The organism is Dermabacter hominis NBRC 106157 (assembly GCF_001570785.1).
In the GTDB taxonomy this organism is placed as follows: domain Bacteria; phylum Actinomycetota; class Actinomycetes; order Actinomycetales; family Dermabacteraceae; genus Dermabacter; species Dermabacter hominis.
Map to the genome: position 1 here is coordinate 57,672 of NZ_BCSI01000001.1, position 115,343 is coordinate 173,014.

The 115,343-nt window shown below is 63.5% G+C and carries 99 protein-coding genes, 1 tRNA gene and 1 pseudogene (2 of these 101 cut by a window edge); 69 read left to right on the forward strand and 32 right to left on the reverse strand.

All coding sequences use genetic code 11. From position 1 onward, the window contains the following. The 5 genes from DEHOM01_RS00250 to DEHOM01_RS00270 all read right to left on the reverse strand — a co-directional run. Positions 1 to 1,219: the 5' portion of an ABC transporter family substrate-binding protein gene (locus tag DEHOM01_RS00250; RefSeq protein ID WP_061210995.1), read on the reverse strand. Its footprint begins 488 nt before the window's first position; 1,219 of the gene's 1,707 nt are visible here — the first part of the coding sequence; it begins with the start codon at positions 1,217 to 1,219; its stop codon lies off the left edge, out of view. A gap of 192 nt (positions 1,220 to 1,411) precedes the next feature. Then, on the reverse strand, positions 1,412 to 3,145 hold the full coding sequence (locus DEHOM01_RS00255; RefSeq protein ID WP_061210996.1) for an ABC transporter family substrate-binding protein: 1,734 nt from the start codon (positions 3,143 to 3,145) through the stop codon (positions 1,412 to 1,414). 73 nt (positions 3,146 to 3,218) lie between these two features. Continuing rightward, a complete protein-coding gene (locus DEHOM01_RS00260; protein WP_082738605.1) occupies positions 3,219 to 5,294 on the reverse strand; it encodes a dipeptide ABC transporter ATP-binding protein in 2,076 nt (691 codons plus the stop codon). Next, positions 5,287 to 6,285: an ABC transporter permease gene (locus DEHOM01_RS00265; RefSeq protein ID WP_061210997.1), complete on the reverse strand. Its 999-nt coding sequence runs from the start codon at positions 6,283 to 6,285 to the stop codon at positions 5,287 to 5,289. The genes DEHOM01_RS00260 and DEHOM01_RS00265 overlap by 8 nt, the downstream gene beginning before the upstream one ends. A gap of 4 nt (positions 6,286 to 6,289) precedes the next feature. Next, a complete protein-coding gene (locus DEHOM01_RS00270) occupies positions 6,290 to 7,285 on the reverse strand; it encodes an ABC transporter permease (protein WP_061210998.1) in 996 nt (331 codons plus the stop codon). 373 nt (positions 7,286 to 7,658) lie between these two features. Here DEHOM01_RS00270 and DEHOM01_RS00275 point away from each other — a divergent pair, with 373 nt between their 5' ends. The 3 genes from DEHOM01_RS00275 (at position 7,659) to DEHOM01_RS00285 (ending at position 10,098) form a co-directional block, all read left to right on the forward strand. Further along, a complete protein-coding gene (locus DEHOM01_RS00275; protein WP_061210999.1) occupies positions 7,659 to 8,825 on the forward strand; it encodes a ThiF family adenylyltransferase in 1,167 nt (388 codons plus the stop codon). 258 nt (positions 8,826 to 9,083) lie between these two features. Continuing rightward, on the forward strand, positions 9,084 to 9,650 hold the full coding sequence (locus tag DEHOM01_RS00280; protein ID WP_156468264.1) for a hypothetical protein: 567 nt from the start codon (positions 9,084 to 9,086) through the stop codon (positions 9,648 to 9,650). A 199-nt stretch (positions 9,651 to 9,849) separates the two neighbouring features. Continuing rightward, complete coding sequence (locus tag DEHOM01_RS00285; RefSeq protein ID WP_156468265.1) at positions 9,850 to 10,098, forward strand: putative endonuclease domain-containing protein; 249 nt, start codon at positions 9,850 to 9,852, stop codon at positions 10,096 to 10,098. Positions 10,099 to 10,348: 250 nt separating this feature from the next. On the opposite strand, the gene DEHOM01_RS00290 is transcribed toward DEHOM01_RS00285, so the two are convergent. Continuing rightward, complete coding sequence (locus DEHOM01_RS00290) at positions 10,349 to 10,633, reverse strand: MoaD/ThiS family protein (protein ID WP_061211002.1); 285 nt, start codon at positions 10,631 to 10,633, stop codon at positions 10,349 to 10,351. 4 nt (positions 10,634 to 10,637) lie between these two features. Further along, positions 10,638 to 11,867: a GTP 3',8-cyclase MoaA gene (locus DEHOM01_RS00295; RefSeq protein WP_082738606.1), complete on the reverse strand. Its 1,230-nt coding sequence runs from the start codon at positions 11,865 to 11,867 to the stop codon at positions 10,638 to 10,640. A 100-nt stretch (positions 11,868 to 11,967) separates the two neighbouring features. On the opposite strand from DEHOM01_RS00295, the gene DEHOM01_RS00300 reads away from it, so the two are divergent. The 4 genes from DEHOM01_RS00300 to DEHOM01_RS00315 are packed head-to-tail and all read left to right on the forward strand — an operon-like array spanning position 11,968 to position 14,790. Next, entirely contained in the window at positions 11,968 to 13,290 is a 1,323-nt protein-coding gene (locus DEHOM01_RS00300; protein ID WP_061211003.1) for a molybdopterin molybdotransferase MoeA, read from the forward strand. Next, the gene (moaC, locus tag DEHOM01_RS00305) at positions 13,287 to 13,814 is read left to right on the forward strand and encodes a cyclic pyranopterin monophosphate synthase MoaC (RefSeq protein ID WP_061211004.1); all 528 of its coding nucleotides are present in this window, start codon (positions 13,287 to 13,289) and stop codon (positions 13,812 to 13,814) included. Before DEHOM01_RS00300 ends, moaC begins: the two co-directional genes overlap by 4 nt. After that, on the forward strand, positions 13,811 to 14,305 hold the full coding sequence (locus tag DEHOM01_RS00310; protein ID WP_061211005.1) for a MogA/MoaB family molybdenum cofactor biosynthesis protein: 495 nt from the start codon (positions 13,811 to 13,813) through the stop codon (positions 14,303 to 14,305). Before moaC ends, DEHOM01_RS00310 begins: the two co-directional genes overlap by 4 nt. Continuing rightward, complete coding sequence (locus tag DEHOM01_RS00315; RefSeq protein ID WP_082738608.1) at positions 14,302 to 14,790, forward strand: molybdenum cofactor biosynthesis protein MoaE; 489 nt, start codon at positions 14,302 to 14,304, stop codon at positions 14,788 to 14,790. The genes DEHOM01_RS00310 and DEHOM01_RS00315 overlap by 4 nt, the downstream gene beginning before the upstream one ends. A 101-nt stretch (positions 14,791 to 14,891) precedes the next feature. On the opposite strand, the gene DEHOM01_RS09890 is transcribed toward DEHOM01_RS00315, so the two are convergent. Then, positions 14,892 to 15,065, reverse strand: coding sequence for a hypothetical protein (locus tag DEHOM01_RS09890; protein WP_016663893.1), 174 nt, complete (start codon positions 15,063 to 15,065; stop codon positions 14,892 to 14,894). 448 nt (positions 15,066 to 15,513) lie between these two features. On the opposite strand from DEHOM01_RS09890, the gene groES reads away from it, so the two are divergent. The 6 genes from groES to guaB all read left to right on the forward strand — a co-directional run bounded on the left by groES (position 15,514) and on the right by guaB (position 21,451). After that, complete coding sequence (gene groES / locus DEHOM01_RS00320; protein ID WP_016663894.1) at positions 15,514 to 15,810, forward strand: co-chaperone GroES; 297 nt, start codon at positions 15,514 to 15,516, stop codon at positions 15,808 to 15,810. 10 nt (positions 15,811 to 15,820) lie between these two features. Further along, on the forward strand, positions 15,821 to 17,407 hold the full coding sequence (gene groL, locus DEHOM01_RS00325; protein ID WP_061211006.1) for a chaperonin GroEL: 1,587 nt from the start codon (positions 15,821 to 15,823) through the stop codon (positions 17,405 to 17,407). Positions 17,408 to 17,560: 153 nt separating this feature from the next. After that, positions 17,561 to 18,304: a hypothetical protein gene (locus DEHOM01_RS00335; protein WP_156468267.1), complete on the forward strand. Its 744-nt coding sequence runs from the start codon at positions 17,561 to 17,563 to the stop codon at positions 18,302 to 18,304. A gap of 29 nt (positions 18,305 to 18,333) precedes the next feature. Further along, positions 18,334 to 19,311 carry a pseudouridine synthase gene (locus tag DEHOM01_RS00340; protein ID WP_061211009.1) on the forward strand — a complete coding sequence of 326 codons (978 nt, stop codon included), beginning with the start codon at positions 18,334 to 18,336 and terminating at the stop codon, positions 19,309 to 19,311. Then, complete coding sequence (locus DEHOM01_RS00345) at positions 19,304 to 19,945, forward strand: hypothetical protein (RefSeq protein ID WP_061211010.1); 642 nt, start codon at positions 19,304 to 19,306, stop codon at positions 19,943 to 19,945. Before DEHOM01_RS00340 ends, DEHOM01_RS00345 begins: the two co-directional genes overlap by 8 nt. A gap of 9 nt (positions 19,946 to 19,954) precedes the next feature. Next, positions 19,955 to 21,451, forward strand: coding sequence for an IMP dehydrogenase (gene guaB / locus DEHOM01_RS00350; RefSeq protein ID WP_061211011.1), 1,497 nt, complete (start codon positions 19,955 to 19,957; stop codon positions 21,449 to 21,451). Positions 21,452 to 21,460: 9 nt separating this feature from the next. Here the strand turns inward: guaB and DEHOM01_RS00355 are convergent, their stop codons facing one another. Further along, complete coding sequence (locus tag DEHOM01_RS00355; protein ID WP_061211012.1) at positions 21,461 to 24,838, reverse strand: ABC transporter ATP-binding protein/permease; 3,378 nt, start codon at positions 24,836 to 24,838, stop codon at positions 21,461 to 21,463. Between the two features lie 90 nt (positions 24,839 to 24,928). Between DEHOM01_RS00355 and DEHOM01_RS00360 the strand changes: the two genes are divergently transcribed. Both DEHOM01_RS00360 and DEHOM01_RS00365 read left to right on the forward strand, forming a co-directional pair. Further along, positions 24,929 to 25,633, forward strand: coding sequence for an exonuclease domain-containing protein (locus DEHOM01_RS00360; protein WP_061211013.1), 705 nt, complete (start codon positions 24,929 to 24,931; stop codon positions 25,631 to 25,633). Between the two features lie 10 nt (positions 25,634 to 25,643). Then, the gene (locus tag DEHOM01_RS00365) at positions 25,644 to 26,756 is read left to right on the forward strand and encodes a GuaB3 family IMP dehydrogenase-related protein (RefSeq protein WP_061211014.1); all 1,113 of its coding nucleotides are present in this window, start codon (positions 25,644 to 25,646) and stop codon (positions 26,754 to 26,756) included. Positions 26,757 to 26,833: 77 nt separating this feature from the next. On the opposite strand, the gene DEHOM01_RS00370 is transcribed toward DEHOM01_RS00365, so the two are convergent. Both DEHOM01_RS00370 and pta read right to left on the reverse strand, forming a co-directional pair. Further along, positions 26,834 to 28,030: an acetate/propionate family kinase gene (locus tag DEHOM01_RS00370; protein ID WP_061211015.1), complete on the reverse strand. Its 1,197-nt coding sequence runs from the start codon at positions 28,028 to 28,030 to the stop codon at positions 26,834 to 26,836. Positions 28,031 to 28,068: 38 nt separating this feature from the next. Beyond that, entirely contained in the window at positions 28,069 to 30,129 is a 2,061-nt protein-coding gene (gene pta, locus DEHOM01_RS00375; protein ID WP_061211016.1) for a phosphate acetyltransferase, read from the reverse strand. Positions 30,130 to 30,211: 82 nt separating this feature from the next. Here pta and DEHOM01_RS00380 point away from each other — a divergent pair, with 82 nt between their 5' ends. Genes DEHOM01_RS00380 through guaA form a run of 3 tightly spaced genes read left to right on the forward strand, consistent with a single transcriptional unit; the run spans position 30,212 to position 33,109 of the window. Continuing rightward, positions 30,212 to 31,063 carry an SURF1 family protein gene (locus tag DEHOM01_RS00380; RefSeq protein ID WP_061211017.1) on the forward strand — a complete coding sequence of 284 codons (852 nt, stop codon included), beginning with the start codon at positions 30,212 to 30,214 and terminating at the stop codon, positions 31,061 to 31,063. A gap of 35 nt (positions 31,064 to 31,098) precedes the next feature. After that, positions 31,099 to 31,479 (forward strand): DUF3817 domain-containing protein, encoded by a 381-nt coding sequence (locus tag DEHOM01_RS00385; protein WP_016663906.1) that lies wholly within the window; start codon positions 31,099 to 31,101, stop codon positions 31,477 to 31,479. A 25-nt stretch (positions 31,480 to 31,504) separates the two neighbouring features. After that, positions 31,505 to 33,109: a glutamine-hydrolyzing GMP synthase gene (gene guaA, locus DEHOM01_RS00390; protein WP_156468268.1), complete on the forward strand. Its 1,605-nt coding sequence runs from the start codon at positions 31,505 to 31,507 to the stop codon at positions 33,107 to 33,109. Positions 33,110 to 33,416: 307 nt separating this feature from the next. Here the strand turns inward: guaA and DEHOM01_RS00395 are convergent, their stop codons facing one another. Further along, entirely contained in the window at positions 33,417 to 34,406 is a 990-nt protein-coding gene (locus tag DEHOM01_RS00395) for a GNAT family N-acetyltransferase (RefSeq protein WP_061211019.1), read from the reverse strand. 50 nt (positions 34,407 to 34,456) lie between these two features. Further along, entirely contained in the window at positions 34,457 to 36,010 is a 1,554-nt protein-coding gene (locus tag DEHOM01_RS00400) for an MFS transporter (protein ID WP_061211020.1), read from the reverse strand. 299 nt (positions 36,011 to 36,309) lie between these two features. Here DEHOM01_RS00400 and lysS point away from each other — a divergent pair, with 299 nt between their 5' ends. Then, positions 36,310 to 37,797: a lysine--tRNA ligase gene (gene lysS, locus DEHOM01_RS00405; protein ID WP_061211363.1), complete on the forward strand. Its 1,488-nt coding sequence runs from the start codon at positions 36,310 to 36,312 to the stop codon at positions 37,795 to 37,797. A gap of 475 nt (positions 37,798 to 38,272) precedes the next feature. Here the strand turns inward: lysS and potE are convergent, their stop codons facing one another. Together potE and speC are read right to left on the reverse strand one after the other, a co-directional pair. Then, positions 38,273 to 39,673 carry a putrescine-ornithine antiporter gene (gene potE, locus DEHOM01_RS00410; RefSeq protein WP_082738610.1) on the reverse strand — a complete coding sequence of 467 codons (1,401 nt, stop codon included), beginning with the start codon at positions 39,671 to 39,673 and terminating at the stop codon, positions 38,273 to 38,275. Between the two features lie 76 nt (positions 39,674 to 39,749). Further along, positions 39,750 to 41,930, reverse strand: coding sequence for an ornithine decarboxylase (gene speC / locus DEHOM01_RS00415; protein ID WP_061211021.1), 2,181 nt, complete (start codon positions 41,928 to 41,930; stop codon positions 39,750 to 39,752). 917 nt (positions 41,931 to 42,847) lie between these two features. Here speC and DEHOM01_RS00420 point away from each other — a divergent pair. The 6 genes from DEHOM01_RS00420 (at position 42,848) to DEHOM01_RS00445 (ending at position 52,414) form a co-directional block, all read left to right on the forward strand. Then, complete coding sequence (locus tag DEHOM01_RS00420) at positions 42,848 to 44,707, forward strand: ribonucleoside triphosphate reductase (RefSeq protein ID WP_061211022.1); 1,860 nt, start codon at positions 42,848 to 42,850, stop codon at positions 44,705 to 44,707. Then, positions 44,704 to 45,498 carry an anaerobic ribonucleoside-triphosphate reductase activating protein gene (locus DEHOM01_RS00425; RefSeq protein ID WP_061211023.1) on the forward strand — a complete coding sequence of 265 codons (795 nt, stop codon included), beginning with the start codon at positions 44,704 to 44,706 and terminating at the stop codon, positions 45,496 to 45,498. The genes DEHOM01_RS00420 and DEHOM01_RS00425 overlap by 4 nt, the downstream gene beginning before the upstream one ends. A 390-nt stretch (positions 45,499 to 45,888) precedes the next feature. Continuing rightward, a complete protein-coding gene (locus tag DEHOM01_RS10290; RefSeq protein ID WP_061211024.1) occupies positions 45,889 to 48,039 on the forward strand; it encodes a bifunctional metallophosphatase/5'-nucleotidase in 2,151 nt (716 codons plus the stop codon). Positions 48,040 to 48,499: 460 nt separating this feature from the next. Then, positions 48,500 to 50,065 (forward strand): MDR family MFS transporter, encoded by a 1,566-nt coding sequence (locus DEHOM01_RS00435; protein ID WP_061211025.1) that lies wholly within the window; start codon positions 48,500 to 48,502, stop codon positions 50,063 to 50,065. A gap of 86 nt (positions 50,066 to 50,151) precedes the next feature. Continuing rightward, complete coding sequence (locus tag DEHOM01_RS00440) at positions 50,152 to 50,799, forward strand: TetR/AcrR family transcriptional regulator (protein ID WP_167346625.1); 648 nt, start codon at positions 50,152 to 50,154, stop codon at positions 50,797 to 50,799. 28 nt (positions 50,800 to 50,827) lie between these two features. Beyond that, positions 50,828 to 52,414: a helicase HerA-like domain-containing protein gene (locus DEHOM01_RS00445; RefSeq protein ID WP_061211027.1), complete on the forward strand. Its 1,587-nt coding sequence runs from the start codon at positions 50,828 to 50,830 to the stop codon at positions 52,412 to 52,414. Positions 52,415 to 52,707: 293 nt separating this feature from the next. Here the strand turns inward: DEHOM01_RS00445 and DEHOM01_RS00450 are convergent, their stop codons facing one another. Genes DEHOM01_RS00450 through DEHOM01_RS00460 form a run of 3 tightly spaced genes read right to left on the reverse strand, consistent with a single transcriptional unit; the run spans position 52,708 to position 55,706 of the window. Continuing rightward, entirely contained in the window at positions 52,708 to 53,448 is a 741-nt protein-coding gene (locus DEHOM01_RS00450) for a phosphoglyceromutase (protein WP_016663919.1), read from the reverse strand. Positions 53,449 to 53,457: 9 nt separating this feature from the next. After that, the gene (gene dtd / locus DEHOM01_RS00455; protein WP_061211028.1) at positions 53,458 to 53,904 is read right to left on the reverse strand and encodes a D-aminoacyl-tRNA deacylase; all 447 of its coding nucleotides are present in this window, start codon (positions 53,902 to 53,904) and stop codon (positions 53,458 to 53,460) included. Further along, the gene (locus DEHOM01_RS00460) at positions 53,904 to 55,706 is read right to left on the reverse strand and encodes a phosphotransferase (RefSeq protein WP_061211029.1); all 1,803 of its coding nucleotides are present in this window, start codon (positions 55,704 to 55,706) and stop codon (positions 53,904 to 53,906) included. The genes dtd and DEHOM01_RS00460 overlap by 1 nt, the downstream gene beginning before the upstream one ends. A gap of 87 nt (positions 55,707 to 55,793) precedes the next feature. Here DEHOM01_RS00460 and DEHOM01_RS00465 point away from each other — a divergent pair, with 87 nt between their 5' ends. From DEHOM01_RS00465 to purM, 6 genes are all read left to right on the forward strand, one after another. Then, on the forward strand, positions 55,794 to 56,243 hold the full coding sequence (locus DEHOM01_RS00465) for a DUF3151 domain-containing protein (RefSeq protein WP_061211030.1): 450 nt from the start codon (positions 55,794 to 55,796) through the stop codon (positions 56,241 to 56,243). Positions 56,244 to 56,324: 81 nt separating this feature from the next. Next, complete coding sequence (locus DEHOM01_RS00470; protein WP_034372025.1) at positions 56,325 to 57,656, forward strand: adenylosuccinate synthase; 1,332 nt, start codon at positions 56,325 to 56,327, stop codon at positions 57,654 to 57,656. Then, the gene (locus DEHOM01_RS00475; protein ID WP_439645376.1) at positions 57,628 to 58,068 is read left to right on the forward strand and encodes a sterol carrier family protein; all 441 of its coding nucleotides are present in this window, start codon (positions 57,628 to 57,630) and stop codon (positions 58,066 to 58,068) included. Before DEHOM01_RS00470 ends, DEHOM01_RS00475 begins: the two co-directional genes overlap by 29 nt. Positions 58,069 to 58,071: 3 nt before the next feature. Next, positions 58,072 to 58,491, forward strand: coding sequence for a hypothetical protein (locus DEHOM01_RS00480; RefSeq protein WP_052126814.1), 420 nt, complete (start codon positions 58,072 to 58,074; stop codon positions 58,489 to 58,491). Between the two features lie 145 nt (positions 58,492 to 58,636). Further along, positions 58,637 to 60,112, forward strand: a complete 1,476-nt coding sequence (purF, locus tag DEHOM01_RS00485) for an amidophosphoribosyltransferase (RefSeq protein ID WP_061211031.1) — start codon at positions 58,637 to 58,639, stop codon at positions 60,110 to 60,112. Further along, on the forward strand, positions 60,109 to 61,233 hold the full coding sequence (purM, locus tag DEHOM01_RS00490) for a phosphoribosylformylglycinamidine cyclo-ligase (RefSeq protein ID WP_061211032.1): 1,125 nt from the start codon (positions 60,109 to 60,111) through the stop codon (positions 61,231 to 61,233). The genes purF and purM overlap by 4 nt, the downstream gene beginning before the upstream one ends. 194 nt (positions 61,234 to 61,427) lie before the next feature. Here the strand turns inward: purM and DEHOM01_RS00495 are convergent, their stop codons facing one another. Next, positions 61,428 to 61,631, reverse strand: coding sequence for a DUF3073 domain-containing protein (locus DEHOM01_RS00495; RefSeq protein WP_016663928.1), 204 nt, complete (start codon positions 61,629 to 61,631; stop codon positions 61,428 to 61,430). Positions 61,632 to 61,832: 201 nt separating this feature from the next. Here DEHOM01_RS00495 and DEHOM01_RS00500 point away from each other — a divergent pair, with 201 nt between their 5' ends. Next, positions 61,833 to 62,828, forward strand: coding sequence for an alpha/beta hydrolase (locus DEHOM01_RS00500; RefSeq protein WP_061211033.1), 996 nt, complete (start codon positions 61,833 to 61,835; stop codon positions 62,826 to 62,828). Here the strand turns inward: DEHOM01_RS00500 and DEHOM01_RS00505 are convergent. Next, on the reverse strand, positions 62,825 to 63,886 hold the full coding sequence (locus tag DEHOM01_RS00505) for a lysylphosphatidylglycerol synthase domain-containing protein (RefSeq protein ID WP_167346626.1): 1,062 nt from the start codon (positions 63,884 to 63,886) through the stop codon (positions 62,825 to 62,827). The genes DEHOM01_RS00500 and DEHOM01_RS00505 overlap by 4 nt on opposite strands. Before the next feature lie 103 nt (positions 63,887 to 63,989). Between DEHOM01_RS00505 and DEHOM01_RS00510 the strand changes: the two genes are divergently transcribed. From DEHOM01_RS00510 to pntB, 4 genes are all read left to right on the forward strand, one after another. After that, entirely contained in the window at positions 63,990 to 64,328 is a 339-nt protein-coding gene (locus DEHOM01_RS00510; RefSeq protein WP_061211035.1) for a hypothetical protein, read from the forward strand. Positions 64,329 to 64,456: 128 nt separating this feature from the next. Then, complete coding sequence (gene pcrA / locus DEHOM01_RS00515; RefSeq protein ID WP_061211036.1) at positions 64,457 to 67,138, forward strand: DNA helicase PcrA; 2,682 nt, start codon at positions 64,457 to 64,459, stop codon at positions 67,136 to 67,138. Positions 67,139 to 67,298: 160 nt separating this feature from the next. Continuing rightward, positions 67,299 to 68,840, forward strand: a complete 1,542-nt coding sequence (locus DEHOM01_RS00520) for a Re/Si-specific NAD(P)(+) transhydrogenase subunit alpha (RefSeq protein WP_061211037.1) — start codon at positions 67,299 to 67,301, stop codon at positions 68,838 to 68,840. A 3-nt stretch (positions 68,841 to 68,843) separates the two neighbouring features. Continuing rightward, positions 68,844 to 70,289 (forward strand): Re/Si-specific NAD(P)(+) transhydrogenase subunit beta, encoded by a 1,446-nt coding sequence (gene pntB / locus DEHOM01_RS00525; protein WP_061211038.1) that lies wholly within the window; start codon positions 68,844 to 68,846, stop codon positions 70,287 to 70,289. Between the two features lie 98 nt (positions 70,290 to 70,387). Here pntB and DEHOM01_RS00530 read toward each other — a convergent pair whose 3' ends face one another. The 4 genes from DEHOM01_RS00530 to DEHOM01_RS00545 form a co-directional block, all read right to left on the reverse strand. Continuing rightward, the gene (locus tag DEHOM01_RS00530) at positions 70,388 to 70,951 is read right to left on the reverse strand and encodes a flavodoxin domain-containing protein (protein ID WP_061211039.1); all 564 of its coding nucleotides are present in this window, start codon (positions 70,949 to 70,951) and stop codon (positions 70,388 to 70,390) included. Between the two features lie 83 nt (positions 70,952 to 71,034). Then, positions 71,035 to 74,013, reverse strand: a complete 2,979-nt coding sequence (locus DEHOM01_RS00535; protein ID WP_245630625.1) for a multicopper oxidase domain-containing protein — start codon at positions 74,011 to 74,013, stop codon at positions 71,035 to 71,037. A 77-nt stretch (positions 74,014 to 74,090) separates the two neighbouring features. Further along, positions 74,091 to 74,594, reverse strand: coding sequence for a hypothetical protein (locus tag DEHOM01_RS00540; protein ID WP_061211041.1), 504 nt, complete (start codon positions 74,592 to 74,594; stop codon positions 74,091 to 74,093). Beyond that, complete coding sequence (locus DEHOM01_RS00545) at positions 74,594 to 74,881, reverse strand: hypothetical protein (RefSeq protein WP_016663938.1); 288 nt, start codon at positions 74,879 to 74,881, stop codon at positions 74,594 to 74,596. Before DEHOM01_RS00545 ends, DEHOM01_RS00540 begins: the two co-directional genes overlap by 1 nt. A gap of 120 nt (positions 74,882 to 75,001) precedes the next feature. On the opposite strand from DEHOM01_RS00545, the gene sucC reads away from it, so the two are divergent. The 15 genes from sucC (at position 75,002) to DEHOM01_RS00620 (ending at position 89,757) form a co-directional block, all read left to right on the forward strand. Then, a complete protein-coding gene (sucC, locus tag DEHOM01_RS00550; RefSeq protein ID WP_061211042.1) occupies positions 75,002 to 76,171 on the forward strand; it encodes an ADP-forming succinate--CoA ligase subunit beta in 1,170 nt (389 codons plus the stop codon). Positions 76,172 to 76,178: 7 nt separating this feature from the next. Then, positions 76,179 to 77,054, forward strand: a complete 876-nt coding sequence (sucD, locus tag DEHOM01_RS00555) for a succinate--CoA ligase subunit alpha (RefSeq protein WP_061211043.1) — start codon at positions 76,179 to 76,181, stop codon at positions 77,052 to 77,054. 133 nt (positions 77,055 to 77,187) lie between these two features. Continuing rightward, positions 77,188 to 77,607: a hypothetical protein gene (locus tag DEHOM01_RS00560; RefSeq protein WP_156468270.1), complete on the forward strand. Its 420-nt coding sequence runs from the start codon at positions 77,188 to 77,190 to the stop codon at positions 77,605 to 77,607. A 67-nt stretch (positions 77,608 to 77,674) separates the two neighbouring features. Further along, complete coding sequence (locus tag DEHOM01_RS00565) at positions 77,675 to 79,252, forward strand: hypothetical protein (protein WP_061211045.1); 1,578 nt, start codon at positions 77,675 to 77,677, stop codon at positions 79,250 to 79,252. 148 nt (positions 79,253 to 79,400) lie between these two features. Continuing rightward, positions 79,401 to 79,760, forward strand: a complete 360-nt coding sequence (locus tag DEHOM01_RS00570; RefSeq protein WP_061211046.1) for a hypothetical protein — start codon at positions 79,401 to 79,403, stop codon at positions 79,758 to 79,760. A gap of 47 nt (positions 79,761 to 79,807) precedes the next feature. Further along, complete coding sequence (locus tag DEHOM01_RS00575) at positions 79,808 to 80,113, forward strand: hypothetical protein (protein WP_061211047.1); 306 nt, start codon at positions 79,808 to 79,810, stop codon at positions 80,111 to 80,113. 165 nt (positions 80,114 to 80,278) lie between these two features. After that, positions 80,279 to 81,007 (forward strand): metal-dependent transcriptional regulator, encoded by a 729-nt coding sequence (locus DEHOM01_RS00580; protein ID WP_061211048.1) that lies wholly within the window; start codon positions 80,279 to 80,281, stop codon positions 81,005 to 81,007. 184 nt (positions 81,008 to 81,191) lie between these two features. Beyond that, positions 81,192 to 82,097 (forward strand): C40 family peptidase, encoded by a 906-nt coding sequence (locus DEHOM01_RS00585; protein WP_061211049.1) that lies wholly within the window; start codon positions 81,192 to 81,194, stop codon positions 82,095 to 82,097. Positions 82,098 to 82,181: 84 nt separating this feature from the next. Continuing rightward, positions 82,182 to 83,063, forward strand: coding sequence for a hypothetical protein (locus tag DEHOM01_RS00590; RefSeq protein WP_016663947.1), 882 nt, complete (start codon positions 82,182 to 82,184; stop codon positions 83,061 to 83,063). 218 nt (positions 83,064 to 83,281) lie between these two features. Next, positions 83,282 to 84,493: an ROK family transcriptional regulator gene (locus DEHOM01_RS00595; RefSeq protein WP_016663948.1), complete on the forward strand. Its 1,212-nt coding sequence runs from the start codon at positions 83,282 to 83,284 to the stop codon at positions 84,491 to 84,493. Positions 84,494 to 84,529: 36 nt separating this feature from the next. Beyond that, positions 84,530 to 85,855, forward strand: coding sequence for an ABC transporter substrate-binding protein (locus DEHOM01_RS00600; RefSeq protein WP_016663949.1), 1,326 nt, complete (start codon positions 84,530 to 84,532; stop codon positions 85,853 to 85,855). Beyond that, on the forward strand, positions 85,852 to 86,823 hold the full coding sequence (locus tag DEHOM01_RS00605; protein ID WP_016663950.1) for a carbohydrate ABC transporter permease: 972 nt from the start codon (positions 85,852 to 85,854) through the stop codon (positions 86,821 to 86,823). Before DEHOM01_RS00600 ends, DEHOM01_RS00605 begins: the two co-directional genes overlap by 4 nt. Then, positions 86,816 to 87,715 carry a carbohydrate ABC transporter permease gene (locus DEHOM01_RS00610; protein ID WP_061211050.1) on the forward strand — a complete coding sequence of 300 codons (900 nt, stop codon included), beginning with the start codon at positions 86,816 to 86,818 and terminating at the stop codon, positions 87,713 to 87,715. The genes DEHOM01_RS00605 and DEHOM01_RS00610 overlap by 8 nt, the downstream gene beginning before the upstream one ends. A 36-nt stretch (positions 87,716 to 87,751) precedes the next feature. Further along, the gene (locus DEHOM01_RS00615) at positions 87,752 to 88,756 is read left to right on the forward strand and encodes a Gfo/Idh/MocA family protein (RefSeq protein ID WP_061211051.1); all 1,005 of its coding nucleotides are present in this window, start codon (positions 87,752 to 87,754) and stop codon (positions 88,754 to 88,756) included. Next, positions 88,753 to 89,757, forward strand: coding sequence for a Gfo/Idh/MocA family protein (locus DEHOM01_RS00620; protein ID WP_061211052.1), 1,005 nt, complete (start codon positions 88,753 to 88,755; stop codon positions 89,755 to 89,757). Before DEHOM01_RS00615 ends, DEHOM01_RS00620 begins: the two co-directional genes overlap by 4 nt. A 97-nt stretch (positions 89,758 to 89,854) precedes the next feature. Here DEHOM01_RS00620 and DEHOM01_RS00625 read toward each other — a convergent pair. Further along, positions 89,855 to 89,927: transfer RNA gene (locus DEHOM01_RS00625), tRNA-Arg, on the reverse strand. Between the two features lie 128 nt (positions 89,928 to 90,055). On the opposite strand from DEHOM01_RS00625, the gene mobA reads away from it, so the two are divergent. Next, a complete protein-coding gene (gene mobA / locus DEHOM01_RS00630) occupies positions 90,056 to 90,742 on the forward strand; it encodes a molybdenum cofactor guanylyltransferase (protein ID WP_061211053.1) in 687 nt (228 codons plus the stop codon). 26 nt (positions 90,743 to 90,768) lie between these two features. Beyond that, positions 90,769 to 91,455 carry a copper resistance CopC family protein gene (locus tag DEHOM01_RS00635; protein WP_061211054.1) on the forward strand — a complete coding sequence of 229 codons (687 nt, stop codon included), beginning with the start codon at positions 90,769 to 90,771 and terminating at the stop codon, positions 91,453 to 91,455. A gap of 126 nt (positions 91,456 to 91,581) precedes the next feature. On the opposite strand, the pseudogene DEHOM01_RS09895 reads toward DEHOM01_RS00635, so the two are convergent. After that, positions 91,582 to 91,710 (reverse strand): annotated as a pseudogene (locus tag DEHOM01_RS09895) (transposase); the annotation flags it as partial. 690 nt (positions 91,711 to 92,400) lie between these two features. Here DEHOM01_RS09895 and galE point away from each other — a divergent pair. Next, positions 92,401 to 93,414 (forward strand): UDP-glucose 4-epimerase GalE, encoded by a 1,014-nt coding sequence (galE, locus tag DEHOM01_RS00640; protein WP_061211055.1) that lies wholly within the window; start codon positions 92,401 to 92,403, stop codon positions 93,412 to 93,414. Between the two features lie 15 nt (positions 93,415 to 93,429). Continuing rightward, the gene (locus tag DEHOM01_RS10325; RefSeq protein WP_082738614.1) at positions 93,430 to 94,641 is read left to right on the forward strand and encodes an MFS transporter; all 1,212 of its coding nucleotides are present in this window, start codon (positions 93,430 to 93,432) and stop codon (positions 94,639 to 94,641) included. Positions 94,642 to 94,908: 267 nt separating this feature from the next. On the opposite strand, the gene DEHOM01_RS00650 is transcribed toward DEHOM01_RS10325, so the two are convergent. Beyond that, positions 94,909 to 95,139, reverse strand: a complete 231-nt coding sequence (locus DEHOM01_RS00650) for a hypothetical protein (protein WP_061211057.1) — start codon at positions 95,137 to 95,139, stop codon at positions 94,909 to 94,911. A 211-nt stretch (positions 95,140 to 95,350) separates the two neighbouring features. Further along, on the reverse strand, positions 95,351 to 95,566 hold the full coding sequence (locus tag DEHOM01_RS00655; protein WP_061211058.1) for an antitoxin: 216 nt from the start codon (positions 95,564 to 95,566) through the stop codon (positions 95,351 to 95,353). 194 nt (positions 95,567 to 95,760) lie between these two features. Between DEHOM01_RS00655 and DEHOM01_RS00660 the strand changes: the two genes are divergently transcribed. From DEHOM01_RS00660 to proC, 3 genes are read left to right on the forward strand one after another with little or no spacing between them, the layout of a single operon-like run. After that, entirely contained in the window at positions 95,761 to 100,251 is a 4,491-nt protein-coding gene (locus DEHOM01_RS00660) for a PDDEXK-like endonuclease domain-containing protein (protein ID WP_061211059.1), read from the forward strand. Further along, positions 100,248 to 100,427, forward strand: a complete 180-nt coding sequence (locus DEHOM01_RS00665; protein ID WP_016663959.1) for a hypothetical protein — start codon at positions 100,248 to 100,250, stop codon at positions 100,425 to 100,427. The genes DEHOM01_RS00660 and DEHOM01_RS00665 overlap by 4 nt, the downstream gene beginning before the upstream one ends. 15 nt (positions 100,428 to 100,442) lie before the next feature. After that, entirely contained in the window at positions 100,443 to 101,282 is an 840-nt protein-coding gene (proC, locus tag DEHOM01_RS00670; protein ID WP_061211060.1) for a pyrroline-5-carboxylate reductase, read from the forward strand. A gap of 41 nt (positions 101,283 to 101,323) precedes the next feature. Here the strand turns inward: proC and DEHOM01_RS00675 are convergent, their stop codons facing one another. Both DEHOM01_RS00675 and DEHOM01_RS00680 read right to left on the reverse strand, forming a co-directional pair. Further along, a complete protein-coding gene (locus DEHOM01_RS00675; RefSeq protein WP_016663961.1) occupies positions 101,324 to 101,992 on the reverse strand; it encodes a potassium channel family protein in 669 nt (222 codons plus the stop codon). 19 nt (positions 101,993 to 102,011) lie between these two features. Further along, positions 102,012 to 103,418 (reverse strand): TrkH family potassium uptake protein, encoded by a 1,407-nt coding sequence (locus tag DEHOM01_RS00680; protein WP_174519422.1) that lies wholly within the window; start codon positions 103,416 to 103,418, stop codon positions 102,012 to 102,014. Between the two features lie 145 nt (positions 103,419 to 103,563). Here DEHOM01_RS00680 and DEHOM01_RS00685 point away from each other — a divergent pair, with 145 nt between their 5' ends. The 3 genes from DEHOM01_RS00685 (at position 103,564) to DEHOM01_RS09635 (ending at position 107,332) form a co-directional block, all read left to right on the forward strand. Beyond that, a complete protein-coding gene (locus tag DEHOM01_RS00685) occupies positions 103,564 to 105,342 on the forward strand; it encodes a dynamin family protein (RefSeq protein WP_061211061.1) in 1,779 nt (592 codons plus the stop codon). Continuing rightward, positions 105,342 to 107,036, forward strand: a complete 1,695-nt coding sequence (locus DEHOM01_RS00690) for a GTPase family protein (RefSeq protein WP_061211062.1) — start codon at positions 105,342 to 105,344, stop codon at positions 107,034 to 107,036. The genes DEHOM01_RS00685 and DEHOM01_RS00690 overlap by 1 nt, the downstream gene beginning before the upstream one ends. 197 nt (positions 107,037 to 107,233) lie before the next feature. Further along, entirely contained in the window at positions 107,234 to 107,332 is a 99-nt protein-coding gene (locus DEHOM01_RS09635; protein ID WP_005504750.1) for a 30S ribosomal protein bS22, read from the forward strand. 319 nt (positions 107,333 to 107,651) lie between these two features. Here the strand turns inward: DEHOM01_RS09635 and DEHOM01_RS00695 are convergent, their stop codons facing one another. Together DEHOM01_RS00695 and DEHOM01_RS00700 are read right to left on the reverse strand one after the other, a co-directional pair. Next, on the reverse strand, positions 107,652 to 107,993 hold the full coding sequence (locus tag DEHOM01_RS00695) for a glutaredoxin family protein (protein WP_061211063.1): 342 nt from the start codon (positions 107,991 to 107,993) through the stop codon (positions 107,652 to 107,654). After that, positions 107,990 to 108,532 (reverse strand): YceI family protein, encoded by a 543-nt coding sequence (locus DEHOM01_RS00700; protein ID WP_061211064.1) that lies wholly within the window; start codon positions 108,530 to 108,532, stop codon positions 107,990 to 107,992. The genes DEHOM01_RS00695 and DEHOM01_RS00700 overlap by 4 nt, the downstream gene beginning before the upstream one ends. 228 nt (positions 108,533 to 108,760) lie before the next feature. On the opposite strand from DEHOM01_RS00700, the gene DEHOM01_RS00705 reads away from it, so the two are divergent. From DEHOM01_RS00705 to DEHOM01_RS00740, 8 genes are all read left to right on the forward strand, one after another. Further along, on the forward strand, positions 108,761 to 109,273 hold the full coding sequence (locus DEHOM01_RS00705; RefSeq protein WP_061211065.1) for a MarR family winged helix-turn-helix transcriptional regulator: 513 nt from the start codon (positions 108,761 to 108,763) through the stop codon (positions 109,271 to 109,273). Positions 109,274 to 109,341: 68 nt separating this feature from the next. After that, positions 109,342 to 109,989, forward strand: coding sequence for a histidine phosphatase family protein (locus DEHOM01_RS00710; protein ID WP_061211066.1), 648 nt, complete (start codon positions 109,342 to 109,344; stop codon positions 109,987 to 109,989). Further along, positions 109,986 to 110,564, forward strand: coding sequence for a TlpA family protein disulfide reductase (locus DEHOM01_RS00715; RefSeq protein WP_061211067.1), 579 nt, complete (start codon positions 109,986 to 109,988; stop codon positions 110,562 to 110,564). Before DEHOM01_RS00710 ends, DEHOM01_RS00715 begins: the two co-directional genes overlap by 4 nt. Positions 110,565 to 110,569: 5 nt before the next feature. After that, a complete protein-coding gene (locus tag DEHOM01_RS00720) occupies positions 110,570 to 111,319 on the forward strand; it encodes a cytochrome c biogenesis CcdA family protein (protein ID WP_156468287.1) in 750 nt (249 codons plus the stop codon). Next, positions 111,316 to 112,977, forward strand: a complete 1,662-nt coding sequence (resB, locus tag DEHOM01_RS00725; RefSeq protein ID WP_245630626.1) for a cytochrome c biogenesis protein ResB — start codon at positions 111,316 to 111,318, stop codon at positions 112,975 to 112,977. Before DEHOM01_RS00720 ends, resB begins: the two co-directional genes overlap by 4 nt. Beyond that, positions 112,974 to 114,020, forward strand: coding sequence for a c-type cytochrome biogenesis protein CcsB (gene ccsB / locus DEHOM01_RS00730; RefSeq protein WP_245630627.1), 1,047 nt, complete (start codon positions 112,974 to 112,976; stop codon positions 114,018 to 114,020). The genes resB and ccsB overlap by 4 nt, the downstream gene beginning before the upstream one ends. Further along, entirely contained in the window at positions 114,021 to 114,842 is an 822-nt protein-coding gene (locus DEHOM01_RS00735; RefSeq protein WP_061211069.1) for a fructosamine kinase family protein, read from the forward strand. Positions 114,843 to 114,886: 44 nt separating this feature from the next. Beyond that, positions 114,887 to 115,343, forward strand: the 5' portion of a protein-coding gene (locus DEHOM01_RS00740; RefSeq protein ID WP_061211070.1) for a nucleotidyltransferase family protein. The gene runs 338 nt beyond the window's last position; only the first 457 of its 795 coding nucleotides appear in the window; the start codon lies at positions 114,887 to 114,889; the stop codon falls past the right edge of the window.

A 115,343-nucleotide genomic window follows, 5' to 3' on the forward strand; every position in this document is an offset into this window, starting at 1 on the left:
CCTTCTCGTACACATCGCCGTTCTTCTTGTAGCCGGCTTCCTCGAGGAGCTTCGCGGACGCCTCCGGATCAAACTTCAGATCGCCGAAGGAATCTTCGTAACCCTCCTGGCCAGGCATGTAAATGTAGTTGTTCACGAGGATCACGGGCGACTCAAGCGGCTCCATGACCGCACGAGCCACGGCGTTGCGGTCGATGCCGCGGAAAATCGCCTCACGAACCTTCGCGTCACCGAATGCGCCTTCAGCGCCACCCACGTTGAGCGTGAGGTGCGACCACGAAAGGCCGTTCGACTTCTGAATCACGGCATCCTTACGGCCCTTCGCCTGACCGTAGGTATCGCCATCGGAAATATCGATGTAGTCGAGCTCGCCGTTCACGAACGCCTGCGCCTGGTTCTGCTGGGTCGTCACCTTGAAGATGATCGACTCGAGCTTCGGGGCGCGGCCCCACCACTTGTCATTGCGCTTGACGGTGATCACGCCGCCGGTCGCGTCGATGTTGTCGATCGCGAACGGACCGCGCGTGAGAGTCGGTTCGGTCGAAAGGCCGTTAAACGCCTCGGGCGTTGCCGTGATTGCCTTCGGCAGGCTCGGGTAGAGGTAGATGTTCCAGAACGGGAACGTCTCCGCGTACTCGATCTCCGCCTCGAAGTCGTTGATCTTGCGGATCTCTTTGATCGAGCTCCAGCCGGTCGTCGAAGCGGTCTGGTACTTGTCGTTTTCCCCGTTCTGGGCCTTCTGCTGAGAAATCAGGTCATCGACCGTCACGGGCGTACCGTCGCTCCACACGGCCTTCTCATTGAACTTCACGGTGACGATCTGCGGATCCTCGCTCGTCAGCTCAGCCGACTTGATGTAGTCGGGATCAGGCTTGGCTTCGCCATTTTCCGAAGCCTTGAGCGGGGTCTCCGGGCAGACGGTCTCCATGATCGCGGAGAGAGAAACCTCGTTGCCGTCGATGTGGCTTTGGTTCCAGTTTGCGGGAACCTGGGCAATGGCGATCGTGAAGGTGCCGCCGTCGGCGACCTGATCGTAGTCAACGCGCTCCCACGCGGTCGACGGCAGCTTCATCTGCTCCTCGACAGCCTTGTCGTTAGCGGCGTTTGCCTGCTGTGCCTGCTCCTCCGCGCTCTTTTGCGAGCACGCCGTGAGGGCTGCGGCAGCGCCGGTGAGCGCGGCGCCCTGGAGGAAGAGACGACGGGTGCTAGTGAAAGCCATGATGGCCTTTCTCGAGAGGGGATAATTCCACGTTAATGTTATCCACGTTTCATCGGTATCTCGGACATAAGGCCTGCTGAGAGGGCTAGTTGTGGGGCAACGAACACTGGAAATGAACAAAAATGACCCCGCTTTTGCGCGTAGGCACAAAAGCGGGGTCAGCTCGTGGTGGCGCGCTAGCGCAATGAAGGCTTAGCCCTCCATGCCCTTCTTGTAGCCCACCGCCGTGTAGTCCACGGTCTCAAACTGCTGAGAGCCAATATTCACGAGGCCTTCCTTCAGGCCGGTGATGTTCGGCGTCGCATAGAACGGGAGAACCGTGTAGCTCGAAGCGACCTGCTTCGAGTACTCGTTCGCGATTTCGCGGCGCTTGTCCTTATCCAGCTCGGTCTGGAGGCGCTTGTTGATCTCGTTGAGCTTCTCATCCTTGAAGCCGGTGTAGTTCTGGTTCGAATCCGGCAGGTACATGTTCGAGCCCGACAGCTCCGCGAGGAGGGTGCCTACCCAGCTGAACGTCACGAAGTCGAAGCCCTGCTTGAGAACGTAGTCAGTGAAGTACTTGTCGCTCGGAACCGTCTTGAGATCGACCTTGAAACCGGCCTGGTTGAGGTTCGTCATCACCTGACGTGCGCGATCCTCGTTCGACTTCGTCTCTGCGGGAATGATGATCGAGAACTTGAGCGGCTTGCCGTCCTTCTCGTACACGTCGCCCTTGAGTTCGTAGCCGGCATCCTCGAGAATCTTCTTGGCCTTGTCGATCTCAGCATCGCCCGAAAGATCGCCGTCGAACGAATCCTCGTAGCCCTCCTGGCCAGGCATGTAGACGTAGTTGTCGTTGAGAACGACGGGCGCCTCAAGCGGCTCAACGACCGAACGGCCCACGGCGTTGCGGTCCACGGCGGCGAAGATCGCCTTGCGCACCTCGACGTCTTGGAGCACTCCGCCACCGCCGTTGACGTTCATCGTGAGGTGGGTCCAGGTGAGACCGTTCGAGCGCTGGATCTGTGCGCCCTGACGGCCCTTCGCCTGGCCAAGCGTGTCGCCGTCGCCGATGTCAATGATGTCGATCTCACCGTTCGCGAACGACTGCGGCATGTTCTGCTGAGTCGTGACCTTGAAAATCACCTTCTCAAGCTTCGGGGCGCGGCCCCACCACTTGTCATTGCGTTCCAACGTGACGACGCCGCCGTTGCGGTCGATGTTCGTGATCGTGAACGGGCCGCAGCCCGGAACCGGGTCATTTACGTAGCCGGTGTTGAAGGCTTGCGGCGTCTCGAATAGCGCCTTCGGACCCGAGGGATAGGTGAAGCTCAACCAGTCGGGGAACGCAGTCTTGTACTCGATCTCTGCCGTGAAGTCGTCCTTCGCGCGGATCTCCTTGATCGAATCCCAGCCCTGCGTGGTGACGGCTGAAAATTCCTCGTTTTCGCCGTTGCAGGCCTTCCACTCGGCGATGAGATCGTTCACCGTCACGGGAGAGCCGTCGTTGTCCCACACGGCCTTCTTGTTGAACTTCACGGTGACGATCTGGGGATCCTCGCTCGTGATTTCAGCCGACTCGACGTAGTCGGGATTCGGGCTCATCTCGCCCTTCTCGTTCGCCTTGATATTGGCGCCAAAGCCCTTCCAGTTCGAGACTTCCCTCGTCGACACTTCGTTGCCGTCGATGTGGCTGGGGTTCCAGTTCGCGGGAATCTGAGCAATCGCGATCATGAGCGTGCCACCGTCGGCAACCTGCTCATAATCGAGTCGCTCCCACGCGGTCGAGGGAAGCTTCTCTGCTTCCTTCGCAGCGGCGTCATTCTTTTTCTTGTTGGCTTCCTTCTGCTCCTCGGCGCTCTTCTGCGAGCAGCCTGCGACGGCCGCGGCCACACCGGTGATAGCCGTGCCTTGGAGGAAAAGTCGGCGAGTACTCGTGATCTTCATGGTTATCTCACTTCCTGTGGGAAGCCGCGGCCCGTTTAAGGGAAAAGGGGGTTGTGGCCCGCGGCAAAGGTTTTTACTGGTCGTCCACTAGACGCCAGGTCTCCTCGGCATGATGGCATTCCACGCGGGAGGCTCCGACCTGCGTGCCCTCGGGGTCCGCAGTTCGGCACAGGTTCTGCTGCTCTTCGCTCAGCATCCCGATCAGGGGGCAGCGCGAAGCAAAATTGCAGCCGATGATCTCTTCAGTGGGGCTTGGTTGATCCCCTTCAAGAAGAACTCGCGTACGGGCGCGCTCAAGCTTCGGATCCGGGACGGGAACCGCGGACATGAGAGCACGCGTGTAGGGATGCTTCGGGTTCTCAAAGACATCCTGGACGGGGCCGTATTCAACGATGCGACCCAGATACATGACCGCGATGTGATCGGCGATCTCGCGCACAATGGCGAGGTCGTGAGCCACAAATAGATAGCTCAAACCGAGTTCGTCACGGAGATCCTCGAGCAGGTTGATCACGCCAGCCTGGACGGATACGTCCAGGGCAGAGACGGGTTCATCGAGCACGAGAAGCTTGGGTTCGGTGATGAGCGCACGCGCAATGCCGATGCGCTGGCGCTGACCGCCCGAAAACTCGTGGGGATAGCGGTCTGCCATCTCCGGGTCGAGCCCAACGCGCTCAAGGAGCTCGTAGACGCGCTTGTAGCGTTCGTCCTTCGGCACCTTGTGCACGGTAAGGGGCTCGGCAATGATGTCGCCCACGGGCATGCGCGGGTCGACCGCAGCCATCGGATCCTGGAAGACGATCTGGACGTCCTTGCGCAGGGCGAGGCGTTCCTTCTTGTTCTTGAGGGTCGAGACGTCAACGCCGCTCACCTCGAGGGTTCCGTGCTGCGGCGCGACGAGTTCGAGAATTTCGAGGCTCGTCGTCGACTTACCTGAACCGGACTCACCCACGAGGCCGAGCGTCTGGCCCGGCTTGATCTCGAAGGACACGTTGTCCACAGCCTTGACGACGCCAACCTGGCGGCGGAACACAGCGCCCTTGTAGAGCGGGAAATGGCGCTGGATCTCGGTCGCCTTGACGATGGGCTTGTCGTTCTCGTGGCTCTTGACCGCGCGCTCCACGTGCGGGGGTCGGGGGAAGATGTCCGACGGCTTCAGCGTCCCCGCCGCAATTTCCTTCGCACGGTGACACGCGACCTGTCGATCGCCGTCGCCGACGTGGGTCATGAGTTCGGGTTCTTCGGTGCGGCACAGATCGATCGCGGCCGGGCAACGGTCAGCGAACGGGCATCCGGGCTTGAGGTTGGCAAGGCTCGGTGGGCGACCTTCGAGCGGAACCAGGCGGTCCTTGCCAGCCGTCAGCATGTTCGGGACGGAGCGAAGAAGGCCCATGGTGTACGGCATGTGCGGCTCGGCGAAAATTTCGTCAACGCCGCCTTTTTCCACGAGCTTGCCCGCGTACATCACGGCAACGCGATCCACGTTACCGGCGACGACGCCGAGGTCGTGGGTAATGAGCACGACGGCGGCCCCCGTCACCTCCTTGGCCTTTTGAAGGACCTCGAGGATCTGCGCCTGAATCGTCACGTCGAGAGCGGTCGTCGGCTCGTCAGCGATGATGAGCTTCGGGTCGTTCGCCATCGCGATGGCGATCATGGCGCGCTGCCGCATGCCGCCCGAGAACTCATGCGGGAACGCCTTCACACGGCGCTCGGCGGCTGGGATGCCGACGATCTTCAGAAGCTCGATCGAGCGTGCGCGCAGCGCCTGCGAACTCATATTCGAGTTGTGCAGCGTGAGGGCCTCTTCGATCTGCTGGCCGATCGTATAGACCGGCGTGAGGGCACTCAGGGGATCCTGGAAGATCATCGAGATCTCGCGACCGCGGAGGTCGGAAAGCTGGCGGTCACTCTTGCGCAGGAGCGACTCTCCGCGGTAGGTGATTTCGCCCGTGATCTTCGCGGAAGAGGGAAGAAGGCCCATGACGGCCATCGAGCTGACAGACTTACCCGAGCCCGATTCACCGACGATACCGAGGAACTCGCCCTCGTTGACGTGGTAGTTCACGCCGCGTACGGCGCGAACATCGCCATTGGCGTTCGGGAAGGTGACCGTGAGGTCTTGGACGTTAAGAAGTGGTTCAGGCACGGTTGACCTCGCTCGTGGGATCGATTGCGTCGCGGAGTGCGTCACCGAGCAGGTTCACCGAGGTGAGCAGGGCGACGAGGAAGGCTGCGGGAATCACGAATAGCCACCAGCGGGTAAGAACCGCGTTCTGGCCGTTCGCAATGAGCGTTCCTAGTGAGACGTCCGGGGGCTGAATGCCGAGGCCGAAGAAGCTCAGCGACGTTTCGGACAGGATTGCGCCGCTCACGCCGAGCGCCGCGTCGATGATGAGCAGGGAGGCGACGTTCGGGATGATGTGGCGCGCGAGGATCGTGGTCGTGCCAACGCCCATGTAGCGCGCAGCCTTCACGTATTCGCGATCTTTGAGGGACTTGGTCTGGTTCTTCACGATCTGCGCCATCACCATCCAGCCGAAGCCCGCGATGGCGACGACGATGACGATCCAGCTCACGTTCGACAGGAGCGGCGAAATGATCATGAGCACGTAGAACACGGGGAGCACGAGCAGGAGGTTAATGATCCAGTTGACGACGGTCTCAAGCTTGCCGCCGATGTAACCGGCGAGCGAGCCCACGAACGCCGCAATGAGCGTCGCGGCGGGCGCCGCAAGGAGACCGATCAAGAGCGACTTGCGAAGCGCTTCAACCATCGAGGCGTAGAGATCCACGCCAATCGAGTCTGTACCGAACCAGTGCTGCCCGCTAGGCGGGGAGTTGTAGCTGTAGGCGTCTGTCTCGCCGAGCTGATACACGTTCGGGATATTGCCGAAGAGTGCGAACAGGACGATCGCGCCAAGGACGATCGCGCCAATCCAGAAGTTTGGCTTGCGCTTGAGGCGACGCCACACGAGCGCCCAGCGCGACAGAGGCTTCTTTTGCGCTTTTTCGGCCTTGCGGCGACGCTTGCCCTTGGGATCAGTCGCCGTGCTGTCCGCGAGTTCCTCAGTAGCGGGAACGGCTTCGGGAAGCTCGGCAGCTTCGTTGACGGGGGGAATCGGGTTGCTGGAGCTCATGGCGTCACACCCTCACTCGCGGATCAAGCGCCGCGTAAAGAACTTCGGAAAGCATCGAGGAGAACAGAATCACGATCGACGTGAAGCACACGTTGCCCGCGAGGGCGTTGACGTCGGATTGCTGAACCGCGTTGATGCCGTACTGGCCCATGCCAGCCCACGAGAAGATCATCTCGAGGAACGCGGCGCCCGCGACGAGCGTGCCGAAGGAGTAGGCGAAGTACGTCGACATGGGGATGAGCGCTACGCGCACACCGTGCTTGACAAGAGCGTGATTACGGGTTGCTCCCTTCGAGCGGGCCGTGCGAATGAAGTCGCTTCCGAGGACGTCAAGCATGATCGAGCGCTGGTAGCGCGAGTACCCGGCTGCACCGAAGGCAGCGAGGACGATGGTGGGAAGGATCAGGTGGTTGACGCTGTCGAGGAAAGCGGTCATTCCACCCTGCGCGTGATACGTGGGGGTATACGAGCCGCTGAAGCGGATGAGCTGCGTGCCGAGTGATTGGTTAAGCTTCGTGGCCACAACCATGAGCAGGAGGCCGCCCACGAAGGTCGGGGTCGAGATCAACACGTACGAGGCATACGAGACAACCTGGTCTGAAAGCTTGTACTGGCGAACAGCGCCCCACACGCCGAGGATGACGCCAATAATGGCCCCGAGGATTGCGCCGGCGATCAGGAGGCGCAGCGAAACGCCGGCGCGCATGGCCATCTGATCGATGACCCACTGTCCCGAGATGTCCTTGCCGAGCTTCTGGCTCCACGGCTTTACAACGATGTTCGAGAGCCACGTCCAGGTGCGCTGAAGGATCGGCACCTTGTCATTCATGTTCAGCTCGTTGAGCGCAGCGTCGATTGAGGCCTCAGGAATCGGGGGGTTCTGGTTGAGCCAACGTCGGCGCGGATAGAAGAAGCTTCCGGCAGCGATGTAGGCGAACACGGTTGCCACAACGGTGAGGAACGCGTAGTTCACGAAACGGCGAAGGAGATACTTTGTCACGAGAGTGCTCCGATCAGAGCGGTGAAACGCTCGCTGACTTCCCATGCACTCTGTGCGCGGCGCGAGGGGGCTGCGACGCGGCAGGCGCTGAGGGGGGTGGACATAAGGGTCACGCGTGCTTTCCTTATTTGCAGTCGGCGCCCGGGGGGCGACGGGATCGGGTGCGTCCGGGGTGGGCGCGGGGATGCTCCAGAATAGAGCAGTTCAACGACCGTGGAGACGCTGACCGTATTGTGAACAGCGGCGTCACGGAAAGGTCATGAACTATTCACGGAACGGTTGAACTGTACCTCATGTGAGGTGGTTCACCGACCCATTGTGAAGGATTTTTCTACGCCTCCCTCGTTCAGGTCAAACTGTGAGACTAAAAAACATGGATAATTATGCAGCCGGTGATTCGCCTCGAGAGCTTAGTGGTGCCGATTATAGGCGCTACTCCCGGCACCTCAATCTTCCGGGTTTCACGCCAGAGACGCAGCAAAAGCTGAGGCAGGCCCAGGTTGCGGTCGTTGGAGCGGGGGGTCTTGGAGCGCCCATCCTGCAATATCTAGCTGCCGCTGGCGTTGGTCGCATTACCGTCGCGGATCCTGATCGAGTGGATATTTCCAACCTGCAGCGGCAGGTTATACATCCGGAGTCCGCCGTCGGAACGCTGAAGACTTCTTCTGCAGCAGCGGCCGTCCGCGCACTCAACCCCGCCGTTGAGGTGCGGGAAGTGCCCGAAGCGCTGACGCCTCTCAACGTGCTTCAGGTTCTCGAAGGCCACGATCTTGTTCTTGACGGCACCGACAATTTCCCTACTCGCTACCTCGTGTCCGACGCCTGCGAAATCCTCAACCTGCCCCTGATCTGGGGATCAATCCTCGCGTTCGACGGGCAAGTGGCTGCGTTCTATGGCGATTCAGGCCGTGGCGTCACCTATCGGGACGTCCACCCGCGCCCCCCGAAGCCTGGCGAGGTGCCAAGCTGCAGTGAAGCGGGGGTGCTGGGTCCGCTCGTGGGCGTCATCGGTTCAACAATGGCGATGGAGGCCCTCAAGGTCCTCACCGGGATCGGGACCCCGCTCTACGGACGCATTCAGCTCTATAGCGCACTCACCGGCGATTGGACGCGCATCGACGTTGCCCGTCGGCCGGGCCGCGCACCCGTCACCGAACTCGAAGATCTCGTTGCGACGTGCGGTTTTCCCGCGGTCGAGTCGCCTGGGGCGGCGCCGGTGCACGGAGAAGTCCTCTCGCCAGCTCAGGCGCGGCGCGCGGCTGCCTCCGGTCGGCTCCTCATCGACATCCGCGAAGAATCGGAAGCTGCGGCGGGCATGCTGCCCCATGCCGTCAATATCCCGCGGGCCGAACTCATGGAATTTGCGCGAGGGAAGCGGGCGGCCGTCGGGCCCTTTCGAAGCGTAGATGAGCTGCGCGGTGCGATTGTGTACTGCGCGGGAGGGGCGCGTTCGGCGGCGGCGCAGGCCGAGCTTGCGGCGCTTGGGATCGAGGTGGCGGACATGGCGGGCGGCTACCTTGCCGCAACCCTGGATGATTAGTGGTGTTGCGGCTGTGGGGGTGAGGGGTGCTGGCGTGGCTCGTGCTCCCCATCCGTTCGCTGCTCCGGTTCTGCCCACCCCCTTTTGTTCGGCCTAGAAAACTAACCCCAACGTTTGTGGGGGTATTCGCCGCGATACCGCCACAAACGTTGGGTGTAGTTTCGGGGCCTTGGGCCGCGGCGACCTGAACCACGGAAGTTATCCACAATTTGGCAGGGGGCGCTTTTTCGCAAGGCCGGCGGCGGCAAGACTTGCCGTATGAATCGACCTCCCTCGCCGCTGCCAAAGAAGCTTCCTCCGGTGTTTGTCTCGCGTGACCTCGCTGATCACGGGATCAGTCGAGACCGGCTTCGACGAAGCGACATCGCGACCCTCGGCCCTGGCTTATATGCCGATAGGAGCCGGGACTTCACCGAGCCTGAACTTGCCCGGGCGCTTTGCGCGAAGTACTCGCACCTTGTGCTTTCGGGGGTGAATGCGGCGCGGGTACATGAGATGCCGCTTCCGCCCCAGCTCTCGACGTGGGACCCCGCGGCGCCCATGAGCTTCACGACGTCGCTGAAGGACGCGCGGCCGCATCCCATGATTGACCTGCATTTTTCACGGGTTGAACCGCACGAAGTGCGCACTCTCCGGCGCGGAAACCACACGCTGCAAATCCTGTCTCGCGTGCGCACCTGGCTCGATCTCGCGTCGATCGTTCCGCTCGATTACCTCGTGGCCGCAGGCGACGCGCTTGTACGCGTGCCTCGCCCGAACCTCGAGATCGGGCGAACCGGCGCCTACGCAACCCTCGCGGAATTGGAGGCAGCAGTCGCCGCCTAACCCCGGCCTTCCAGGAATTTGCCGCGCGCGAAAGGCACTCGAACTTATCAGGGCGGGATCCGATTCCGCACAGGAGAGTCGCGCACGGCTCGCGATGGTCTTTGCGGGGCTCAAAGAGCCGCGTCTCAATGTCCCGATTCTCGACGAACGTGGACGCATCGTGTGCTCGCCGGATTTTCTTTGGGAAAGGGAGCGGGTTGTGGGCGAGTACGACGGTGACTACCACCGCACGCTCGACGCGGTCGAGCGGGATCGGGCAAAGGACTTCGTGTACGCGGATCGCGGTCTCGAGGTGTTCCGCCTCCATATCCGTGACCTGCCGCTACTTCCGCTCAACGTCCCCGATGATGTGGTGATGAGGGCGCTTGGGAATTCTCGTGCGGCAGCGGTTGCGCAGAGAGCGCTGAGGCGCAGGACGAGAATTGCGTGCGGCCCGACGCGGTCGTAGCAGCGGCCAAGCGAGACGGGCAGGGGTTGGATAGGGATCTGTACCCAACGTTTGTGGTGGTATGGCGCCGAAAAGCGCCACAAACGTTGGGTTTAGTTTCCTAGGGCAAGGAGGGGTGCTCGGAGTCGCTGCGGAAGAGACAGAGGGGCTGCGAAGACCCGCCCGGAGTGGGGGCGGAGGGGCCAGGGGAGCTGCAGAGGTCCTGCCCGAAGGGGCTGCGGTTCGGGGGAAGCCACGAACGGGCTAACCCTCAGCCGCCCGCGAACGGCGGCAGCACGTCCACCCTGATGGTGCCGCTCTCGCCCGCGACGAGGCGCGCCTTCGGATCGTTCTCGCTCACCGCATTAACAAGGAAGCTGCAGCGGCCAAGTACCGCTTCGGCGTCGGGCCCCGCCTCCGAAATGGCGCCGGACCGCAGTGCTTCGAGCAGGTCCCCGAGGGTCGTCCCTTCGAACTCGACCCGTTGCTCACTCGTGCCGAAGGCATGGGCCGCGCCGGCAAAAAAGCGAACGTCGGCGGTGGTTTTTTCAGTCATGCGTCTATCCTCCAATGGCGCTCATGGGCCGCTCGGGTTGAACAAAGTCGCTGCGTTCCATGCCGTGGCCAGCCTGCTTCCCCCATTGGGCGGCGCGCCATCGATCGGCGATGGCCTCGTCGCTCGCGCCGGAGCGCATGAGGCCGAGGAGGTCCGTCTCGGTGTGCGAGAACAGGCACGTGCGCACGCGGCCCTCGGCGGTAAGGCGCGTGCGGGTGCAGTCCGCGCAGAACGAGCGGGTAACGGAGGCGATAATTCCGACGGTTCCGAGCGCCTCGGCGCCCGGCCGGTCGCACGTTTCGACGAACGGCTCGCCGGGCGGTGGCGGTAGGATCCGCGACACCGCGCGCGTGTCGGCGGGGTCGATGCCACGCTCCTTGAGCGCCCTGGCGATCGTGCCCGGCGCTCCCGGGCCCGCGACGCCTTCTCGCGGCCATACATCGAATTTTTCGGCGGGTGCCCCGCCGCGAACCTCGCGCACGGGGTGCAGAACGTAGTAGGGGCTGAGCAGCTGCCACACGTCGTCGGCGGTTACCATGCGCTCGCGGTTCCAGCGGCCGGCGCCATCGAGCGGCATGTATTCGATGAAGCGCAGTTCGAGGCCGCGCTCGAGGCACCACGCGAGGAGCTCGGCCGCTTCGTGCTCGTTCGCGCCGGGTTGGAGAACGGCGTTGATTTTGATGGGACTCAGCCCGGCTGCGCGTGCGGCCTCGATGCCCTCGAGGACGCGGTGGAGGAATGGGCGGCGAGTCATTGCCTCAAACGTTTCGGAGTGCGCCGAATCGAGCGAAATGTTGATGCGGTCAAGGCCCGCAGCTACGAGTCCTTCGGCGCGTTTTTCGAGGCCGATTGCGTTGGTCGTGAGCGAGATGTCGGGCGGGGGGTCGAGGGTGGCGACTTCGGCGATGATGTCGGCGAGGTCGTTTCGCGTGAGCGGCTCGCCGCCCGTGAACCGCACTTCCCGGATTCCGAGCTCCTCCACGCCGATGCGGACGAACCGCGCGACCTCCTCGACGCTCATGAGCTGCGGTTTCTTTAGGAATTGGAGGCCGGCCTCGGGCATGCAGTAGGTGCAGCGGAGGTTGCAGAAGTCCGTGAGGGAGATGCGCAGGTCGCGTGCCGTACGCCCGAAGGTGTCGATGAGCGCGCCCGTTGCGGGGCGTCCCTCGGTCGAGGGCGCTTCCTCGATGGGGTCCATGGCGCGGGGCTTCGGCATCCCGAGATCGATCGACATGCTCTCCTTTACGGGGAACGGCAAAGAGGTGTCACACCAGCTTAGGGGACTTTCGCGCGCTACCCTAGAGGCCCTGGCCACACGAGGAAGGAACACCACCGTGGAGCAAGACTCGCACCTCGCGCCTGGTCGCATCCCTCTCGCCGAGCACCGGCGGAGCCTTCGCGAGCTCGTGGGCGCCGTGCTGGATTCGCCACACGCCCCGGGCGTGGCAACCGTCGGCCTTGAACGTGCCCGAGGCCGCACCCTCTCCCGCGACGTGACCTCGCCCGTGAATGTGCCTCCCGTCGCAAACTCGCAGATGGACGGCTTCGCACTCAACGTCGAAAGCCTCGCCTCAACCACCGATGGAGCCCCGATCACACTCCCGCTCGGCCCTCTCATTGCGGCGGGCGAAGAGCCCTCGATGCTCGAGCTGGGAACGGCCCGTCCCATCATGACGGGCGCCCCCATCCCCGCGGGTGCGAACGCCGTGATCCCCGTCGAAGAGACCGCGGTCGGTCGCTTCTCCCAGCGGACGAAGGAAGAATCCGACGTCGGCCAGCAACCGTCGGACCTCAAGTTTACCCTTGTCCCCGAGCACCGCACCGAGGGGCGTTTCGTGCGCCCCGCGGGAAGCGACACCGAACGCGGCGACGTGGTCGCGCGGGCGGGCCAGGTGCTGACTGCGCGCCTGATCGGGCACCTCGCTTCCGTTGGCGTGGCCGAAGTGGAGGTGCGCGAGCGGCTGCGCGCCGTTGTGGTCTCGACGGGCAGTGAATTGCGTGAGCCGGGGGAGCCGGAGCCGGGCGACTGGCGCATTTTTGATGCGAACTCCTTCCTCGTGGCCGCGGCGCTTGAAGACGCGGGGATCGAGGTGTGCGCCAGGCTTCGTGTGCCGGATGATCCGCTTGCGCTTCTCGATGACGTGGGTGCGGCATGCGCGCGTGCCCGGGCGCATCTTGTCGTGTCGACCGGCGGGGTGAGTGCGGGGGCCGTCGAACCGATTCGCCAGGCGGCCCAGATGGCAGCCTCGCCGCTGCGCCTCGCGTTCGACAAGGTTGCGATGCAGCCGGGAGGGCCGCAGGGCCTCGGTATTCTCGCGGCGGAGCATGGCGAGGTCGCGTGGATCGCGCTACCCGGCAACCCGGTTTCGGCGTACGTGAGCCTCGAGATGTTCGTTCGCGATGCCCTCGCAGCTCCGTCGCGCGCGCGTGTGCACCTGCCGGTGCGCACGCAAACCGGCACGAGCGAGCCTTCCCCGGAGGGGCTCGTGCAGGTGCGGCGTGCTCGGCTCAACTCTGACTCGACCGTGAAGCTCGTGGGCGGCCCTGGTTCGCATCTCGTGGGCGCTCTCGCCCTGAGCGATGCGCTCGTGCTTATTCCCCCGGAGGTCACGCGCGTGGCCGACGGTGACATTCATGAGGTGATGATTCTTCGATGACCAGTGTCAACAGTGGCGATAGCAGCCCTCTTACGCACGTGCGCTCCGACGGTTCGAGCCACATGGTCGATGTGTCGGGCAAAGCCGTCACGACCCGCGAGGCTGTCGCGAGTGCGACCCTGACGAGCCGCGCTGACGTGATCGACCGGGTTCTCGCAGGCGAGCTGCCCAAGGGGGAGGCGCTCAGCGTCGCCCGAGTTGCGGGCATCATGGCGGCCAAACGCACACACGAGCTGATCCCGCTGTGCCACCCGCTTCCCATTACCAAGGTCACCGTGGACTTCGCGCGGATCGCTCTCGAGGTGATCGAGGTTCGCGCGCGCGTCAAGACCGAGGGGAAGACGGGTGTCGAAATGGAGGCGCTCACGGCGGCGAGCGTTGCGGCGCTCACGGTGTACGACATGGTGAAGGCCGTCGATCACCTCGCGGTAATCGGCGACGTCAAGGTTCTCGCGAAGTCCGGGGGTAAGAGCGGCGATTGGGACCGTGCCGTCGCGCGCGGCGACAAGGGCGGTGCGCGGTGAATTGTGTGGGGGAGCGCGGCTGGTCAGCGCGCGTGATCGTCGCCTCGACGCGTGCGGCTCGCGGCGAATACGAGGACCTCACGGGACCCGTGCTCTCCGCGTGGCTTGAACGGTGCGGGTTTCGCGGGTGTGGCGTCACGGTGGTTCCGGATGGGCCCGACGTTGGCTGCGCCCTTGCAGACGCCATCTCCTCGGGTGTGGATCTCGCGATCACGACGGGAGGCACCGGCCTCACGCCGAGCGATGTCACGCCGGAACAAACGCGCCCCCACCTCACGCGAGAGATCCCCGGGATTGCGGAAGCTTTGCGACTCAAGGGACGAGAATCGACGCCGTACGCGGTAGTGAGCAGGGGGCTTGCCGGTTTCGCCGGTCGCACTCTCGTGGTGAATCTGCCCGGCTCCCGCGGTGGAGTGAAGGACGGTATGGCGGTGCTCGAGCCCATTGTCGAGCACGTGCTGCGCCAGCGCGATGGGGGAGGTCACGAATGAGCGACGGGAAAGACGTGAAAGCAGTGCAGGATGAGCGCGACCCGCACCTCGGCGGCGTCGAGGACCGCGTGCGTCACGCGAGCGTGAGTGGCGAGGCGGTCGCCGTCGCTGACATGGTCCGTTGTGTCGAGGATCGGCGCTGCGGCGCGCTCGTGACCTTCGACGGGCTCGTGCGCGACCACGATGAGGGACGCGGGGTTGTGCGTCTCGCCTACGAAGCACACCCGAGCGCGAGCGAGGTCATGGCCGATGTGGTGCGCACGATCGCCGAGCGCTACGCGGATGTTCTCGTCGCCGCAAGCCACCGCCACGGTGCTCTTGAGGTGGGCGATTCGGCGCTCGTTGCTGCAGTCGCAGCTCCCCACCGGGCGCGCGCGTTCGAGGCGTGTGCGGATCTCGTGGATGAGGTGAAGGCGCGCGTTCCGATTTGGAAGGACCAGTATTTTTCCGACGGTACCCACGAGTGGGTTGCCGCGATCGGCTGAGGAGCGTCCCGACCTTCGGTTTTTGGGCATGAATAAACGCCCGGCGCTGCTGCGCTCGTAGGAGCGGCGCGCGGGGCGTTCGGTAGGTGAGGTTGGGGGATTTAGCGGCCGAGACCGAGGGTTGTCGAGCCCTGGCTGCTTCGGGCCTGTGCGATTGCCGCAAAGTCGCCGCCAAGTCGGTTCTTGTGAACCGTGTTGTGTCTTTCGACGTCCTGTCCAACCATGTGATCGGCGAGGTTTTCGAAGGTCTTGAAGATTGAGCGGATGATGGTCATTTTGGGTGTGTCCTCACTACCGGTGGTACCTAATTTGTGCGCGAAAAGTGGCGGTAGAGCGCTCTCCACCGCTGGTTTCTCACGTGCTTCAATCTTATGAAGTGGACACAAAATCGCGCTAGAGCAGCTCGTGTGATACGGAACCCGGGTTCCGGTATGCCGGATATGTGACGTAAAAGCCACGGGCTTATGGGACCTAGGCCCCATTTTGACCCGAATCCCACCCACCTGAATCACCTGAATTGCATAGGAGTTGTGGGGGTTTGCGCTCCGCGTAAAGCTGGCACTCAGCTTTGACGAGTGCTAACGGGCACACTAGTCTTGATCCGTTGGCAGTCTCAGCGTGAGAGTGCCAAAGGTGCGCCGGGTTGCTCGGCACCGCGACGACGAGCATCCCACCGTGGCACACCCGTCAACTTCACATTGATTAAAGAAGGAGTGAGGTCGCATGTCGGTCTCCATTAAGCCCCTCGAGGACCGTGTCGTCGTCCGCCCGCTCGAAGCCGAGCAGGTGACTGCTTCGGGCCTGATCATCCCCGACACCGCCAAGGAAAAGCCCCAGGAGGGCGAGGTCGTCGCCGTTGGCGAAGGCCGCTTCGACGACAAGGGTGCTCGCATCCCCATGGACGTCAAGGTCGGCGACAAGGTCGTCTTCTCGAAGTACGGCGGCACCGAGCTGAAGTACGGCTCCGAGGAATACCTCGTCCTGAGCCAGCGCGACGTTCTCGCAATCATCGAAGGCTGAAAGGCTCACCGTGGCAAAAGAAATCATTTACGACGAGGAGGCGCGTCGCGCGCTTGAGCGCGGCGTCGACAAGCTCGCGGACACCGTCAAGGTGACGCTTGGCCCCAAGGGCCGCAATGTCGTCCTCGACAAGAAGTGGGGCGCCCCCACCATCACGAACGACGGCGTGACGATCGCCCGCGAGGTCGAGCTTGATGATCCTTACGAGGATCTCGGCGCTCAGCTCGCGAAGGAAGTCGCGACCAAGACCAACGATGTTGCCGGTGACGGCACGACAACCGCAACCGTTCTCGCCCAGGCGCTCGTGCACGAGGGTCTGCGCAACGTTGCTTCGGGTGCTGCCCCCGCGGCGCTCAAGCGCGGCATGGAGAAGGCTGTCGAAGCCCTCAGCGAGAAGCTCGGCGAGATCGCGATCGACATCGATTCGAAGGAGCAGACCGCTTCCGTCGCGACCGTGTCGTCGCAGGATGCCGAGATCGGTGAGCTCCTTGCCGAGGCATTCGACAAGGTTGGCAAGGACGGCGTCATCACGGTCGAGGAGTCCTCGACGACGGCGCTCGAGCTCGACTTCACCGAGGGTATGCAGTTCGACAAGGGCTTCATCTCCCCGCACTTCGTGACCGACCCCGATCGTCAGGAAGTTGTTCTCGAAGACGCCTACGTGCTCATTAACCAGGGCAAGATCTCGAACGTGCAGGAGTTCCTGCCCGTGCTCGAGAAGGCTGTGGAGTCCGGCAAGCCCCTCTTCGTGATCGCCGAGGACGTCGAGGGCGAAGCTCTCGCAACCCTCGTGGTCTCGAAGCTGCGCGGCTCCTTCAAGGGCGCCGCTGTGAAGGCTCCCGCCTTCGGCGACCGCCGCAAGGCCATGATGCAGGACATCGCGATCCTCACGGGCGCCGAGGTCATCACGCCGGATCTCGGCCTCGACCTCAAGACGACCGAGCTCAGCCAGCTCGGCACCGCACAGCGCGTCGTCATCACGAAGGACAACACGACCATCGTGGGCGGCGCCGGTGACGTTGAAGCCGTTTCCGATCGCGTCCAGCAGATCAAGGCCGAAATTGAGAACACCGATTCCGAGTGGGACCGCGAGAAGCTCCAGGAGCGCCTTGCGAAGCTCTCGGGCGGCGTGTCCGTCATCAAGGTTGGCGCGCACACCGAGGTCGAGCTCAAGGAAAAGAAGATGCGCATCGAAGACGCGGTCGCCGCAACGCGTGCCGCGATCGAAGAAGGCATCGTCGCTGGCGGTGGCTCGGCCATCGTCCAGGCCGCGACCGTCCTCGCCGATGATCTCGGGCTCGAGGGTGACGAGGCCGTCGGCGTTCGCGCCGTCGCCAAGGCCGTTGCTGAGCCGCTGCGCTGGATCGCCGAGAACGCCGGTGAAGAGGGCTACGTCGTAGTCGAGAAGGTCAAGGAGTCCCCGGTGGGCACCGGCCTCAACGCTGCGACCGGCGAATACGTCGACCTCGTCGACGCTGGCATCATCGACCCGGTCAAGGTGACGCGCAGCGCCCTGCGCCACGCCGCCTCGATCGCGGGCCTCGTTCTGACGACCGAGACCCTCGTCGTTGACAAGCGCGAGGACGACGAAGAGTAGTCAATCGTCGGCCCCCATCTCATGCGCCCCGCTCCTTGAGGTTTCTCGAGAAGCGGGGCGTATTCTTAGCGGAGTGCACCCAAAACGCGCCACGCGCGCCCACGCACACCGAAGCCCGAACTGCCGAGACTCGCGAGAGGGAGAGGGGGCCGCATGAGCGCAGCGTTCCACTCACCATCGCGCAGCACGCCCAGGGGTGAGCGCCCCACGCAGGATGTGACGACGAGACACAACGGCAAGCCGCACAAGATTGTCATGCGGCCGAGCCCCGCGGCCATGAGCGCCTCGCTCCTTGCGGCGATCGTGTTCACGGTTCTTCTTGAATTTCTCGTGGGCATCAGTTTCATCGGCCAGGGCCTCTGGAGTGATCCGCGACTGTTTCGCGATCACTGGTTCACCCTGCCGCTTTACGTGTGGTTCGGCGTCGTGGCTCTTGCGCTCATCGGGGTGCTGCGTATCGTCAGCCAGTGCGTGATCCTTCATGACGATCGGATCAAGGTTCGAGGGCTCTTCCGCATCCCGCGTTCGGCGCGCTGGAGTGCGCTTTCGGGAATTTGGCTCGTGCGCGACATCTACCGCGGGAAAGAACCCCGTGACCCCGTGGAATCCGAGGTCGATGCCTTCGATGCCGCCCTCATTATGCGCTCGAGTACGAGCCGCGTTGCGAACCTCTCGGGCGCGTTTTACGGCACGCGGGCGCAGTCAATTCTCGTGCGCGAAGCCGAGGCTCACGGCGTCAAAATCGACCATATTGATCATGCGCGCCCCGGTGAGCTTGCCCGCATGATGCCCGGCTCGCTGACGGTCATCGATCGTCACCCGAACATGTTCGTGCTCGCGATTGTCGCGTTCTACGCCGCGCACAATGTGCTGACCTTCATGATCTGGGGGATCTGAAGCCACCGGTTCCTTGGCACAATGGAGCCATGCCTGCCCGCCGTACGAAGCGTTTTGCCCGCCCGCCTTTGCCGCAGAGGGCTGGGCTCGATGCCGTGAGGGTGGTGGCGGCGCCACGCGAGGTGGGCCGTCCGGTAGGCGAGGTGCTGCTGGAACGATTCCCTGCGCTCGGTTCGCCTGAGGCGCGTGACCTCGGTGCGCGTTTCGCCGAGGGCGAGGTCGTGGACCAGCATGGCGCCGCATGGTCAGCCCAGGAGCCGATGGAGCGTGCGCGCGAAGTATTTTTCCACCGGGAGCTCGCGCCGGAACCTTTCGAGCCGGCCGAGATTCCGATCGTGTACGAGGACGAGCATCTGCTCGTGGTCGCGAAGCCGCGCACGATGGCGAGCATTCCGCGCGGCGAGCACATTCGCCGCAGTGCCCTTGTGCGGCTGCGAGTCGCGCATAGGCTTCCCGATCTCTCGCCGATTCACCGGCTTGATAAGCAGACCGGCGGGATCCTCGTGCTCTCGAAGATTCCGCAGGAGCGGGGCGCCTACCAGCAGCTCTTCGCGCGCGGGGAAGTGCAAAAGCGGTACGTGGCGTGGGTGTCGGGGGAGGGGCCGACGCTTGCCGAACTCGAGCGCGGCCCGATCGAGATCCGCGAACCCATCGCGAAACGGCACGGTGATCTCTGGGCGCACATTGACCCGCATGGGAAAGAGGCGTGGACGAGCGTGCGGATGATGCGGCGTGAGGCGGAGAGCCGTCGGAGTCTCGTGAGCCTGGTACCGCATACTGGCCGCACCCACCAGCTGCGCGTGCACCTTGCACACGTGGGCTTGCCGATTGTGGGGGACGAACTGTATCCCGCGCCCCCGCCCGATCCCGCGACGGGGGAGCGGTCACGACGGGACGTGAGTGAGCCTCTCGCCCTGTGGAGCGTGCTCATGGCGTTCACTGATCCGGTGACGGGCAAGGAGCGTCGGTTCGAGTGGTGGCCGCCGGAGGTGCCGGGAGATGACTGAGCGCATTGAGCCGCGTGTGAAAGGTGGCCGGATCGCGCTCGGCCCGACCTTCGTCGCGCGCCTAGTGCCGTGGCTCAAGTGGGGAGCGCCGCTCCTTGCCGCGCTGTTCCTTCCGGTCACGGGCCTGTATGTGGGGCGTATCAGCGGTTGGCCATGGTTTGTGTCGCTCCCGCTCGCGTGGTGTGCGGGCTGGGCCCTGCTCGCGCTGCTCATGCTCGCCGTGCTCGCGTGCGTGCACAGAACTACCTGGTGGGACCCGGTTGCGGGCGAGGTCCGCCGGGGCCGGCAGCATCTTGCGGTCGCGCACGTCCAGGCGGTGGTTCCGGACTTTCGGCCTCAGGGTGTCACGGCGCTGGAGGCGGGGGAGGGGGCCCGACGCTTGCTCATCCCCTATAGCGGCTGGGACGACCGCAGTTACGAGGGAATCGCCGAATTCGAGGGGAGTGTATTTGCGGGGGAGGGGGTATCTCGCCCGCAGTTGCTCGCACGTGACCGAGCCGCGCGAAAGTCCTGGGAGAACCGCGCTCTTGCGAAGAAGTACGGGATGGCGTGGCGCGGCGAATTCGAGGATCCGCACGTGTTTCTTGAAGCATTTGATGCGCGCAGGAAGCAACTGGCAAGGAGGCGGCGCTAAGGTTGGATCATGACGAATGATCCCTTCGGTTTTGTTGGCCTTACCTACGACGACGTGCTGCTTCTCCCCGGGGAGACGGACGTCATTCCCAGCGATGTTGATACGACCTCGCGCCTCACGCGCGAGATTAGCTTGAGGGTGCCCCTCGCCTCCGCCGCGATGGACACCGTGACCGAGGCTCGCATGGCGATTGCGATGGCGCGCCTCGGCGGCATTGGCATCCTCCACCGCAACCTTTCGATTGAGGATCAGGCCCACCAGGTCGACCTCGTGAAGCGTACCCAGACCGGTCGCATCCCGAATCCCGTGACCATCGGTCCGGAGGCGACTCTCGAGGACTTCGATGCGACGTGCGGCAACTACCGAGTTTCGGGCCTGCCCGTCGTCGATGAACACGGGAAGCTTCTCGGTATCTGCACGAACCGCGACCTGCGCTTCATTCCCGTCGCCGAGTGGGCGAGCACGAAGGTTGCGGACGTCATGACCCGCGAGGTGTACACGGCACCCATCGATGTGAGCCGCGACGAAGCAACGGCGCTGCTGCGCAAGCACAAGCGCGAACGCCTTCCCCTCGTCGACGAGAACGGGACGCTCACGGGTCTCATCACCGTCAAGGACTTCGTCAAGAGCGAGCAGTTCCCGAATGCCTCGAAGGACGCCGAGGGGCGCCTGCTGATCGGCGCGGGCGTGGGCTTCTTTGGCGATTCCTACGAGCGCGCCGGAGCGCTGCGCGACGCGGGCGTCGACGTGCTCGTGGTCGACACCGCGAATGGTCACGCGCGCCTCGCCCTCGACATGATTCGCCGACTCAAGGCTGATAAGGCCTTCGACGGCGTTCAGATCATCGGCGGCAACGTCGCGACCCGCGAAGGTGCCCAGGCCCTGATTGACGCGGGCGTGGATGCCGTCAAGGTTGGCGTGGGCCCGGGCTCGATCTGCACGACTCGCGTCGTCGCCGGCGTCGGCGTCCCGCAGATCACCGCCATTTATGAAGCCTCGAAGGCATGCAAGAGCGCGGGTGTTCCCCTCATTGGCGATGGTGGCCTGCAGTACTCGGGCGACATCGCGAAGGCCCTCGTTGCCGGCGCCGATACCGTGATGCTCGGCTCGCTCCTGGCGGGCACCGCCGAGTCGCCCGGCGAGGTGATCCTTATGAACGGCAAGCAGTTCAAGAGCTACCGCGGCATGGGCTCGCTCGGCGCGATGGCCTCGCGCGGCAAAAAGTCCTTCTCGAAGGACCGCTACTTCCAGGCGGATGTCGAGACCGACGACAAGATCGTGCCCGAGGGCATCGAGGGAACCGTCGCCTACAAGGGCGCGCTCGGCACCGTCGTGCACCAGCTGACGGGCGGCCTCGCACAGTCGATGTTCTACGTGGGCGCCCACACGATCCCCGAGCTCAAGGAGCGCGGCAAGTTCGTGCGCATCACCGCGGCTGGTCTCAAGGAATCACACCCGCACGACATGGCGCAGATCGTCGAGGCGCCGAACTACCGCGCCCGCTAAAGCCTGGGGCTATTCGGCGCGCAGGGCCTCGACCGGGTCCTGTCGCGCCGCCCTCCCCGAGGGGATCACGCCCGCCAGTACGGTGAGCAGCACCGAGATTCCCACGAGGATCACTCCCGCTAGTGGCGGGAGGCTCGCAATATTCTCGACGTCGAATTTCTGCTCAACGATGATGTTCGCTGGAATGCACAGCAGAAGCGTGATGCCCACACCAATAAGGCCCGCGAGAAGCCCCTCGATGACCGTTTCCGCATTGAACACGTGGCGGACGTCGGCCTTTGACGCCCCTACCGCACGCAGGATGCCAATTTCCTTACGCCGCTCAAGCACGGAAATGTAGGTGATGATCGCGATCATGATCGACGAGACCACGAGCGAGATCGACACGAAGGCGATGAGCATCCACGTGATCACGTTGATAATGCTCGTCACCGAGCTCATGAGCATCCCCACCATGTCGGTGTAGACGATCTCCTTCTTCTTCTCGCCCCGCGCCTTGGCCTGCGCGTTGTAGGAGTCGAGAATGGCCTTGACCTTGTCCTTGTCCTTGAAACTCGCCGGGTAAATATCGACTTGATCGGGACTCGTGCGGTCTGCCCAGCCGAGCTTTTCGAGATTGTCCTCGTAGCTTGCCGCGCGCGTCGACACCATCGTCGACATGAACGCAGCGAGCTCTTCCTTGTCCATGTTCATTTCGAACGCATCGGCGAATTTCTCCGGATCGACACTCATGGCATTCGCGAAATTCTCGCCCATCGTGGACATCGCGTCATTGATCTGGCGTTCAATCTCGCCCTGGAGTGCGCTCATGTATTCCTGCATCATGGAGCCGATCGCGTTCGTCAAATACCCGCCGATGGCCTGTTGAATTTGGCTTGCGAGGGCGCCGCCTAGCTGGGTGGAGAGCTGCTCGGCGATGGCGCTCGAGAGATCGTTGCTGACCGCGGAGGAAACGTCCTTGAGGGCCGGATCGTCGCCGAGGGCCTCGAAAAGTTGCTGTTCAAGTAGCGCGCGATCGACCACCTTGTCGGAGTTCGAAATCTCGTCTAGTTTCCCTTTGACCTCGTCGGTCTGCATGTACTCAAGCACGACCTCGGCCGTGTCCCGATCGGGAATCTGGTCGCCGTCGGAATCCGCATGCGCCGCGTAGTACTCCTGAAAGCCCTGGATGAGCGCGCCCGCCTCGCCGCTGAGGTACGCGCCGGCACCGGGCCGGATCACGTCGCCCTCAAGCGCCTTCGCGAGCGCGCCCTGGAGGTCGATATCGGCGAGCTGGGGGTAGCGCGCGGTGAGGCCGGCAAGGTCGAGGTCCTGGGGTTTCACGGTTGGGGGTCCGACGGTTGCCGCGCCCGGGTCGAGGCTCGAAAGATCAAGGTCGCTCATATCGAGTGCGCCCGGATCGAAGTTCGGTGCAGGCATCGAGCTGAGATCGAGACCGCTGAGGTCCATCTGGAGTTTCGACTCGTCGATCTGGAATGCGCCGCGGATCTTCTCCTGGTCGACCGTAAACAGGGAGCTCATGTCAAAGTCGTCGCCCTGATCGTCGTTTTTGAGTTCGTCGAATGTCTTTCCAGTGAAAACGTCGACATCGGGATGCGCCCGCTGCTCGTGGACGATCTCCGACTGGGCAGCTTCGGTGATGACCTGGTCCGTGAGGGCGGGGAGGTAGGAGATGCCCTGCTGGAGCGCGCCCATGTCCTCGCCTTCGTTGGGGCGCACGATGCCGACGATCGTGAGGCGCTCGCCTTTTTCGATCTTCTCGCGCATGAAGTCGGCATCGCCGCTGCGGTCGATCCACGTGCCGGTGTCGTCGTTGTGGGTGTAGGTCTCGAAGGCGTTGACGCGCGAGAACTCGGTGCCGATGATCTGGTCGTAGGTGTACTCGCCGGGTTTTGTGGAGTTCTTGTCTCCCGAGGTGCGGTCGGAATCTCCCGATGCTCGGCCAGCCTGCGTGTTCTCCATCATTTCGTCGAGTTTCGCGTGGTCCTTGAGGCCGAGTGTGTACTCGTATAGATCGGGCATTCGGCCATTTTCGTCGAGAACGAGCACGAGTTCGTGCGCGTTTGTTGGCCAGCGGCCGTCGAGGACCCGGTATTTCGAGGTGTAGAGCGCGGTGTTTTCGGGAAGCTGACGGAAGGCGTCCATCGAGAACATTGCGCTCGCGGGGCTGAGCGAGAAGCCTCCCGAGTATTGAGAAAACGCCTGTTCAGGGTGGACTTGCACGGGTTTGTCGGTGCCGAGCGCGTAGATCTGGGGTTCGGCTGCATACGAGTATTCGATCGCCTTGACGTAGGAGTTGATTCCTCCTCCGTTGGCGTCGAAATACTTCTTGAGGGAGGCGAGATCGTTGGTGCTCGTCGAGTTCATGGAGCGCGTGTACATCTCAACGGCGCGCACCGTGTTCGCTTTTTCTTCGCCTTTGGGCTTGGCGTTCGCGAGTCCCGATTCCATCGAGACCCCCGTTTTTTGGATACTGAGCGGGTAGTTCGCGAGAGCGTTTTCCTCGGTTTTGGCGATGTAGCTGTTGACGCCGTTCGCGAGCGCGAGAATCGCGGCGATACCGATGATGCCGATCGAGCCCGCGAACGAGGTCATGATCGTGCGGCCTTTTTTCGTCATGAGGTTGTTGAAGCTGAGCATGAGTGCCGTGAGCGGCCCCATGCGGGTGTTGCGCGTGGGTTTCGCTTCGCGCGTCTCCTCGAGGGCCGGGTCGAAGGGATCGGAATCACCGACGACGTGGCCGTCGGCAAACTCGACGACGCGGGTTGCGTATTCGTGGGCGAGCTCGGGGTTGTGAGTGACCATGATGACGAGGCGATCGCTCGCGACCTCGCGAAGAAGGTCCATGACCTGCACGGACGTGGCGGAGTCGAGGGCACCCGTGGGCTCGTCGGCGAGAAGAATCTCGGGGTCGTTGATGAGGGCGCGTGCAATAGCGACTCGCTGCATTTGCCCGCCGGAAAGCTGGCTCGGTTTCTTGTGCACGTGTTCGCCAAGGCCCACTTTGGCGAGGGCATCGAGAGCGCGTTCACGGCGCTCGGACCGTCCGACGCCCGAGAGTGTGAGAGCGAGCTCAACGTTCGCAAGGACACTTTGGTGGGGGATGAGGTTGTAGCTCTGGAAAACGAAACCGATGCGGTTGTTGCGGTAGCGATCCCAGTCGCGGTCCTTGAAGTTTTTCGTCGAGATACCGTCGATCACGAGGTCGCCGGAGTCGAAGTGGTCGAGGCCGCCAATCACGTTGAGCATCGTGGTTTTGCCAGATCCGGATTGGCCGAGGATCGCGACGAACTCGTTGTCACGAAACGCGACGCTCACGCCGGCAAGCGCGACCTGGGTAAAGGTGCCCGTCGTGTAGGACTTGGTGATGTTGTGCAGTTCGAGCACGGCTCTCCATGGTTGCTCGCGCGGAGGGGGTCTTTCCTCATCCTACGGCCGGCCACGTTTAAATGTCCCACCCCGACGTAGGCTTGTGACATGAGTTGGATTGACGGCCCGATGCTGGGCTTTGATACGGAAACCACCGGCACGGATACCGCGAATGATCGCATCGTGACCGCAGCCCTCGTGTTCTCCACGGGGCCGGGTCGCGAAGGCGAAACTGTCGCGACGTGGCTCATCAACCCGGGCGTGGAGATTCCCGAGCAGGCCTCGCGCGTGCACGGCATCTCCACGGAACACGCGTGCGCCTACGGCATGGAGCCCGCGCCCGCTCTTGAGGAAATAGCGGTGCGCATCGTTGAGTGCCTTGAGCAGGGCGCGCCGATCGTCGCGTTTAACGGCGGCTTCGATCTTTCGATCATCGAAGCGGAGCTGAGCCGCAACGGCCTGCCCACGATCGAGGATCGCCTCGGCCGCGCCATCGCGCCTGTCGTCGATCCGCTCGTGCTCGATCGCGGGCTGGATCGCTACCGCAAGGGTAAGCGCAACCTGTCGACCCTCATGGAGGTGTACGGGATCGAGGAGCCCGAGGGGAACATGCACACGGCAGATGTCGATGTATCCATGACCCTCGATGTTCTGCGCGCCATGGCCAAGAAGCACACGGTCATTGCCGAAAGCGAACTCGCCGAGCTCCATAAGAAGCAAATCGAGCTTCACCGCGCATGGGCCGAAAACTTCATCGACTATCTCAAGCGGCAGGGCAAAACACCAGACGTCAATCCCGTATGGCCTCTGTAGACTGGAAACCGTGCAGAACGAAATCGAAATTGGACGCAATAAGCGAGGCCGTCGCACCTACGGCCTCGACGATGTAGCCGTGGTGCCCTCCCGCCGCACGCGGGATCCGGAGGATGTCTCAACCTCGTGGCAGGTCGATGCCTACCACTTCGACATCCCGATCTTCGCGGCCCCCATGGATTCCGTGATGAGCCCCGAAACGGCGATCCAACTCGGCCAGTTCGGCGGGCTCGGCGTGCTCGATCTCGAGGGCCTGTGGACTCGCTACGAGAACCCCACGCCGCTCTTGGAGGAGATTGCGCGCCTCGACCCGAAGGATGTTCACCACCGCATCCGCGAGATCTACTCGGAGTCGATCAAGCCGGGCCTCATCCGTGAGCGCATCACGCAGCTACGCGAGGCCGGCGTGGTCGCGGCTGGTTCCCTTTCGCCGCAGCGCACGCAGGAACACTGGAAGAGCGTTGTCGATGCGGGCGTCGACATCTTCTTCATTCGCGGCACCACCGTGAGCGCCGAGCACGTCTCGGGCAACCGCGAACCGCTCAACCTCAAGCGCTTCATCTACGAGCTCGACGTCCCCGTCATCGTGGGCGGCTGCGCAACCTACACAGCGGCCCTCCACCTCATGCGCACGGGTGCGGCGGGCGTTCTCGTGGGCTTCGGCGGTGGAGCAAGCCAGACGACGTGGGAAACCCTCGGCATTTCGGTGCCGCTCGCCTCCGCCGTCGCGGACGTCGCCGCGGCCCGCAGGGACTACATGGACGAATCGGGCGGCCGCTACGTGCACGTGATCGCCGACGGTGGCCTCGGCCGTAGCGGTGACATCGTGAAGGCTATCGCGTGCGGGGCCGACGGTCTCATGGTCGGTGCCGCGCTCGCACGAGCCACGGAAGCCCCCGGCGGCGGCTTCCACTGGGGCAGCGAGGCACACCACCCCACGATGCCGCGCGGTCACCGCGTGGAGGTCGGTCAGGTCGCGCCGCTCGAGCAGATCCTGTTCGGCCCCGGCCTTTCTGCCGATGGCACCACGAACCTCGTCGGCGCGCTTCGCCACGCGATGGCGACGACCGGCTACACGGACCTCAAGGAATTCCAGAGGGTTGAGGTCGTGACGACCCGCTAATCTTCGAAAGAAAAATGGGGCTCGCCTTTGGTGGCGAGCCCCATTTTTGTACGGCAATGTGAGCCGTGTGGAGGCTGTTAGCCGCGCGCAACCGCGAGGGTCTGCTGCGCGATCGCGAGCTCCTCGTTCGTGGGGTACACGAGCACGGTGACCTTCGATTCGGGCGCCGAGATGATCCACGGCTCCTTCTTGCGCTGCGCGTTCGCTTCTTCGTCAAGAATGATGCCGAACTCCTCGAGGCCTTCGAGGGCGCTCGAGCGGGCAAGCGAAGCATTCTCGCCGATGCCCGCGGTGAACGTGATGACGTCGAGACCACCGAGGATGAAAGCGTAGGCACCCACGTACTTCTTGACGCGGTGGGCCCACATGCCGAGCGTGAGCTTCGCGTTCTCGTCGCCGGATTCCACGGCGGCGGTGATGTCGCGGAAGTCGCTCATTCCGAGCTGGCCCATGAGGCCCGACTTCTTGTTGAGCAGCGTGTCGACCTCGGCGGGATCCATGCCGGCCTGGCGGCTGAGGAGCGCATACACCGACGGGTCGATGTCGCCCGAGCGGGTGCCCATGACGAGGCCCTCGAGCGGGGTGAGTCCCATCGAGGTATCAACGGGCTTGCCGTTCTTGACGGCGGAGGCAGAAGCGCCGTTGCCGAGGTGCAGGACGATCTGGCGGAGATCCTCGCCTTCGCGGCCGAGGAATCCCGGCACGCGAGAGGAAATGAACTCGTGGGAGGTGCCGTGTGCACCATAGCGGCGAATCTTGTACTGCTCGGCGATCTCCTTGTTGATCGCATACGTGTATGCCTCGGGCGGAAGCTGCGTGAAGAACGACGTGTCGAAAACGACGACGTGGGGAAGGTTCGGCAGGAGCGCGCGTGCACCGTTGATGCCGTCCACCGCCGCGTAGTTGTGCAGGGGAGCGAGGGCACCGAGTTCGTGGATCTGGTCGCGGACCTCGTCAGTGACGAGGGTGGCTTCGGGGAACACCGCGCCGCCCTGGACAACGCGGTGGCCAACGGCGCTCACGGTCTCCTCGGTCAGCTCAACGCCAACCTTCGCGAAGAGCTCCTCGACGACCTGCATGCCCTTAACGTGGTCGGGAATCGCGCCTTCCCACGTTTCTTCCTTGTCTCCGGCCTCGATCGACGCGTTGCCCGTGGGCAGCGTGATGCGCTCGACGATGCCGGACGCGGTCACGTGATTCGAGGTCGGGTCGATGAGCTGGAATTTAATCGAACTCGAACCCGAGTTGATCACGAGAACGTTGCTGTTGGTCACGGTTTCTCCGTTCGTAGTCAGGTGGGGCGTCTCGCCCGTCAGTTCTGGTTCTGCGCCTGGATCGCGGTGATCACGACGGTGTTGATGATGTCCTCGACGAGCGCGCCGCGCGAAAGGTCGTTGACAGGCTTGTTGAGTCCCTGCAGGACGGGGCCGATCGCGATCGCTCCGGCGGAGCGCTGCACTGCCTTGTACGTGTTGTTACCGGTGTTGAGATCGGGGAACACGAACACGGTCGCGCGGCCAGCAACGGCCGAATCGGGAAGCTTGGTCTTCGCGACCGAGGCGTCCACGGCGGCGTCGTACTGGATGGGGCCCTCGACGTTCAGGTCGGGGTGGTTTTCCTTCACGAGCGCGGTCGCCTCACGAACCTTGTCGACGTCGGCCCCCGAACCGCTTGTGCCCGTCGAGTACGAGAGCATCGCAATCCGCGGATCCACGCCGAACTGGTCTGCCGTTGCGGCGGACTGAGCGGCGATGTCGGCGAGCTGCTCGGCGGTCGGGTCAGGGTTCACGGCGCAGTCGCCGTACACGAGAACGCGATCCTCGAGCGCCATGAGGAACACGGAGGAGACGACCTTCGCGCCCGGCTTCGTCTTGATGATCTGAAGCGCGGGGCGGATCGTGTGGGCAGTCGAGTTGACCGCGCCGGAGACCATGCCGTCGGCGTAGCCCATGTGGACCATCATCGTCCCGAAGTAGGAGACGTCCTGAACGGTGTCTCGCGCCTGATCGAGGGTCACGCCCTTCTTTGCGCGAAGACGCGCAAACTCTTCGGCAAACTTCTCGACGAGCTCTTCATCGTGCGGGGACACGATGCGGGCTTCGGCGATGTCGTGGCCGAGCTGTGCAGCCTTCTGACGGATCGCGGTCTCGTCTCCAAGAAGCACGAGGTTTGCAACGCCGCGGCTGAGGATCGCCTCGGCGGCTGCGATGATGCGCGGCTCATCGCCCTCGGGAAGCACGATCGTCTTCTTTTCACCCTGCGCGCGGGCAATGAGGTCGAACTGGAACATCATCGGTGTCACGACGTCGCTCTTTGCGAGGTTGAGCGCCGAAATGAGTTCGGTCATCGCGAAATTTTCGGCGACGAGACGGCGGGCCGCATCGATCTTTTGCGGCGTCGAGGTGAGCTTGCCGTCGATGTTGCTCGCGGCAACGGCGGCCTCGAAGGTATTCTCCTCCGTCACGATGATCGGCAGGTCACCCGTGCCGAGGGCCTTGATTTCCTCGGGAAGGTCGTAACCGCCCGTGAGCACGAGCGAGCTGAGCGACGGGAACGTGCCCGACTGCTGCGACATGAGGATGCCCTGGATGAGATCGTAGCGATCGCCGGGGGCGATCACGGTGCTCGACTCGTGGAGGTTCTTGAGCACATTCGGAAGGCCCATCGCGGCCACGACGATGTCGAGCGCAACGCGCTCGAGAAGCTCCGGCGCACCCTGGACGACCGTGCCGTTTACGGCGTCCTTGATAGCGTTCACGCTCGGCGAGTACACGATGTCCGATTCGGGAAGGGCAGCGGTGATCACGCCTTCGGGAAGAACCTTCGCGATCTCTTCGCGGCTTGCGGGCAGGTCCTCGTCCGCGGCGCGGTTGATGACGACGGCGACGGGGGTCGCGTGGTTCTGGGCGAACTCGTGGAAGGCGATCTGGGCGACCGTTGCGGCCTGCTGCGGATCGCGGCGGCGGGCGCTGACGACCAGCACAACCGGCGCGCCGATATTCGCGGCCACGGAAGCGTTGAAGGCGAGCTCGGTGGGGTTTGCGAGACCGTTGTAGTCAGAGCCGAGAACGAGCACCGCTTGGTACTTCTCGCGCAGCTCCTGATAGCGGCGCATGATCTCTTCCTGCGCCTTTTCGGGATTGGAGTTCACGAGGTCGTAGGTGACGCCGAGTGCTTCGTCGTAGCCCTGGCTAATGCCCGGGTGCGAAGTAAGGAGTTCAACGGCGGCGTCACGCTCGTGGCGCGAATCGATGATCGGCCGGAACACGGCGACGTTCTCTGACGTAGCGACGAGGGCTTCAAGGAGGCCGAGGGCAACGGTGGACTTGCCGGAGCGTCCTTCTGACGAGGTTACATACACACTGTGAGACACGCTTTCTAGGATAGGGCGAGCAGTTGGACGCTGCCCGGGAACCAAGGGCCCACTCGTTCAATCTCACGCCTACACTTAAGGAATGCTTCGCGTCGCTCTCCGCCCCAAGTTCCTGGGCCTACTCGCCCTCATGGCAACAGCGACCCTCGTGTGCGGTCTCCTCGCGAACTGGCAGTTCGAGCGAGCAACGCGAGCCCTCGACGCCCGCGATGAAACGCAATCCGCCGCGCCCGTCCCGATCGAGGAGCTCATGGACGCGCACGCACCCGTCACAAACGCGGTCCAGGGGCGTCTCGCGTCATTCACGGGGGAGTTCGTGCCCTCGGAGCAAGTGCTCGTGCCCGGCCGCGAGATCGACGGCCACGACGCCGCCGTCGTCGTCACAAACGCACGCATCACCAAAGGGCCGCTTCGCGGCACATCCATCCCCGTCGCGCGCGGTTACACGACCGCCCCCTCGAGCGAATGGGGTACCCTTCCCGAGCCGCCCACCGGCTCGCATGAAATAGTCGTGCGCCTCGAGGCCTCCGAGGAGGCGAGCGGCACCGTGCGCCACGAGGGCGATGGGGGCGTGGCGACCGTCGGAACGCTTTCCTCCACCCTGCTCGTGAACGTGTGGGAGGGGCCCATGCTCGCCGGGTACGGGGCCCTCACGAACGAGGCGCGTCAGTACATGGCCGGGCCGGGGGAGTCCGACGGTGCGAGCGCAACCGCTGCGGACGCGTGGCGCGACCTCGGGCCGCTTCCCGCCGCACAGTCGAGCTTCACTAGTGGCCTCAACCTCCAAAACTTCGGATACATGCTCCAGTGGATCCTCTTCGGCGTGTTTTTCCTCTACATCTGGTGGCGAAGCGTGCGCTCCACCTACCTTGATGAGCAGGCTGAGCGTAGGCTCGAACTCGAATCGCGGCTCGCCGGCGAAACCTCGGACTAGCCGCCACCGCCCCAACCATGCCGCAAGGAGGCCCCGTGGCTCGCAAGCCGCTCAATGACACTCAAATCCGCACGTCGATGGCCCGCTTCCGGGTCGCCTCGATCGTGGAAGGTATCGCGCTGCTCGTGCTCGTCGCGATCATGATCATGCGCTACCTCGTGTACGGGGGCCAGAGCGATCTGTGGGCGACGATTTCAAAGACGTGGAGCCCCATCCACGGCCTCATCTACATGATCTACGTCGTGCTCGCCTTCGACCTGTGGAGCAAAATGCGCTGGGGCCTCGAACGGATGCTCCTGCTCATGTTCTTCGGCGTGATTCCCGTGCTGAGCTTCTTCGGCGAGCGCTGGACCCACGCCAAAGTCGAGCGCGATCTCGCCGAGCGCCCCACACTCGGCGATGCGGCGGACCAGTAGTACGCGCATTAGGATGGAGAGCGTGATGAACGACAACCAGCTCAGCACCCAGCAAGACCCGGTCCTCGTCGTCGATTTTGGTGCGCAATACGCGCAGCTCATCGCGCGCCGGGTCCGCGAAGCGAACATTTACTCCGAGGTCGTCCCGAACTCGATGAGCGCGAGCGAAATCCTCGCGAAGAACCCCAAAGCGCTCATCCTCTCCGGCGGCCCCAGCTCCGTGTATGCCGACGGCGCTCCGAAGCTCGACCCCGCGCTCCTCGAGGCGGGTATTCCGGTACTCGGCCTGTGCTACGGCTTCCAGGCGATCGCGCAGGCCCTCGGCGGGACGGTCGCCCCTACGGGCACCCGCGAGTACGGCGCGACCCTGCTCACTGAAATTCAGGGCGATTCCGTTCTGCTTGCCGATCAAGACCTCAACCAGAACGTGTGGATGAGCCACGGCGACAGCGTTCACGAAGCGCCCGAAGGCTTCGACGTGATCGCCGTTTCGGCGGGCTCGCCCGTTGCCGCATTCGAGAATCGCGAACGGCGCATCTTCGGCGTCCAGTGGCACCCCGAAGTCAAGCACTCCGAGCGCGGCCAAGAAATCCTCGAGAACTTCCTCTACCGCGGCGCCGGCATCAAGCCCGAATGGACGATGTCCAACGTCATCGACGAACAGGTCGAGCTGATCCGCGCCCAGATCGGTGAAGACGGCACCGCCATCTGCGCCCTGAGCGGCGGCGTCGACTCCGCCGTTGCCGCGGCCCTCGTCCAGCGTGCGATCGGCGATCGCCTCACGTGCGTGTACGTCAACCACGGCCTCATGCGCCTTCGCGAATCCGAAGAAATTGAGCGCGCCTTCAGCGGCTCAACGGGCGGCGCGAAACTCGTCGTGGTCGACGCCGAAGAACGCTTCCTCACCGCGCTCGCGGGCGTCACCGACCCCGAGCAAAAACGCAAGATCATCGGCCGTGAGTTCATCCGTGTATTCGAGCAGGCGCAGGAAGACATTCTGCGCGAGCAGGGTGTTGTTGACGGCGACCAGGCTCGCCGCAAAGCCTTCCTCGTGCAGGGCACGCTCTATCCCGACGTTGTGGAGTCGGGCGGCGGCGACGGCACGTCCAACATCAAGAGCCACCACAACGTCGGTGGGCTTCCCGACGATTTGACCTTCGAACTTGTGGAGCCGCTTCGCCAGCTGTTCAAGGATGAAGTGCGCACCGTCGGCACCCAGCTCGGCCTGCCCGACGAAATCGTGTGGCGCCAGCCGTTCCCCGGCCCGGGCCTCGGCATTCGCATCATCGGCGAGATCACGAAGGAGCGACTCGATACCCTCCGCGCCGCCGACGCTATCGCCCGCGAAGAGATGACCCTCGCTGGCCTCGACCGCGACATTTGGCAGTGCCCCGTCGTGCTCCTCGCCGACGTGCGCTCCGTTGGCGTGCAGGGCGACCACCGCACGTACGGCCACCCCATTGTTCTTCGACCGGTGACGTCGGACGACGCAATGACCGCCGACTGGGCGAAGGTTCCCTACGATGTTCTGTCGAAAATCTCGACGCGCATCACGAACGAGGTTGATGGCATTAACCGCGTAACCCTCGATGTGACGAGCAAGCCGCCGGGCACGATCGAGTGGGAGTGATCCCGTGGTAGTAGAGGGCCCGCTCCTATGGGGAGCGGGCCCTTTGCCATGCCCAGGGGGAGTTTCCCCGACCAGCGCATTGGGGAGCCTTGTAGTCGACTTTCCTTGGCTCCGGGTCCCTGGGCTACCGGGGGTCGCCTCGTTGCCCACTTTCCGCCGTCTCTTCTCGAAGGTGGTGAAAAATCGCCACCTCACGTTGATATCTGGACCTCCGACGCCGTTTTTCACCACTTCCGCAGGGAAGAAGACGGCCGCGGGGTGAGGGAAGAAGGAGCCCGCAGGGTGAGGGGTGGGGCGGTGCGAGGGGCTAGAGAGTGATTTCCTTGTGCCACGTCTCCTTGAGGAAATCCTGGCGCCAATTCATCTTCTCGTAGGCGAGATTTGCCCCCGTGGGAGAATCGGCGTCCACAAAGAGCTCCCCCCGGCCATAGCCATGTTCCATGGCAAGCAGGTAGAACGCATCGAGCAGCGCGTGCGCCGCTCCCTTGCCGCGGCCCTCGCGCGTCACGCCGAGATACTCCACGTGGGCCGTCTTCGACTCGGGAAGCCACGACGTCATGAGCGTGCCGATCACCATCGGTGCCGAACCATCCGCGGGAACGAGCTCAGCCAAAAGGTCGCGGTCCCACTCGTGATGCGCATACAGATCTGTGCGCTCGCACCACTCGTCGAAGCTCTCCTCGAAATGATTGAAGTGATCCTCAAAAGCATGCTCAAGAGCAGCGTGGGCAGCGCGGCGATCCTCAACGTCGGCAAGGGTGCGAACGCGAACATTTGCAGCCACGCGGGGAGCCAGGGAAGCGTCGGACTCCCGATCGTGAATTTCCTGCACACGCGCGGGGATGTCCTGGTCCATCACCACCCAGGTGCGCGCTTTCGTAAAGCCGGCGTCAGCGAGAGCCTCCGCGCGGATAAAATCACCCGGGCCGACCTCCGTGACGATCACGAAGCCCTCCTCGCCGCGCTTCTCGCCAAGCATGCGGGCCTGCTTCTCGATCCACTCCAGGCAGCGCGCGGCATGCGCGATATAGAGTTCATCGCCACGACGCACAGCCCACTTCGCATCGATGCGACCCCGAGCGTGATCGTGCACCATCGCGTACGCCACAACCGGTGCCGGTTCCTCGCCAGAATCGCGTGATTCGCGAACCACCATTGCAGGGTGTCCCGCCTCAATAGTGTTGATGAGGTCGGTGCCGTCGAACACCTCGGAAGGATCAGAGGCGCGCAAAAGATCCCTAGCAATAAGGGCGATAGCGGGGTAATCGGCGGGGGTGGGAGTATCGACGAAAGCCATGGCTTCAGCCTAGAGCAAAGACCTGCACCAAAACTGTGTTGAAAAGTCCATTACTGCAGGTCAGGGGACTCCTGCGGGGGTTTTGCGCCGAGCTTGTCCTGAAGCCTCAAATGCAGTTCGGCGCGCATGCCACGCAGCGCAATAATGGTCGCGGCAAAGGCCGCAATGCCAGCGAGATACATCGCGGCATTCTGCCCATCAACGAACGACGCCTTTGCAAGATTCCAAGCCATATCCGGGTTCGCAGAATTGCCCGGCTCGGCCAGGACCGTCGCTGACCCGATCGTCTGCTTAGCCTCCTCAAGCACCTGATCCGAAACACCGAGGCCAACTTCGCGCGAGGACAGGGAGAGGCGATAAGCGAGCATCCCCACGCCACCAAGAACCGCAGTGCCCAGCGCCCCGCCAAGCTCGTACGCCGTTTCGGAAATCGCCGAAACGGAGCCGGCCTCCTTGTCCGGGGCCGACGACAGAATCGTGTCGTTCGTGAGCGGCTCCGAGAACCCGATACCAAGACCGATGAGGAACGTGCACAGGAAGTAGAAGAACGGGTTGAAGTGGACGGTCACGAGCAGCGGCACCGAAAGGCAGCCCATGCCGCACGTGAAAAGGCCGAGAGCCACGAGCTGGTTCGACCGGAACTTTCGAGCAAAGATCGGGGAAATGAGCGCGCCAAGAATCGTCGCCACGACCATCGGAAGCGCCCACAGACCCGCCTCGATCGGCGACAGTCCCGAAACGACCATGAGGTATTGCGGGAAGAAGAACAGCGTGCCAATCGTGATGAAATACGCGATGCCATTAATGAGTGTTGCCGAGCGGAACGTCGGCTCCGAGACCACATCCACGTCGAGAATCGGGTTCGCGACAACGTACTGGCGACGCCAAAAGAGCGCAAGACCCGCCGCACCAGCGACCAAGAGCCCTACCTGCCAGATCGCGAAATCGTCAATGAGAAGCTTGAAGCTCAGCACGAGCGCAAAGATCGACGCGATCAGCAGCACGGGGGAGAGAAGGTCGATGCGCTCGGCCTCCTCGAGGTCTGACTCGGGAACGTAAAGCCTCGCGAGGATCACGAAGACGATCACGATCGGCACGTTAATAAAGAACACGTACCGCCAGTTCGCGACCTCGAGCAAGATGCCGCCGAGAAGCGGGCCAATCGCACTACCGCTAGAAAATGCTGCCGACCACAGTGCAAGCGCGAGACGCCTCTCCGAACGCTTCTGGAAAATGTGGCGGATCATGCCGAGCGTCGACGGCATGAGAGTCGCGCCACCGAGTCCCTGGAGGGAACGGCCCACGATCAGCATGAGCGACGAGGTGCTAAAGCCCGACAATATAGAGGCCGCGCCGAAGAGGGCAGAGCCCCACATCAAAAGACGAAGCCGCCCGAAACTGTCACCAAACTTGCCCATCACAATGAGCAGACACGCGAGCACAAACGAGTACGAATCGACGATCCACAGAAGTTCGTTTGCCGACGGATGGAGATCCTGCGAGATGCCCGGGAGCGAGATGCTCAGAACCGTGACATCGATACTGATCAGGAAAACTGGCAACAGAACGACGACTAGGGCAGCCCAGCGCGCTCTCCACGACATTTCTATACACCGTCTTTAAATCTTTAGTTTATGGATCCAGTATATCTGAACGAGTGACCGTGCGGCCCGTCGATGTGGGGAACATCGTTTCGCAGGCATCCGTCGGACTCCCAAGACCCGGCCTGCTCACGCCCATTCCAGCCCGTGGTGGGCCCGCTTCCCAGGCTCACCCGAGTGATAAAATCGCGGTACTCACCGGCGGCATAAACCCCGGTGTCACACGACTAAAACGCAGTACACGTGAAAAGGAAACGATCGTTGTGCCTGAACTGAATGGTGGCCAAACAGACGGGGCTCAGATGCCCAGCTCGGATCAGCGTGCGGTTCGAATGCGCAAGCGTTCGGAAATGCTCGAGGGCAACGCACGCCACCCCTACCCGGTGAGTGTGGAACTTACGACCACGATTCCCGAAGTCGTGAAGGAATTTGGTGGTCTCGAAGCCGGCGAGATGACCGACCGAACCGTTGGCCTCGCTGGCCGCGTGCTTCACATCCGTGAAACCGGCAAGCTTATCTTCGTTGCTCTCCAGGCTGGCGACCACACCCGCCTCCAGGCCATGCTGAACTTCAAGGCCATCGGTGAAGAGGCGTTCAACGACTTCCGCTCACTCGTGGACATCGGTGACCACCTCTTCGTTCACGGCACCGTTGGCACCTCTCGCCGCGGTGAACTGTCGGTTTTCGCCGACCGTTGGGAGATGGCCTCCAAGGCTGTTCGCCCCCTGCCGAACCTTCACGGCGATCTCAGCGAAGAGGTGCGCGTGCGCCGCCGCTACGTCGACCTCATTACCAACCCCGAAGCGCAGCGCATCGCGCGTCTTCGTATGCGCGTCCTGCAGTCCATCCGTCAAACGCTCCACGGACACGACTTCCTCGAAGCCGAAACCCCGATGCTGCAGACTATCCCTTCGGGCGCCTCGGCTCGCCCCTTCTCGACGCACATGAACGCGTTCGACATGGAGCTGTTCCTTCGCATCGCACCCGAGCTATTCCTCAAGCGCGCTGTCGTGGGTGGCCTTGACCGCGTCTTCGAAATCAACCGCAACTTCCGTAACGAGGGCGCCGACTCTACCCACTCGCCTGAGTTCACGATGCTCGAGTGCTATCAGGCCTACTCTGACTACAACGGCATGGCCGAACTCGCACGCGAAATCATCCAAAACGCTGCAATTGCCGCGACTGGCTCCACGCTCGTCACGCTCGCCGACGGAACCGAATTCGATCTCGGTGGCGAATGGAAGCGCATCGACCTGTACGAGAGCCTGTCCACGCATGCCGGCGAGGAAATCACGCCCGAAACCTCCGTCGAGCACCTTCGAGAGCTTGCCCGCAAGTTCGAGGTTGAGGTCGAGGAAGAAAAGCTCGGGCACGGCAAGCTTGTCGAGGAAATTTGGGAGCACCTCATCCCCGACGAAGAGCTCTACGCGCCAGTGTTCGTCATGAACTACCCGGTTGAGACCAGCCCGCTCACCCGTGACCATCGCGAACGCAAAGGCGTCGTCGAGAAGTGGGATCTCTACATCCGTGGTTCGGAAATCGGCACTGCGTACTCCGAGCTCGCCGATCCGGTGATCCAGCGCGAGCGCTTCGTGCAGCAGGCGCAGCTCGCCGCTGGCGGCGACGAGGACGCAATGCGTTACGACGAAGACTTCTGCGATGCCATGGAGTACGGCTTCCCGCCGTCAGGCGGAATGGGCATGGGGATCGACCGTGTCCTGCAGACCATCACCGGCCTCGGTATCCGCGACACGATTCTGTTCCCGCTCGTGAAGCCGATTACGGAATAAGAGAGCGTAAGCAGCAAACGTTAGGCGGCCGCTTCGGGATTCGTCCCGGGGCGGTCGCCTTTCGTGTGTTTGTTGGGCCGGGCTATTGGTGCCTGGGAAATATAGGCTAGGGCCGGCGATGGGGGTTAGGGTCCGACGGTTGCTCAGCAACCGTCGGACCCTCCTGCTTCATGGGCACCCCACGCCGCCCCAAACTTGGCGTTGCCCTACTGGCGAGCCCCGTGGCCGCCTGTCCTGCTGCTCTTTGTCCCTCCTTTCGCTCTTCCCACTCGAACCCTGTTAGTGGTCCTCGCGACGTGGCGAATCGGAGTGCTGGGGGCATGTGAGTGATCTCCAGTCGCCACGACATTTGCACCTCGGCGCGGCGAGCGGGCAAAGCAAATCGCAAGTGGCTGTACGCAAAGAAGCGCTCCCGCCCCTTGGAGGGGAGCGGGAGCGCTTCGAGTGAAAGTGAGCTAAGCCAGCTCGATGCCAATCAGGCCTGTGCAGCCTCGGCCTCGGAAGCGGCGAGCGCCTCCGGGTCGGTGCCAATGGGCTCGAGGTGCATCTCGCCCTGCTTGATGAGCTTCGGAACGATGAGGCCGAAGAAGCCCCAACCGAGGAAGGTCACGAGGCAGCCACCGACGAACGCTTCCGCACCAGCGGCGTAGAGAGCGTAGAGGCTGTAGAGGAGCGAGATGAAGGCGACGATGACGGTCGTGCGACGCGTCTTCGCGGGAACCTTCTCGGCGAACATCATCGCGGCAAGCGCAGCCATCGAGAGGATGTACGGCATCACGTTTGTGACCACTGCGAGGTTCACGAGTACCTCGAACTGCTTCGAGAGCTCGGGGCTCATGGTCATGAAGGTGATGAGGGTCTGAACAGCGGTAATGATGACCATACCGAGGATCGGAGCACCGTTCTTCGAGAGCTTCGTGAACCACTTCGGGAACATACGCACGAGAGCCATCGAGCGGGCAACCTCGGCGATGGTGAACTGCCAACCGAGCAGCGAACCGAAGCAGGAGATAACCATGAGGCCAAGAACGATGCGGCCGATGAGCGGGTTGAACATCTGCGAGAACACGAGGCCGAACGGGCCGTCGGAGGACGCAAGAGCAGCGTTGTCGACGATACCGGCGATGACGTTGGTCGACACGATGTAGAGGACAGCGGCGCCGATGGTGCCGAAGAGCACCGCGCGGGGAACGTTCTTCTCGGGGTTCTCAACAGCGTCGGAGTTCGCCGAGGCGGACTCGAGACCGAGGAACGCCCAGAGGGTCATCGAGATCGACATGCTGATGGCCTCGAACATGTTGTACGAGTGCGGGTTCCATGAGGCTGCCCAGAGGCTGCCATCGAACCAGAACCAACCGAAGATACACATGAAGAACACCGGGATGATAACGCCCCAGATGGTGACCGAGGAGATCTTACCGGTGATGGAGGCGCCACCGAAGTTGAGGACGGTTGCGAGCCAGAGGGTTGCGATGGTGAGGAGGCCGACGATGACGGGGCCATTGGCCATCTTCGAGCTGTCGATCTGCATGAACGAAAGTGCGTAACCAACAGCCGAAATCGCGATCGCGATGTTCGCGATCACGAGCGAAATAAAGTAAGTGAAGTTTGCGGTGAAGTTGCCGGCCTTACCGAAGGCGTATTCAGCGTAGCCGCCCATGCCGCCGGGGCGCTTCGAGTAGCGGCCTGCCATAGCGAAGGCGTAAGCAAGAAGGGTAGCGCCGGTCGCGGTGACGAGCCAGGAAAGGATGGAGACGGTGCCGACTTCGGCGAGCTTCGTGGGAAGCATGATGATGCCGGAGCCCATCATGTTCACCATCGTGAGGATGGTGAGCTGGACAACGCCCATCTTCTTGCGTTGAGGAGTCTGTGACATGTGATGTGACCTTTAGATCGTGTCAGGGGGAAGGGGTGGGAGAGCGGGACTCTCCCACCCCAACCGTGCACTGAAATTACTTGTTGCGGATGACGTACCCGTAGGCACGCTGGCGACCGTCGTCTTCGGTCACCATGTGGACGCCCTGGAGCTCAGGAGCGAAGCCGGGGAGCTGGTTGATGCCCTCTTCGAGTGCCATGAAGTAGTCGTACTGCGGGCCGCCCCAGACCTCACCGGGGACAACCACGACGACACCCGGGGGGTAGGGAAGAGCGCCCTCGGCCGCAACGCGGCCCTTGCACTCTTCGATCGGCAGGTAGTCGACGTTGCCGCGGATGAACTCGACGTTTGCTTCCTGGGGGGTCATTTCGACCTTCGGGAAGTTCTCCTCGCGGAACATGTCCTTCTGGAGCTGAGCAACCGTGCGGTTCTTGTAGAAGTCGTGCATCTCCTGGCAGAGCTGGCGGATCGTGTAACCGCGGTAGCGGTCCTCGTGCGCAGCGTAAATTTCCGGGAGAACTTCCTGAAGCGGAACGTCCTTCTCGACGGCCTCTTCGAAGCGGCGGAGCGCAGCGACGAGGTTCGAGTACTTCTGGATCGTGTCCGCCGGGGTGAGGAGGAACAGGATCGAGTTGAGGTCGCACTTCTCGGGAACGATGCCCTGCGTACGCAGGTAGTTCGCGAGAATGTTCGCCGGGATGCCGAAGTCCTCGTACTCGAAGCCACCGGTCTTGTTGATGAGGCCCGGCGTGGTGAGCAGGAGCTTCATCGGGTCGACGAAGTACTGGCCCTCAACGTAGCTGTCGAAGCCGTGCCACTGCTCGCCCGGGTGGAACTCGAAGAACTTACGGTTCGAAGCGATGGTCTCGGTGTCGTACGACTCCCAAGGCTTGCCGTCGACCTCGGTGGGAACGAACGGCTTGAGCATCTTGAGGTTGCCGAGGATGAGCTTACGAGCCTCAATCGAGTTCTTGAGGGCTTCGTGCCACAGCTTCTCGCCGGCGCCGTTCTCGTGCATCTTGGCGTTGATGTCGAGCGAGGCGAACAGCGGGTAGTAGGGGCTCGTCGAGGCGTGCATCATGTACGAGTTGTTGAACTGGTCAAAGTTCACGTACCGATCCTGGCCCTTGATGTGCGAGTCCTTCTTGTGGATCTGCGAGGCCTGCGAGAAGCCAGCCTGCTGCTTGTGCACCGACTGGGTCACGAGGATACCGGGGTCGTTCTCGTCGAGCTCGAGGAGCATCGGCGAGCCTTCCTTCATGATGTCGATCCACTGCTCGTAGCCAACCCATGCGGAGTCGAACAGGATGTAGTCACAGAGGTGACCGATCTTGTCGACAACCTGGCGGGCGTTGTAGATCGTGCCATCGTAGGTGCCGAGCTGGATGATGGCGAGGCGGAACGGGCGCTCGTCCTTCGCACGCTCGGGGGCAACCTTCTCGAGGCGCTCACGGATGTAGTCCTCTTCGAAGCAGTGCTCGTCGATACCACCGATGAGGCCGAACGCGTTACGAGCAGTCTCGAGGTAGACGGGCTTGCCACCGGCCATGATGAGGCCACCGTGGATGTTCGACTTGTGGTTGTTGCGGTCGAACAGCACGAGATCGTCCGGGCCCACAACGGCGTTGATAGCAACCTTGTTCGAGGACGAGGTGCCGTTGAGGATGAACCAGGTGTTGTCGGCGTTGAAGATGCGTGCAGCAGCTTCAGTGGCCTGGACGGGCGGGCCGTCGTGGATGAGGAGGTCACCCATGGCGACGTCCGCGTTACAAAGGTCGGTGCGGAAGAGCTCTTCGCCGTAGAAGTCGAAGAAGCGACGGCCGGCCGGGTGCTGGCGGAAGAACTGGCCGCCCTGGTGGCCGGGGCAGTCGAACGGCGAGAAGCCACGGTTGTAGTACTTCGTGAGCGCGCCGAAGAACGGGGGGAGAACCTCGTCCTCGAACTTGTCAGCAGCGGCAGCGATCTGGCGAGCGAAGTAGTCGCCCTGGAGGTCGTCGAGGGCGATAACGCCGTGGAGGCCCTCGAGGTTAGTGGTGTCCTTGGTGCTCTTAACAGCGGCGAAAACGGGAATACCGAAACCGTATTCGTTGATCTCGGCAACCTTACCCGCGTCGATGTCATCCTGGTCGAGGATGATCGCGGAGATGTTCGCGAGGTCGCCGCCCTGGAGTGCGGTCAGTTCGTAGCCGGGAATCGGATGGATCGTTGTGTCAGAGCCGAGAAGAGCGGCGCTGACTCCAATAGTCCTGCGGAGCATTTTCACTTTCCTTGCATTGGAGAAAATCTCGTCGGCACAGCTTTGTCCGACAACTCGAAGCTACACCCATCCCCGCGCGCATTTCTAGGGAGTTAAGTCCCTTCGTTTGCTGTTGTAACGGGATGTTTACGTCGAGCGCGTCTGCGATTTGCGTGGGGCCGGATTTTGTGCAACGTTGCGCGCACTCGTTCAAATTCGTCCAAATAGTGATCTAGCTCCTTTTATGGATGGGCGCGCTCCCAGTTTCGCGGCCTGCAGTTTTGGTTTTTGGGGCCCGATGGTGGCATGCGCGACATCGTGACTAGGGGCACAGTGCGGTGCCTGCCTCGCCTGCGGATGGTTGGGTGCCGGCGTCTCAGTGGTGCGACACCTTTAAGTCAGTGGTGTGACACCTTTGAAACTGCACGGTGAGACTGAAAGTGGGCAGTCTTCGCCGATATCTGTCGCTCGTAGTTCTCTTAATCGAGCGCTTTTCTGGATATTTAAACTTCTCGGTGTATTGCCTACGTGTTGGGAGTTGAGCGGTGTGCACGCTCTTTTGCCCGGGGCGCTGAAGGTGGGGGCGAAGGTGCTGGAGCGGTTGGTCTCTGGATGGGGACTGGTTGGTTAGTCGATGGCCTCTTGCTTGAAAGTAGTGAAAAGTTGCCTTACGAAGCGGGAATCCGCGGGTTTGGGGGCGTTTTTCACCACTTTCGGTAGGCGTCGGCAGGAGTCGCCCCGGGCGCCCGCCAACCGGGACGCTCGTCCCGATCTGTGCCGCTCACACCGTCACGGAACCACTACATGTTGTGGTCTCCGCGTGTCGCGCCACAAGATATGCGGCTCGCGAGTGAATCTAGGTGGGCAGCCGAAAGCTCCGCACACGCGGCCCATCGGCACATCGAAACACACCACCCCATTTGCGATAGGAGCGCACCATGCCCGCACGCCACCACGCCGAGCGCACCCTTGTGGACCCGATTTCGACGATCAATGATTATCTTGGCCGCGCCGATTGGCGCGTGAATGCGAACGCGAACCAGGGCTACAGCGTTGGCGGGCTCGTGCTCAACTCTGCGGGCAAGCTGGTCGCGAATTACTGGCTTGATGAGGTCTTCAGTGCGGAGGCTGGCCAGGCCCACCGCGAAGGCGACCTCTATATCCATGACCTCGACATGCTCACGGGGTACTGCGCAGGCTGGTCGCTGCGCACGCTCTTGCAGGAGGGCTTCAACGGCGTACCGGGCGCGATTGCCTCCGCGCCGCCAAAGCATTTTTCCAGTGCCTGCGGGCAGATCGTGAACTTCCTCGGGACGCTGCAAAATGAGTGGGCGGGCGCGCAAGCGTTCAGCTCATTCGATACCTACATGGCGCCGTTTGTGAGGCTCGATGCGATGAGCTACGAAGAGGTGCGCCAAAACATGCAGGAGCTCATCTATAACCTGAACGTCCCGAGTCGCTGGGGAAGCCAGTGCCCGTTTACAAACCTGACGTTTGACTGGAACTGCCCGGACGACCTCAAGGATCAGTATCCGCTTATCGGCTCAGAGGTGTGCGACTTTACGTACGGCGAGCTGCAAGAGGAAATGGACCTGATTAATCGCGCGTACATCGACGTGATGACGGAGGGGGACGCGAATGGTCGCGTGTTCACCTTCCCAATCCCGACGTACAACATCACGCGAGACTTTGATTGGGATTCGCCGAACTCAGAGCGTCTTTTCCGGATGACCGCGAAGTATGGCCTGCCGTATTTCCAAAACTTCATCAACTCGGAGCTTGATCCCGGGCAGATCCGCTCGATGTGCTGCCGCCTCCAGCTCGATCTTCGAGAGCTCCTCAAGCGCGGAAACGGTCTTTTTGGAAGCGCTGAGCTCACGGGCTCGATTGGTGTGGTCACGATCAATATGGCGCGCCTGGGCTACCTCCACAAGGGTGATGAAGCAGCACTTATGGACGCACTCGATCACCTCCTTGACCTGGGTAAAGACACTCTCGAGAGGCGGCGCGCGACGGTGCAGGAGCTCATTGATCGCGGACTATACCCGTACACGAAGCGCTACATGGGCCACCTCGGCAACCACTTCTCGACGCTCGGGGTTAATGGCATGAACGAAATGGTGCGGAACTTTACGGGTGATGCCCAGAACCTCGTGACGGATGAGGGGCGCGCGATGTGCGTGCGGATTCTCGACCATATTCGCGGGAAAATGGTCGAATTCCAGGAAGAAACCGGGAATCTCTACAACCTTGAGGCGACCCCCGCCGAGGGTGCCACCTATCGCCTCGCGAAAGCGGATCGCGAGCGCTATCCCGAGATCCTTCAAGCGGGTACCGCCGAAAACCCGTACTATACGAACTCCTCGCAAATTCCCGTGGGTGCGACCGACGATCCGTTTGAAGCATTGGAATGGCAAGATGAGCTGCAGACGAAATACACGGGCGGCACGGTTTTGCACCTGTACATGAATGAACAGATGAGTTCGCCCGAGGCGGCGAAACAACTCGTCAAGCGGGCCCTGACGCGTTTTCACTTGCCGTACCTCACGATCACTCCGACGTTTTCAATCTGCGCGAGCCACGGCTACCTCAAGGGCGAACACCACGTGTGCCCTACGTGCGGCGAAAGCTGCGAGGTGTGGACGCGCGTAATGGGCTACCACCGCCCCGTAAGCTCGTTCAACATTGGCAAAAAGGGGGAGTTCGAAGAGCGAAAGTTCTTCACGGAAGAGGCGGCCGGGCAGCACGCAAACCTCGGGGTGTCCGACGCCGGCTCGGCAACCGTCGTACCTGCATGAATGCGCGTACGTCCCCGCTCACGGCCAAGGATCTGCAGATCGCGGGCCTCGTGCCACTTTCGACCGTGGACTGGCCGGGTCAACTCGCCGCGACCCTGTTCGTACAGGGGTGCCCGTGGCGGTGCCACTACTGCCACAATCGGGCGATTCTCGATCCGCGCACGCCGGGCGCGGTGTCATGGTTTGAGGTTCGCGATCTGCTTGAAAGGCGTCGGGGTCTCCTTGATGCCGTCGTGTTTTCCGGCGGTGAGGCAACAATGCAGCATGCGCTCGTTCCGGCGCTTGAGGAAGTGCGTGACCTCGGCTTTCATGCGGGCCTACACACGGGCGGGGCGTTTCCTGCGCGTATCGACACGATAGTGCAGGCTGCGCAGGGTCCCCTCGTTGACTGGGTGGGCTTCGACTTGAAGGCGCCGCCCGAGGTGTTCGAAGAAACCGTCGGACTTCCCGCCACCCGGGGCGCCGCACGCGTGTGGGAGAACTCGCGGCGGTCGTTCCTCGCGCTTGCACGCGCCGGGGTAGAGATTGAGCTGCGCACGACCCTCACCCCGGTGCTCGCCCCGTACGCCCCGCGCATCGTCGAGGTCGCCTCCGATCTCTGGCGTGAGGCTGGGGTGGAGAGGGGAGCGCGAACGCTGATTTTTCAGCAGGCGAGGTCCGACGGTACGTCCGATACCTTTGCGCGCACGCTTCCCGAGCGCCCCCGCTGGAATCGAATGTTCGAGGCGGTGCTCGACAGCGCACGGACGACGGGCGACGTGGTGGGTGTTCGGGTTGAGGCGCGTGCCTAGGTTCGACCTTCCGCCGTGCCTTCGGGAGTGGGTTGCGGGGAATCGGTTTTGGGCTAGAGCACTGATCAAGATGGCCCCTGTACGCCGCCTGGGGCCGCGGGTCTGCAAGGTCGCGAGGTCGCTGAGCTGCATCCGAGCGGGCTAGGAATCTAAACCCTACGTTTGTGGCGGAATAGCCCGGCATACCGCCGCAAACGTTGGGTACAGAATCGAAGCGGAGGCCCTGGGGCTGCGATCTTATGCGTAGCAGCCGTCGGACCCTTACCCCTGCAGATCCAGCAAACTGCACTCGTTCACCAAGTCGTAACCGTGTCCACCCCGCGGCGCAAATTTCTCGGCGTAGCCTCGAGGCGCTTCCCTCTCCCTAGCTGCCACCTGTGAGGATTCTTCATGCGCACGTTTTCCCTCCGCTCTCTGCTTGCCACCGCAAGCCTGGCCGCCGCAAGCGCGCTGGCCCTCTCCCCGATAGCGCCCGCAGCCGCGGTCGCGAACGACGACGGTTCGAAGACCGTCACCGTCGCAACGTTCACCGACCTCCACGGGCACCTCGAACGAGTCCCGAACCTCGCCTACCAGATCGAGCAGATCAAGGCGGAGAACCCAGGCGACACGATCGTCGCGTCCAACGGCGACTCGGTGGGCGGCAGCGCCTACATTTCGTCGGTCCAGAAGGACGAGCCCACCATCGAAGCGCTCAACGCGATGGGCCTTCAGGTGTCCTCGGCCGGCAATCACGAGTTCGACAAGGGGTACAAAGAAGACATGGCGGCAGGTGCCCGCTTGAATAAGGAATCGAATTTCCCGTACCTCGCAGCGAACCTCACCGGGGCCGATCCCGAAGCGATCCCGCCGTACACGATCATCGACACGGAATCAGGCGTGAAGGTCGGTTTCATCGGTACCGCGCCCATTTCCTCGCCGAAGGACATTTCGGTGGACTCCTTCACGAACCAGGGGCTAGCGGTCACTGACCCCGTTGCCGCTGTCGACAAGTACGCGGCGCAGCTCAAGGATGGCGACGAGTCCAACGGCGAAGCCGACGTCGTCATTGCCCTCGTGCACGATGATGCCGACATTGCGGCGAAGGTCGGCAAGAACGTAGATGCTGCGGTGGGTGGCCACAGTCACCGCAAGGCTGAGCTCGCCACGGCGAGCGGGGCTCCCGTGATTCAACCGGCAAACTTCGGCCAGCTTCTCGGCCGCTTCGACATTACCGTTGCCGCCGATGGCAAGGTGAGCGTGAAGGCGTCGATGAGCGAGGTCGCCGACATCGAGCAAACTCCCGATGCCCCTACGGAGCCTAAGGCGATGGACATCTACTCCAAAGCCGCTGCCTACGCCGAAAAGACAAACAAGACCCTCGCCGAAATCGAGGGCAAGGCACTCACCGCCCGCTCCTCGGGTGCCGAGTCCACGGCCGTCAACATGATTGCCGACGGTTTCCTTGCGTGGGGTAAGGGCCAGAAGCAGGGCGTCGACCTCGGCTACCAGAACGCCGGCGGTACCCGCGCTGACCTCGATCCGAACCAGGACGGCAAGATCACCGTTGTCGAGTCGGGAACGGTGCAGCCATTCGGCAACACGCTCGGCACCGTTGAGATCACCGGTGCGCAGCTGATCGGTCTCGTCGAATCGCAGTTTGGTGTTGACGATGCCGGCAAGCCCCGCGTGAAGAATGCTGGCTTCAGCCGGAACCTTTCCTACACCTACGATCCCACGGCCCCCGAGGGATCGAAGGTGATGGACGTGCGTCTCGACGGTAAGCCGGTCGATCCGAAGGCGACGTACACGGTCGCCACGACGTCGTACCTCCTTTCAAGCGTGTTCGGTGACGGTAAGAACCGCATCGACTCGACCGAGGTTGATCTCGATGCGTTCAATGCATGGCTAAAGAAGGTTTCCCCCTACAAGGTTGATCAGGGCCAGCGCGGTATCGGCTTCACGTCCTCCGCCAAATCGTTCAAGGCCGGCGACAAAGTCGAGGTGAGCCTGAGTTCACTGTCCATGACGGCCGACGAAGACAAGCCGACCGAAGCGGTGATGTACGACGACAAGGGCAATGAGATTGGCCGCGGCCCCGTAGACAACACGCTTGACGGCAATGAGACAGGCAAGGCCACGTTCACCATTACGATCCCGAACTACACGGAATCCGGTACCTACGTCTACACCATCAAGGCTGGCGCGACGACCGGTTACGTGGCCCTTGTGTTCGAGCGGGACGGTGTAGCGCCGGGTACCGGCAACGGCTCCGAGGACACCCCGGCGGATGATTCGGAAGGCGCGGGAGGCTCGGCCGGTGAGGAAGAACCGGGCGTGGGCGATTCCGACGGTACCCCCGCTGATGGCGAGGGCTCGGATGTTCCAGCGTCGGCGGGCGATGGAAGCGAGGGGGTTTCCGGTTCGACCGGTGCGCGCGGTACGGGGGCGTCGGCGCTTCCACGTACGGGTGCTGAGTCGCTCGGTGTTGCGGGTGTTGCCTTCGTGGCTATCGCTGCGGGTGGTGTGCTCGTATCGCGGCGACGTGCAAGCCGCGCGTAGCTTGAGCTGACCTCTGATTTCGGGACTCGGATCCGGGCCTATGTGGCTTGGGTCCGGGTCTCGCGTTTTAAGCTGCCCGGGGCTGCGGGGCTGCATCCGAGGGGCTAGGAATCTAAACCCTACGTTTGTGGCGGAATGGGGCCGCATACCGCCGCAAATGTTGGGTCCAGAATCGAGGAGGGGAGGGGGGAGGAGGGGAGACGAGAGTGCGAGGGGAGACACGGCGAGGGGAGGGAGGCGATGGGGGACAAGGCGATGGGTGACGAGACGCGGGGAGGCGCGGCGAGGGGTGTGTCGAGGCTGGGCCCCGTATCGCCGCAAACGCACCGCCGTGCTCCGTCTGTCACGTTCCGCCGCGCAGCCCTTGGTGGGGGCAGGCAGGAGGCGATAATCTCCCACACGTTAAGGATTTTGCAGTCGCTGCATAATTTTGTGGCGGTGCACGGACGAAAAGGGGACCATGTCTACATCACTTCAGACTCACGTGGCGCGCGGCGACGCACCCGTGGAATTCACCGGCCTCGACCGGGACGGCAAGCTCGTGTTCCTCGGCCTCATGCTCGGTATGTTCGTCGCGTCGATCTCGCAGACGATCGTCGGCCCCGCCATGCCGCGCATCGTCGCCGAACTCGGCGGCATGGAGCACTACAGCTGGATCGCGACCGCGGCCATGCTCGTTTCGGCGGTCGCGGTGCCGGTCGTCGGCAAGCTCTCCGACATGTACGGCCGCAAGACGTTCTATATCGCGGGCCTCGTCGTGTTCATGATCGGTTCGGCCCTGTCCGGCATGGCCACAAACTTCTGGTTCCTTGTGTTCTCGCGTGCCGTCCAGGGCCTCGGTATGGGCACGATCATGCCGCTCAGCCAGACGATCATCGGCGACATCATCCCGCCGCGCCAGCGCGGAAAGTATCAGGGCATCATGGGTGCCGTGTTCGGCGTGTCCTCGATCGCTGGTCCGCTTTTCGGAGGCTGGGTGACCGACAACTTCGGTTGGCGCTACCTGTTCTATCTCGCCCTTCCGCTCGGTGTCGCTGCCCTCGTGTTCCTCACAAAGTTCATGCGCCTGCCGCACACGGCAAGCGCTGGAAAGTTCGACCTCGTTGGCGCGCTGACTCTCACGCCCGGCCTTGTCATCGGCCTGCTCGCCGTGTCGTGGGGCGGCAATACCTACGACTGGGACTCCTCGGTCATCATCACCATGTTCGTGGCCGCGGCAATCCTCCTTGCGCTTTTCGTGGTCGTCGAGATGCGAGCGGAGAACCCGCTCGTCCCGCTCCACATGCTCGCTGACTCGCGCATCTCCCTATCGATCCTCGCGAGCTTCGCGATCGCCGTCGCAATGTTTGGCGGAATCATCTACATCCCCGTGTTCGCACAAGGTGTCCTCGGGGTATCCGCAACGAATTCGGGCGCGATCCTCATTCCGCTCAACGTCGCCATGATCGTGACGTCGATTCTCATGGGCATCATGATCACCAAGTGGGGCCGCTACAAGGGGCTCCTCGTTCTCGGCGGTATCGTCATGAGCGTCGGATACATCCTTCTTGCGGGCCTCGACTGGCAATCCTCGCAACTGCATCTCACGCTCGTCATGATCGTGATCGGCACGGGGCTCGGCATGTGTATGCAGACCTACACCCTCATTGTCCAAAACGCCGTCGCTCGTGAGGATCTCGGTGTTGCGACGTCTGCCGTGCAGTTCTTCCGTAACGTCGGTTCGACGATCGGCACCGCCGTTCTCGGCTCCGTCATGTCGGCGAATCTCATGCCAAAGATCCAGGCGCAGCTTCCGCCGCAGGTCGCTGCCGCAATGGGAAAGGTCGGCGGCGAGTCCGGCGGTAGTGCAGCGGCGATTCTTGACCCCTCGAAGCTCGAGGGCATTCCCGCCCCGATCGTTGAGGCCATTCGCCACGGCATGGGAGACGCCATGCAGGTTGTCTTCACGACGGCGGCCCCGTTCGCGGTTGTTGCCCTCGTGCTTTCCCTGTTCATCCGCCACACCGAGCTGCGCAGCACCAACTAGCGCCCGGCGATGGTGAGAGGGACCGCTTGACGGTCACCTCGAACGCGAAAATGCACCGCACGTCGATACGAGGAGGCGTGATTGACATGAGCGACACAGCCGCAACGGAGAAAGAGCAGGCGTCGGATTTGGCCGCCGGCCACGAGGGCCTGCGCGAGCGAAAGAAACGCGAATCGCGCGAAGCGATGCATCTTTCGGCGCTCGAACTCGTGGCCGAGCACGGCCTTGCCCAGGTGACGGTCGATCAGATCGCGGAGAGGGCGGGGGTGTGCTCGCGCACGTTCTTCAACTACTGGGGTTCCAAGGAAGCGGCCGTGCTGGGCGTTGATCCCGAACAGAGCAGTCGTTTTGTGGACATTCTTGCCTCTCGCCCCGCGCAGGAGCCCGTTCGCGACTCCATTCGTGCGCTCCTTCGCATCCACGCGGATGACGCTTCTCGTCGCAGTGACACCCGCGAGCTCACACACCGCGTGCTCTCTCGCGAGCCGCAGCTGCTGCAAATCCTCGCCGACCGCAATAGGGGAGTGAGCCGCGAACTCAGCGCGGTCATCGCCGAGCGCCTCACCCCTAGCATGGGGGCGGACGACGCGCGCGATGCAGCGGCGATTCACGTTGCCTGGGGATTCGCCATGGCGCGCAGCGTTTACGCTATTGCTGTGCGCCGCGATCTCTCGCTCGCGGACGCTCTGCCGATCGTTCTCGACTTTCTTGACTCAGGTCGCGTTCGCCTCTGACTGACCACCGCGAAGGAGCTCCTACCTCATGGCCGACATCTCTCAGCCCGACACGAACGACCTCGTTGCCGCCTACGCGTTTGCGGAGCCGCGGATCCATCTCGGCGCGGTCGTCGATGGCGGCGAGCCGAACCCCGAAGCGCCGCTCTATATGCCGCTCGGAATGCTCAATAGGCACGGTTTGATTGCCGGCGCTACCGGCACCGGCAAAACAAAAACTTTGCAGCTCATCGCGGAGCAAATCGCGGCCGCCGGTACCTCCGTTTTCGTCGCGGATATGAAGGGTGACCTTTCCGGCATTGCCGTTCCCGGGCAGGCGTCGGAAAAACTCACCGAACGTGCGAAGGCTCGCGCTCAAGAATGGGTATCTCGCGCTGGCACCACCGAATTCTTTTCGCTGGGTGGACACGGCAAGGGCGTGCCGATTCGCACGACGGTTACCGAATTCGGACCGGTTCTCCTCTCCAAGGTGCTGGGTCTCAACGAGACCCAAGAATCCTCCCTTTCGCTTATCTTCCACTACGCTGACCAGAGCGGCCTTGCCCTCCTCGACCTCAAGGATCTGCGCGCCCTCATCCAATACCTCACGACCGATGGCAAGGATGAGCTCAAGAGCATCGGCGGTATTTCTACCGCGACCGCCGGTGTTATTTTGCGCAACCTCACCCAGTTCGAAAACTCCGGCGCAGACGTGTTTTTTGGAGAGCCGGCGTTCAACGTCGAGCATTTCCTCCGGAAAGATTCCGACGGTCGCGGGATCATCTCGTGTCTCGAACTTCCCGGCGTTGCCGAGCGGCCGGAAGTGTTTTCAACCTTCATGATGTGGATGCTCGCTGAGCTCTACCAGGTGCTGCCGGAAGTGGGCGATCTTCCCCAGCCGAAACTCGTGTTCTTCCTCGACGAGGCGCATCTGCTTTTCAAGGGCGCATCCAGTGCCTTTATCGACCAAGTCATCCAAACCGTGAGGCTTATTCGCTCCAAGGGCGTCGGCGTATTCTTCATTACCCAATCGCCCAAGGACATTCCCGCCGACGTTCTCGCGCAGCTCGGCAACCGCGTCCAGCACGCCTTGCGCGCTTTCACGCCCGATGACGCAAAGGCCATCAAGAAAGCAGTCGCCACCTACCCCACAACCGAGTACGACCTCGAAAAGCTCCTGACCTCCCTCGGCACGGGCGAAGCGGTCGTCACCGTCATGAACGAGAAGGGCGCGCCGAGCCCCGTGGCCTACGCCGCGATGCGCGCCCCCGAATCCTCGATGGAGCCCGCGCCGGAAGCCGAGATCGATCGGATTATCGCGTCCAGCCAGATCGCGGACCAGTACAGCACTGTTGTGGATCGCGAAAGCGCGTACGAGATCCTCAAGGCGCGTGCGGAGGGTAGCCAGGTCGGTCAGGGGGAGTCCGACGGTTCCTCGACGACCGTCGGAACCGAAAAGCCCGATGCGGGCGCAGCCCCCGCCGCGAAGGCGAAGCCCGCGAAGGAAGAGCCCGGATTCGTGGAGAAGATCGCGGGCAACAGCGCGGTCAAGAGTTTCTTCCGTTCGGCGGGGACGGTGCTCGGGCGTGAGATTACGCGTTCGCTGTTCGGGACGACTCGCAAGCGTCGCCGATAGGGGGTAACTGGAGAGCGCCGGTGCCTACGAACGATTCGGCAGGGTTGGCGCTATTGAATGCCCCGGAAGGGCCGGCGCTCACGCCTCACCCGCGCTGAGTCGGCAGGGCTGGATCGGCACTAAACCCCCATAACCCCTATGCAATTCGAAAAGAGAGGGAAGCGAAGGCCCCGGCGATCCGAGAGGATCTCCGGGGCCTCGTGTGTGGGCAACCGTCGGAACCCGAGAGGTTACGGGGCGGGCGTGAGCCCGAAACCCCCACAACCCCTATGCAATCCGAGGGGGGAGAGAGTTTACTTCTTGCCCTGGTTGGCGACGGCCTCTGCCGCCTTACGCGCGGCCTCCTCATCGAGGTAGCGGCCGCCCTTCGTGACAGGCTTGAAGTTTTCGTCGAGCTCGTAAACGAGCGGCTGGCCGGTCGGGATGTTGAGGCCGACGATGTCTTCGTCAGAGATGTCGTCGAGGTACTTCACGAGGGCGCGAAGCGAGTTGCCGTGCGCAGCCACGAGAACGGTCTTGCCGGCGGCGAGGTCAGGCTTGATGCCCTCTTCCCAGTAGGGGAGGAAGCGCGCGATGACGTCCTTGAGGCACTCGGCCTTCGGAACCTCGGTGCCCTCGTAGCGGGGGTCGCCATCCTGGCTGAACTCGCTGCCTTCCTCGATGGCGGGCGGCGGAACGTCGAACGAGCGGCGCCACAGCATGAACTGCTCGTCGCCGTACTTGTCGCGGGTCTCGGCCTTGTCGAGGCCCTGGAGCGCGCCGTAGTGGCGCTCGTTGAGGCGCCAGTCGCGCTTCACGGGGATCCAGTGGCGATCAGCGGCATCGAGCGCGAGGTTCGCGGTCATGATGGCGCGGCGCAGGAGCGACGTGTGCACAACGTCGGGAAGAATGCCCGATTCCTTGATGAGTTCGCCGCCATGAGTGGCTTCGCCGCGGCCCTTCTCCGAAAGAGGAACGTCGACCCAACCGGTGAACAGGTTCTTTTGATTCCATTCGCTCTCGCCGTGGCGGAGCAGTACCAGTGTGTATGTCATGCTTCCACCCTACTCGGTCTCGATGAGTATCGTCATGGGACCATCGTTCGTGATACTGACCTGCATGTGTGCGCCGAACTCGCCCTCGTGCACGGTGAGGCCACGCTCGCGCACCCTGTCAATGACCTGCTGCACGAGTGGCTCCGCGACGGGCCCGGGGGCGGCTTTATTCCAGCTCGGGCGGCGCCCCTTGCGCACGTCCGCATACAGCGTGAACTGGGAAATGATCATGACGGGCGCGTTCTTATCGAGCGCGGATTTTTCATCGTCGAGAATGCGCAGTTCGCAGATCTTCCGCGCCATCGTTTCGACCGCGCTCTCGCCGTCGTCGTGGGTGATGCCCAGCAGCACGACGAGGCCCTCGCCCTCGAACTCGCCTGTTGTGCGTCGGGGGCTGTCGTGAGCGTCGAGCACCTCGACCTTCGCTCCGTTCACCTTCTGAACGATCGCGCGCATCAGCTCTCTCCTTCCTCGTTGGCCTTTGCTGGAGGATCCTCGTGCGCATCGGCGCGGTGAGTATTACGCCGCACGGGTTCCGACGGTTGCGCCGCCTCCATCGACTTCAGGAACGTGTGGCGTGCGGGGCGCACGTGAGGGCGTCGCCGCATTCCCGGCACGTAGACGGGGGTGGGCGGGGACATCGTGATGCCCGCGCGCCCGAAGTGTTCGTGGGGCTGTTCGTTGGCGCCACCGAGCGCGAGTTCCATTTGCTGACCGGACAGCTCGGGAATCGGCGGGAGCGGAATCGTTGGATCCTGCTCGAAGTGGGCGGCGCCGTGGGCGAACGAGGTGTCGGCGCTTGGAACGGACGGCACGATGATCGGCGACGGCGAGGAGTCCTGTGCCGGTTGTTCGGCTGGCGTGCCATCGGCGTCGCCCGCCGGAGCACTCGTCGCCTCGGCATTCGTCGTGGCATCCGTACGGGACCGGGTGGCGTCGGATCCGGAAATGAGCCCGCCCGGCATGGGCCCCACGTAGTGCGGCCCATACTCGGCGACCTGCACCCACGTTTCGGCAACGCGAACCATCGCTTCCGTGGCGCGCTCCCAATCGGGCTCCTGCTGGCGATGCGGGCCCGTTGCGAGGGAAAGGACCACGCCGGCGGCGCGCAGCGCGAGTTCTTGCGGATCAACGCGGTTCGCGAAAACGGGATACCACGTGCGAATCGCCTCCGCGACCCGTTCGTGAATGTCGAGAGTCAGGCGGCCCTGATTCGCGTAGTCGCCAAGCACGGAGAGGTGGGCGCACAGGCACGCGAGGTCGTCGGCGCGGCGGCCTGGACCAACCCCGTCAATGTCGAGGACGCCAACGACGCGGGAATTGTCCACGAACACTTGCGCCTCGTAAAAGTCGCCGTGGACGACTTCGGTGGGCTCGAGGCCAATGCGACGCTCGACGTCGGCGAGGCCCAGCTCGATGCGGTACACGAGGACATCGAGGCGGTCTTTGAGGGAGGGGAGGCTCGAGGCGACAACGCCAGCGTAAAACTCGGCGGAATCGGTCCACGGCGGGCGCACGGGCTGATCCATGAGGGAGACGGGGAGGCGGTCGAGCATCGCGACGAGATCCTCGGCGTGGCACGCGCGCTCGCCCTCTTCGATCACCGCCTTCGCGAGAACCGTGCCGGGCAACTCGGCGAGCACGACGAGGCCGTCCGTCGAGCCGAGAACGGCGGGGACCGGAACGCCTGCCTCGAGCAGGCTGTGGTGGAGGTTGACGACGCTCGAGGTCGTGTGCGGTTGGAACACCTTGAGGAACACGTTGCGGTCGGCGAGGGTGGCCTTGAGCACGGCGCGGCGGCCGGGGCGGTAGCTCACAACCTCAACCGGCACGGGGGTGCCCTCCGCAAAGCCCGTGGCAACACCGAGACGGCCGAGGGTTTCGTGGAGGACATCCGGGTAGCACACCTGCGGGAGCATCGGCAGCCACGGGTCGTGGGGGTAGCGCCATACGCGCACGTTCATGTCGCCGTCGGTCATCACGAGGGACTGCTCGGGGGCGAGCACGTTCTTTTCCTGCTCACCGATGTGGGCGCTCACGCCGAAGAGCTCATCGCGAGGTTCAGCCTCGGCGCCGTCAAGCTCCACCCAGCGCACCTTCGTGCGGAACATTGCTTTCGTGGAGCGTGAAGGGCGGTGGTCGACGTGGTCGAGCGTCCATTCGACGAGCTCGCCGCCCGCGTTGGTGACGGCCGCCTCGAGCACACCTCCGGCCTGGGGCCCCGTGAGAAGCTCGGAACCGTCAAGGGTCTCTGTCATGCTCTCATTGTTGCAGGTTGTGGCCGGGCCCTTCTGAACGGCCGTGCACGCAGGGTGTATGGCGCAGACACTTTGTAGGGTGGGTGTATGAGTGAAAACACGACTTCCCGCCCTCGCCCCGAGCTTGGCGGCAACCTGCTCGGCCCGAAGCCGACCTTCCTGCCCGACGAGCTCGATCGCCCCGTTCGCGAGCGCGAAGGTGACGACCCGAAGAAGGTCGCTGCTGACCACCCCACCTCCCCGCTCGCCTGGGCGCTCCTCGCCCAGGAGTCAAGTGCCGACGGCGACACGATCGAGGCCTACGCATTCGCGCGCGTTGGCTACCACCGCGGTCTCGACGCGCTGCGCCGCGCCGGCTGGCGAGGCCAGGGTGAAGTCCCCGCCTCCCACGAACCAAACCGCGGTTTTCTTCTGTGCCTCCTGCACCTTGCGCGTGCCGCAGAAGCGATCGGCGAGACCGGCGAGGTAGAACGCCTGAGGGATTTCATCGCCGAATCTGACCCGAGCCTGAGCGACGCCACAACGCTCGCCCCTTAACGTCGGCAATCACTCCGCGTAAAATAGGCCTTTGCTGTTTCGTTACCGCGCGCACCAGGACGCCGCGCACAAGGAGATGTCATGCCCGCGATCGTGATCGTTGGAGCCCAGTGGGGCGATGAAGGAAAGGGAAAGGCAACCGATCTTCTCGGCGATCGCGTCGACTACGTTGTCAAGCCCAACGGCGGCAACAATGCGGGGCACACGGTCGTCGTCCACGGCGAAAAGTTCGAGCTTAAACTCCTCCCCGCGGGGATTCTGTCGCCGAACGCGACGCCCGTGATCGGCAACGGCGTGGTCGTGAACCTCGATGCGCTCTTCGAGGAAATCGACACTCTTGAATCGCGCGGCGTCGACACCTCGCACTTGCGCATTTCCGCGAACGCGCACATCGTTGCCCCCTTCCACCAAACGATGGACCGCGTCACCGAGCGCTTCCTCGGCAAGCGCGCAATCGGTACAACCGGCCGCGGCATCGGGCCTGCCTACATGGACAAGGTGGGGCGCCTCGGCATCCGCGTGCAGGACCTGTTCGACGAGTCGATCCTGCGCCAAAAGGTTGAAGGCTCGCTTCGCCAGAAGAATGGCGTGCTCGTGAAGCTCTACAACCGTCGGGCCGTAGAGGTTGAGGAGATCGTGGCAGGCCTTCTCCAGTACGCGGAGCGGATCCGCCCCATGGTCGTGGACACGACCGAGATGCTGAACTCGGCGCTCGACCGGGGGGAACTCGTGCTCATGGAGGGCGGCCAAGCGACCTACCTCGACGTGGACCACGGCACGTACCCGTTCGTGACGAGCTCGAACCCCACCGCGGGTGGCGCGTGCACGGGTTCCGGTATCGGTCCGACGCGCATCGATCGCGCGATCGGCATCGTCAAGGCGTACACGACGCGCGTGGGCGCTGGCCCGTTCCCCACGGAACTCTTCGATAAATGGGGCGAATACCTTCAGCAGAAGGGCCACGAAGTGGGCGTCAATACGGGGCGCCCGCGCCGTTGCGGCTGGTACGACGCCCTCATGATTCGCCACGCCGTGCGCATCAATGGCTTTACCGATCTGGTGCTCACGAAGCTCGACATTCTCACGGGTCTCGACGAGGTGCCGATCTGCACCGCCTACGAGATCGATGGCGAAATCCACCGAGACATGCCCATGACGCAAACTGAGTTCCACCACGCGAAGCCCGTATACGAGACGATGCCCGGGTGGAGCGAGGACATCTCGAAGGCTCGCACGTTCGAGCAGCTGCCAATCGAGGCACAAAACTACGTGCGCCGGCTCGAGGACCTTGCCGGCTGCCGCATTTCGGCGATCGGCGTTGGTCCGGACCGCGATGACACTATCGCGGTGCACTCGCTCATTCCCAGCGAGGAACGCCTCGCGGGTGAAGGGTCCGACGGTGCCGGCGCGTAAGCCGATCCCGATCTCCGACGGCACGGCCGCGATCCGTTCGTGGTGCGAGAACGGCAAAGACACGGCGAGACCTACCCTCGCGCTTGCGGTGCGATTCACTCTCCAGGTTCTCGCCGAGGAATATCCGGGCGGCGCCGTCGAACTGCGCGTTCCACCGTTCGGTGCCGTGCAGAGCATCGAGGGCACGAGCCACACGCGCGGAACCCCGCCGGCAGTCGTGGAGATGGATGCAGCAACCTGGATGCGCCTTGCGACGGGTGAGCTGACGTGGGCCGAGGGCCGCGCGAAAGGTGGCGGCGTGAGCGCATCCGGCGAACGCAGCGACCTGTCTGACATTCTGCCCGTGCCGATCGCCCGGAGGATCGCCGCTGAAGAAGCGCCCGCCCGCCCCACTACGACCGAGGAGAATTAACACGTGACGAGCGAGAACACGCCCGAAGCCGGCTCCCTCCCCGCCGATGCCTCCGACGCACACGTCGAGCATCACGGACAGGACGATAGCCAGGCGAATGTTGAGGCCGCTGCGCCAGCTGAGGTCGACTCCGACGATGAGGGTGCCGCGGGCACGGATCCTCACGCGACGCCGATGCCAACGGCGCTCTTTGTGAGGCGCGAGCGCCGCATGAATCTCGGCGGGTGGGTCGTGCTCGCCCTCGTGCTCGGTGCCCTCTCGGGGCTCGTGTGGGGCATGTTCCGGGGTGTTTTCGATGTTGCACCGCTCGTGATCGCTGCGCTTTACGGGGTTCTCTTTATCGGGGGTCCCCTCGCCCTTCTCGCCGTGATCGTTGACTGGGTGCTTGAGCGCAATCGCGCTCAAGCCCGCGCCAAGAAGTGAGTCGGGCGGCGACGTTTCAGAAGGAAGCCGTAGGAAAGAGGGCACGTCTGAATTGCATAGGGGTTGTGGGGGTTTCGGAGGCGGATCAAACCCCCACAGTCTCTATGCAATTCACGAGGGGCGTGTGCCGTATTAGACTGGATTAGTGCTACCCGCAGACGGACGACTTACCCACGACCTCCTTCCCGACGATCGCCAACCGAAAGACGAATGCGGCGTTTTTGGCGTGTTCGCGCCAGGAGAAGACGTCGCCACCCTCACCTACTTCGGGCTCTACGCGCTTCAGCACCGCGGCCAGGAGTCGGCGGGCATCGCGACCTCAAATGGCGAACAGATCCTCGTCTACAAGGACATGGGTCTCGTCTCGCAAGTGTTCGACGAAGGCAATCTCAAGACTCTCCAGGGTCACATGGCCGTGGGCCACACGCGCTATTCCACGACCGGGGCAAGCCACTGGGTGAACGCCCAGCCGACGCTCGGCCCTCGACCCGACGGCACGATCGCCCTCGCCCATAATGGCAACCTCGTGAACACCCTCGAGCTCCTCGAGCTTCTCCACGAGCGCCAGGGCAGCGCGAAAATCGGTGAGCTCAAGCAGGGCAACACGACCGACACGGCGATCGTGACGGCCCTTCTCAATCACGACGGAAGCCTCGAGGAGAACCTCAAGGACCTCATGGGCCGTATCCGCGGTGCCTACTGCTTCGTGCTCATGAATGAAAAGACCCTGTACGCGGCGCGCGACCCGCGAGGCATCCGCCCTCTCGTGCTCGGCAGGCTGTCGAACGGGTGGGTTGTGGCCTCCGAGACCGCCGCCCTCGATATTTGTGGCGCGAGCTTCGTGCGCGAAGTTGCGCCTGGCGAGCTCATCGCGATCGACGAAGACGGCCTGCGTTGCGAGCAGGTCCTCGAACCCGCGCGCAAGAGCTGCGTGTTTGAATACGTCTACCTCTCGCGCCCCGACACGAACCTCAACGGGCGGAGCGTGAACGAGTCGCGCATCGAGATGGGGCGTGAGCTTGCGCGCGAACACCCCGTCGACGCTGACCTCGTGATCCCCACGCCGGAATCGGGCACACCCGCCGCGATCGGGTACGCCCAAGAATCCGGCATCCCCTACGGGCAGGGCATGGTCAAGAACGCCTACGTAGGTCGCACGTTCATCCAGCCCACGCAAACACTTCGCCAGCTCGGTATTCGCCTCAAGCTCAACCCGCTTCGCGAAGTTATCGAGGGCAAGCGCCTCGTCGTCATCGACGATTCAATCGTGCGCGGCAACACGCAGCGAGCCGTGGTTCGCATGCTCCGCGAGGCAGGCGCGAGCGAGGTGCACGTACGGATCAGCTCACCGCCTGTGAAGTGGCCCTGCTATTACGGCATCGACTTTGCGGATCGCGCCCAACTCATTGCCAACGGTCTTGATACCGAAGAAATCTGCCGCTCGATCGGTGCCGACTCCCTCGGATACATCAGCTTTGACGGCATGGTGCGCGCGACCGCGCAACAACCGAACCAGCTGTGCTCTGCATGCTTCACCGGGGAATATCCCATCCCACTGCCCGCTCCCGATTCCGAGGGCCGCGAACTGCTTGGCATGGCCGACAAGGAGATCCAGAAATGACTAACGCACCGAAAGGCGAGGGCCTCACTTACGCCGCTGCCGGCGTCGACACGCACGCGGGGGACCGCGCCGTCGAACTCATGAAGACCGCCGTTAAAAAGACCCACGGCGCGAGCGTCGTGGACGGTGTTGGTGGCTTCGCCGGTCTCATCGACGTGAGTGCCCTCAAAAACTACGAGCGGCCCTTGCTCGCCTCGAGCACCGACGGCGTGGGGACGAAAATCGCGATCGCCCAGGCGCTCGATGTGCACGACACGATCGGTCACGACCTCGTGGCCATGGTCGTCGACGACATCGTCGTGAGCGGTGCGAAACCGCTCGCCATGACCGACTACATCGCGTGCGGAAAGGTTCACCCGGAGCGGATCGCCAACATCGTGCGCGGCATCGCCGAGGGCTGCATCCTTGCCGAAACCGCACTCGTCGGCGGCGAAACGGCCGAACACCCCGGCCTCATGGGCGAGCACGATTACGACGTGGCGGGCGCAGCCGTCGGCGTCGTCGAAGCCTCCCAGATGCTCGGCGCCGAGCGTGTGAAAGCCGGCGACGTACTCATCGGCATGGACTCCAGCGGCCTGCACTCCAATGGCTATTCCCTCGTGCGCGCCGTCGTCGACCACGCAGGGCTGAGCCTCGACCAACACATCGACGATTTCGGCACAACCCTCGGCGAGGAACTCCTTACCCCGACCCACATCTACAGCGCACAGATCCTGCGCGTACTCGAGAAAGCGGGCGTCGGAAATCTCCACGCACTCTCCCACGTGACGGGCGGTGGCCTTGCCGCGAATCTTGCCCGTGTGATTCCCACCGATTGCGGCGCTCACGTTCGCCGTGGCTCTTGGGAGCCCGGTGCGGTGTTCCGCGCGATCGGCGAGTGGGGAAATGTGCCGCTTGCGGACCTCGAGGCGACTCTCAACATGGGTATTGGCATGGTCGCGGTTGTGAGCGAAGAAAGCGCCGACGCGATTGTGCGGCATTTCGAGGACGAGGGCGTGCGCTCGCGAGTGATCGGCGAAGTCACCCGGCGCGACGAGCTTGCGCAGCCGCGCGGCGAAAACGATGTGCTCGTGCAGGGGGCGAAGGGGGCGCACGGCGGCCCCGTCCTCGTCACCGCGTAACCGTCCCCCAAAAATCTGAATTGCATAGGCGCTGCGGGGGTTTGGTTCGCGCCCAAAACCCCCACAAACCCTATGCAATTCGAGGGGGCGGGGACCGGGGGCGGGCTTCACCGCATAAAAATGACGCCCCCAAACGGCTGTAGTTCTCGCGAATTACCTTCGTTTGGCGGCGTCAGTTCACAATGAAGGGGCGGTCAGGACTCCTCGTCCTCGTCAGCCCAGTCGTCGTACTCGCTTGCCCACTTGTCTTCGTAGCGGTCATCTTCGTCCCACGAAGCGGACTCGTTCTTTTTCCCGCTCAGCTCACGCTGAAGAGCGTTGAGATCCGTGGGCGGGCTGTAGTACTTGAGGTCCCGAGCAATCTTGGCCTGCTTGGCTTTCTGACGGCCACGACCCATAGGTACGACCCCCTGTGCGTCGAACATGCGGGCGTCTTTCGCCCTGGAGAGTAAGTTTCGGACTCTAGGTTACACTGCGGCGCCTGGGACTTAAAGTAGAAGCAGGCCCGCGCGGGGCCACGTCACACCCGACGGCGGCTCCGTCACCGGGAAAAATGCCCTGCTACCGAGTGCGAATAGCGACGAAAGAAAGCCCCAGCCATGTCCGCCGAACACGACCGCACCTATCCGCCCGTTGACGATTCAGCTCTCGTCGCGCATGGTTTCGACATCAGCCACCACGACGGCGGCGAGGACGCACTCGGGCCGTGGGGATTCACGACGATCGCGCGGCCCGCACCGAAAGAGCGAGCGACGGGCGCCATCGCGTTGTACCTCCACGGCTGGAGCGACTACTTCTTTCACCCGCACGTCGCGAACTTCTTTAACGACCGCGGCTACGATTTTTGGGCGATCGACCTGCGCCGAAACGGTCGTTCGCTGCGCGAGGGAGATGTGGCGACCGCGATTGGCGACCTAAGCGACTACGCAGAGGAGATCAGCCGCACGATCGACATGGCGAGCACGGCCGCCCGCGAGCGTGGCCTCACCCCAAAGAAACCGGTCATCTATGCCCACTCGACGGGAGGGATCACGACGGTCACTTGGGCGGCGAGGAACCCGGGGCAAGCGTCGGCCCTTCTGCTCAATTCGCCGTGGCTCGAACTGCATGGCGGGCCGCTCGTGCGCCGAGCCCTCCTTCCTATGCTCGAGGCGCTCGCGCGCACGCGGCCCCTAAGCTCGGTAATTCCGGGCACGCCCGATTTTTATGCCCGGACGCTTCACACCCACTTTGGGGGGCATTGGGATTGGCATGTGCCGTACAAGCCGTTCGAGTCGTTCCCGATGCCGGCATGCACACTCGCTGCCGTTGCACGGGCCCAGAATCAGCTCGCGAGCGGGCTCAATATCCGCGAGCCTATTTTCATGACGGCCTCGACGCGATCCGCTCTCGAACCGTTTTTCACGCGCCGTGCCTACACGAGTGATGCGATTTTGAACGTCGAGGATCAGGTGAAGAACGCCCGACATGCGGGCCCTGATCTCACCGTTGCCCGAATCCCGGGAGCGACGCACGACATGGCGCTCGCGCTCGAGGCGCCGCGCAAGCTGTTTTTCCTTGAGCTTGCGGCGTACATGGATAGCCGCGGGCTTTAGGAGCTGCGCCGCGCGATGTCCGCGCGGGAGTCGTGGACACTCACGGGGATAGCGAGCGCGCCAACGACGACCGGGGTGAGGACCTGACTGAGGGTGAAGGTGAGGGCGCACGATACGGCCGCGGCGTTGGGTGCGCCGCATTGCACGAGGGCCCACGCGACGCCGACGTCGATCACGCCGATGCCTCCCGGCGTGAGAGGGATGAGGGCAACTAGTCGGCTGAGGGCATAGATGCCAAAGAGGAGTAGCGGGCTGATGGTGAAGCCGTAGCCGAACGTGCACCAGGCAATGAACGCGAGGCCCTGCACGATCCGCGCAACGGTGGGGGCGCCGAGGATGATGGCGCGCGAGCCTTGGGCGTCGGCGATCGCCATGTCGCGCGTGGCGAGTGCGGGCGTGACGATGTCGCGGCTTTGCCCGCCGTAGCCTTCGTGGAAGGCGTCGGTGATCGTTTGCACGCGCTCGAGGAGTGTGCGCAGCAGTGTTTCGCTCGAGGCTAGTCCGAGCGCCGTGCTCGTGAGGGCGAGGCCGAGCGCAGCGGCAACGATGAGGGCGATGCGGACCCACAGCGGAATGTCGAGCGGGGCGAGAGCGAGGAGGGTAACGGCGAGGATCGGCAGGAGGATCTGCGCGAGGATGTCGGCGATCGAAGCCAGGAGGGTGCCCGAGGCGATCGTTTTCGCGCTCGCCCCGGCGCGTTTGAGTCGAGCGTAGATAAGGCCGAGGGAGATGGTCGATCCCATTGGGATTGCGACGGTGATGGCTTGGGCGACAGCATTCGTTTCGGCGCTGGCCCTGAGGCTCACGCCGCGAAAGCAGGCGGAAAAACCGATTGAGTCGATCGCGAGGACGACAAGCGCGACAGCGAGGAGCGCGAGGACCCACCACACGCTGATCCCGGTGAAGGACGCGAGAATGTGTGTCCACGATGTGTCGAGAGCGCGGGGGATGAGCCACACGATCAGAATTGCTGCGAGGGCAATGGAGCCGACGGCGAGCAGGGCGCGCGTAAGTTTTTGCTCGCGTGTGAGGGGCGTAGGGCTGGAGGAGTCGTTCATCGCGGACCATTCTCGCAGAAACGCGAGCGGTCTCGACGTGATGCGAGCGACCCCGTCGGGGCCCCTGAGTTTAAATGTCTCACCCCTTTCGTAGAGTGGAGTCATGCATACGTTCATGATGATTTTTGTTTTCCTCCACATCCTCTGCTGGGCCGGCGCCTTCGGCATGTGGATTGCCGCTGCCAAGAACCGCCAGCCTCTTCCCGGCATGGCGCACATGGCCGCTGCCGCACCCGTGTTTGGCCTGATCGCCGCCCTCATTGCGATCGCCGCAGGCATGGGTATCAACCACATGGTGATCGGTATCAAGCTTGTGCTGTCGATCATCGTTGCGGTGTGTGCGTTCATCGCGATCAAGAAGCGTGAAGCTACCCCCGCGCCGGTCTGGTTCGTGATTCCTACGGGCATCGTCGTGAATATCGCGGTTGCGCTGTTCATGTGAGAGCGCGTGTAAGCACCCCCGTGCACGGGCATACCGCCGCACGGGGTAGGCCCGCTGCGCACGAACCTGTGCATGCGCGCCCACGCATCCGTTAACTATCCGCCCTATCCGTACGTGAAGGTGCCTCTATGTCCTCGCTTTTTGACGATTTTCCACTTCCCGAATCCTTCCGCGCGCTCGGCGAGGCCGGGAAGGGAAGCAAAGGCGAGGGTGGCACGGGTGCGCGCGCACAGAGCGGGAGTGCGCGAGGGGAGTCCGACGCTTGCCCGCCTCCCGACGAATGGGATTTTTCCGAGGATGCCCCACCCGAGGATTGGGAAACCGCGTTTGATGAGCAGATGTCGGAATCGCCCAATCCCGAGGCGGGGGTGAGCTTTGAGCCGGTTCCGGATGAGCCCGAGCCCGTGCGTCATGAGAGTTTTGCGGCCTGGGGCGGGCGCGATGAGGCTGCTCTCGAGGAGATCGTCGAGGGGCTCAACCCGCCCCAGCGCGATGCGGTCGAACATCGCGGCTCCCCGCTGTTGATCGTTGCCGGGGCAGGCTCCGGCAAGACCCGCGTGCTGACCCGCCGCATCGCTCACCTTTTGCGAAGTGGAGAGGCTCTTCCGGGCGAAATTCTCGCGATCACCTTCACGAACAAGGCCGCCTCCGAGATGAAGGAGAGGGTTGAGGCGCTCATTGGGCCCGCGGCCCGGTACATGTGGGTGTCGACCTTCCACTCGGCGTGCGTGCGTATTTTGCGGCGAGATGCAGCTGCAGCCGGGCTCAAGTCCACGTTCTCGATCTACGACTCGTCAGACTCTAAGCGTCTCATCACGAACATCGCGAAGGACATGGGGCTCGACTCGAAAAGGCACTCGCCCCGAGCGTTCCAGGCAAAGATTTCCTCTCTTAAGAACGAGCTCGTGACGCCCGAGGAATACGCTGCCCAGGCGGAGAACGCGAAGAACCCCGCCGAACGGACGATCGCGCAGATCTACACCCAATACCAGGAGCGGCTGCGCACGGCGAACGCCGTGGACTTCGACGACTTGATCGCGCTGACTGTGCGCCTGCTCGCCGAGAATCCGGGGATTCGCGAAGGCTATCGCCGTCGGTTCCGGCACGTGCTCGTGGATGAGTATCAGGACACGAACACCGCGCAGTACAGGCTCGTGCGCGAGCTCGTGGGCGATGATCCTCGCGCGGACCTCACGGTCGTGGGCGACTCAGACCAGTCGATCTATGCTTTCCGCGGCGCGACGATCCGCAACATCATCGAGTTCGAGCAGGATTTCCCGAGCGCCCGCACGATCGTGCTTGAGCAAAACTATCGCTCGACCCAAACGATCCTCAGCGCCGCGAACGCGGTCATCAAGGAAAACCAGGGCAGGCGGCCCAAGAAGCTGTGGACCGACCAGGGCGACGGCCAGCAGATCACGCTGTACGTGGCCGACGATGAGCAGGGCGAGGCGCGGTACATCACCCGCCAGATTGACGCTCTCATCGATGAGGGGGCGAAGGCTGGCGACATCGCCGTGTTTTATCGGGCAAATGCCCAGTCCCGCGCGCTTGAGGATCAGCTCATTCGCGTGGGCCTCCCGTACAAGGTTGTGGGCGGAACGCGCTTTTACGAGCGGCGGGAAATTAAGGACGCGATCGCGTATCTTCGGGTGCTGACGAACCCCGTCGATGAAATCAATCTGCGACGCATCCTCAATACGCCTAAGCGTGGAATCGGCGAGAGGGCTGAGGCCGCCGTGTCAGTGCTCGCGGAACAGGAGCGGATCAGCTTCGGCGAGGCGCTCGAGCGCGCGAGCGAAGCCCCCGGCATTGCGACGCGCTCTCTGGGCGCGATTGAGAAGTTCGTGTCACTCATGTCGCGCGTGCGCGAAAAGGTCGAAAAGGGCGAGGGCCCGAGCGACGTTCTCGAAGAGATCCTGAGCGAGAGCGGGTATTACGCCTCCCTCCAGAGCAGCGATGATCCCCAGGATGAATCCCGCCTCGAGAACCTCGCGGAGCTCGTGAGTGTCGCCGCTGACTTCGAGGCGGATCTCGCGGCTGCGGAAGCCGCGGCCTCCGAGTTCGAGGACGAGCAGGGTGGCCCCGAAGCCCCGAGTGGTTCGCTCGTCGATCAGTTCCTCGAAAAGGTTTCACTGGTCGCCGACTCCGATCAGATCCCCGAGGGCGAGGATCAGTTCGTGACCCTCATGACCCTCCATACCGCTAAGGGCCTCGAGTTCCCGATCGTGTTCCTCACGGGGATGGAAGACGGCACCTTCCCGCACCAGCGGACCCTCGCCGATCCGAAAGAACTCGAGGAGGAGCGCCGCCTCGCCTACGTGGGGATTACCCGAGCGCGCGAGCGGCTGTTCATTACGCGTGCGAGCGTGCGCGCCGCGTGGGGCACGCCGCAGTTCTTCCCCGCGTCCCGGTTCCTTGAGGAGATCCCCGAGGCCCTCGTGCACGTAGCGCGCGCAGGAAACGCGCGTGCGTACGCTGATTTCGGCGGTGGCGTTGGTGGCGGCTTCGGCGGTTCCGACGGTTGGGGTACTTCGAGCAGGCGTGGCCCATCTGTCACCGGCGTAGGCGTCGGTGGCGGCCGCCGCGACGTGTCGAGGCCGAGTTTCGGTTCAGGCAAGAAGGCGAAGACGGCGAGCGAAATCCCGAACCTCGAGGTTGGCGACCGCGTGACGCACGATAGCTTCGGCATGGGTACCGTCGTCTCCGCGTCCGGGGCGGGGGAGAAGCTCCAGGTCGAGGTCCAGTTCCGGGAGCCGCACGGGAAAAAGCGCCTCCTGGTGCGCTACGCGCCAATCACGAAGCTCTGAGCGAGAGCAGCCGGCGCGACCCGTCCGGGCATCCTTCTCTCAGGCGTGAGACGCAGTTTTTCTCGACCCTCATGAGTTTCGGGCTGTACGTCTCGCACGCACGCGGTAGATTCGTAGCAGGTCCCATGCGCACATGGGCATCTCGCACTAAGGAGTGACATTGCGAATCGGAATCCCGAGAGAAACACTCGAGGATCAGCCGCTCGTCGCCGCCACGCCCGACACCGTACGCAAGCTCCGGAAGCTTGGCTACGACGTCGCGGTTGAGCGCGGTGCTGGGGAGCGCGCCTCATACCTCGATGCCGCCTACGCCGAAGCCGGCGCCGAGATCGTGGGGGAGGAGGTGTGGCAGTCCGATATCGTGACGACGCTCGATACGCCCCCGCGCGAGATGCGCGAGAGGATGCTCGCTGGTGCCGTGCTCATTTCTCGCATGGCGCCGGGTCGTAACCCGGAGCTCATTGACGAACTGAAAGAACATCGACTCACGGCGCTCGCGATGGATGCGGTGCCGCGTATTTCGCGCGCGCAATCGATGGACGTGCTCAGTTCGATGGCGAACATCGCCGGCTATCGCGCGGTCATCGAGGCCGCGAGCAATTTTGGGCGTCTCTTCACGGGCCAGGTGACGGCAGCCGGCAAGGTGCCGCCCGCGAACGTGTACGTGATCGGGGCTGGCGTTGCGGGCCTCGCCGCTATTGGAACGGCGAATTCGATGGGCGCGATCGTGAAGGCTACCGATCTTCGCCCCGAGGCTGCCGAGCAGGTTGAGTCGATGGGAGCGGAATTCGTCCCGATCGAGGCGAAGACGGAGAAGTCTGAGGATGGCTACGCGAAGGAGATGACGGCGGACCAAGCGAAGGCGGCCGCGGAGCTCTATTCGCGGCAGTCGGCCGAGGCGGACATCGTCATTACGACCGCAAATATCCCGGGCCGCAAGGCGCCGGTGCTTCTCACCGCCGCTGATGTTCAGAACATGAAGCCCGGCTCGGTGATCGTGGATATGGCTGCCGCGAACGGCGGCAACTGTGAGTTGACGAGGCCTGGCGAGGTCTACCAGACCGAGAATGGCGTGACGATCGTGGGCCACACCGACCTCGCGGGCCGGCTCCCCGGTCAGGCGAGCCAGCTGTACGGGCAGAACATCGTGAACCTCATGAAGCTCGTGACGCCTCAGAAGAATGGCGTGATGATGCTCGATTTCGAGGACACGATCGTTCGTGGCATCACGGTAACGTTCGCGCACGATGGCCAGGCGGATGTGCTGTGGCCACCGCCTCCCGTGAAGGTGTCGGCGGCGCCTGCACCTGCAGCCGAAGCGGCACCGGCTCCCGCCGAAGCGCCCGAAGCGAAGAAGTCCCACGCGGGGACTATCGCGGCGATCATCGGTGGCATCCTCGGTGTGGCACTTGTGCTTGCGAGTCCCTTCCAGGTGGCGGAGCAGTACATGGTGCTCATGCTCGCGATCGTGGTGGGCTACTACGTGATCACGTCGGTGACGCATTCGCTGCACACGCCGCTCATGAGCGAGACGAACGCGATTTCTGGGATCATTCTCGTGGGCGCGATTTTGCAGGTGGGCAGCGCGAATATTGCCGTGGCGATTCTGTCGTTCATTGCGATTGTCATCGCGAGCATCAACATTTTTGGCGGGTTTACGGTCACGCACCGCATGCTCTCCATGTTTTCGAGGGAGGGCTGATCGATGGACATGCAGCTGATTGATTGGACGTTGAGGCTCACGACCCTCGCGTACATTGCCGCGGCCATTCTTTTCATCCTCGCGCTCGTGGGGCTCAGCGCGCAAAAGAGCGCGAAGCGCGGCAACATCTTTGGTGCGGCCGGTATGGGCATTGCGCTTGTAGCCACGATCGCGCGTGCGCTCGCGAACTCGCACGTGGATCCCGAGCATTTCAATGGCCCGATCGTCACGCTCATCTTGATCATTCTCGCGATGGGTATCGGTGCCGGCGTCGGCATCCCGCTCGCGAAGAAGGTGGAGATGACGGGCATGCCCGAGCTCATCGCCATGCTCCACTCGTTTGTGGGTCTTTCGGCGGTGCTGATCGGCTTCAATAGTTTCCTGCATCCGTATGGTATTTTGCCCGCGATGGAGACCTTCCATCTGGGCGAGGTGGCGCTCAGTATTTTCATCGGCGCCGTGACGTTCACGGGTTCGATCGTTGCCTACCTCAAGCTTTCGGCGAAGATCAAAGGCGCGCCGCTCATGCTTCCGGGCCGCAACTGGATCAACCTCGGCGTCCTCGCTCTCTCGCTCGTTCTCACGATCGTGTTCATGGCGAGCGGCGGCGAGGGCTTCGCCGGCTGGGCCTCGATTCTCCTGCTCACGATCCTTGCGCTCTTCCTCGGCTTCCACCTGGTGGCGGCGATCGGCGGTGGCGACATGCCCGTCGTCGTCTCGATGCTCAACAGTTACTCGGGCTGGGCGGCGGCGGCCGCGGGCTTTATGCTCGGCAACAACCTGCTCATCATCACGGGCGCGCTCGTCGGCTCGTCGGGTGCGTACCTGAGCTACATCATGTGCAAGGCGATGAACCGCTCGTTCATTTCGGTGATCCTCGGCGGGTTTGGTTCCGACGGTGGCTCATCTACCGCCGAGCGTGATTACGGGCAGCACACCGAGATCACGCCTGAAGAGACGGCGGAGCTTCTCAAGGGTGCCTCGACGGTCATGATCACCCCCGGCTACGGCATGGCTGTGGCGCAGGCGCAGTACCCGGTTGCGGAGCTGACGAAGAAGCTCCGCGAGCATGGCGTGGACGTCACGTTCGGTATTCACCCGGTGGCGGGGCGTTTGCCCGGGCACATGAACGTGCTTCTCGCCGAGGCGAAAGTTCCCTACGACATCGTGCTGGAAATGGACGAGGTGAATGACGACTTCGGCGACGTTGATGTCGTGCTCGTGATTGGCGCGAATGACACGGTGAATCCGATTGCCGAGGAGCCGGGCAGTCCGATCGCAGGCATGCCCGTGCTGAAGGTGTGGGACGCGAAGCGTGTCGTCGTGTTCAAGCGGTCGATGGGTGCCGGATACGCGGGCGTTCAGAACCCGCTGTTCTTCAACGAGAACACGGACATGCTGCTCGGCGACGCGAAGGCGTCAGTCGAGTCGATTACGAAGGCGCTCTAGCCTCTCTCGCTCAACCGAGGGCCCCGCGCGTACCCGTCCGTGGGTGGGCGCGGGGCCCTTCTATGCGGAGATCTAGTTCGCCGGGCCTCGGGCCGGAGTCAGGAGTCGAGGAGTGCTTTGAGCATTGGCTCGATGTTGTCGCGCTTCACGAAATCGGTGTCTGTGCCCCACGTGTCGAGCATTTCCTGGTCGTTCGCGTGGCGTTTGCTCGCGGGCGTCGCCTTCATGAAGGCGTGCACGCCCGTGAGGGCAGCCTTGTGGGCGAAAGACACCTTGGAGTGGGCGAGGCCGCCGCGCGCATGGAAGCGTTCGGTGCGCGCATACACGTCGCTCGGGAGGTTCGCGCGATGCACTTTATCGACCTCCTCGGTGCGGCTCGGGTCAGCCCAGGCAACGGAGAGTAGGGCGAGGCGGGCGCCTTTGAAAGCTTGTGCGGCGCTCACGAATGCCTTGACGTCGTGGAGCTTGCCCGCATAGTTGCCGCCCGCGTACACGACGAGGTCGGGTTCACCTCCGAGTGTCTCTGTTGCTGCTTCGACGGTGAATCCTTTGGTGGTGAGGGTGTGCACGTCCCAACCCGCATCCGTGAGGGCGCTCGCGATCATCTCGGCGTATCGGCCGGAGTGCCCGTAGATCGAGGCGTTGAGGATGAGGGCTTTCATGGGTGCTCCTTCGCGGTGGTGGTCGGTACTTCCAGCCTGCCACGCACCGCCGCGCACGGGCAGGGACCACCGGTGCGCGGCGCTCAGGCTGTCACGTTAATGAGCGCGAGCGCGCCGCGTTCGAGGTCGACGAACTGGTGATTGACGGCCTTATACGTGCCTTCTTCGTGAAACACCATCTCGACGAAGCCTCCCTGGCAGCTGCCGAGGTCGAGAGCTTGTGCGCCGCCGCCGGTGGTGTTGTCGGGCCGCAGTAGATATTCGCCTTCCTTGAAGACGGTGTCGAAAACGGTACCGACGACGTGGAAGGCAATTCCTCGGCTGGGCCCTGCGGCGAGTACCCAGATGCGCACGCGCTCGCCAACCTTTGCCTCGAGTGGCTCGTGCACGTACTGGTTCGCGTGTCCGTTGAGCACGGTGAAGTCGGGGCGTTCGGCGAAGATTTTTTCCGAAGAGATGGCGTGAACCGCGCAACCGTCGGGCCCCTGAACAGGGTTTCCATCCGCGCCGGTGCTGGCCCCCGGGGCGAGGTAGTGCTCGGATTGGACGAGCACGTACTCCCGGTCGGCCGGCGCGAGTCCCTGCGGCGGGACGATGAGGATTCCGTACATGCCGCCGGAGAGGTGCATCGTCATGGGCGCGGTCGAGCAGTGGTAGAGCCACGCGCCGGCGTAGTCGGTCGTGAAGGGGTAGGTGAGGCTCTCACCAGGCGCGATCGTGCGCATGTAGCGATTAGGCGCGACGGTGCCCGCGTGGAAGTCGATCGAATGGCCCATCTCGCCGCTGTTGGTGAGGGTTAATTCGATTTTTCCGCCAAGGGGGGAGGTGATCACGGGCCCCATCACCTCGCCGTTGTACACCATCGACTCCATCGCGATGCCGGGCGCGATCTCGAGGTTTTCCTCGGTGACGGTGAAGGCGAGTTTTTGCGGCGTGCCAGGGGAGGGGGCGGCGGGCATCACCGGATCGCGCCGTGTGCGGGAGGAGCCGGGTGCGGCTTTGAGGTCGGCTTTGACCCGTGTGAGGGGAGCGTTGTGTGTTCCGACGGTTTCCGCGCCTTGTCCGCTCCCGTGAGAGTCGGTGGCCCCGGCCCCCGTGGGGGCGATGTTGAGGGTCATCCCCATCGCGCGGTGACCGACGATCGAGCACCAGCCTTCGACGGGTTCCGTGATGACGCCGGCCTCGAGCACGGCGGTGTCGCCTGGGTGGAGGCGCGCCGTGTGCGGGCCCGTGGCGAGAACGAGGTCGTGCGTGTTTGCGGGATCGACGTTGCGGACCTCGATTTCGAGTCGGTCACCCACGGGCACCTCGAGCGTGTTCGGAACGAAGCGCATGTCGGCATTCGCCTCGACCTTCACGCGGGTCGTGTGGCCCGTGGGAGCGATGCGTGTGCCCGCACCATCCGGGGACTTAGCGCTACCTGAAGAGGATCCGACGGCAGCCGCGCCCGCAAGGGTGCCGTCGAAAGCGCGCCCGACCGCGGCGAGCGAGAACACCGTTCCCATGCCCGCGAGGGCGCTCGTCAGGTGGCGGCGGCCGAGTGTTGCCGGCTGCTCACGGCGAGCCTTTCCTTCACGCGCCAGAGCGGGAGTGGAGCTCATGCCGGAGGCAGTGGCAGCCGGGGCCGAGCCGCTCGTCGCCGACTGCTGCGGGTCTGCGGGAGCACCTATGCCGGGCATTCCGAGCTGCGCCGAACGTTCGGTGAATTCGAGGCGCTCGCGAAGATTGACCTTGACCATGCGGAGCATGAGGACGGTGAACGACGCGAGTACGATAAACGCCACCGCGGATACAAGAACGCGCGTGACCGAGCCGAACTGGCTCGGTGCGAACGTGCCGAACGTGAGGGCCCCAAAGAGCGCCTCGCCAATCGTGCCCGAGACGCTCGCGAACGCGAACATGCCAAGCGCGAGATTGAGGGTGACGACGCGGAATACGGCGCCGCGACTCATGACGGCGAGGCTCGCCTTGAGAGCGCGGGGACCGCCGCCCATCGACACCGGCAAGAGGTAGCTCATGGCTCCGAGCAGTACCTGGAGAAGGAAGCCCGCGATGAAGGGAACGCTCAGGTCGTGGAGGCGAGCCGCGGTGAGTGAGAAGTTGAGGGGCGAGGTGACCGGGGAGCCGTCGGAACTTCCGATCGACGCTGCCCACAGCACTGCGAGGGCGAGCGTTGAGCCGAGGAACCACACCGATCCAGCGCCGATCGAGAGCACGGGGAACAGGGGGAGTGGCTCGCGGCGCACCTGGCGGGCGGACTGCCGCGCGAGGGCGATGAGGAGTGCGCCGATGACGACTTGGCCGAGGATGTAGAGGGCGAGGCCCGCGAGCCCGACGAGGACGTTGTCGACAAGCGCACCGAGCATCGCGATGAGCGTGCCGATCACCATGACGACGAGGAAGCGCGAGGCGCGCATCGCCTTCGCCGGTTCGATTGTTGTGCGCAGCACCGTGGGCCACAGGGTGAGCAGCGTCGCCGAAACAGTGATGCCGACGAAACCGAGGATGTTGACGACCTGGTGCGCGAGTAGCACGCGCCCCTGCCATGGCTCACCGGGGGAGAAAGCGAGGACCGCGCCGAGGACCGCGCCGAAGGGGAGGAGGCACGCGGCCATGAGATAGGCCCGCACAACGAAGGCGAAACGAGGGGAGAGAGCGGCCTTAAGCTGCGCGCCGAGCGCGAAGGCATACCAGAGAATCATGGCGCTCACGCCGACGGCGCCGAGCACAGTGAGGAGCGGGAGAGCCGCGAGCATGCCCGCCATCGTGAGCACAATCGACGCCGTGAGGCCCCAAATGCGCCCCACTTGCGTCGGGCGGGATTCCTCGGCGAGGCGAGTCTTAAGGAGCGCCTCCGTGAAGTGCTGGCCCCAAATCATGATCGAGGTCGTCACGAGCCCCAGCGTCACCATGTGCACGAGCAGCCACCGGAACTGCGGGATGAACGGGTGCGCGGCGACGGCGATCACGAGCGCGATCATCCAATAGGAGACGGGCTTCGTGGCCTTCCTGTGCCAGCTGCGGCGGGTGAAGCCTTCGGGGCGATCATGTGGAGGGGTCACGTGTGGCCTTCCGTGCAGGGGGTGCATCCGGGGCGCAAAGGCGCCCGGCCCATGCTATCGCCGAGTTTGCGCTCTGATCAGGACTTAAATTTCTTGATCTTCGCACCTTCTGGGAGGTCTTCGCGGGCGATTCCCTCGGGGTCGTTCAGGTCGGTCTCTTCGTACGTGTCCTGCATGAGCGCGGCAATGATCCGCAAGAGCACGATCACCGCGAGGAGAATGAGCATCCACGTCACCGGGATAGGGATGATCCTCGAGAACACAAACCAGATCGCGCCGAGCGAGAGGGCGATGATGGACGTGTCGCGCAGGGCCGCGAGCAGGCGCTTCGTCATATTCGCGCGGCGATACCGGCGCCCCGCGACCTTCGCGGCCGCGCGCATCGTCTTTGCCGATTCGCTCGCCGAGTTCTTCGCGCTCTCGGCGCCACGGCGCACGTTTTCGGCCGCTTTCGCCTCCCAGACTTTCTGCGCTCCGCTCGCGTAGGCGCGGGCCTCCCGCTGCACGGCGCGCTTCGCGCCGGGAGCCTGCTTGCGCGCCGTGTTGCGAGCCGCCTTTGCGTAGGTCTTCCAACTGGCCATTACTTCTCATCCCTCATGCGGATATCGCCATCGCGTCTGTCGCGCACATTCGCGCGGCCTTCGCGGATCGCGGCGCGCTCGCGGTCGCGACGCCATTCGTAGTAATAGGAAAGCCCCACGTTGAGCGCGAGCGTGAGCAGGATCGACAGCACGAGGCTCGCGAACTTCGCCTTGATCCCCATGAGTGAGAGGACCACGAAAAAGAGCGTCATGACCACGACGGAAAAGAAAAGGTGATCCATGATGCGCTGGCGGAGCGTTCTACGCTGGGGGCGGGGGCTCGTCATTGTTCCATCGTAACGGCCCCGGTATGGCGGGTGTGACGGGCGCGCGGGTGTCCGCTGTGCCGCTTGGCCGTGGCGATCCCCTAACCTGGAGTCACAATTGCCTGCCATGAAAGGACCCCCGTGGACCTTCTCGAACATCACGCGCGTGAGCTATTCGCCCGCCACGGCGTTCCCGTTCTCGACGGCCGTCTTGCGACTACCCCGCTGGAAGCGCGCACGGCCGCGGAGTCGCTCGACTCTCCCGTGCTGGTCGTGAAGGCCCAGGTCAAGGTCGGCGGTCGCGGAAAGGCCGGCGGCGTTCGGGTCGTTCACACCCCAGCGGAAGCCGAAGAAGCAGCCCGCGCGATCCTCGGTATGGACATCAAGGGGCACACGGTGCATTCCGTCCTGGTTACCGAGGGCGCCGAGATCGCCGAGGAACACTACTTCTCGATTCTTCTCGACCGCTCGGCGCACGGCCTCACGGCGCTGTGCTCGAAAGAGGGAGGCGTCGAGATCGAGCAACTCGCCAAAGACAAGCCCGAGGCGCTCGCGCGCCACGAAATCGACCCGCTCGAGGGCCTCACGGCCAAAGCTTCGCGAGATCTTATCGAAGCTGCGGGCTTCGATGCCGAGCAGATCGGCGCCATCGCCCCGGTTCTCGAACGGCTGTGGGAGGTTTATCGCGACGAAGACGCGACCCTCGTTGAGGTCAACCCCCTCGTGACCACCACGGGGGGAGAGATCCTCGCCCTCGACGGCAAAGTGTCGATCGACGATAACTCGCTGTTCCGTCACGACGACCTTGCCGCCCTCGCCTCAACCGACAGCAAGGACCCCCTCGAGGAAGAGGCCCAGCGTCTCGGCCTCAATTACGTGAAGCTCGACGGCGAAGTCGGCGTTGTGGGCAACGGTGCGGGCCTCGTGATGTCGTCTCTCGACGTTGTCGCCTACGCGGGTCGCGACTTCGGTGGTGTCAACCCCGCGAACTTCCTCGATATCGGCGGTGGGGCCTCGGCGAGCGTCATGGCCGATGGGCTCGGGTTGGTACTCGCCGACCCTCAGGTGAAAAGCGTATTTATCAACGTGTTTGGCGGTATTACCGCGTGCGATCAAGTCGCCCTCGGCATCGTCGGCGCCCTCGAGAGAATCGGCGACCGCGCAGCGAAGCCGATTGTCGTGCGACTCGACGGCAATGCCGTGGAGGAGGGGCGCGAGGTTCTTCGCCGCGCGAAGCACCCGCTCGTGCACATCGCGGATTCAATGGACGACGCCGCGAGGCAAGCCGCAGCGCTCGCCGCTGGAAAGTAGGGCAATCATGGCGATTTTTCTTGACGACAACTCCCGCATCATCGTGCAGGGCATCACCGGAAGCGAGGGTCTCAAGCACGCGCGCCGCATGAGCGCCGCGGGCGCCCAGATCGTGGGTGGGGTCAACCCGAAGAAAGCCGGGAGCGACGTGGACCTCGGCAACCGTCGGACCCCGGTTTTCGGCACGGTGGCCGAAGCGATGCGCGAAACCGGCGCGAATGTCTCCGTGGTTTTCGTGCCGCCCAGGTTTGCGAAGGGGGCCGTGATCGAAGCGATCGAGGCGGGTATGCCACTCGTCGTCGTCATCACGGAGGGCATCCCTGTTCTGGACACCGTCGAGTTTTATGCGCGCGCGCAGCGCAGTGGTCGCACGCGCATCATCGGGCCGAACTGCCCGGGGATCGTCTCGCCGGGTCTGTCCAATGCGGGGATCATCCCCGACCACATCACGGGCCCGGGCCCGATCGGGCTCGTCTCTAAATCCGGCACCCTCACGTACCAGATGATGCACGAACTCTCCGACATCGGCTTCACAACCGCGATCGGAATCGGCGGCGACCCGGTCGTGGGCACGAGCCACATCGATGCCCTCGATGCTTTCGAAGCGGACCCCGCGACGGAGGTGATCGTCATGATCGGTGAAATCGGGGGAGACGCCGAGGAGCGCGCCGCCGAATTCATCCGCGCGAGGGTCACGAAACCCGTCGTCGGCTATATCGCTGGCTTCACCGCTCCCGAAGGCAAAACAATGGGGCACGCGGGCGCTATTGTGAGCGGCTCAAGCGGAACGGCGCGCGCGAAGAAGGCGGCGCTCGAGTCTGCGGGTGTGCGCGTGGGAACGAGCCCGAGTGAGGCCGCGAGGCTCGTACGAGAGGACCTCTAGCGGGCATCGCCTCCCGCCACGGATAGGCGAAGCTCGACGTCGCTCGCACGCGAGTCCTGCACCGCGTTCGCTGTCTCAAGATTGCGACAAGTTGCGCGCCCCACCACGCCGGCACACTCAGTAGTCTTTCCGCATGAGTACACCAGGACCCACCAGGACAACGCCGAGCGAAGCCCCGCGCTTCAACCCCTCGATGCTTGGGGGCGCTTCGAATTGGGACTCCACGCCCGCGCGCACCTCTCGCAGCGGCGCTTTCCTCAAGTACCTCTTTGGCACGGGGCTCGGTCTCGCAGCGCTCTCGCTCGTGCTGAGCTTTCTCGGTGTTGTCTGCGCCGTGTGCTCGTTCGTCGAACCGCTCGCGCGCATGGGCCTTGGAACACTGCCCCTCGCGGTTCTCGCTCTCGTGCTCGCGTTTGTGAGCGTTCGCCTTTCGCAGCGACTGGGCGGAAGCGCCCTCCTCTCGTTTGCCGCGATCGCCGCGTCATTCCCACTCGTGTTCTTCGGGCTGATCTCGTATTCGTTTCTGTTCACCATGCCGGTGGGGAAGGCCTGAGATCCGACGGCACCCCGGCCCACTCGTTGCCAAAGGTTTCTAAGGAAACCGCTTTTAGGATGGGGGCATGAGTACTCCTTACGGCAACGATCCCGTCAACAACCCCCAGGGCTACCCAAAGCCCGAGAACCCCGAGAATCCGCCGAGCGTCGAGAACGCCCAGCAGGAGCAGTCATCGGCACCGAATTGGCAGGCGCAGGAAGCGCTCGCCCCTTCGCACGACGAGTCCGCTGCTGCGACGCCCGAGGGCGGCGTTGTGCACGAGGTCGGCCCGTTCGCCTCGCAGAATGCTGAGGCTGAGGGAGATCGAAAGTCCCCCGAAGCTTCGCAGAATCCCGAAGCGACTCCGGACACAAGCGAAGACGTGCCGTCGTACGGCTCGACCTACCAGCCCGCCCACTACGGCAACGCCGCAGAAGCGGCTCCCGCGGCTCCGAGCTACGGTGCGTCCGCACAGAATGAGCAGGCGCAGCCGGAAAAGGTCGAGGCTGCTCAGGGTGAGCCGGCGGGCGTTGAGCCCGAACAGCCGCGCGAAGAATCCACGCAGTTTGGTTCCTACGGCGCACCGTCGCACGGCGGTGAGTCGAGCGCCACCGAGCAGCACAGCGAGCAATCCACGCAGTTTGGCGCCTACGGCGCACCGGGCCACGAGGGCGCGGCGTCCCAGTCGCAGAGCTACGGCGGGGCCAGCTACGGCGCACCCAGCTATGGCGCGCCGAGCGAAGCGCCCAGCTACGGTTCGTCGCAGCAGAACCAGACTTATGGCGCCCCGAGTGGCGCGCCTGATAGCGGCTACTCGAATACGGACAGCAGCGCCGCGCAGTACGGCACGGCAGCATCCGCAGCGTCGGCAAACTCGGCAACCCCGGCAGCGTCGGCAACCTCGGCAGCTCCCGCGTACTCGGCTCCGTCGGCCCCTTCGGCGAACGAGCCGCAGCAGTTTGACTCGACCGCCGCGGGATCCGGGCAGGCGTCGGCCTTCCAGCAGCCCGGTGAAGCGCAGGGCTTCGGCGCCCAGACTTCAAGCGCCGTGAGCGAGGGGTACGGCAGTGAATCCGCACCCCAAGCGCAGAGCTATGGCCAGCAGAGCTACGGCAACGACTACAGCCAGCAGAGCTACGGCCAGCAGAACCAGCAGCCTAGCTACGCCCAGGGCTATGGCCAGCAGCAGGCCCCCGAGGGCGGCTACAGTGCGATGAACTCCGGCGATCACGGGGCAGCGCCGCAGGGCGGCTACAGCGCCCAGAACTCGAGCGCTAACCAGTTCCAGCCGAGCAACCCGGGTGTGCAAAGCGGTTACTCGGCACCGAGCGCAAATACCGGCTACCCGACCCCCGCGGGCTACAACCAGCAAGCACCCGCCACCGCAAGCGCACCGAAGAAGAGCGGCACTGTGCTCGCCATCATTGGTCTTGTGCTGGCCCTGATCGGTATCGGGCTCTCGTTCGTGCCGCTCATGTTCGTGTATGCCCTTGCGCTCCCGCTCGGCCTCGTGGGGCTCGTGCTCGGTGCTTGGGGCGCCACACGCGGCTTCAAGGGCGGTAGTGGCAAGGCGCTCGGCATCATCACGTCGGTGCTCTCGGTTATCACGATCATCATCGGCATCGTGTCCATCATCATTGGCCTCATCGCGATGCTGGGGTAGCGCGCCACTGCTCGATGCGATTTCGCCTCGTGCCATCTCCTTCGAGGAGCGTGGTGCGGGGCGATTTCTTTATTCGCACCTTCTTTATTCGCACCGGGAGGTGTGACCTGTCATACCTATATGGCCGGCCGGCGTCTATGATGGCCGCATGAGCGCACCGTTCCTCGGTCCCGGAATGAACCAGCCGCAACCCACGCCCGCACCTCTTCAGACCGGAACGCCCGGCACTCCCGTCGATGCGGGCCAGGTTCAGGCCACCGCGAAGAGCAACGGGAGCGATACGAACGCGAGGCAATTTTGGCTCACGAGCAGCGCACAGCAGGGGGCACGGGCCCACGAGGTGATCGTGAAAGGTCAGCTCGCAGCCGCAGTCTTGAAGCAGGGAGAGACAGCATCGGGTCTCGTGTGCTTCCCCGATGAACTCACGGGGGACGGCGAAAAGATACTCACCTTTACCGACGAGGATGACGATGGCGTGGAGCATAACGTGCAGTGGCGTATGCAGTGAATGGCACAGCGGACGAATCCCATTGAAACTTGAGACCAGGTGATGTCGTGACCATGCACGCTCCCGCCCCTTCGCGCTCCACGGTCCTTTCGCCCGCTCTTGCCGTTGGCGCTCTATTCCTCGCGAGTGTGGGCGGCGCACTCGGGCTCCTCAAGGGGGCGATTGTCATAGGCATCGGCATCGGTCTCGCAGTGGCGGGGCTCGCCCTAGCCGCGTGGGTTCTCGCGCGCGCAGTCCGGGACGGGGATACCGCCGGCATGTTCGTCGGTTCCGTTGCGGCGATTGCGGCGTTTTTTGCCTCGACGGCAGGAGTGCTCACGCTACTCGCGAGGATCGTGGCACACGACGTGTAGTGCGAGGCGCTTTGTGCGTCTCGGTCGAGGCGGGGGAGCGCAAGCAATGTGGGGTCCGACGCTTGCCGGGCTGCCGTCGGAACCTCACTTATAGAATCGAGCAGCGCCCCCATATTTAGCGCCCCATATTTTCTGCGCCCCGTGCGCCCCACTCGAAGGAGCATCGTGACTGACCTGATCGATACGACAGAGATGTACTTGAAAACGGTGTTCGAGCTGCTCGAACTCGGGATTACGCCGATGCGGGCGCGGATCGCGGAGCGACTGCATCAGTCTGGACCCACCGTTTCGCAGACGGTTGCGCGCATGGAGCGCGATGGCTTGCTCTTCCTTGACGATGAGCGCGTCATTCACTTGAGTATCGAGGGAGAGCGGATTGCCACGGGCGTGATGCGCAAGCATCGCCTCGCCGAGCGCCACCTCATCGACGTCATCGGCCTCGAGTACTCGAAAGTGCACGAAGAGGCGTGCCGCTGGGAGCACGTGATGAGCCTCGACGTTGAGCGTAAGATCGCGTCGCTCCTCACCCCTCCGTATCGCGATCCCTACGGAAATCCGATCCCGGGCCTCGCCGAACTCGAGTGCGGCCTTGAAGATATCCACCCCGGTGTAGCCGAGGGGGTCAACGGCTCGGGAGTTCGGCAAAGTGCGGGTCAAAGACTCGTGGATTGTGACCTGAGCGCAGGGCCGTGCACTGTGCGGGTTGCGTCGATTGGGGAGGTCATTCAGTCGGACGTGTCATTCCTGGCGGATCTCGAGGCCCACGGGGTCGTTCCCGGTGCTGACGTGCGCGTTTATGCCGACGCGGATGCGATCGTTCTCGAGACCGAGGGCGGCGAACCGATCTCGCTTACTCCTTCCGATGCGGGCCACATCGGGGTCGATCCAGTGTGACCTGATTCCGTCTAGGTAAAGGACTGTCAAAGACTTGGAACAGCCTCCGTCAGATCCCACTGACGGAGGCGTTTTGTTTCGTAGAGTCGTACTCGGTTGTGGAAGAGCCGCGCCCTAGCTCCTGGATTTTCATACCTGCTCCGGGAAGCTCGAACTCTTAGGCAGGAGCCGCAAGGTCGAGAACATGGAAGGTCCCCACGTGTCGAATCGTTTCGCGAACACCCATCGCCGCCAGATGCGCCCCGTTACCCCCGTGGCGCGCGCTACCCGTGGCACCGCTGGCGTTGCTTTCGCTGCGACCTTCGTGCTCACCGGCTCCACCGGCGCACTCGCTGATGGCACGACTCAGGCCGATGCCGCTGCCGAGTCGACGAATGTCATCGCCCCCGTCACCGCCCCGGCCGTGGCCATCCCCGTCGCTCAGAAGCACGACGACTCAGCTTTCGGTGTGTTCGCCGCTTCGGCCGCGACCCTCAAGCCCAAGGCTCCCGTGGTTGAGGTTGAAGAGCCCGAGGCTCTTAATGACCGCGACGAAGACGAATCCGACAACCGCGAAGAGGATTCGCGCGAGACCGAAGAGAATTCGCGCGAGACCAGCGAGACCGAAGAGCATAGCTCGGACCGCCGCGAAGAGCGCGCAAACGACGAGTCGGAGGACACCGACAACTCCGAGGACACCTCCGATCGCAAGAAGCGCGAAAAGAAGAGCGAGGAGCGCGACAACGAGACCGAAGAAGCCCCGAGCTCGTCGGCTGCTACTGGTTCGATCTTCTCGACTGCTAAGCGAGGCATCGGCGTTCGCTACGTGTTCGGTGGCAGCTCGCCCTCGGGCTGGGATTGCTCCGGCTTCACGTCGTGGGTGTACCGCCAGCACGGTATCCACCTCCCGCACAGCGCGGGCGCCCAGGCACGTATGGGCAAGCGCATCTCCCGCTCTGAGGCTCGCCCCGGCGATCTCGCCTACTACCCCGGCCACGTCGGCATCTACGCCGGCAACGGCATGATCCTCGACGCGGGCAACAGCGCAAAGAACACGAGCATCCGCAAGCTCTGGAACGCGAACTGGTCCTTCTACCGCATCGCTGACTGATCACGACTTTGAGAACGCCACCCCGGATCGTGCCGGGGTGGCGTTTCCTTTTAAGAGGTATGGCCGGTTCGGTAAGGTGAGCCTATGACTATCGTGCGTGAAATCGGGGCCGTGCTCCTGGTGCTTGTCTCGTTCGTGGCAACAACCGTGAGCGTGCCCGCCGCGTGGGTGCGCGACCGCATCGTGAACCGCGAGGGCTTCTTGACGCTCACGAGCCCCCTCGCGCGCGACCTCGACCTGCAAAAGACTCTCGCGAATGAGGCGATGAACCAGGTCGGTGCGGGGCTCCCCATCCCCGAGAGCCTACGGGCAGGGGTGCAGGACATGCTCTTGTCCCAAGTCGGTGCGGTCACAGGCACCGAGGCCTACGGGACGATGTGGTCGGGAACGATGGGGGACATCCACGACCAGCTCACGAGCGGCGCCACGACCGTGACGGTGCACGCCGATCTCACGCCAATCTGGGATGCGCTCCTCGCGCCCGTGAAATCAATTCTCCCGTTCGACATCCCCGATGTCGGACCGACCGTCGTCAACCTCGGTACGTTCGATGCCGGCTGGTTTGAGATTCTTGAGGCCATCGCCGTAAACGCAACCCTCCTTACCGTCGTCGGTATTGCTGCGGGCATCGGCGCGCTTCTCGTGTCGAGCGTTCGGCTGCGCACGCTCATGCTCCTGGGCGTCGCCGTACTGGTGACGGCCCTGACTTGGATCGGCGTGCTCTACGGCCACGCGCTGTGGGTGCCCGAGACTCTGACCGATTCGACCGTTGCCGGGCCGGTGGTCCAGCGCGTTCTCGACGTTGCTGCCCACGACGTTTTCGTTCCGGCGGTCCTGTGCGCTCTCGCGGGTCTCGGCCTCATCATCGCTGCCGTCACAGGCATGTCGATCGTTGCGGCGCGACGGTCGGCCGCGCAGCGCCAGGCGATTCCCGCGACACAGGGCGGATATCCCGAGCGCTGGTAGCCTCGCCCGCATTCGGGGCTTCTTGCTGCCACGAGCGGTTGATAGTGCGCTGACCTACTGGAAACGGCGTGAGGTCGGCGCGAATCTTAATTGTCGATGAACAGGTTCCGACATTTCGATGCTTGTCTTGCCGAAAACTCCCGGCATTGATTTATTTAAAGCGGCTTTAAAAACTACTGGCCCGAACGCGGCAGTCGCTGAGGTGGGGAGGTTCGCACATGGCGCGCACGCGAAATGTGAGTGCAGCATCGCGCTCGGTTCAACCCGAACTGCGCGCAACCGGTCTTCACGTTTCCCCCGAAGAACAGTGCCTCCTCCTGCTGCGCGACCACCGCTCGCTCACGGCAAGCGCTATCGCGAGCCGCACCGATCTTTCGCGGCCCACGATTGACGCTGCTCTGCGTTCTCTTGAGACGGCAAAAATCGTAACCTCGGATCTACGTCCCACAGGAAAAGCCGGTCGACCAGGGCGAACATACACCTTCGTTCCTAGCGACAGGATGGTGGGCGTCGATATTGGTGAGCACGCGATCAGGGCGATCGCCACCGATCGCGCGGGCCGCATTCTTGCGCGCTACGAGGCGGATCGCGTGCGCGAACCCTCGCGCGACACGTTCCTGCGAGACCTCGACGACGTGGTTCGGATCGTGGGCGAAGGCGCCTCGATCGCGGGGGTTGGCCTCGCAGTTCCGGGTATCGTCAAAGCGCAGAAGGTCAAGCTTTCGCGTGTTCTGCCGTACCTTAATGATTGGGATTTTCATCGCGAAATTGAATCCCTCATAAACGTGCCGCTTTTTGTGAGTAACGACGTCAAGGCTGCAGCGCTCGGCGAGGCCCGCCTCGGGGCCGGCACGGTCGACTCATCCCAGGTGACGGTGTGGCTCGGGCGCCGCGTCTCGAGCGCGGTCACCTTCAATGGCGAGCTCTTCGAAGGCGCCAACGGCGTCGCCGGCGAAATGACGACAGCCGTCGGAACTCAATGGACCCCCGGATCGGTATGCGGTGACTGGCAGTGGCCATCTGGCAGAAGCCCCCTCCAGACCGCCGAGCGGGCCCACGCGGGGGATGCCGAATGCCTCGCGAGCCTGCACGACTATCTCAAAGCACTCGCCGACCCCCTTTCGCGCCTCGTCGCGATCCTCGACCCGGAGGTTCTCGTTCTCGCGGGCGCGCTGAGCGAGACATCCGCACCGCTCGCGGATTTCCTCGCCCCCTACCTGAAGGAACGCCTCACCGTCCCCTTCCTGCCGCGGATCAGGCGCTCGGCACACGGGCGCTATTCGACAGCCGTCGGAGCCCTCTACACCGCGTTCACGAACCCGAGCGCACCCGCGCTCGCACACTGGCAACTGCCCGCCCCCACGACCCTGACCGAAAACGACCCCGCAACCGAGCGGGCTGACCACCCGAGCCACGCGCTCGCCAGCTGACCCCTACCCCTATACCCGCTATCCAAGGAGCACACCATGTCTAAATCCACCATCGCCCGCCGTTCCCTCCTCGCCGCGGGTGGCGCTGCGTTCGCAGCCGCCGCCGCTGGCTGTGGCGGTTCCGGCACCGGAGGCACTTCGAGTAAGGGCACGAAGAACGAAATCGGCGACGACCCCGCAAAGATCGAGGGCAGCATTTCCTACGCCTTTTGGGACGTTAACCAGCAGGAAATGCTGGAGGAAATGATCAAGGCGTTCAACGAGAAGTACCCGAACGTGAAGGTTAGCCTCCAGATGACCCCGTGGAAGGAATACTTCGGGAAGCTGCGCACTCAGGTGTCCTCGAAAGCTCTTCCCGACGTGTTCTGGATGACGGGCCCGCACTTCCGCTCCTACGCCGAGAACGGCCAGCTCGCCTCGCTCAAGGGGCTCCAGGATGCGGGTCTGTTCGATCCGAAGAACTACCCGGAAGCGCTCGCCAACATGTACAGCGTCGACGGTGAGCCTTTCGCCGCGCCGAAAGACTTCGACACCGTCGCCATCTGGTACAACAAGAAGCTCTTTGATCAGGCCGGCGTCGCCTACCCCGACGAGACCTGGACGCTCGACACCTACAAGGAGAAGGCCGTCGAACTCGGCGAGAAGCTGCCCGACGGTGTGTGGGGGTGCGCGGAGGTGTTCTCGCGCACCGCGTCTTACTACCACTCGATCGCCATTACGGGCGGCTATGTGATCTCCGACGACAAGAAGAAGTCGGGGTACGACGATCCCAAGACCATTGAAGGCGTGAAGTTCTGGCGCGATCTCATCGAGATCGGCGCATCCCCCGACCTTGACTACCTAGCCGAGAACTCCGCCTACGCCATGTTCGAGAGCGGTAAATGCGCGATGCAGTGGTCGGGCAACTGGCGCGTGCCGGCCATGCTCAAGGCCTCGACCAAGGACGACGTGACCGTCGCGACGCTGCCCGGTGGCGATATCCCGAAGACCGTCGTGCACGGCATCGGCAACTGCATCTCCGCATTCACCAAGAACATGCCGGCGGCTCAGGCTCTCGTTGCCTTCCTCGCCGGTGAAGAGGCCGCAAAGATCAGCGCCGAATCCGGCGCGGCGAACCCCGCCCTCAACGGCACTCAGGATGGCTACGTCGACGCTCACCCGGAGCTCAACCTCCAGGTGTTTATCGACCAGGCCGAGAAGAACGGCGTGGCGTTCCCCATTTCAAAGAGCTGCCCGGACTGGCAGGAGCTCGAAGGGGAGTACCTCACGAAGGTCTTCACCGGTGAACTCACTGCCGAGGAAGGCTGCACCGAGCTCGCGAAGGCCATGAACGAGGTGCTCGCGAAGGAGAAGGGCGAGTGAGCTCGCTCGACGTTTCGAACGCTGCCGCTGGCGCCGCCTCTGAAGAGATTCATGAGGCGGGCCAGCAGGCCCCGCGGAAGAAGAAACGCCGCGGAAGCATGAGCGACGGCATCTGGCCGTGGCTCTTCATCGCCCCGACCGTGATCGGCATTGGCCTCATGTATTTCGTGCCGATGATCATGAGCTTCGGCATGTCGCTCACGTCGTGGTCAACCTTCGAGCCCGCCCACTTCGTGGGGCTCGACAACTTCAAACGCCTCGCCGAGGATCCGCAACTACCGCGTGCGTTCCTCAACACGGTGATCTACACGGTCATCATTCTGCTCGCGATTCCGATCTCCGTTCTTTTCGCGGCGCTGCTCGAGCGCCCGGGCCTCAAGGGTGCCGGGATCTACCGAGCCCTGTTCTTCCTGCCGTACATCGCGATGCCCACAGCGATCTCGATGGTGTGGCGCATGATTTTCCACAGCGAAGCCGGCATCGTGAACGTCATCTTGCGCTTCTTCGGTATCGAAGGCCCTCGGTGGATCACAACCGAATGGGTCGCCCTCATCGTCGTCGCGATTGTGGGGCTCTGGATGAGCATCGGTTTCAAGATCATCGTGCTCGGTGCGGGTCTGAAAACGATTCCGCCCGAAGTGTACGAGGCGGCGCAGCTCGATGGCGCGGGAACGTGGCGTCAGTTCTTCTCGATCACGATTCCACTGCTGACTCCGAGCATCTTCTTCCTCACGGTCACGAGCATCATCGGCGGCTTCCAGCTCTTCGACCTCATCTTCGCGGTTCTTGGCGACGCCAACCCCGTCACGAAGAAGACGCTCTCGCTCGTGTACCTGTTCTACCGCGCGGCGTTCCCGGGCGACGATAAGGGCTACGCCTCCGCGATCGCCCTGCTCATCCTCGTGATCGTCGGCATTCTCACGATCGTCCAGTTCCGGGTCCAGAAGAAGTGGGTGAACTATGACTGATTCCCTCGCTCCCGATCTTCCCTTCGACGACACCAAGGCGAAGAAAAAGAAGAAGCAAAAGCGCAGCAAAGGCCTGCACGGGCACACGTGGGACGCGCACCTGATCCTCGCGATCGGCGCCCTCACGATGCTGTTCCCGTTCCTGTGGCAGATCAAGCTCGCGCTCAGCACCCGCGCCGAAGTCGTCGAAATCCCGATGAACCTCTGGCCCGAGAAACTCCGGTGGGAGAACTTCGCGCGTGTCTTCGAGTTCGTGCCGTTCACCGAGCAGATGACCGTCACCGTCAGTTACGCGATCTTGAGGGTCCTTGCGGAACTCGTGACGTGTTCACTCGCCGGATACGCGTTCGCGCGGATGCGCTTTCGTGGCCGCAAGGTCATCTTCTTCCTTCTGCTCACGGTGCTCATGGTTCCCGGGCAAATCTTCCTCATCCCGCAGTACCAAATGGTCGACGCGGCAGGGCTTCTCGATAACTTCTTCGCGATCCTTGCCCCGGGCCTCGTGAGTGCATTCGGCGTGTTCTTCATGATGCAGTACTTCCGTCGCATCCCCGAGGAACTCGTCGACGCCGCGAAGCTCGATGGCTGCAACCCGTGGCAAATGTTCTGGAAGATCATGCTTCCGCTCGCGCGACCGGCGCTGTTCTCCTTCGGCGTGATCACGCTCCTGTCGGCCTGGAACAGCCTCCTGTGGCCGCTCGTCGTTATCAACTCGACCGAGAAATACCCGGTGGCAGTAGGCCTCGCGATGCTCCAGGGCGACCACCTGGTGGGGCCCGACTACCCGATGATTATGGCGGCGAGCCTCATGGCCATGGCCCCGGTGTTCCTCGCATTCGCCATCATGCAAAAGAAGGTCATTGAAGGCTTTGCCCTCTCGAGCTTCCGCTAAAACCTTCGGTTCAGTGTCACCTGAAAGAATGAACGAATGATCCTCCAATCTGAGCCGCGCCCGCGCGTGGGCATCGTGGGCACGGGCGGCATTTCCCGTTCCCACGCCCGCGGCTGGCGGGCCCTCGACGCAGACATCCACGTGTTCAGCAACCAGGGAGCGGAAGACTTCGCCGCCCAGTTTGCGCCCGTCACGATCCACGACTCGTTCGAGAGTCTCCTCGGGGCGGTCGACGTCATTGACGTGTGTACCCCGACCCCTTCGCATCCCGAGTACGTGCACGCCGCGCTCGATCACGGCACGCACGTGCTGTGCGAGAAGCCGCTCGCCCTCTCATCGGGTGAGGCTGCGCGCATGGCGGAGCACGCTCGCGAGGCAGGCCTGCTTCTTTTCCCCGCACACGTCGTGCGGTTCTTCCCCCAATACGAGGCGCTTCGCCGTGCTGTTGATGCTGGCCGCCTCGGTGAACTCGCCGTGCTTCGCTTCGAGCGCTCCGGTTCGATGCCCGTGCAGCCCTGGTTCGCCGACGAATCCGTCAGCGGCGGCATCATCATGGACCAGATGATCCACGACATCGACCAGGCGCTGTGGCTCGCGGGCGAAGTGACGAGCGTCTTCGCCACGCAGAACATCTCGAGCGGTGATCAGAGCGTGCGCGCCGCTCACGTGATCCTCACCCACGCAAACGGCGCACTCACGTTCTGCCGCGGCCTGTGGGGTGCGAAAGGCACCGTCTTCCACTACTCCTTCGACGTCGCGGGAAGCAGCGGCAAACTCACGTACGACTCCGCAAAAAACACCGGGATCGAATTCGACGCGGTCGCCTCGTCGAGCGAAAGCAAGAGCTACCTGCCGAGCGTCGCCGGGATGCGCGATCCCTACGGGGCCGAGATCGAGGATTTCTGGAACTGCGTGAAGCAGGCGAGCGTCGGAAACCCCGGGCCCACCCCGCGCGTGAACGGTTCCGACGCCACCCGCGCCATCGCCGTAGCCGAGGCCGCCCGCGAATCCATCCGTACCGGCGAAAGGATCGTGCTGTGAACGCGACCGACCCCACCCTTGCGGGCCGCGCCCTCCGCGTGGCCGTGCTGAGCGCCGCCCACGTCCACGCTGCCTCCTACGTGCGCTTGCTGGAAAGCCGCGCCGATACCGAGGTGGTCCTCGCGGATCCGGACGGCTTCGGCGATGTTTCCGCCGAGCGCACCGTCGCGACGATCGACGAGGCATGGACGGCGTTCGACGGCGAGGCTCCCGACGCCGTCGTCGTCTGCAGCGACAATGCCGGCCACAAAGCTCTCGTGCTCGAGGCCGCGCGTCGTGGCATCCACGTTTTGTGCGAGAAGCCGCTTGCGACAACCGTTGAGGACGCCGAGGCGATGGTGTCGGCGTGCACGGAAGCCGGCGTTGTGCTCATGACCGCTTTCCCCGTGCATTTTTCGCCCCAGGTTGCCGCGCTGCGCCAGGCCGTCAAAAACGGCAGCCTCGGCGAGATCATCGCGCTCGCGGGCGCCAACAACGGCAAGCTTCCCGCAGGCCGCGATTGGTTCACCGACCCGGAAGCTGCCGGTGGCGGGGCCCTCGTCGACCACGTGGTTCACCTCGCCGAAATTCTCGATTCGCTCTTCGGTGAACCCGAGACGGTCCACGCGGTTGTGAATGGCGTGCTGTACGGCCACACGAACGACGGCGATGCCGAGACCGGCGGTCTCGTGACGCTTCGCTACGCGAACGGGTTAACCGCGACGATCGACTGCTCGTGGTCGCAGCCCGCCGAGGCCCCTACGTGGGGTGGCCTCAAGCTCCATGTTGCCGGTACTGGTGGCCAGCTCGCGATTGACGCTTTCTCGCAGCGCGTCGAGGGCCCAGGCCAGTGGCACCCGTTTGGGCTCAACCTCGATGCGCTCCTTCTTGATGCCTTCCTTGAGGCCGTGCGCAGCGGCGAGGCACAAGAGCCGTCGGGCGCCGTTGGTGCGCGCACAGTGCGGGTCGTGAACGCTGCGCAGGAGTCGGTGCGCACGGGAAGGCCGGTGCCACTGCGCTGAACCGCAGTGAGGGAAAATTGAGGGCAGTAGCGCACCCGCCGCGTACCCCATAACCGAATACGACGAAGCCCAGGCCTTATGACCTGGGCTTTCGTTGTGCCCCCGAGACGATTCGAACGTCCGACACCCGCTTTAGGAGAGCGGTGCTCTATCCCCTGAGCTACGAGGGCAATCGAAAGTCGCATGCTGCGCGCTTTCGAGCCCTTCCACTCTAGCGGCGATCGCCGCAGCCTCAAAGTTCCAAGCGGTGCGCGGAAGCGGATGTCACGCGAAGCGGCGCGGGTGGGAGGATGGAGACATGGAAGCTTTCGAGGTGACAGGTGCGGCCATCGTGCTTGCCGGCGGCCGTGGTTCGCGCATGGGCGGCGTCGATAAACCCACTCTCGAGGTGGAGGAGCGTTCCATGCGCGCGAGCGCGCTGTTGGCGGCGCGTTCGGCGCTCGGCGAGGGTGCGCCTCTCGTCCTCGTGGGGGAGCGGGGAACGGACGTGCAGAGCATCGGTGCGGTGTGCGTGCGGGAGGACCCGCCCTTCTCCGGCCCTGTTGCGGGTCTCGCGCGTGGACTGGCTGAGCTGGAGCGGCTTGGGAGCACTGATGAGGTGGTGCTTGTGCTCGGCGGAGACATGCCATGGCTCGAGCCGCGCGTGCTCGGCGCTCTCGTATATGAGTGCGCGGAAGCACCCCGAAAGGTTGCGGGTGCCGTGGATGCGGGCGGGCGTCGGCAATTCCTGTGCGCCGCGTGGCCGCGCGCGGTGCTTGCGCGCGCTCTTTCGCACGTTGCGGGGGAGGGCGGCTCTCTCGTTGGGGCGAGCGCGAAATCCCTCTATCGCGCTCTCGGCGAGCTTACGCCCGAGCCCGTTCAGTCGGCGTGGCTTGACGTTGGTACGCTTGCAGGCGCGAGCGGAGTAGCGCCGGAGCTAGTGGCCCGCTCGTTGAGCGATATTGATTCACCCGAGCAGCTCGAGCAAGCCCGCTCGCGCCGCTGATTGCCGGTGTTTGCGAAAGGACTTTCATGCACGCGCTATCACGCCCTGCTTCCCGCTTTTTTACCCTCGTGTGTGCGGCCCTTGCCGCGATGATGATTCTCGCGGCGCCCGCACTCGCGCACGATCGACTCGTGGGTTCGACGCCGGCGGATGGCGCCGAGATCCTCCAGGGGGAGGTCCGCACCATTACGCTCGAGTTTTCCGCGGAGCCGCTTAAGCTTGGGAACGAGGTGCGCGCGAAGGATTCCGCCGGAACGGTTCTGTTTGAGGGAGAGCCCCAGGTCGATGGACACGAGGTCCGTGTCGAGCTCGACCAGCTCCCAGCTCCCGGCGACATGACCCTTGAATGGCGCGTCGTGAGTTCCGACGGCCACCCGATTTCGGGCACGCTCACCTACACCGTCAAGGAGGATCCGAGCAGGCCGTCCGAGGAGGCGGCAAGCTCCGCCACGGAAGAGAGCGCGGGCGAAGGGGCCGACGGTGGCTCGGCGTCCGGTGACTCCGGTAAGAGCGGCGATGCGGCCGGTAAGGGCGACAAGAACGACAAGGCGAGCGCGGAGGCCACTGCGACGTCGATCGAAACACCCGACAAGGTCGTCACCGATGAGAAGAAGTCGTTCAACTGGGCGCTGTGGCTCCCGGTGATCGTCGCGGCGGTGCTCGCGATCGGTGCGGCCTTCTGGCTCTTGAGCAAGAAGGACGACGAGGACTAACCCACTCACACCTGGATTGCATAGGGGTTGTGGGGGTAATGGCGCGGTAAATCCGCGGGGTTCCGCCGAAACCCCCATAACTGGCTCTTCGCGATTTGTGGTGAATGATCCTGCTGGGGCGGGTATTCACGCTACGGTTCTTGCGGCGCTGGTCAGCAGGATGCGCATCCGGTAGTTCTCTGGGTTGCGGAATCCGCGGCCGGTGCGTTTGATGTTCTTGGTGCCGGTGTTCGCGGCCTCGAACGCAGCGCTGCTCTAATACGACGAGTGCAAGTCCAATCCGAACGAGTTGTTAAGACGAGTTCAGAGGAACTCGTTCGTGGAAAATCATGGGCTTGAACCTCACGAATCAGTGAGCGAGTTCTGTTGCGAATTAATGCCCTGTGAGGAAGGTTTTGCGAATGATGAGGCTTCAACTTCCTAACGGGCTTCGGGCTCGGACCCCCTCGGTAAGTGGAGTCAGCCGTGATAGCTTAGTCGAGGGCCGTTCGGACATTGCCCGGAGGCGCCGGGTGTAGCTTTAGCTGGGGGATCGGTAGTCGTGTCGGTCACCGAAGTTTATGGCAAGTTCGCGCCTGGAGGCTATGACTCCTGAAGCTTGGTCCGGTATGTCTTTTAAGAGCGGGACAGGCACGAACGTTGACATAGATCAATGTTCATTCGAAGTGGCGGAGGTTGAGGAGTTGCCCGACGAGCAGAAGCAACCCCTGTTGCTTAGCCCTGAGTTGGTTGTTCCTGCATTGGGCCTAGAGGCTGCTGGGCCGTCACGTTTGACAGTTGAGGATTACCGACACACCGATCCCTCACGGGATCGCTCGAGATGTCAATCAATGGTCAGGAATGGTGCTTGGACACGAGATCGTGGCGCAGGCTATCTGGGAAGTCTCTGACGAATTTATATTGACTGGATCTGAACCACTATTGTGACTATCTGAGGAGTTTCTCATGAATCACCCTGCAAAAGTACTCATTTCAGGGGGAGCTGGCTACATCGGAAGCACGGTTGCTTCTAGGCTACGGGACGAAGGTTTCGAGGTAGTAGTTCTGGACAACCTCATCACCGGTCGACGTGAGTTCGTTGAAGGCCTGACGTTCTATGAGGGGGATATCGCCGATCGTGCCCTACTAGACCGGATCTATGAGGAGCATCCTGACATCGCAGTCGTGCTTCATTTTGCAGCACTGATAGTGGTTCCCGATTCGGTTGCGGACCCGCTGGGTTACTACGAAGCGAACATCAGCAAGTCCCTGGCGTTCGTGCGCGGATTGATTGCGAACGGCTGTTCGCAGCTTGTGTTCAGTAGTTCGGCGTCAATCTACGCTGTGAGCGAGGACTTTTCGGTAGACGAGAGCTCAGAACTGGCCCCTACGAGCCCATACGCTAGAAGCAAGGCGATGTTTGAGGTAATGCTTCAAGACATCGCTGCGGCGAGCGACCTCAACGTGCTGTCGTTGCGTTACTTCAATCCCATTGGCTCTGACCCTAAGTTTAGAACCGGGCTTCAAATAGCTTCACCCTCGCACGCCCTCGGCAAGTTGATTGAAGCACACCGAGGCGATACTGAATTCCAAATCACGGGCACTGATTATCCCACTCGTGACGGTTCGGGAATTAGGGATTATGTCAATGTTTGGGATCTCGCAGAAGCGCATGTTGCTGCAGTCAGGGAGGGTGCAAAAATCGCAGCCGACTCCGCCTATCAAGTTATCAACTTGGGCACAGGTGAAGGAACTACCGTTCGTGAGCTAGTCGCCGCGTTCGAGAGTGTGGTCGGGAAGAGTGTGCGTGCCGTTGAAGCTCCGCGCCGTCCTGGCGACAGCGCTGGGGCGTTTACTCGTTCCAGGAAGGCAGCGGAGCTCTTGAACTGGACCGCATCGACATCTCTTGAGGACGGTATTGCGAGTACCCTGGAGTGGTTCGAGCGCCGGAAGCTCATACTCCCCGATTTGGCAGACTGAGTAGCTCATTCTGACGTGAAGCCTAAGCGAGGGCACGAGAGATCAGAGTGGAGAGAGCTCGCAGCTAATGGTTCGTTCCAGAGGTATTGGTTCGGCGCGACGATGGGGGCGCTCGGATTCGCGATGCTCGGGCTACCTCTGGAATTGTATGCCTTAGATTCTACGGGTAGCGCGCAGAGCGCGGCGGCTATTGTCTCATGCATCGCGGTTTCACAGCTTGTCTGTGCTCCTCTAGCCGGGTGGCTTGCGGATCTATTTCCGCGCAAGCAAGTCTTACTTGCTAGTGAGATTGGCAGGGCATGCGTTTGTTTTGTGGTTGTCGTTATTGTTGCAGCTTCTGGTCCGCTGTGGTCACTCTATTTGTGCTGCGTTGTATTTGGCATTGTGCAATCTGCCGGGGCCCCGGCAAGAGCCGTAATGCTTCGCGACCTTGTAAGCGAGCGGACTCTTTTTAACGCGCTGCGCCAGGACGAGATCCGCTTGAACATCGCCAGGATTGGCGCCCCGCCGCTCGGTGGCGCGCTTTACGCTCTCGGTGAGGGTTGGGTGTTTGTAGCTTGCCTGGTCGGCTTCATAACGTCTGCTTTGGCAATTTCGTCGATTCGTGTCGCCGAGCCTAGGCGCCTGCCTGGGTGTGAAGCAGCAGGGGATAGCGAGTCAATTTGGGGTATGGTGCGGAACGCTTCCGGTGTTCTGTTAGGGGTTACCTGCATTGCGGCATCGTCCGCTTCTGCTGGGACACTGGTTGTGGTGACGCTTAGAGCGGCCGGCGGAGGTAGCGCTCAAGTTGGTTCTGTGTTGGCATGTGAGGCGGTGGGTGGGATTGTGGGGGCACTGGTTCTCCGAAAAGCTATCGTTTCTCGGCTTAGTGTGTGCGTTGGTGTGTCACTGGCTGCGGTGCTCGTTTGTTGTGTGCTGTTCGGTGTTGTGCAGAGCTGGTGGGCGGCGGCCCTCCTTCTCATAGTGTCGGGGCTTGCAAGCGCAATCACTGGTATAGCGCTCGATTCCGCTTTGTTCAGTAAGGTTGGGGGTGCCGTCCGTGGCCGGGCGATTTCTTCGACGTTTGTGCTTATCGGATTAGGCGGTGTGTCCGGCAGGCTGGCAATGGGCACGAGTCTAGATCATTTTGCGACGCCAGTCGCTGTCGCTCTAGTCGCTGGCGGGATCGGGACTATTGGTGTGTTGTCGCTGCTTCTGGGTGTGTTGGTCCGTTCTGAAGTGGCATGATTGTCTATTCACGAGGTTTGAGGGCTGTTTAAGACGAGGGGATCGAGTGAGCGCAACCTGGACCGGACGTGAGATGACCATTGATCCGGCTTTTCGCGGTTTGTGGTGAATGATCCTGCTGGGGCGGGTATTCACGCTACGGTTCTTGCGGCGCTGGTCAGCAGGATACGCATCCGGTAGTTCTCTGGGGTGAGGGACCTGCACGGTGGCCTCGGCGAACGTGCGCCTGCCGCAGGCCGACTCCAAGCAAAACCAACGCTGCCTGGCTCACACCACCTCCACCGCCCCGGCCACGGGCACGTCCCGGATCCTCTGCATCCGGCGGGAGTGGGCCTCCGTCGCCAGCACCCCGCTGACCGGACAGCCCGGCGGGACGCTCGAGGTGCCCACCACCCGGCGGCCTCCGTCAGGCAGATCGATGGCGTCGATGACGCGGTAGTTGGGCAGATTGAAGATCGTGCTCGCAGCATCGCGCTGCGAACCTTTATTCTTGTGCACGGGCTCGTGGTCCTCCGGGATGTGGATGTCTTGACAACACCCATCACAGCAGGGCAACGAGCCGTTCTACGTCAGCGACGCGACGCTCCCCTTCACCACGAACCTTGAAAACCCCCACAACCTCTATGGAATTGAAGAAGGGGCGTTTCCCGGAATCGGGAAACGCCCCTTCAGTGCTAACGCCGTGGCGCTAGCGACGAGTCAATGGTGATCAGCCGTGGAACTTGTCGAAAGCGTCCTTGCCCTTGTCGGCACCGTCAGCAATCTTGTCGCCGAGCTGGTCGGGAGCGATATCCTGAGCCTTCTCGCTCGCCTTGTCAATCGCGCCGTCAACCTGAGCGTCGTGCTCCTTGGCGAAATCCTTGACCTTGTCTTCGTTCTGTTCGAACGCGCCCTTGGCCTTGTTCAGTGCGTCATCGAATCCCATGTCAAGTCCTTTCCTAGAGTCTCAACTGCGTGAGCCTCCCGTGTGGAAGCTACGACGAAAACGCTAGGGAACAAACCTGGAGGGTTCGTGAACGTCGTCAGAGAAGAGTGCGCGAGGGTAAAAATGCGGTAAGGAGCGGCGCGCCACATGCCCGCCTCAGCGGCTCAGGGGCTCGGCTCGGATACCGTGGGAAGGTGAGTTGGTTTGGACGTTCAAAACGCGCGAAATCTCAGGGCAGTAAGAAGGCCGAGGATGACGCGCTGACTTCACGCGCGCGCGAAAGTCACGCGTGGGTGGGGCGATCGGCGAGCGCCGAGGGCGCCCGGGATGCTAGCGAGACCGAAAACGCAAAAAATGACGGCGGCTCGCATGCGGCCGAGGAGCACACGCTCGAGATTCGTGACCCGCATGAGACGCGCGAAGAGATGCACGAGTACACCGAAAGCAGTGTCGAGGATACCGGCGCGCACGTGTTCACCCCCGCGGCGTTCGACGACGATGATGACGTCACCGACCTGCAGGGTGCCCTCTCGCGCGTGCTCGTGACGGAAGCCAGCCGCGAGGAGCGGATCGAGGAATCGCTCGCGACGTGGCGCACGGCTCTCGCGTCACTCGCCGGCGACCAAGACTTCCTCACGGACATGCGCTCGGGTGCGTTTCTCGACCTCACGAACTCGCATCCGCAGGGGCTCGCCCACCTATTCGCGAGCCGCGGCTCCACACGACTCTCCTCGCTCGTGCGCGAGGAAGCTTCCCTCGAGCGTGCGCGCGAAGCCGCGTTCCAGATCCGCGAGAGTGCCCTCGCCCACGCCGAAAACCGCGGTCTCACGACGTGCCATCTCGCGATCGGTGAGGCAACGTGGGTGGATCTTTCGGGCGAGCAGGTGCACGCGCCGCTCCTTTTGCGTCCGCTCAATTTGCACGTGCGTGGCGGCGCCCGCGAGGGCATCGACATTGACCTTGACGCCGCTGTCGACCTCAACCCCCTCGTGCTGAGGGCCCTTCGCGACGAAGGCGTCCTCATCGACGCCCGCGCGCTACTCGAACTTACCGACTCTCACCACGGTTTCGATCCGCAGCCGGTCCTCGACGCGTTCCGCTCACTCGGGGAACCGCTTCCCGGTTTCCGCATCTCTCACGCTCTTGTCGTTGGCAACCTCGTGGATACCTCGGGCCCCATGCTCGAAGACTTCGATGTTCCGGCCGAGGACCTCGCGGACCTGCCGATCATCGGCGCGCTCGCGGGTGACGAAGAATCGCGCGATGAACTCGCAGTTGAGCCTTCTTCAGAAGAGGAGGTGCCCGAGTCGGTCGCGAGCGCCGATGCCGATGCGCGCCTCATTGCCGAGAACCTCCAGGGGCGCCCCGCGCTCGTGGTTCACGGCGCGCCAGGTCGCCCTCTCGCGCCCACCGTCGTGGCGTTCGCGGCTGAACAGATCGCCGCCGGCAAACGCGTGCTTCTCGTGTCTCAAAGCTCGAGTCGACTCGCCGAGCTTCAGTCAGAGATCGAGGCCGCGGGCCTCGAGGACATCCTCCTCAGCCTCGTCCCCGACCCGCATCTTCAGCGCGAGGCGAGCCGCTCGATGCTGCTCTCGCTCGCGAAAGCAAGCTCGTTCGTGCCGCCCGTCAGTCTCGCTGAGCCCGAAGGGCTGGCAGAGGCGCGCGACGTGCTCACGGGGCACGTGGAGGCGATGCACCGCGTGCAGGAACCGTGGGGTGTGAGCGCCCACGAAGCGATCAATGAACTGGCCGATCTTGCACGCCGCCGCCCCGCGCCGCGCACGGGCGTGCGACTGACGTCGAACGTCGCCGTGGCGATCCTCAAGGATCGCGAACGGTACGAGCGGCTCATGCGCGAGGCAGTCGAATCGGGCGCGCTCGGCATGGTTCCCGAGGACACCCCGTGGTACGGGGCCTCGATCACGAGTGAGCACCAGGCCAAGCGTGCACTCGAACTCGTGACCGAGCTCGATGAGGCCTCACTTCCGCAGCTCATAGAGTACGCCGAGGCTCTCGGCGCGCCGTGCAACCTTGAAAAAGCCCGCAGCTTCGCGGAGCTTCGGCACACGGTGCGCGTTCTCGATGCCATGCGCTCCCTCTTCCGCCACGTGCGCCCGGAGCTTTTCAACGAGAAAATCGACATGCTTCTCGCAGCGGTTTCCGACAAAACCTACCGCGAGGAACACGGGGCGGTCATGGGCTTTGGCGAGCGTCGCCGCTGGAAGAAGCTCGCAAAATCGATGCTGCAACCGTCGGAAAACACGGAGAACTTGCGCGCGCACCTCCTGGCCGCTCAGGACATCCACCGCCAGTGGGAAGCGATCGCGACCGACGCGGGCCTCACCCCGGTTGTGCCGAAGACGCTCGGTGAAGTTGAGGCGCTCGTGGGTAGCACGCAAAAGAGCCTCGATGAACTGCAGGTTCTTCTCGCGGGCACCGAGCAGGGCACCGATTTCGACAACACCGAACTTGGCGCGCTTCACGAACGCATGAAAGAGCTCCACGCGCGAAGTGAGGTGCTCGATGTTCTCCCTCGCCGCACGAAGGTCATGCGTGAGCTTGAATTCGAGGGATTCGCGGCGCTCCTTCGCGATATTCGCGGCCCGGAAGTCACAAGTGACCTCGCCGTCGCCGAGCTCAACCTCGCGTGGTGGGTGAGCGTGCTCGAGTTCATCGCGCGGGCTGAACCGACCCTTTCGCAGTACGACGGCACGAAGCTTTCCCAGGTGGCCGAGCGCTATCGCCGCCTCGACGTGCACAATCTCAACGCCGGTCGCTTCCGGGTTCGCAAGCGCGTGGACGAGCTGCTCGTGGAAACCATGAAGCGTTTCCCGGAAACGTCGCGCAGCGCGATCATTGAGCTCAATACTCCGGGAACGATGAGCGTGCGCGACACCGCCGGGAAGTATCAGGACATCATGTTCCGTGCGCGGCCACTGTGGCTCGCTTCGCCGTTCATGGTGCCGCAAATGATTCCCGCCGGACGCCACTTCGATCTCGTCATTCTCGCCGATGCCGCGCGTCTTCCCACGGCCGCGGCGATCCCGGCACTGTCGCGAGCGCGCCAGGCTGTGATCGTCGGTGACCCGTTCGACTTCGTTGATGGCGACGATGTTCGCGCCCACCACTCGGGCATGGCCCGCCTCCTTGACGAAGCGAGTGAAGTCGCGCCGGTGCTGCGGCTCGTGCGCGACACGCATCCTGCGACCGGGGGCGTGCGACGCTTCGTCGAGAATCGCGCGAAGGCGCTCGATGCGGGATGGGGTGCGCTGCTCGCGCCGCCGAGCCCCGAGCACATCGACGAGGACACCTTCATCTACGTCCCGGATGGCAGGGGCCCCGTGCGCCAGGGCGCGGAATTTGTGGAGTCGACCGACGCCGAGCTTCGCCGCGTCACCGACCTCGTGATCTACCACGCGCGCCACAACCCCGAGCGCTCTCTCGCGGTCCTGACCCTCACACCCACGCATGCCAAGGCCGTCCAGGACTCGGTCATGCGGTCCGTGAGTCGCCTGCCCGATCTGCACGACTTCTTCAACCCCGAGCGCGAGGAATTCTTCACGGTCGTGCCCGCGCAGGCGGCAACAGCGATCGTGCGCGACGACGTCATCGTGTCACTCGGCTTCGGTCTCACCCCCCACGATCGCCTCTTGCATCGCTTCGGCCCGCTGTCGACGGACGCTGGCCGCAGGGCCCTCCTCACGGTTTTGACCCGTGCCCGCTTCCATACGAGCGTCGTAAGCGCCGTGCGCAGCAGCGATCTCGAGGTGGATAGGCTTCGCACGGAGGGTGCGCGTGACCTGCGGCTTTTGCTTGAATTCCTCGAGGCTGGATTCTCGCAAAGCGTGCTTGATCACGAGGATGCGGCGGAGCTCGAGGAGCCGTCGGAACCTGCCGAGCAGAACGAGAGTGCCGACGCTAACCCCGCCGAAACCGAACCCTCGGAACCGGTCGACGCCGGCGAGGACACCGAGGGCGACGAGCCTGATGCCGAAGGCGAACCCGGAACTGCGGTCGAGGGCGAGGCTACCGACGATAATGCTCCTGAGCATCCCGCCGAACCGGACATCCCCGATAGCTCCGAAGCACTCGTCGCTGACCTCGCCGATCGTCTGTGGCGCGCCGGTTACACGGTCGAACTTGATTACGGCCTGTCAAGCGAACGCGTCGAACTTGCGATCGCCCACCCTGAGCTTCCCGGGCGCTATCTCGTCGCCGTTGCGACAGACGGCCCGCGCTACCGCGAAATCACGGACCAGCGTGAACGCGACCGCTTGAGCGCAGAGCGTCTTGAAGCGGCGGGATGGACCGTTGAGCGCGTCTGGTCGTGGGCCCTGTTCATCGACCCCGAGGGTGAAGCAGAACGCGTGATCAAGAGCGTCGAGCGCGCCTACCACGACTACCTCGAGCAGCAGGACATCAAGATCGGGCGGGGCGCTGCCCGCCATCGCTTGCCGAAGCCGAAGATCCCGGCCGGTCACCCGTTGAGCTTCTACGGACCGGACGACTTCGATCAGGTCGTCGCCTACATCTGCTCGGACGGTCAGGCTCGATTCTCCGAGCAACTTGCCACGGAGGTGCGCGAGTTTCTGGCGTTTACCGAGCGCAGCGTCCTGCTCGACGTGTCAGTTTCAGCCGCGATCCGTCGCTACCTCGCGAAACAAAGCGAGGGAGAGGCTCGGTGAGCGAGAAAAAGGCTCGCAGCAGGCTCGTCGTTTCCTCCATCACGGGAAAGCCCATGGAGGTCGAGCCAGCGAAGGACCGCGTGATCCCGAAGCGGGCACCGGCCGATCGCGGCGACGACTCAAACGACGAGCGGCTCATGCGGGACGTGCCGCCGCATTGGGGCCGCACACGATAGCGAAGGATGCGTGCAATGGCGAACCTTACTGACCTCACCGTCACCGTGATCGGCGCCGGCAACATGGGCGGCGCGGTCGCGCGTGCCATCCGCAAGGCCGGCGTCGGCGCCGAGAAACTCGTTCTTCTCAACTCGAGTGCGACGTCCACGCAAGAGGCCGCGCAGGAGATCGGCGCCACGAGTGCGTTTGAGCGCTTCGGGTCCGACGACACGCTCGCCGCCGCCGTTGCCGAATCCGACGTGATCGTGCTCGGCTTTAAGCCGTACCACCTCGACGACATGGCCCCCGCGATTGCCCCGCACGTGCGGAAGGACGCGCTCATTGTGTCGCTGCTCGCCGGAGCGAGTCTCGCAACGCTCGGCGATGCTTTCGACGGGCACACGGCGCTTGTGCGAGCGATGCCGAACACGCCCATCGCGGTAGGTCGCGGCGTCGTGGGACTCATGCCGGGCGACCACGCGAGCGAGGCTGAGCGCGCGCTTGCGCACGCCCTCTTCGCGCAGTCCGCGACCGTCGTCGACATTCCCGAGCATCAGGTTCACGGCGTGATTGGCGCTGCCGGGAGCGCAAGCGCGTACTTCTTCCTCATCGTCGAGGCGATGATCGACGAAGCCGTCGCCCAAGGCTTCACGAGGGCCGTTGCCACGGACCTCGTTGTGGGCACCATGCTTGGAAGCGCAACCCTCCTGCACGAGACCGGTGAAACCCCCACGAGTGCGCGCTACGCCGTGACCTCGCCGGGCGGTGCGACCGCGCAGGCCATCGCCGCACTCGAAGAAGGCGGGATCCGTGCGCTCATGGCACGCGGCATGAGAGCGGCCGCACAGGCGTCGCGGAAAATGGAAGAGCGCTAGGGGCAAGGCAAGCGTCGGAACCCTTTACCCGGAAACCCGCGCTACGGGCGGTTAGAGAAACGCTCGATCAGCTCGGTGTGGCCGGAAACGATGAGCGTGTCGTGCGAGGAGACGACTGTTTCGGGCTCAGCGTAGGTGAAGTCGCGGCCCGGAGACTTCACGCCAACGACCGTGACACCGTACTTCGTGCGAATGTCTGATTCGCCAAGGGAAAACCCCTGGATTTCGCGCGGTGGATGCATCTTCACGATCGCCCACCCGTCGTCGAACTCGATGTAGTCGAGGAGGCGCCCGTTGACGAGGTGCGCGACCCGCTGGCCCGCGTCCTTCTCGGGGAACACGACGTGGTGCGCGCCGATGCGCTCGAGGATCTTGCCGTGGGCAACCGAGATGGCCTTCGCCCAGATGACGGGTCCCGCGAGGTCCACGAGATTCGCGGTGATGAGCACGCTCGCTTCAATCGACGTGCCGACGCCAACGACGGCGACGTCAAAGCTGGACGCGCCAACCTGGTTGAGCGCTTCAATATTGGTGGCATCTGCCTCGACCACGTGGGTCAGCTTGCCCGAGTAATCCTGGACGAGATCAGCGCGTTTATCGATCGCGAGCACGTTCGTGCCGAGCGATTCAAGGTTGAGGGCCATCGACGCCCCGAAACGACCGAGGCCGACGATCAGGACGCTGCGGCCGAAGGAGCGGGAGTTTGCCATGTGTTCCAGCCTACCGGACTCAGCCGACGACGGGCCGTTCTTCGGGCAGGTGAATGACTCTCCGGCGGCTGCGCAGAGCGAGCGCCGCACCAAGGGTCATCGGGCCGATACGCCCCACGTACATGCACACGATGATGACGTACTTCGCGGCAAGGCTGAGATCGCTCGTGATCCCCGTCGAGAGCCCAACCGTGCCGTACGCGCTCAGGACCTCGAACAGGACGCGATCGAGCGGGTAATCCGTCAGGCGCAGCAACGTCCACGTCGCGATCGCAACGAACAGCACGCTGATCACGAGAACGGCAATCGCCTGCCGAATCGTGTCGTACGGGATGCTGCGGCCGAAAATCTCAATGTCGCGGTCGCCCCGTGCTTCCGCGATGATCGAGAGCACGAGCAGGGCGAACGTCGTGACCTTGATGCCGCCACCCGTCGACCCTGAGCCGCCGCCGATGAACATGAGCAGATCCATGATGAGCCACGTGTCGGTGTTCATCGCGCCGATATCGAGAGTGGAGAAGCCGCCGGAGCGGGTCATGACGCTCGCGAATGTTGACGACAGCAGCTTCGTGTCGAAGCCGTGGCCGCCAAGGGTGGCGGGGTTGTCCCATTCGGAAAGCAGAACCCCGACGGTGCCCGCGACCAGCAGGATGCTCGAGGTCCAAATCGTCAGCTTCGCATGGAGACTCCAGTGCTCGGGCGTGCGCCAGTTTTGTACGAGCACGAGGATGACCGGGAAGCCGAGCGCGCCCACGAACACGGACGTGGCGATCGGGATCGAAAACCACGGATCCGCCATGTAGCGCGAAATGCCGCCAACTTCCGGGATGAACCCCGCGTTATTGAAAGCCGAGATCGCGTAGAAGATCGAATTGAAGAGGGCGTACTTGAGGCTTGTTTCGTGGCGCAAGAGGAAGGGGACGAGGGCGATAAACGTCGCGACTTCGAACCCCGTCGAGGTGATGACGATCGTGCGCAAAACCCCGCCGACCTCGCTGAGTTTGGCGGCCTTGGTTTCGCGGGCCGTCACGATTCGCTGAGCGAGACCCATGTGCCGCATCACGCTCAAGCCAAGGAGCGAAGCGAGAGTCAAAACACCGAGGCCGCCCACTTTGATCGCTGCCATGAGTACGACGAGCCCGAAGGTTGACCAGTGGGTTTGCGTGGGCACGGTGACGAGGCCGGTGACGCACATGGCGCTCACGGCGGTGAAGAGGGCGTCAGCAAAGCGCGTGCGCTGACCGGACACGCTCGAAATGGGCAGTTCCAGGATGATCGTGAACAGCAGGATCATCGCTGTGAACACGAAAAGTGCGAGGCGTGCGGGGGAGGTGCGGGCCGCTTCGCGCACGAGGCGAGAAATGAAAGAGGCGATCGCGTTGAGGCGGCGCCGTGGCTTTTGGCGGGGGATGGGGGGTGCTCCCACGGAGCCTCCTTTCGGCGCGAAAAGTGGGGCCGTGTTTACTCTATTCCCTTTCGAGGCGCGGGGCATGTTTGTGGGGGACCGGTGGGCCGCTCGGGTCCGACGGTTGTCGCGCTCCATTGCAGGCCCAGTTCGGTAGGCTTGTGCCATGGATGCACGTGCCGATTCCCCCCTTCTGTCGCCGCTCGCGCGACGCGCGCGCGAGGCGAGTCTCCCTTTTGACATCGCCGGCGCGGCTGAGGCGCGCGAAAAGGCAGGGCATATTGCGCAGCAGATTGAGGACCACCTGGCGCCGAGGCTCGCCTCTCTCGAGGCGCCGCTTCTCGCGGTGGTGGGCGGCTCGACCGGCTCCGGTAAGTCGACGCTCGTCAATGCCCTCGTGGGGGAGAACATTTCGCGCGCGGGGGCTTTGCGGCCGACGACGCGCCAACCGGTTCTCGTGCACAACCCCTCTGATGCGCAGTGGTTCGAAGGGGACCGAATCCTGCCCTCGCTTCCTCGCGTGCACATGAGTGCGTCAAGCCCCGAAGCGCGCGAACGCGGAGCTGGATTCGGCACGGCCCTTCACCTGGTCGAAAGCGAGCGCGTGCCCCAGGGGATCGCACTTTTGGACGCGCCCGATATCGATTCGGTCAGCCGCGAAAACCGCGAGCTCGCCGGCCAGCTACTGCGCGCGGCAGATCTCTGGATTTTCGTCACAACCGCGCACCGGTACGCGGATGCGGTGCCGTGGCTCGCCCTCGCGCAAGCCGCGGAGCGCGAGGTGACCGTGGTCGTCATCATGAATCGCATCCCGCACAAGGACGGGGTTGCCGAAGATTTGACGTCGCACCTGGGGGCGATGCTCGCGGAGCGGGGCGTTATGACGGAGCGACTGCTTGCGATCCACGAGCAGGAGCTCGGCGAGGGGGAGATCCTCGAAACGGATGAGGTGCGCGAGCTTTCGGCGTGGCTGGGGGCGCTCGCACGCGACAAGGAGGCGCGCAGCGCGATCGCGCGGCGCACCCTGCGCGGGGCGCTCGTGGCGACAGCGCAATCGCTCGACGAACTCGGCGAAGCGGTCGCCGCGCAGGAAGACGAACGGGATCGGCTTGCGGCGCTCGCGCGCGCCGAATTCGATGCTGCGAAGGATTCGATCGCGAACCTTACTCGCGACGGTGCGCTGCTGCGCGGTGAAGTTCTCGCGCGCTGGCAGGACGTCGTTGGTACGGGTGAATTTTTCAAGGGCGTACAGGGGTGGGTGTCGCGCACGCGCGACCGCATCACCGCTGCTCTTACGGGACGCACGCGCCCGGTGGTCGCAGCTGAGAACGCGATTGAGACGGGCCTCGTGACCGTCGTCATCGACCAGGTCGCCAACGCTCGCTCGCGTACCGTGCGTGCGTGGAACTCGCATGCGGCAGGCGCGTCCCTGTTGCAATCGAGCCCCGGCCTTGCCGTCACGCTTATGCAGGTGCCCGAAGGCTTCCGCCGCACCGTTGAGGATCAGGTACGGGCGTGGCAAAAGGACGTCCTTGACCTCGTCGAATCAGAGGGTTCAGATCGCCGTACGCAGGCACGAGTGCTGTCCCTCGGCGTGAACGTCGTGGGCATCGCGCTCATGGTCGTGGTGTTCGCCTCCACCGCCTTCATGCCGACTGGCCTCGAGGTAGGCGCGGGAACGGCGACGGCGCTCGTGGGGCAGAAACTTCTTGAATCGATCTTTGGCGATGAGGCCGTGAGGCGGCTCGCGAAGAAAGCGCGCGGAATGCTCGATTCGCGCATCGGCAACGTCGTGGATACGCAAGCAACAGCCTTCGCCACGGCACTCGCTGCGCACCCCATCGTGACTGCATCGAGCGCGATTCACAGCGATGCCGAGACCGTGCGTCAACTCATCGAGAACCTGGGTGGCCCCTCCGCTGCTCCCCGAAGGGGTGGGCAATAGTGAGCACTCGATCCGTCACGAGGGCCCGCGGCCGTCTCGACGCTGCCGTGGAGGCCCTGAGCGGCGCGGTTGCGGAGGCGGAGCCGCTCCTCGACGATGCGACGCTCGAGGGCGCGCGTGCCGCGTGTGCGCGGCTCACGGAGCGTCTCGAACATTCGAGCGAGCACACCGTGATCGGGCTCTTCGGGGCAACGGGATCGGGGAAATCCTCGCTCGTGAATGCGATCGTCGGTGAGGACATCGCGCGCGTTGCGCACAGGCGCCCCACGACCTCGAAAGCTCTCGCGATCCTCCCCGAGTCTGCGGATGAACACGTGGACGGCTCAGCGGCTTCACTCCTTGACTGGCTCGAGATTCGCGAGCGGCACACGGTGGGCCGCGGATCTCTCCCGCAGGGAGCCATCCTCGTGGACCTTCCCGACTTCGATTCTGTCGAGAGCGCTAATCGCGAGATTGCCGAGCGTCTCGCCGGCACTGTCGATGTGCTCGTCTGGGTCACGGATCCGGAAAAGTATGCGGACGCCGTGCTGCACACGGAGTTCATTAGCCGCTTTGCGCGCCACGATGCGGTCACGATCGTCGTCGTGAACCAGGCCGATCGCCTGACGAAGGCCGACGGTGCGGCGGTGCGCTCCTCGATGAAGGCACTGCTTGCCGAGGACGGTCTCGCGAAAACAGAGGTATGCCTCGTGAGTGCCGTCGATGGCACCGGGCTCCCTCACTTGCGAGCTCAGATCGCCACCGTTGTCGAGTCGAAGCGCGCTGTTCTCGAGCGTCTGCTCGCGGACGCTCGCGCCGTGGGGGAGACCATCGCGCGTGCGACCGGGGTGACCGTTTCGCGTAAGTCCGTTGAAATTCCTCAGCTCACGCGAGAAGTACCAACCGTCGAGCTCGACCGACTCGAAGATGCCTGCGTAACCGCGGCCCAGGTGGACAAAATCTCTGAAGCAGTTGCGCAAAGCTACCGCACGCGCGCGGGTCGCCATACCGGCTGGCCGGCGCTGCGGTGGATTGGCGCGTTTAAGGTTGACCCGCTCGAGCGCATGCGCGTCGGGCGGGGAAGTAACAAGCACCGCAAGGGAGATTCGGACGACGAATTCGTCGCACGATCCTCACTTTCGATCGATGCTCCCGGCGCACGCGCCCGGATGAATCGCGCGGTCGACGAATTCGCGCTGTCTCTTGCCGGTCAGGCACCGAATCCGTGGCCGGGTCGTCTCGCGGACGCTCTCGAAGAGGAGAAAGACGCCCTTCCCGACGAGGTCGACTATGCCCTCACCCATACAGACTTTCGCGGCGCTGAAAAGTCGTGGACGTGGCTCCCGCTCAACATCGTGCAGTGGCTCTCGTTCCTAATGGCAATAGCGGGGCTCTTGTGGCTTCTCGCCCTTGCTGGCTTCGACTTCCTCCAAGTGCCGAAACCGCCCATGCCAATACTTGAGGGGCTGTGGGTTCCCGTGCCCGTACCGACGGCGATGATTATTGCGGGGCTTGGGCTCGGAATCGTGTTGGGTGCCCTTGCCGCGGTTCTTAATTCTTTCGTTGCGGCTTCCCGGAAGCGGCGGGCTCGCCGCGCGTTGCGGTCCTCGCTTCGTGACGCAGCAGAGCGCACAGTCGTTGCGCGTGCCCAGGGGGAGCTTGATCGGGCGGCGCGTCTTGAGGCTGCCCTTGTCACACTCGTGGCGTCGGCTTGAAACGTGCGCGTGAAGCCCCTCACGCTTCGCCAATGACCTTTGAGCGCGTTGGGGTGCAGCGCTAAAATAGATCATTGTCTGTGTTTGTGGCCGCTGCCCCGCGAGAGGGTGGCCGCCCCGGCTGCGCTCGGCGCGTGCCGGCCACTGACACCTGGGCGGTGCCGCCGCCACCACGTACTGTAAGAAAAGAGGCAATCATGGGTTCCGTGATCAAGAAGCGTCGCAAGCGCATGTCGAAGAAGAAGCACCGCAAGCTTCTCCGCAAGACCCGCCACCAGCGCCGCAACAAGAAGTAAGGCGCAGCGGGCCGAAGCCCGCTCGTGCAGAAGGCCGCCGCCACTCCATCCGGAGGGCGGCGGCCTTCTTTGTGATTCATTCCAGGCTATGGCCCCTGTTTCAACTCTCGCTCCCGGGTTTTTAGTGCCCCCGGATTCTAAGCGGTGAAAACCGCCTCATGGCGCGCCCAAACGTAACTTTTACGCCGTTTTTCACCACTTTCGGAAAGGGAGGGGGAGGGGGTGAATGAGTGGTAAGGCAAGGGCCCCTCCATATGAGGAGGGGCCCTAGTGCCTGAACTGGGAGTTACTGGGCGGTGATGCCGCACCCAGCCCTACGCTAGCCGCGGCGGAAAATGCGCGCCGCCGCGCTGAGGAGTGGGTGCGGACGCCTCAGGCCGCGTACGAGGGCAGCTTTGAGCTCCTCTTCGTTCACGCGATAGACGGCGACAACTTTGCCGTCGACAGCGACAACGGGAATCTCGATCGACCACCGGCGGGCGAGCTCGTCATTAGCCTCAATGTTGATGCGCTCGACCTCTTCGCCTGTGAGCGCGGCGACGCGCGAGACTACCTCGGCGGCCTCCTCGCACAGGTGACAGCCGGGCCTTTCGAGCAGCACAATGCGCGCGCCGCTCGAGGAGACGAGGCCGGGTTCGGTGGGTGTCTCTGGTGGTGTCATGCTGCCGCGGGCGCCGTGAACTCGACGTCGATCGTGATCGTGACCGTGTCGCCCACGAGAACCCCGCCGGCTTCGAGGGCCGCATTCCACGTGAGACCAAACTCCTTGCGGGAGATCTTGGTCGTGGCCGAGAAGCCCGCGCGGTAGCTGCCGAAGGGGTCGGTTGCGGCGCCTTCGTAGTCGACGTCGAGTTCGACCTCCTTGGTGACATCTTTGATCGAGAGATCACCCTTGAGGGTCGTGCCGTCGAAGGCCGTCGAGGTGAACGCCATGGCCGTGAACTGTTCGGCGTCGAAGAAGTCGGCGCTCTTGAGGTGGTTGTCGCGATCCTCGTTCCCGGTCGTGAGGGAGGAAATCTGGATTTCGGCATCGACACGCGAGTCCTCGAGCTTCTCGCCGATGATCATGCGGCCGGAAACGTCGGTGAACTGCCCGTGAGTTTTGGAAATGCCGGCGTGGCGAACAGTGAAGGCGACGGTGGTGTGTGAGGCATCGAGGGTCCAGGTTCCCTGCGTGAGGCCTTCGGGAAGTGCGGTCATGGGGTTCTCCTTTTATGTTGTGGGTCGGGGAGGGAATGTGCCACGACCCCAGAAGTTGTAATCTAAATGATTTTGGTTGTGTGGTGTTGTCAACCCTTGCGACCCGCCCTCGCGGCCGCTCAGGAGGTGAGGCGGGGGACACCCTTTCGTGCACCCGAGTCCCTATACGCGCATAATAGGAGGCGTTTTCATGCACTATCCGAGAGTATTGAGCGAAAGGGGCCGTAGGTGGCGAACGAGGACGTCGGGCTGGAGGTCCCATGGCTCGATCTCGAGGAACAAAAGGCATGGCGCACCTACCTTTTCACGACCACGCGCCTCAAGGATCGCCTCTCGCAGACCCTCGAGCAGGATCCACGAATCGACCTTTCGCTCCCCGAGTACGAGATTCTCGTGCGGCTGAGCGAGAGCGAAAATGATTGCGTGCGCATGTCGGATCTCGCCCAGCAGGTCGTCCACTCGCGCTCTCGGCTCACGCACACGGTGGCGCGCATGGAAAAGCGCGGTCTGGTGGTGCGGGAGCGTTCGACGTCCGACGGTCGCGGACGCGTCGCCGTTTTGACGGCCGCGGGCCGCGAGCTGCTCGAGCATGCTGCGCCGGTGCATGTGAGAAGCGTGCGTGAATTTCTTCTGGAGCCGCTGGGCAGGGAAGATTTTCTCGAGCTCGCCCGCATCCTCGATAAGCTCGTCGATGATGAAGACCGCGAGTGCATCGAGTTTTCCGCCGACGAGCGGGACTAGCGGCTAGGCTGGACTGCCAAGGCTTTGTGGCCGCTTCGTGACCACTCTTTCCATCTTCGAGAGGGCTTATGACTGAGACGATCGTTCACCTGGTTCGGCACGGTGAAGTGTACAACCCGGGAAAGATCCTCTACGGGCGCCTGCCCGGCTATCGCCTTTCGGAGCGCGGCGAACAGATGGCCCGCCTTACGGGCGCGGCTCTTGCGGAGCGTAATATCGCGAAGGTGGTGGCATCTCCACTTTTGCGCGCGCAGCAAACGGCAAAGCCGATCGCTGAACCGCACGGGCTCGAGATTGAGACTGACGAACGCCTCACGGAGGCCCTCAATCATTTTGAGGGCCACAGGATCGGCCACGGCGAAGCGAGCTTCACCAATCCGGAGAACTGGAAGTACTTCGTGAACCCGTTTCGCCCGAGTTGGGGCGAGCGATACCGCGACCAGGTGGATCGCGTTATGGCGGCGGTGCGCGATGCTCGACACGCCGCCGAGGGGCACGAGGCAGTGCTCGTGCTGCACCAACTGCCAATTTGGCTCACGCGCCGCGCCGCTGAGCACAAGCCGATGCTGCACGACCCGCGCAAGCGTGAGTGCGGCCTCGCATCCGTGACGTCTCTCGTGTTCAACGGGGAGCACCTTGATCACGTCGAGTATGCCGAGCCTGCCGCCGCGCTCTACGAGGGCGCGGTCGATGCCACGGGAGGGAAGCTCACATGAGGAACGTATCTTTCACGCGTCGTGCGGCGCTGGCTCTGCCCTTGGGGATCGTGGGCCTCGCGGGTTGCGCGAGCACGGATACCTCCGCGCGCTACGACACCGGCTACGTTGAAGGCTCGGGCGTGAGCACCGAAATCGCGGTCGACAAGCGGGGTGATGCCTACGACTTCTCGGGCGAGACATTTAGTGGCGAGACCTTCACGCTGAGTGAGAAGCGCGGCGCCCCGGTCGTGCTCAACGTGTGGTACGCCTCGTGTGCACCATGCCGCAAGGAGGCTCCCGACCTCGTCAAACTCCACGACACCTACGCGAGCAAAGGCGTGACGTTCGTCGGCGTGAACGTGCGAGACGAAGCCGGTCCCGCCCAGGCGTTTGAGCAAAAGTTTTCGATTCCCTACCCGTCGATCCCCGACCGGGACGGCACCATCATGTATGCGCTTCGCGGGCAGATCTCCCCGAACGCCGTGCCCTCCACCCTCGTGTTTGACGCGAAGGGGAGGGTTGCCGCGCGTATCTCCGGCCTCGCCGACCCCTCAATCCTTGGCGCGATGATCGATCGGGTCCTCTCCGAATGACCGAAATCCAGCACGTGTTCGCGAGCACTGTTCTCGACGGTTCGCTTCTTCTCGCCGCTGCCGTGAGCGCGCTCGCGGGGATCGTGGCATTCCTGTCGCCGTGCGTATTCCCGGTCGTTCCCGGATACCTCGCCTACGTCTCCGGCTTGGCCGGCCAGAGGGAAGAGACGAATAATCGCACCGGCCGCCTCGCCCTCGGAGCTCTATTGTTTGTGCTCGGTTTTACCGCGATCTTCATGGTCATGGGCGGTTTCGTGGGGGCCATTGGGTACAGCCTCAGCGCACACACCACGTGGATCAACCGCATTGCAGGCGTCCTCGTGATTCTTATGGGGCTCCTGTTCATCGGCCTCTTTCCGCGTCTGAGCGGGGAGGTGCGTGTGAAGAAACGGCCCGATGCTGGACTGTGGGGCGCCCCCCTCATGGGCATCATCTTCGGTTTTGGTTGGACGCCGTGCATCGGCCCCACGTTCGCGGCCGTGAGCACCCTCGCCCTTGACGGCGGGAGCGCGAGTCGCGGCGCAATCCTCGCGTTCGCCTATTCGCTCGGTCTCGGGCTCCCGTTTCTCGCGTTCGCCCTTCTCTTTGACCGCGCACTGACGTGGTCGGCGTGGCTCAAGAATCATCGTCGGTCCGTCACCGTGGTCGGCGGTGCGCTGCTCATCGTGATCGGCACGCTGCTTCTCACGGGGCAGTGGAGCGCCTGGATGGCGCAGCTTGCCACGTGGACCGGCTCGTTTACGACCGTCATATGACCGGCCCGAATCAGACGAAGGGAGAAGCCGCGGTGAAAGCCCAGCAAGCGTCGGACACCCCCAACCCCACCCCCGCTGACGAGCCCACCCTGCCGCGTCTCGGACTGCGCGGAAGCTTGCGCTTCATTTGGCGCCAGCTCACGAGTATGAACACGGCGCTCGTGCTGCTTCTTCTGCTCGCGGTCGCGGCTGTGCCCGGGTCGCTTTTGCCGCAGCGCTCCGTGAATCCCGCGCAAACGGATCAGTTCTTGGCCGAGAACGGCTGGTGGGGTGAGCTTCTTGACTGGGCAGGATTCTTCGACGTCTTTACGTCGCCGTGGTTTAGCGCGATTTACCTTCTGCTGTTTATCTCCCTCGTGGGCTGTGTGCTCCCGCGCTGTGTGACATACGCGCGCCAGGTTGTCGCGCAGCCGCCCCGCACGCCGCGCCGGCTTACGCGCTTCACTGGTTACACGAGACGTCCTGTTGAGGCAGCCACGGCGCAGGAGATCCAGGATCGCGCCAGTAGGCGCCTCAAGCGGACCGGCTATCGCGTGCGGCACCTCGAGGAGGAAACGGGTGCGCTCAGCGTGAGCGCCGAGCGCGGGTATTTGCGCGAAGCCGGCAATCTCGTGTTTCACCTCGCGCTCCTCGGCGTCCTCATTGGCGTGGGGCTCGGCTATCTCACGTCATATCGCGGGCAAATCACCGTCGTCGAGGGGGAGGGGTTTGCGAACTCTCTGACCGGCTACGACACGTTTGAGTCGGGCGCGTGGTTCAATCCCGACGATCTTCCGCCGTTCCGCTTCACGCTCGACGAGTTTCGCGCGGAGTTCTCGACCGATACTTCGAATCCGAAGGCCTTTGGGCTGCCCACGAAGTTCGAGGCGGACCTCACCGTTGAGGCACCGGGCCGCGAAACATTCCGCAAGCGCGTGCGCGTGAATGAGCCCCTCGAGGTCGATGGTGCGAGCGCGTTTCTTCTCGGCAATGGCTACGCCCCCATCCTCACCGTGCGTGACCCTGAGGGGAACGTCGTCGCGGATGGGCCCGTTCGTGCGGTCTCGAACGACAAAAACTACACCGGCCAGATCGTGCTGAAGATGCCCGATGCGTCCCCGAAGCAAATGGCGCTCGTGGGGATTTTCGCGCCGACGGCCGTCGTCGATGAGCGCGGCCCCCACTCGACATACGCGGGCCTCGTGGATCCGAAGCTCTTCCTCACGGCGCACACCGGTGATCTGGGCCTCGATACCGGCGTGCCCACCAACGCCTACCAGATCGACGTCTCCACGCTTGACCAAGTGACCCAAGCCGATGGGAAACCCCTGCTCATGAGTCTTTCGCCCGGGGAAAGCTACGACCTTCCCGATGGCTCGAGCATCGAATTTCGCGGCGTCAAGCGCTATGCTGCTTTCGACGTGAAGCATGACCCCTGGCAGGGTTTCACGCTTGCGATGGCGCTCACCGCGGCCGCTGGCCTCATGCTTTCGCTCTTCATCCCGCGCCGCCGCCTGTGGGTGCGCGCGATCCCCGCGGGCGAAGGCGTAGAGATCGAGGTTGCTGGCCTCGCGCGAAGCGAAGACTTCGCCCTCGCGAGCGACGTGGCCCGCCTCGCCGACCACCTCGCGCCTGCCTCCCCCTCCGCCGTTCCTCGAGGAAAAGGACCCCGTCAGTGAATTTTCAGCAGCTCGCCGCGGCATCGGATTTCTTCATCCTGCTCGCGATGGTCGTGTACATGATGGCGTTCGTCGCCTTTGCCATCGATCTCGCGAAAGCGGTTCGGGTGCGCTCGGATGTGCGCCTCGCGAAGAAAACGCGCGAGCGTGAGCTCGCCACCGTCGGCACGCCTGCGCGCCCCGATTTCGCCGGCTCGGTCGCTGCCGCAGATCTCGATGTTTCTGAGGGCGCCGACGATGCCGAGGCCGAACTCGCGCCTGGGCGCGGAATGAACCCGCTGACCTTCGCCCTGGGGGCTGCGGCGATCGCGACCGCCTTCCAGCTCCTCGGGGTTATTGCGCGCGGTATCGCGACCCAGCGAGTGCCGTGGGGCAACATGTACGAGTTCTCGATGACCGGGGCGGCCGTCATCATGGCGATGTTTTTGCTGCTCGCGCACCGAGTGCGGGACATGCGCAGGCTCGGGCTCTTTGTGCTCACGCCCGTCCTTTTCATCATGGTCATCGCGTACACGTCGTGGTATTTGCCGGCCGCACACCTCACGCCGAGCCTCCAGAATTCGCCGTGGCTCGTGATCCACGTGATCGTGGCGATCCTCTCGATGGCCCTGTTCTCCCTGTCCGCCGTTGTCGCGCTGCTGCAGCTGCTCCAGCATTCGCGTGAGAGCCGCCTCGAAGCGGGGAATGAGGCGAGCTCGTCGCTTCTCGAGCGGGTGCTCGAGCGGGTTCCCAACGCCAAGCGCCTCGAGCAAGTTGCATTTCAAACGACGGCCGTGGGCTTTGTGCTGTGGACGTTCACGCTGATCTTCGGTGCTATTTGGGCGAATTATGCGTGGGGGCGCTACTGGAACTGGGATCCGAAGGAAACGTGGACGTTCGTCATTTGGATCGTGTACGCCGTGTACCTCCACGCGCGCGCGACGATAGGTTTCCGAGGAAAAATCGCCGCGTACTTCTGCATCGCCGGTTTCGTGTGCGTGATCTTCAATTACACGATCGTCAACACGGTCATCAACGGCTTGCATTCGTACTCGGGCCTGTAAATGTCGGTGCGTGAGCGCGACGTCTTCCGCAAACCTGGGACCGCGCGTGCGATCCAGTGGGAACGCGCGGGTCTCGAGTGGCTTGAGGAGGCCGCGCCGAGCGGTGGTGCTCGGGTGGTCGGGATCGTAGGGTCCGACGCCTCCCAGCTGTGCCTCGAACGCATTTCGCACGTGGCGCCTAGCGCGCGTGCGGCGCGCGACTTTGGCGCGGCACTCGCCGTGACGCATGGCGCTGGTTGCGGCCGCGCGAGTGAAAGTGGCGAGCGGAGTTTCGGGCTCGGGCCGATCGATGCCGAAGGCCGCGCGTGGCGGGGAGACGGTCTCCAGGGGCCCGCGGGCGAGCAGCTTGCGCTTCCCCTCGCGCAGGAAGGCGAGTACCTTTCGTGGGGCGCGATGTTCGCGAATGCGCGGGTCGACCCGCTCGTGCGCGCGTCGGGGGATCTGTTCGACGCGGAGCAGCGCAAAGTTTTCGGGTGTCTCATGTCGAGGCTGTGCGCCGGCGATTTTGACGACGACGAGCCTCCCGCACGTGTCCACGGTGATCTGTGGGCGGGTAACGTGCTTTTTGATTCCGAGGGGGCAGTGTTGATTGATCCCGCGGCGTATTCCGGCCACCGTCTGGATGACCTCGCGGCCCTTCACCTGTTTGGAGCCCCGCATCTCGCCCACGTGGTCGAAGGCTACGAAGCAGCGCATCCACTCGCGCATGAGTGGCAAGACGTTCTCGCTCTCCATTCGCTGCATCTTGTCCTCCTGCACGCCGCACTTTTTGGCGGCGGGTACGCCGGCGAGGCGCTCACGATCGCGCGGCGCTACGCCTAGGATTAATACCCGTCAGGGAACAACTCTTGGTTCGGAGGAACCCCGTGATCACCACCGCTGTAATTCTCGCCCGCGGCCTCGGCACGCGCATGCGCGCTCAGGGCGAAAGCTCGAGCTTGAGTGCCGAGCAAGCCGCCGCCGCAAGCCTCGGCTACAAGGCGCTCATGCCGATCGGCGCGCATCGCCTCATCGACTATTCGCTCAACGCGCTTGCGGATGCGGGAATCACGCGGGCCGTCGTCGTTGTCGCGCCCGAACACGAGGCGTTCAGCGCTCACGTCCGCGAGCTCGCGCCGAACCGCCTGCACATTGACTTTGCGGTCCAGGACGAGCCGCTCGGCACGGCGAACGCTCTCGCGAGCGCTGCGAGCGTCGTGGGGGAGGAGTCGATGCTCATGGTCAACGGCGATAACCTCTACCCGCGCGAAGCCCTCGAGGCGATGACGAAGGTGTCGGGGAGCGCAATCGCGGGCTTTGACCGGGCGTCGCTCATTGACAACA

Bases quoted from the DNA above. Each gene is read 5' to 3' on its own strand.
- DEHOM01_RS00335 (WP_156468267.1), top strand. From the start codon at position 17,561: ATGAGCGCAGCGTTCCACTCACCATCGCGCAGCACGCCCAGGGGTGAG.
- groES (WP_016663894.1), top strand. From the start codon at position 15,514: ATGTCGGTCTCCATTAAGCCCCTCGAGGACCGTGTCGTCGTCCGCCCG.
- DEHOM01_RS00340 (WP_061211009.1), top strand. From the start codon at position 18,334: ATGCCTGCCCGCCGTACGAAGCGTTTTGCCCGCCCGCCTTTGCCGCAG.
- DEHOM01_RS00695 (WP_061211063.1), bottom strand. From the start codon at position 107,993: ATGACACCACCAGAGACACCCACCGAACCCGGCCTCGTCTCCTCGAGC.
- DEHOM01_RS00530 (WP_061211039.1), bottom strand. From the start codon at position 70,951: ATGAAAGCCCTCATCCTCAACGCCTCGATCTACGGGCACTCCGGCCGA.
- DEHOM01_RS09635 (WP_005504750.1), top strand. From the start codon at position 107,234: ATGGGTTCCGTGATCAAGAAGCGTCGCAAGCGCATGTCGAAGAAGAAG.
- DEHOM01_RS00715 (WP_061211067.1), top strand. From the start codon at position 109,986: ATGAGGAACGTATCTTTCACGCGTCGTGCGGCGCTGGCTCTGCCCTTG.
- DEHOM01_RS00735 (WP_061211069.1), top strand. From the start codon at position 114,021: ATGTCGGTGCGTGAGCGCGACGTCTTCCGCAAACCTGGGACCGCGCGT.
- DEHOM01_RS09890 (WP_016663893.1), bottom strand. From the start codon at position 15,065: ATGACCATCATCCGCTCAATCTTCAAGACCTTCGAAAACCTCGCCGAT.
- DEHOM01_RS00685 (WP_061211061.1), top strand. From the start codon at position 103,564: ATGGATGCACGTGCCGATTCCCCCCTTCTGTCGCCGCTCGCGCGACGC.
- moaC (WP_061211004.1), top strand. From the start codon at position 13,287: ATGACCAGTGTCAACAGTGGCGATAGCAGCCCTCTTACGCACGTGCGC.
- speC (WP_061211021.1), bottom strand. From the start codon at position 41,930: ATGCTCCGCAGGACTATTGGAGTCAGCGCCGCTCTTCTCGGCTCTGAC.
- DEHOM01_RS00275 (WP_061210999.1), top strand. From the start codon at position 7,659: ATGGATAATTATGCAGCCGGTGATTCGCCTCGAGAGCTTAGTGGTGCC.
- DEHOM01_RS00470 (WP_034372025.1), top strand. From the start codon at position 56,325: ATGCCCGCGATCGTGATCGTTGGAGCCCAGTGGGGCGATGAAGGAAAG.
- DEHOM01_RS00700 (WP_061211064.1), bottom strand. From the start codon at position 108,532: ATGACCGCACTTCCCGAAGGCCTCACGCAGGGAACCTGGACCCTCGAT.
- galE (WP_061211055.1), top strand. From the start codon at position 92,401: ATGAATCACCCTGCAAAAGTACTCATTTCAGGGGGAGCTGGCTACATC.
- DEHOM01_RS00500 (WP_061211033.1), top strand. From the start codon at position 61,833: ATGTCCGCCGAACACGACCGCACCTATCCGCCCGTTGACGATTCAGCT.
- DEHOM01_RS00585 (WP_061211049.1), top strand. From the start codon at position 81,192: ATGGAAGGTCCCCACGTGTCGAATCGTTTCGCGAACACCCATCGCCGC.
- DEHOM01_RS00710 (WP_061211066.1), top strand. From the start codon at position 109,342: ATGACTGAGACGATCGTTCACCTGGTTCGGCACGGTGAAGTGTACAAC.
- DEHOM01_RS00465 (WP_061211030.1), top strand. From the start codon at position 55,794: ATGAGTGAAAACACGACTTCCCGCCCTCGCCCCGAGCTTGGCGGCAAC.
- DEHOM01_RS00600 (WP_016663949.1), top strand. From the start codon at position 84,530: ATGTCTAAATCCACCATCGCCCGCCGTTCCCTCCTCGCCGCGGGTGGC.
- DEHOM01_RS00420 (WP_061211022.1), top strand. From the start codon at position 42,848: ATGCCCGCACGCCACCACGCCGAGCGCACCCTTGTGGACCCGATTTCG.
- DEHOM01_RS00380 (WP_061211017.1), top strand. From the start codon at position 30,212: ATGCTTCGCGTCGCTCTCCGCCCCAAGTTCCTGGGCCTACTCGCCCTC.
- DEHOM01_RS00450 (WP_016663919.1), bottom strand. From the start codon at position 53,448: ATGACATACACACTGGTACTGCTCCGCCACGGCGAGAGCGAATGGAAT.
- DEHOM01_RS00460 (WP_061211029.1), bottom strand. From the start codon at position 55,706: ATGACAGAGACCCTTGACGGTTCCGAGCTTCTCACGGGGCCCCAGGCC.
- proC (WP_061211060.1), top strand. From the start codon at position 100,443: ATGGCGAACCTTACTGACCTCACCGTCACCGTGATCGGCGCCGGCAAC.
- DEHOM01_RS00345 (WP_061211010.1), top strand. From the start codon at position 19,304: ATGACTGAGCGCATTGAGCCGCGTGTGAAAGGTGGCCGGATCGCGCTC.
- DEHOM01_RS00615 (WP_061211051.1), top strand. From the start codon at position 87,752: ATGATCCTCCAATCTGAGCCGCGCCCGCGCGTGGGCATCGTGGGCACG.
- pcrA (WP_061211036.1), top strand. From the start codon at position 64,457: ATGTCCTCGCTTTTTGACGATTTTCCACTTCCCGAATCCTTCCGCGCG.
- DEHOM01_RS00505 (WP_167346626.1), bottom strand. From the start codon at position 63,886: ATGAACGACTCCTCCAGCCCTACGCCCCTCACACGCGAGCAAAAACTT.
- purM (WP_061211032.1), top strand. From the start codon at position 60,109: ATGACTAACGCACCGAAAGGCGAGGGCCTCACTTACGCCGCTGCCGGC.
- DEHOM01_RS00400 (WP_061211020.1), bottom strand. From the start codon at position 36,010: ATGTCGTGGAGAGCGCGCTGGGCTGCCCTAGTCGTCGTTCTGTTGCCA.
- DEHOM01_RS00675 (WP_016663961.1), bottom strand. From the start codon at position 101,992: ATGGCAAACTCCCGCTCCTTCGGCCGCAGCGTCCTGATCGTCGGCCTC.
- mobA (WP_061211053.1), top strand. From the start codon at position 90,056: ATGGAAGCTTTCGAGGTGACAGGTGCGGCCATCGTGCTTGCCGGCGGC.
- DEHOM01_RS00590 (WP_016663947.1), top strand. From the start codon at position 82,182: ATGACTATCGTGCGTGAAATCGGGGCCGTGCTCCTGGTGCTTGTCTCG.
- DEHOM01_RS00655 (WP_061211058.1), bottom strand. From the start codon at position 95,566: ATGGGATTCGATGACGCACTGAACAAGGCCAAGGGCGCGTTCGAACAG.
- DEHOM01_RS00435 (WP_061211025.1), top strand. From the start codon at position 48,500: ATGTCTACATCACTTCAGACTCACGTGGCGCGCGGCGACGCACCCGTG.
- pntB (WP_061211038.1), top strand. From the start codon at position 68,844: ATGGACATGCAGCTGATTGATTGGACGTTGAGGCTCACGACCCTCGCG.
- DEHOM01_RS10290 (WP_061211024.1), top strand. From the start codon at position 45,889: ATGCGCACGTTTTCCCTCCGCTCTCTGCTTGCCACCGCAAGCCTGGCC.
- dtd (WP_061211028.1), bottom strand. From the start codon at position 53,904: ATGCGCGCGATCGTTCAGAAGGTGAACGGAGCGAAGGTCGAGGTGCTC.
- DEHOM01_RS00545 (WP_016663938.1), bottom strand. From the start codon at position 74,881: ATGACGAGCCCCCGCCCCCAGCGTAGAACGCTCCGCCAGCGCATCATG.
- DEHOM01_RS00290 (WP_061211002.1), bottom strand. From the start codon at position 10,633: ATGACTGAAAAAACCACCGCCGACGTTCGCTTTTTTGCCGGCGCGGCC.
- DEHOM01_RS00445 (WP_061211027.1), top strand. From the start codon at position 50,828: ATGGCCGACATCTCTCAGCCCGACACGAACGACCTCGTTGCCGCCTAC.
- DEHOM01_RS00540 (WP_061211041.1), bottom strand. From the start codon at position 74,594: ATGGCCAGTTGGAAGACCTACGCAAAGGCGGCTCGCAACACGGCGCGC.
- DEHOM01_RS00295 (WP_082738606.1), bottom strand. From the start codon at position 11,867: ATGTCGATCGATCTCGGGATGCCGAAGCCCCGCGCCATGGACCCCATC.
- guaB (WP_061211011.1), top strand. From the start codon at position 19,955: ATGACGAATGATCCCTTCGGTTTTGTTGGCCTTACCTACGACGACGTG.
- sucD (WP_061211043.1), top strand. From the start codon at position 76,179: ATGGCGATTTTTCTTGACGACAACTCCCGCATCATCGTGCAGGGCATC.
- DEHOM01_RS00395 (WP_061211019.1), bottom strand. From the start codon at position 34,406: ATGGCTTTCGTCGATACTCCCACCCCCGCCGATTACCCCGCTATCGCC.
- DEHOM01_RS00315 (WP_082738608.1), top strand. From the start codon at position 14,302: ATGAGCGACGGGAAAGACGTGAAAGCAGTGCAGGATGAGCGCGACCCG.
- DEHOM01_RS00510 (WP_061211035.1), top strand. From the start codon at position 63,990: ATGCATACGTTCATGATGATTTTTGTTTTCCTCCACATCCTCTGCTGG.
- guaA (WP_156468268.1), top strand. From the start codon at position 31,505: ATGAACGACAACCAGCTCAGCACCCAGCAAGACCCGGTCCTCGTCGTC.
- DEHOM01_RS00265 (WP_061210997.1), bottom strand. From the start codon at position 6,285: ATGAGCTCCAGCAACCCGATTCCCCCCGTCAACGAAGCTGCCGAGCTT.
- DEHOM01_RS00570 (WP_061211046.1), top strand. From the start codon at position 79,401: ATGAGCGCACCGTTCCTCGGTCCCGGAATGAACCAGCCGCAACCCACG.
- DEHOM01_RS00440 (WP_167346625.1), top strand. From the start codon at position 50,152: ATGAGCGACACAGCCGCAACGGAGAAAGAGCAGGCGTCGGATTTGGCC.
- potE (WP_082738610.1), bottom strand. From the start codon at position 39,673: ATGTCACAGACTCCTCAACGCAAGAAGATGGGCGTTGTCCAGCTCACC.
- DEHOM01_RS00610 (WP_061211050.1), top strand. From the start codon at position 86,816: ATGACTGATTCCCTCGCTCCCGATCTTCCCTTCGACGACACCAAGGCG.
- DEHOM01_RS00565 (WP_061211045.1), top strand. From the start codon at position 77,675: ATGAGTACTCCTTACGGCAACGATCCCGTCAACAACCCCCAGGGCTAC.
- lysS (WP_061211363.1), top strand. From the start codon at position 36,310: ATGCCCAGCTCGGATCAGCGTGCGGTTCGAATGCGCAAGCGTTCGGAA.
- DEHOM01_RS00595 (WP_016663948.1), top strand. From the start codon at position 83,282: ATGGCGCGCACGCGAAATGTGAGTGCAGCATCGCGCTCGGTTCAACCC.
- resB (WP_245630626.1), top strand. From the start codon at position 111,316: ATGACCGGCCCGAATCAGACGAAGGGAGAAGCCGCGGTGAAAGCCCAG.
- DEHOM01_RS00360 (WP_061211013.1), top strand. From the start codon at position 24,929: ATGAGTTGGATTGACGGCCCGATGCTGGGCTTTGATACGGAAACCACC.
- DEHOM01_RS00255 (WP_061210996.1), bottom strand. From the start codon at position 3,145: ATGAAGATCACGAGTACTCGCCGACTTTTCCTCCAAGGCACGGCTATC.
- DEHOM01_RS00425 (WP_061211023.1), top strand. From the start codon at position 44,704: ATGAATGCGCGTACGTCCCCGCTCACGGCCAAGGATCTGCAGATCGCG.
- DEHOM01_RS00560 (WP_156468270.1), top strand. From the start codon at position 77,188: ATGAGTACACCAGGACCCACCAGGACAACGCCGAGCGAAGCCCCGCGC.
- DEHOM01_RS00280 (WP_156468264.1), top strand. From the start codon at position 9,084: ATGAATCGACCTCCCTCGCCGCTGCCAAAGAAGCTTCCTCCGGTGTTT.
- DEHOM01_RS00635 (WP_061211054.1), top strand. From the start codon at position 90,769: ATGCACGCGCTATCACGCCCTGCTTCCCGCTTTTTTACCCTCGTGTGT.
- DEHOM01_RS00495 (WP_016663928.1), bottom strand. From the start codon at position 61,631: ATGGGTCGTGGCCGTCAGAAAGCCAAGCAGGCCAAGATTGCTCGGGAC.